97 protein-coding genes and 1 riboswitch (1 of these 98 running past the window's edge) are annotated in these 115,343 nt (G+C 52.1%); of the genes, 62 read left to right on the top strand and 35 right to left on the bottom strand.

All coding sequences use genetic code 11. From position 1 onward, the window contains the following. Both F3J40_RS14585 and F3J40_RS14590 read left to right on the top strand, forming a co-directional pair. A partial coding sequence (locus tag F3J40_RS14585) for an RHS repeat-associated core domain-containing protein (RefSeq protein ID WP_167015703.1) occupies positions 1 to 542 on the top strand: 542 nt, incomplete at its 5' end. Continuing rightward, positions 539 to 1,060, top strand: coding sequence for an Imm15 family immunity protein (locus tag F3J40_RS14590; RefSeq protein WP_167015705.1), 522 nt, complete (start codon positions 539 to 541; stop codon positions 1,058 to 1,060). The genes F3J40_RS14585 and F3J40_RS14590, both read left to right, overlap by 4 nt. 130 nt (positions 1,061 to 1,190) lie before the next feature. On the opposite strand, the gene F3J40_RS14595 is transcribed toward F3J40_RS14590, so the two are convergent. After that, complete coding sequence (locus tag F3J40_RS14595; RefSeq protein ID WP_167015707.1) at positions 1,191 to 2,153, bottom strand: aldo/keto reductase; 963 nt, start codon at positions 2,151 to 2,153, stop codon at positions 1,191 to 1,193. 245 nt (positions 2,154 to 2,398) lie between these two features. Here F3J40_RS14595 and F3J40_RS14600 point away from each other — a divergent pair, with 245 nt between their 5' ends. From F3J40_RS14600 to yegS, 7 genes are all read left to right on the top strand, one after another. After that, entirely contained in the window at positions 2,399 to 3,637 is a 1,239-nt protein-coding gene (locus F3J40_RS14600; RefSeq protein ID WP_167015709.1) for an MdtA/MuxA family multidrug efflux RND transporter periplasmic adaptor subunit, read from the top strand. After that, positions 3,637 to 6,756 (top strand): MdtB/MuxB family multidrug efflux RND transporter permease subunit, encoded by a 3,120-nt coding sequence (locus F3J40_RS14605; RefSeq protein WP_167015711.1) that lies wholly within the window; start codon positions 3,637 to 3,639, stop codon positions 6,754 to 6,756. Before F3J40_RS14600 ends, F3J40_RS14605 begins: the two co-directional genes overlap by 1 nt. Further along, the gene (gene mdtC, locus F3J40_RS14610; protein WP_167015713.1) at positions 6,753 to 9,845 is read left to right on the top strand and encodes a multidrug efflux RND transporter permease subunit MdtC; all 3,093 of its coding nucleotides are present in this window, start codon (positions 6,753 to 6,755) and stop codon (positions 9,843 to 9,845) included. Before F3J40_RS14605 ends, mdtC begins: the two co-directional genes overlap by 4 nt. Further along, on the top strand, positions 9,842 to 11,248 hold the full coding sequence (gene mdtD / locus F3J40_RS14615; protein ID WP_167015715.1) for a multidrug transporter subunit MdtD: 1,407 nt from the start codon (positions 9,842 to 9,844) through the stop codon (positions 11,246 to 11,248). The genes mdtC and mdtD overlap by 4 nt, the downstream gene beginning before the upstream one ends. Then, on the top strand, positions 11,245 to 12,630 hold the full coding sequence (gene baeS, locus F3J40_RS14620; protein ID WP_167015716.1) for an envelope stress sensor histidine kinase BaeS: 1,386 nt from the start codon (positions 11,245 to 11,247) through the stop codon (positions 12,628 to 12,630). Before mdtD ends, baeS begins: the two co-directional genes overlap by 4 nt. 9 nt (positions 12,631 to 12,639) lie before the next feature. Continuing rightward, positions 12,640 to 13,347, top strand: a complete 708-nt coding sequence (baeR, locus tag F3J40_RS14625) for an envelope stress response regulator BaeR (RefSeq protein ID WP_167015718.1) — start codon at positions 12,640 to 12,642, stop codon at positions 13,345 to 13,347. A 252-nt stretch (positions 13,348 to 13,599) separates the two neighbouring features. Then, positions 13,600 to 14,499, top strand: a complete 900-nt coding sequence (yegS, locus tag F3J40_RS14630; RefSeq protein ID WP_167015720.1) for a lipid kinase YegS — start codon at positions 13,600 to 13,602, stop codon at positions 14,497 to 14,499. Positions 14,500 to 14,530: 31 nt separating this feature from the next. Here the strand turns inward: yegS and thiD are convergent, their stop codons facing one another. Continuing rightward, positions 14,531 to 15,331, bottom strand: coding sequence for a bifunctional hydroxymethylpyrimidine kinase/phosphomethylpyrimidine kinase (gene thiD, locus F3J40_RS14635; protein WP_167015722.1), 801 nt, complete (start codon positions 15,329 to 15,331; stop codon positions 14,531 to 14,533). Next, positions 15,328 to 16,116, bottom strand: a complete 789-nt coding sequence (gene thiM / locus F3J40_RS14640) for a hydroxyethylthiazole kinase (RefSeq protein ID WP_167015724.1) — start codon at positions 16,114 to 16,116, stop codon at positions 15,328 to 15,330. Before thiM ends, thiD begins: the two co-directional genes overlap by 4 nt. 38 nt (positions 16,117 to 16,154) lie before the next feature. Further along, a riboswitch (TPP riboswitch) is annotated at positions 16,155 to 16,255 on the bottom strand. Positions 16,256 to 16,453: 198 nt separating this feature from the next. Between thiM and F3J40_RS14645 the strand changes: the two genes are divergently transcribed. Continuing rightward, on the top strand, positions 16,454 to 20,278 hold the full coding sequence (locus F3J40_RS14645; protein WP_167015726.1) for a hypothetical protein: 3,825 nt from the start codon (positions 16,454 to 16,456) through the stop codon (positions 20,276 to 20,278). 56 nt (positions 20,279 to 20,334) lie between these two features. Here the strand turns inward: F3J40_RS14645 and ahpF are convergent, their stop codons facing one another. Next, positions 20,335 to 21,903: an alkyl hydroperoxide reductase subunit F gene (gene ahpF / locus F3J40_RS14650; protein WP_167015728.1), complete on the bottom strand. Its 1,569-nt coding sequence runs from the start codon at positions 21,901 to 21,903 to the stop codon at positions 20,335 to 20,337. Between the two features lie 73 nt (positions 21,904 to 21,976). After that, positions 21,977 to 22,540 carry an alkyl hydroperoxide reductase subunit C gene (gene ahpC / locus F3J40_RS14655; RefSeq protein ID WP_017347032.1) on the bottom strand — a complete coding sequence of 188 codons (564 nt, stop codon included), beginning with the start codon at positions 22,538 to 22,540 and terminating at the stop codon, positions 21,977 to 21,979. 231 nt (positions 22,541 to 22,771) lie between these two features. Between ahpC and F3J40_RS14660 the strand changes: the two genes are divergently transcribed. Further along, positions 22,772 to 23,206 (top strand): GNAT family N-acetyltransferase, encoded by a 435-nt coding sequence (locus F3J40_RS14660; protein ID WP_167015730.1) that lies wholly within the window; start codon positions 22,772 to 22,774, stop codon positions 23,204 to 23,206. A gap of 6 nt (positions 23,207 to 23,212) precedes the next feature. Here the strand turns inward: F3J40_RS14660 and apbC are convergent, their stop codons facing one another. Beyond that, a complete protein-coding gene (apbC, locus tag F3J40_RS14665) occupies positions 23,213 to 24,325 on the bottom strand; it encodes an iron-sulfur cluster carrier protein ApbC (RefSeq protein ID WP_167015732.1) in 1,113 nt (370 codons plus the stop codon). A gap of 161 nt (positions 24,326 to 24,486) precedes the next feature. Here apbC and metG point away from each other — a divergent pair, with 161 nt between their 5' ends. The 6 genes from metG to sanA all read left to right on the top strand — a co-directional run bounded on the left by metG (position 24,487) and on the right by sanA (position 31,446). After that, the gene (metG, locus tag F3J40_RS14670; RefSeq protein WP_167015741.1) at positions 24,487 to 26,520 is read left to right on the top strand and encodes a methionine--tRNA ligase; all 2,034 of its coding nucleotides are present in this window, start codon (positions 24,487 to 24,489) and stop codon (positions 26,518 to 26,520) included. Positions 26,521 to 26,650: 130 nt separating this feature from the next. Next, the gene (locus tag F3J40_RS14675) at positions 26,651 to 27,043 is read left to right on the top strand and encodes a CidA/LrgA family protein (RefSeq protein WP_167015743.1); all 393 of its coding nucleotides are present in this window, start codon (positions 26,651 to 26,653) and stop codon (positions 27,041 to 27,043) included. Next, positions 27,036 to 27,728 (top strand): CidB/LrgB family autolysis modulator, encoded by a 693-nt coding sequence (locus F3J40_RS14680; protein WP_167016166.1) that lies wholly within the window; start codon positions 27,036 to 27,038, stop codon positions 27,726 to 27,728. The genes F3J40_RS14675 and F3J40_RS14680 overlap by 8 nt, the downstream gene beginning before the upstream one ends. A gap of 120 nt (positions 27,729 to 27,848) precedes the next feature. Then, positions 27,849 to 28,739 (top strand): cytidine deaminase, encoded by an 891-nt coding sequence (gene cdd / locus F3J40_RS14685; RefSeq protein WP_167015745.1) that lies wholly within the window; start codon positions 27,849 to 27,851, stop codon positions 28,737 to 28,739. A 141-nt stretch (positions 28,740 to 28,880) separates the two neighbouring features. Continuing rightward, complete coding sequence (locus tag F3J40_RS14690) at positions 28,881 to 30,578, top strand: NAD-dependent malic enzyme (RefSeq protein ID WP_017347025.1); 1,698 nt, start codon at positions 28,881 to 28,883, stop codon at positions 30,576 to 30,578. 124 nt (positions 30,579 to 30,702) lie between these two features. After that, positions 30,703 to 31,446, top strand: a complete 744-nt coding sequence (gene sanA, locus F3J40_RS14695) for an outer membrane permeability protein SanA (RefSeq protein ID WP_167015747.1) — start codon at positions 30,703 to 30,705, stop codon at positions 31,444 to 31,446. Positions 31,447 to 31,479: 33 nt separating this feature from the next. Here sanA and serS read toward each other — a convergent pair whose 3' ends face one another. From serS to lrp, 5 genes are all read right to left on the bottom strand, one after another. Next, a complete protein-coding gene (gene serS, locus F3J40_RS14700) occupies positions 31,480 to 32,772 on the bottom strand; it encodes a serine--tRNA ligase (RefSeq protein WP_167015749.1) in 1,293 nt (430 codons plus the stop codon). A gap of 95 nt (positions 32,773 to 32,867) precedes the next feature. After that, positions 32,868 to 34,211, bottom strand: a complete 1,344-nt coding sequence (locus F3J40_RS14705; RefSeq protein WP_017347022.1) for a replication-associated recombination protein A — start codon at positions 34,209 to 34,211, stop codon at positions 32,868 to 32,870. Positions 34,212 to 34,218: 7 nt separating this feature from the next. After that, entirely contained in the window at positions 34,219 to 34,830 is a 612-nt protein-coding gene (gene lolA / locus F3J40_RS14710; protein ID WP_167015751.1) for an outer membrane lipoprotein periplasmic chaperone LolA, read from the bottom strand. A gap of 230 nt (positions 34,831 to 35,060) precedes the next feature. Next, entirely contained in the window at positions 35,061 to 38,669 is a 3,609-nt protein-coding gene (locus tag F3J40_RS14715; protein WP_167015753.1) for a DNA translocase FtsK 4TM domain-containing protein, read from the bottom strand. Positions 38,670 to 38,788: 119 nt separating this feature from the next. Then, complete coding sequence (lrp, locus tag F3J40_RS14720) at positions 38,789 to 39,283, bottom strand: leucine-responsive transcriptional regulator Lrp (protein WP_017347019.1); 495 nt, start codon at positions 39,281 to 39,283, stop codon at positions 38,789 to 38,791. A gap of 522 nt (positions 39,284 to 39,805) precedes the next feature. Between lrp and trxB the strand changes: the two genes are divergently transcribed. The 5 genes from trxB to infA all read left to right on the top strand — a co-directional run bounded on the left by trxB (position 39,806) and on the right by infA (position 45,646). Beyond that, positions 39,806 to 40,771, top strand: coding sequence for a thioredoxin-disulfide reductase (trxB, locus tag F3J40_RS14725; RefSeq protein WP_167015755.1), 966 nt, complete (start codon positions 39,806 to 39,808; stop codon positions 40,769 to 40,771). Positions 40,772 to 40,909: 138 nt separating this feature from the next. Then, a complete protein-coding gene (cydD, locus tag F3J40_RS14730) occupies positions 40,910 to 42,655 on the top strand; it encodes a heme ABC transporter permease/ATP-binding protein CydD (protein WP_167015757.1) in 1,746 nt (581 codons plus the stop codon). Further along, on the top strand, positions 42,655 to 44,364 hold the full coding sequence (cydC, locus tag F3J40_RS14735; RefSeq protein ID WP_167015759.1) for a heme ABC transporter ATP-binding protein/permease CydC: 1,710 nt from the start codon (positions 42,655 to 42,657) through the stop codon (positions 44,362 to 44,364). The genes cydD and cydC overlap by 1 nt, the downstream gene beginning before the upstream one ends. Before the next feature lie 33 nt (positions 44,365 to 44,397). After that, positions 44,398 to 45,090 (top strand): leucyl/phenylalanyl-tRNA--protein transferase, encoded by a 693-nt coding sequence (gene aat / locus F3J40_RS14740; RefSeq protein WP_167015761.1) that lies wholly within the window; start codon positions 44,398 to 44,400, stop codon positions 45,088 to 45,090. 337 nt (positions 45,091 to 45,427) lie between these two features. Continuing rightward, positions 45,428 to 45,646, top strand: coding sequence for a translation initiation factor IF-1 (infA, locus tag F3J40_RS14745; RefSeq protein ID WP_002211347.1), 219 nt, complete (start codon positions 45,428 to 45,430; stop codon positions 45,644 to 45,646). Positions 45,647 to 45,802: 156 nt separating this feature from the next. Here infA and clpA read toward each other — a convergent pair whose 3' ends face one another. Both clpA and clpS read right to left on the bottom strand, forming a co-directional pair. Then, entirely contained in the window at positions 45,803 to 48,079 is a 2,277-nt protein-coding gene (clpA, locus tag F3J40_RS14750; RefSeq protein WP_017347014.1) for an ATP-dependent Clp protease ATP-binding subunit ClpA, read from the bottom strand. Between the two features lie 58 nt (positions 48,080 to 48,137). Next, positions 48,138 to 48,458, bottom strand: a complete 321-nt coding sequence (gene clpS, locus F3J40_RS14755; protein WP_017347013.1) for an ATP-dependent Clp protease adapter ClpS — start codon at positions 48,456 to 48,458, stop codon at positions 48,138 to 48,140. Between the two features lie 322 nt (positions 48,459 to 48,780). Between clpS and cspD the strand changes: the two genes are divergently transcribed. Then, positions 48,781 to 49,002 (top strand): cold shock-like protein CspD, encoded by a 222-nt coding sequence (gene cspD, locus F3J40_RS14760; RefSeq protein WP_017347012.1) that lies wholly within the window; start codon positions 48,781 to 48,783, stop codon positions 49,000 to 49,002. 82 nt (positions 49,003 to 49,084) lie between these two features. Here cspD and F3J40_RS14765 read toward each other — a convergent pair whose 3' ends face one another. Next, entirely contained in the window at positions 49,085 to 50,725 is a 1,641-nt protein-coding gene (locus tag F3J40_RS14765; protein WP_167015763.1) for an ATP-dependent nuclease, read from the bottom strand. Between the two features lie 125 nt (positions 50,726 to 50,850). Here F3J40_RS14765 and F3J40_RS14770 point away from each other — a divergent pair, with 125 nt between their 5' ends. The 3 genes from F3J40_RS14770 (at position 50,851) to ltaE (ending at position 54,611) form a co-directional block, all read left to right on the top strand. Further along, positions 50,851 to 51,750: a LysO family transporter gene (locus F3J40_RS14770; protein ID WP_167015766.1), complete on the top strand. Its 900-nt coding sequence runs from the start codon at positions 50,851 to 50,853 to the stop codon at positions 51,748 to 51,750. Between the two features lie 68 nt (positions 51,751 to 51,818). Further along, the gene (poxB, locus tag F3J40_RS14775; RefSeq protein ID WP_167015767.1) at positions 51,819 to 53,543 is read left to right on the top strand and encodes a ubiquinone-dependent pyruvate dehydrogenase; all 1,725 of its coding nucleotides are present in this window, start codon (positions 51,819 to 51,821) and stop codon (positions 53,541 to 53,543) included. A 66-nt stretch (positions 53,544 to 53,609) separates the two neighbouring features. Next, positions 53,610 to 54,611 (top strand): low-specificity L-threonine aldolase, encoded by a 1,002-nt coding sequence (gene ltaE, locus F3J40_RS14780; protein WP_167015769.1) that lies wholly within the window; start codon positions 53,610 to 53,612, stop codon positions 54,609 to 54,611. Here the strand turns inward: ltaE and F3J40_RS14785 are convergent. Then, positions 54,605 to 55,423, bottom strand: a complete 819-nt coding sequence (locus tag F3J40_RS14785) for an N-acetylmuramoyl-L-alanine amidase (RefSeq protein WP_167015771.1) — start codon at positions 55,421 to 55,423, stop codon at positions 54,605 to 54,607. The two genes, ltaE and F3J40_RS14785, sit on opposite strands and share 7 nt — an antisense overlap. Before the next feature lie 109 nt (positions 55,424 to 55,532). Here F3J40_RS14785 and F3J40_RS14790 point away from each other — a divergent pair, with 109 nt between their 5' ends. From F3J40_RS14790 to artJ (F3J40_RS14815), 6 genes are all read left to right on the top strand, one after another. Further along, on the top strand, positions 55,533 to 56,066 hold the full coding sequence (locus F3J40_RS14790; RefSeq protein ID WP_167015773.1) for a lipoprotein: 534 nt from the start codon (positions 55,533 to 55,535) through the stop codon (positions 56,064 to 56,066). Positions 56,067 to 56,246: 180 nt separating this feature from the next. After that, complete coding sequence (artP, locus tag F3J40_RS14795) at positions 56,247 to 56,975, top strand: arginine ABC transporter ATP-binding protein ArtP (protein ID WP_017347005.1); 729 nt, start codon at positions 56,247 to 56,249, stop codon at positions 56,973 to 56,975. Between the two features lie 15 nt (positions 56,976 to 56,990). Continuing rightward, positions 56,991 to 57,725 (top strand): arginine ABC transporter substrate-binding protein, encoded by a 735-nt coding sequence (gene artJ / locus F3J40_RS14800; protein WP_167015775.1) that lies wholly within the window; start codon positions 56,991 to 56,993, stop codon positions 57,723 to 57,725. A 6-nt stretch (positions 57,726 to 57,731) separates the two neighbouring features. Continuing rightward, positions 57,732 to 58,448, top strand: coding sequence for an arginine ABC transporter permease ArtQ (gene artQ, locus F3J40_RS14805; protein ID WP_167015777.1), 717 nt, complete (start codon positions 57,732 to 57,734; stop codon positions 58,446 to 58,448). After that, positions 58,448 to 59,116, top strand: coding sequence for an arginine ABC transporter permease ArtM (gene artM / locus F3J40_RS14810; protein ID WP_167015779.1), 669 nt, complete (start codon positions 58,448 to 58,450; stop codon positions 59,114 to 59,116). The genes artQ and artM overlap by 1 nt, the downstream gene beginning before the upstream one ends. Before the next feature lie 117 nt (positions 59,117 to 59,233). Beyond that, positions 59,234 to 59,965 (top strand): arginine ABC transporter substrate-binding protein, encoded by a 732-nt coding sequence (gene artJ, locus F3J40_RS14815; RefSeq protein ID WP_167015781.1) that lies wholly within the window; start codon positions 59,234 to 59,236, stop codon positions 59,963 to 59,965. Between the two features lie 51 nt (positions 59,966 to 60,016). Here artJ (F3J40_RS14815) and rlmC read toward each other — a convergent pair whose 3' ends face one another. The 10 genes from rlmC to F3J40_RS14865 all read right to left on the bottom strand — a co-directional run bounded on the left by rlmC (position 60,017) and on the right by F3J40_RS14865 (position 68,767). Next, complete coding sequence (gene rlmC, locus F3J40_RS14820) at positions 60,017 to 61,141, bottom strand: 23S rRNA (uracil(747)-C(5))-methyltransferase RlmC (protein ID WP_167015783.1); 1,125 nt, start codon at positions 61,139 to 61,141, stop codon at positions 60,017 to 60,019. A 51-nt stretch (positions 61,142 to 61,192) separates the two neighbouring features. Further along, positions 61,193 to 61,657, bottom strand: coding sequence for a YbjO family protein (locus F3J40_RS14825; protein WP_017346999.1), 465 nt, complete (start codon positions 61,655 to 61,657; stop codon positions 61,193 to 61,195). Positions 61,658 to 61,723: 66 nt separating this feature from the next. Further along, the gene (gene potI, locus F3J40_RS14830; RefSeq protein ID WP_017346998.1) at positions 61,724 to 62,569 is read right to left on the bottom strand and encodes a putrescine ABC transporter permease PotI; all 846 of its coding nucleotides are present in this window, start codon (positions 62,567 to 62,569) and stop codon (positions 61,724 to 61,726) included. Then, the gene (gene potH / locus F3J40_RS14835) at positions 62,566 to 63,528 is read right to left on the bottom strand and encodes a putrescine ABC transporter permease PotH (protein ID WP_167015785.1); all 963 of its coding nucleotides are present in this window, start codon (positions 63,526 to 63,528) and stop codon (positions 62,566 to 62,568) included. Before potH ends, potI begins: the two co-directional genes overlap by 4 nt. A gap of 9 nt (positions 63,529 to 63,537) precedes the next feature. Further along, a complete protein-coding gene (gene potG / locus F3J40_RS14840; protein ID WP_157060534.1) occupies positions 63,538 to 64,671 on the bottom strand; it encodes a putrescine ABC transporter ATP-binding subunit PotG in 1,134 nt (377 codons plus the stop codon). Positions 64,672 to 64,792: 121 nt separating this feature from the next. After that, positions 64,793 to 65,902 carry a spermidine/putrescine ABC transporter substrate-binding protein PotF gene (gene potF, locus F3J40_RS14845; protein ID WP_167015787.1) on the bottom strand — a complete coding sequence of 370 codons (1,110 nt, stop codon included), beginning with the start codon at positions 65,900 to 65,902 and terminating at the stop codon, positions 64,793 to 64,795. Positions 65,903 to 66,282: 380 nt separating this feature from the next. Further along, complete coding sequence (locus tag F3J40_RS14850) at positions 66,283 to 66,765, bottom strand: YbjN domain-containing protein (protein ID WP_167015789.1); 483 nt, start codon at positions 66,763 to 66,765, stop codon at positions 66,283 to 66,285. Positions 66,766 to 66,847: 82 nt separating this feature from the next. Then, complete coding sequence (rimK, locus tag F3J40_RS14855; protein WP_167015791.1) at positions 66,848 to 67,753, bottom strand: 30S ribosomal protein S6--L-glutamate ligase; 906 nt, start codon at positions 67,751 to 67,753, stop codon at positions 66,848 to 66,850. A gap of 24 nt (positions 67,754 to 67,777) precedes the next feature. After that, complete coding sequence (nfsA, locus tag F3J40_RS14860) at positions 67,778 to 68,500, bottom strand: oxygen-insensitive NADPH nitroreductase (protein ID WP_167015793.1); 723 nt, start codon at positions 68,498 to 68,500, stop codon at positions 67,778 to 67,780. Positions 68,501 to 68,515: 15 nt separating this feature from the next. Beyond that, on the bottom strand, positions 68,516 to 68,767 hold the full coding sequence (locus F3J40_RS14865; protein ID WP_017346991.1) for a DUF1418 family protein: 252 nt from the start codon (positions 68,765 to 68,767) through the stop codon (positions 68,516 to 68,518). A gap of 208 nt (positions 68,768 to 68,975) precedes the next feature. Between F3J40_RS14865 and F3J40_RS14870 the strand changes: the two genes are divergently transcribed. The 9 genes from F3J40_RS14870 (at position 68,976) to F3J40_RS14910 (ending at position 84,555) form a co-directional block, all read left to right on the top strand. Beyond that, entirely contained in the window at positions 68,976 to 70,199 is a 1,224-nt protein-coding gene (locus F3J40_RS14870) for a mechanosensitive ion channel family protein (protein ID WP_167015795.1), read from the top strand. Between the two features lie 535 nt (positions 70,200 to 70,734). After that, a complete protein-coding gene (locus F3J40_RS14875; protein ID WP_167015797.1) occupies positions 70,735 to 72,315 on the top strand; it encodes a Hint domain-containing protein in 1,581 nt (526 codons plus the stop codon). A 2-nt stretch (positions 72,316 to 72,317) separates the two neighbouring features. Beyond that, positions 72,318 to 74,072, top strand: coding sequence for a hypothetical protein (locus F3J40_RS14880; RefSeq protein WP_167015799.1), 1,755 nt, complete (start codon positions 72,318 to 72,320; stop codon positions 74,070 to 74,072). Continuing rightward, entirely contained in the window at positions 74,069 to 75,496 is a 1,428-nt protein-coding gene (locus tag F3J40_RS14885) for a hypothetical protein (protein ID WP_167015801.1), read from the top strand. Before F3J40_RS14880 ends, F3J40_RS14885 begins: the two co-directional genes overlap by 4 nt. A gap of 21 nt (positions 75,497 to 75,517) precedes the next feature. After that, positions 75,518 to 77,662, top strand: coding sequence for a hypothetical protein (locus F3J40_RS14890; protein ID WP_167015803.1), 2,145 nt, complete (start codon positions 75,518 to 75,520; stop codon positions 77,660 to 77,662). Positions 77,663 to 77,733: 71 nt separating this feature from the next. Beyond that, positions 77,734 to 79,575 carry a hypothetical protein gene (locus F3J40_RS14895; protein ID WP_167015805.1) on the top strand — a complete coding sequence of 614 codons (1,842 nt, stop codon included), beginning with the start codon at positions 77,734 to 77,736 and terminating at the stop codon, positions 79,573 to 79,575. A 9-nt stretch (positions 79,576 to 79,584) separates the two neighbouring features. After that, the gene (locus F3J40_RS14900; protein ID WP_167015807.1) at positions 79,585 to 81,279 is read left to right on the top strand and encodes a hypothetical protein; all 1,695 of its coding nucleotides are present in this window, start codon (positions 79,585 to 79,587) and stop codon (positions 81,277 to 81,279) included. Further along, complete coding sequence (locus F3J40_RS14905; RefSeq protein ID WP_167015809.1) at positions 81,276 to 83,156, top strand: hypothetical protein; 1,881 nt, start codon at positions 81,276 to 81,278, stop codon at positions 83,154 to 83,156. The genes F3J40_RS14900 and F3J40_RS14905 overlap by 4 nt, the downstream gene beginning before the upstream one ends. Then, complete coding sequence (locus tag F3J40_RS14910) at positions 83,137 to 84,555, top strand: hypothetical protein (RefSeq protein ID WP_167015811.1); 1,419 nt, start codon at positions 83,137 to 83,139, stop codon at positions 84,553 to 84,555. The genes F3J40_RS14905 and F3J40_RS14910 overlap by 20 nt, the downstream gene beginning before the upstream one ends. Before the next feature lie 37 nt (positions 84,556 to 84,592). Here F3J40_RS14910 and ybjM read toward each other — a convergent pair whose 3' ends face one another. Next, a complete protein-coding gene (gene ybjM / locus F3J40_RS14915) occupies positions 84,593 to 84,961 on the bottom strand; it encodes an inner membrane protein YbjM (protein WP_167015813.1) in 369 nt (122 codons plus the stop codon). Between the two features lie 247 nt (positions 84,962 to 85,208). On the opposite strand from ybjM, the gene F3J40_RS14920 reads away from it, so the two are divergent. Both F3J40_RS14920 and ybjG read left to right on the top strand, forming a co-directional pair. Beyond that, the gene (locus F3J40_RS14920) at positions 85,209 to 86,897 is read left to right on the top strand and encodes an aspartate:alanine antiporter (RefSeq protein WP_017346980.1); all 1,689 of its coding nucleotides are present in this window, start codon (positions 85,209 to 85,211) and stop codon (positions 86,895 to 86,897) included. 334 nt (positions 86,898 to 87,231) lie between these two features. Further along, a complete protein-coding gene (gene ybjG / locus F3J40_RS14925) occupies positions 87,232 to 87,837 on the top strand; it encodes an undecaprenyl-diphosphate phosphatase (protein WP_017346979.1) in 606 nt (201 codons plus the stop codon). Between the two features lie 97 nt (positions 87,838 to 87,934). Here ybjG and F3J40_RS14930 read toward each other — a convergent pair whose 3' ends face one another. Continuing rightward, positions 87,935 to 89,140 carry a serine hydrolase gene (locus F3J40_RS14930; RefSeq protein WP_167015815.1) on the bottom strand — a complete coding sequence of 402 codons (1,206 nt, stop codon included), beginning with the start codon at positions 89,138 to 89,140 and terminating at the stop codon, positions 87,935 to 87,937. A gap of 276 nt (positions 89,141 to 89,416) precedes the next feature. Between F3J40_RS14930 and F3J40_RS14935 the strand changes: the two genes are divergently transcribed. Beyond that, the gene (locus F3J40_RS14935) at positions 89,417 to 90,073 is read left to right on the top strand and encodes an HAD family hydrolase (protein ID WP_167015817.1); all 657 of its coding nucleotides are present in this window, start codon (positions 89,417 to 89,419) and stop codon (positions 90,071 to 90,073) included. Here F3J40_RS14935 and F3J40_RS14940 read toward each other — a convergent pair whose 3' ends face one another. Further along, entirely contained in the window at positions 90,074 to 91,207 is a 1,134-nt protein-coding gene (locus F3J40_RS14940; protein WP_167015819.1) for a PQQ-dependent sugar dehydrogenase, read from the bottom strand. It abuts the gene before it with no gap. 198 nt (positions 91,208 to 91,405) lie between these two features. On the opposite strand from F3J40_RS14940, the gene F3J40_RS14945 reads away from it, so the two are divergent. Then, positions 91,406 to 92,695: a carbohydrate porin gene (locus tag F3J40_RS14945; RefSeq protein ID WP_240155482.1), complete on the top strand. Its 1,290-nt coding sequence runs from the start codon at positions 91,406 to 91,408 to the stop codon at positions 92,693 to 92,695. A gap of 43 nt (positions 92,696 to 92,738) precedes the next feature. Here the strand turns inward: F3J40_RS14945 and F3J40_RS14950 are convergent, their stop codons facing one another. The 3 genes from F3J40_RS14950 to F3J40_RS14960 all read right to left on the bottom strand — a co-directional run bounded on the left by F3J40_RS14950 (position 92,739) and on the right by F3J40_RS14960 (position 95,168). Beyond that, positions 92,739 to 93,374: a carbonic anhydrase gene (locus F3J40_RS14950; protein WP_167015823.1), complete on the bottom strand. Its 636-nt coding sequence runs from the start codon at positions 93,372 to 93,374 to the stop codon at positions 92,739 to 92,741. Between the two features lie 214 nt (positions 93,375 to 93,588). After that, a complete protein-coding gene (locus F3J40_RS14955; protein ID WP_017346973.1) occupies positions 93,589 to 93,951 on the bottom strand; it encodes a diacylglycerol kinase in 363 nt (120 codons plus the stop codon). Between the two features lie 86 nt (positions 93,952 to 94,037). After that, the gene (locus tag F3J40_RS14960) at positions 94,038 to 95,168 is read right to left on the bottom strand and encodes an N-acetyltransferase (protein ID WP_167015825.1); all 1,131 of its coding nucleotides are present in this window, start codon (positions 95,166 to 95,168) and stop codon (positions 94,038 to 94,040) included. A gap of 736 nt (positions 95,169 to 95,904) precedes the next feature. On the opposite strand from F3J40_RS14960, the gene F3J40_RS14965 reads away from it, so the two are divergent. Genes F3J40_RS14965 through spt form a run of 4 tightly spaced genes read left to right on the top strand, consistent with a single transcriptional unit; the run spans position 95,905 to position 100,006 of the window. After that, positions 95,905 to 97,641: a fatty acyl-AMP ligase gene (locus F3J40_RS14965; protein ID WP_205297377.1), complete on the top strand. Its 1,737-nt coding sequence runs from the start codon at positions 95,905 to 95,907 to the stop codon at positions 97,639 to 97,641. Continuing rightward, entirely contained in the window at positions 97,638 to 98,552 is a 915-nt protein-coding gene (locus tag F3J40_RS14970) for an NAD-dependent epimerase/dehydratase family protein (RefSeq protein ID WP_167015829.1), read from the top strand. The genes F3J40_RS14965 and F3J40_RS14970 overlap by 4 nt, the downstream gene beginning before the upstream one ends. Before the next feature lie 31 nt (positions 98,553 to 98,583). Then, on the top strand, positions 98,584 to 98,844 hold the full coding sequence (locus tag F3J40_RS14975) for an acyl carrier protein (RefSeq protein WP_017346969.1): 261 nt from the start codon (positions 98,584 to 98,586) through the stop codon (positions 98,842 to 98,844). Further along, positions 98,831 to 100,006: a serine palmitoyltransferase gene (gene spt / locus F3J40_RS14980; protein ID WP_017346968.1), complete on the top strand. Its 1,176-nt coding sequence runs from the start codon at positions 98,831 to 98,833 to the stop codon at positions 100,004 to 100,006. The genes F3J40_RS14975 and spt overlap by 14 nt, the downstream gene beginning before the upstream one ends. Before the next feature lie 111 nt (positions 100,007 to 100,117). Here the strand turns inward: spt and F3J40_RS14985 are convergent, their stop codons facing one another. After that, positions 100,118 to 100,846, bottom strand: coding sequence for a nucleoside/nucleotide kinase family protein (locus F3J40_RS14985; RefSeq protein WP_167015831.1), 729 nt, complete (start codon positions 100,844 to 100,846; stop codon positions 100,118 to 100,120). Positions 100,847 to 101,150: 304 nt separating this feature from the next. On the opposite strand from F3J40_RS14985, the gene F3J40_RS14990 reads away from it, so the two are divergent. The 13 genes from F3J40_RS14990 to F3J40_RS15050 all read left to right on the top strand — a co-directional run bounded on the left by F3J40_RS14990 (position 101,151) and on the right by F3J40_RS15050 (position 112,098). Continuing rightward, positions 101,151 to 101,876, top strand: coding sequence for a nucleoside/nucleotide kinase family protein (locus F3J40_RS14990; protein WP_369410949.1), 726 nt, complete (start codon positions 101,151 to 101,153; stop codon positions 101,874 to 101,876). Between the two features lie 16 nt (positions 101,877 to 101,892). Then, on the top strand, positions 101,893 to 102,687 hold the full coding sequence (locus F3J40_RS14995; protein WP_167015833.1) for a nucleoside/nucleotide kinase family protein: 795 nt from the start codon (positions 101,893 to 101,895) through the stop codon (positions 102,685 to 102,687). Positions 102,688 to 102,747: 60 nt separating this feature from the next. Then, entirely contained in the window at positions 102,748 to 104,085 is a 1,338-nt protein-coding gene (locus F3J40_RS15000) for a lipopolysaccharide biosynthesis protein (RefSeq protein ID WP_167015835.1), read from the top strand. 13 nt (positions 104,086 to 104,098) lie between these two features. Continuing rightward, entirely contained in the window at positions 104,099 to 104,917 is an 819-nt protein-coding gene (locus tag F3J40_RS15005) for a hypothetical protein (RefSeq protein ID WP_167015836.1), read from the top strand. Positions 104,918 to 104,937: 20 nt separating this feature from the next. Further along, on the top strand, positions 104,938 to 105,501 hold the full coding sequence (locus F3J40_RS15010; RefSeq protein ID WP_167015838.1) for a YtfJ family protein: 564 nt from the start codon (positions 104,938 to 104,940) through the stop codon (positions 105,499 to 105,501). Positions 105,502 to 105,508: 7 nt separating this feature from the next. After that, a complete protein-coding gene (gene lptF, locus F3J40_RS15015) occupies positions 105,509 to 106,576 on the top strand; it encodes an LPS export ABC transporter permease LptF (protein WP_167015840.1) in 1,068 nt (355 codons plus the stop codon). Further along, positions 106,576 to 107,655 (top strand): LPS export ABC transporter permease LptG, encoded by a 1,080-nt coding sequence (gene lptG, locus F3J40_RS15020; protein WP_167016170.1) that lies wholly within the window; start codon positions 106,576 to 106,578, stop codon positions 107,653 to 107,655. The genes lptF and lptG overlap by 1 nt, the downstream gene beginning before the upstream one ends. A 366-nt stretch (positions 107,656 to 108,021) precedes the next feature. Beyond that, entirely contained in the window at positions 108,022 to 108,843 is an 822-nt protein-coding gene (locus F3J40_RS15025; protein ID WP_167015842.1) for a DUF3289 family protein, read from the top strand. A 5-nt stretch (positions 108,844 to 108,848) separates the two neighbouring features. Beyond that, on the top strand, positions 108,849 to 109,328 hold the full coding sequence (locus F3J40_RS15030) for a DUF943 family protein (protein ID WP_167015844.1): 480 nt from the start codon (positions 108,849 to 108,851) through the stop codon (positions 109,326 to 109,328). Between the two features lie 155 nt (positions 109,329 to 109,483). Beyond that, positions 109,484 to 109,942 carry a DUF943 family protein gene (locus tag F3J40_RS15035; RefSeq protein ID WP_167015846.1) on the top strand — a complete coding sequence of 153 codons (459 nt, stop codon included), beginning with the start codon at positions 109,484 to 109,486 and terminating at the stop codon, positions 109,940 to 109,942. 382 nt (positions 109,943 to 110,324) lie between these two features. Next, complete coding sequence (locus F3J40_RS15040) at positions 110,325 to 111,161, top strand: DUF3289 family protein (RefSeq protein WP_167015848.1); 837 nt, start codon at positions 110,325 to 110,327, stop codon at positions 111,159 to 111,161. After that, positions 111,158 to 111,613: a DUF943 family protein gene (locus tag F3J40_RS15045; RefSeq protein ID WP_167015850.1), complete on the top strand. Its 456-nt coding sequence runs from the start codon at positions 111,158 to 111,160 to the stop codon at positions 111,611 to 111,613. The genes F3J40_RS15040 and F3J40_RS15045 overlap by 4 nt, the downstream gene beginning before the upstream one ends. A gap of 47 nt (positions 111,614 to 111,660) precedes the next feature. Beyond that, the gene (locus F3J40_RS15050; protein ID WP_167015852.1) at positions 111,661 to 112,098 is read left to right on the top strand and encodes a DUF943 family protein; all 438 of its coding nucleotides are present in this window, start codon (positions 111,661 to 111,663) and stop codon (positions 112,096 to 112,098) included. A 153-nt stretch (positions 112,099 to 112,251) separates the two neighbouring features. Here the strand turns inward: F3J40_RS15050 and gsiD are convergent, their stop codons facing one another. The 3 genes in view from gsiD to gsiB are tightly spaced (at most 48 nt apart) and all read right to left on the bottom strand, a layout consistent with a single transcriptional unit that may run on beyond the window. After that, positions 112,252 to 113,154: a glutathione ABC transporter permease GsiD gene (gene gsiD / locus F3J40_RS15055; protein WP_167015854.1), complete on the bottom strand. Its 903-nt coding sequence runs from the start codon at positions 113,152 to 113,154 to the stop codon at positions 112,252 to 112,254. Positions 113,155 to 113,163: 9 nt separating this feature from the next. After that, complete coding sequence (gsiC, locus tag F3J40_RS15060; RefSeq protein ID WP_167015856.1) at positions 113,164 to 114,084, bottom strand: glutathione ABC transporter permease GsiC; 921 nt, start codon at positions 114,082 to 114,084, stop codon at positions 113,164 to 113,166. A 48-nt stretch (positions 114,085 to 114,132) separates the two neighbouring features. Beyond that, positions 114,133 to 115,343, bottom strand: the 3' portion of a protein-coding gene (gene gsiB / locus F3J40_RS15065) for a glutathione ABC transporter substrate-binding protein GsiB (RefSeq protein WP_237761000.1). The gene runs 313 nt beyond the window's last position; only the last 1,211 of its 1,524 coding nucleotides appear in the window; the start codon falls outside the window, past its right edge — the gene reads right to left on this strand; its stop codon occupies positions 114,133 to 114,135.

Genomic DNA, 115,343 nt, shown 5'->3' on the forward strand with positions numbered 1-115,343 from the left:
AGGGCCAGCTGCGCTGGTCCGGCGACTACGCCCCGTTCGGCGAGGTCACCAACCCGGTAATCAACAGCATGCCGATGCTGAAAAATCAGGTACATATCCCGCTGCGCTACGCCGGACAGTACGAAGACAGGGAAACCGGACTACACTACAACCTGTTCCGCTATTACGATCCGCAGGTCGGCCGCTTTACGACCCCGGATCCGATAGGGGTGCTCGGTGGGTTTAATCTTTACCAGTATGCGCCGAATCCGAATGGATGGGTGGATCCGCTTGGTTTAGCAAAAGTTGTATGCTCAGGAACACCAAAGGATGCACAAAAAAAGGTTACTAAAGGACAAGGCCCAAAAGATATCAAACGGATTGATGAACCAGAACAAAGCGTTCCTGGAAGCCAATGGCACGCACACCAGACAAAACCTGAGAAAGGTAAAAATCCGGCATTAAACCAAGATGGCTCGACCCATGATGGTCCACCATCGTTTACGAAAAAGACTTTGAAATGGTTACAAGAACATGGATGGAACGTAGAGGACTGGTTATGACAAAATTTGAAAAAGAAATGAAAAATCTTTTTAAAAAAGAGGGTCTTGATGACAATTCAATTTTTTTTGCAGAATATGATACTTTTGAAGAAATACCATTGTATTCCAGATGGAAGAACATTTCATTCTTAGATGGATTGTCATTTAATGACAAAAATAAAGTGTTGCTTAATAGTTGCCTCCATCTGGTAACCACTTGTAAAGAAAAAGCTAACTTTTATCTTGGTGAAGAAAATGCATCAAGCTATTTTGTTTGTGCAACCCTAACTGGCTGGGATGATCATGATGAGATTAACTGTCTGAATGTCAATGTTTTTGTCTCAAGAAGAAAAGAATGGCTATTAAATAATTTAAAGTTATCAACAAAAAACTCACCAGAGGAAAAAACAACCTCATCATACTTAAAATCATTATCTTATGAAGGCTTTGAAGTCCTCTGTGCAAATGAATTTAAGAGCAATAAGAGAGTTTTTGTCGTTAACAAAGAATTTGAGATATCGAAGTATTCTAATGGCTAACTTATTGGCTGAAGCATAGACGAATCAGTCATAAATCTGTCTCTTTATGGTTGTGTATTAGAGCTCAAACACCTTCAAAAAAACCAGCCAAAACCAGGCTGGTTACCGTATACCGCAATAACGCAGCGAATTAATATTCGCTGGCTTTTGCCAGTGCTTCAATATCCGCTGAGGTTAGCTGCAACTGCGTCGCTTTCACCAGGCTATTGATCTGTTCAATTGATGTCGCGCTCACAATCGGGGCGGTGATGCTGGGGCGTGCAATCTGCCAGGCCAGAGCCACTTCCGAAGGTGCGGCATTGTGCGCCTTGCTCACCTGATCCAGCGCTGCGAGAATCTTCAGGCCGCGCTCATTGACATACTTATCTACCACGCCCTGCCCGCGCTTGCTCTTGTGTGCATCTTCTTTCGAGCGGTATTTACCGCTGAGGAAGCCGCTTGCCAGCGAATAGTAGTTAATCACGCCCAGTCCGTGCTGCTGTGCCACTTTCTCCAGACTGGATTCATACTCTTTACGATCGTAGAGGTTATATTCCGGCTGCAAAGTCTGGTATTCAGCCAGCCCTTGTTCCTTGCTGACGTTAAGTGCTTCACTCAGACGATCTGCGCTGTAGTTGGAAGCACCGATAGCGCGAACTTTGCCCTCTTTCACCAGTTTATCGAACTCTGCTAATGAGGCTGCCAGCGGCGTATCGGCATCATCACGGTGCGCCTGGTAAAGATCGACATAATCGGTCTGCAGACGGCGCAGAGAATCTTCAATCGCCTGACGGATCCACTTCGGTGATAAGCCGGTTTTGCCGTTACCGAGATCCATACCGACTTTGGTGGCCAGAATAATGCTGTCGCGCTTACCGCCTTTCTTTAACCAGTTACCAATGATCGTTTCGGACTCGCCGCCTTCATTACCGTCAACCCAGCGTGAGTAGACATCCGCCGTATCAATAAAATTCAGTCCTTTTTCTACCAGCGCATCCAGTAGGCTAAAAGAGGTCTTTTCATCCGCTGTCCAGCCGAAGACGTTACCGCCAAAGGTCAGAACCGGTACTGTGATACCTGTTTTACCCAACTGCCGCGTTTTAATCTGACTCATCTGATGCTCCTTTATCGTTTAGGGTATGAAATTGAGCTATTTCTCAGCATAGCAAAGCAGACAGGGCTGGGTTATACCGAATTTGGCAGAAACTTGTCAGAATATGAATACTTACCGCAGCCAGACAGTTATCCTTCTTTTCCTCAATTTTCGTACACTTAAAGCACATATAATTACGCTGCGAACAGAAGAGACATTGGCTTCTGTTGAAACAGGATAATTGCCGCTGGAGAATTGCCCCCGTCATGAATACCCGTCTGTCCTGGAAAAAGAAAAGTCTGACTGCCGTTGCGGTGATTGCTGCTGTGGCGTGCATCGGTTACCTGTGGCTACATCCGGCTCAGCCGGAAAATGACACCGCTGCTACGGCACAACACCACCGTCAAGGCAGTGGCAAAAGCCATCGACCACTGGCCCCGGTGCAAGTTGCGACGGCTACACTGCAGGCCGTGCCGCAATTCCTGACTGGGCTCGGCACGGTCACCGCCGCGAATACCGTTACTGTCAGAGCGCGTGTCGATGGGCAATTGATGGCGCTGCACTTTAACGAAGGCCAGGAAGTCAAAGCCGGTGAGCTACTGGCAGAAATCGATCCTCGTCCATACCAGGTGGCATTGGCACAGGCTCAGGGGCAGTTGGCAAAAGATCAAGCGACCCTGGCGAACAACCGCCGCGATTTAGCCCGCTATGAGCAGCTCGCCAAAACCTCACTGGTATCGCGGCAGGAACTGGATACCCAACGCTCGCTGGTGAATGAAACGCTGGGCACCTTAAAAGCCGATGAAGCCAGCGTGGCCAGTGCACAACTGAACCTGACCTACAGCCGGGTTACCGCGCCTATCAGCGGGCGCGTGGGGCTGAAACAGGTCGATGTGGGCAACTATATCACCGCCAGCGATACCACGGGTCTGGTGGTGATCACCCAGACACACCCCATTGATGTGCTCTTTAGCCTGACTGAAAACAGCATTCCACAGATCCAGCAGGCGCAACAGCAAGGTGAACATCTGCTGGTGGAAGCCTGGGATCGCAGCAACAGCAAGCTGCTTAGCCAGGGAAGCTTGCTCAGTCTGGATAACCAAATTGATGCCACAACCGGCACGATAAAAATAAAGGCGCGGTTCGAAAATCAAGACAACCAGCTGTTCCCCAATCAGTTTGTTAATGCGCGCCTGAAGGTCACTACGCTGCAAGATGCGGTGGTGATCCCAACGGCTGCACTGCAAATGGGAAATGAAGGCCACTTTGTCTGGGCCGTAAATGCCGAAAATCGGGTGAGCAAAAAGCGCGTTGTCTCAGGTTTGCAGAACAGTGCCACGGTGGTGATCAGCGCAGGTCTGGCGGCTGGCGATCGGGTCGTGACCGATGGTCTGGATCGCCTCACGGAAGGAGCCAAAGTGGAGATTGTGACCGCGCAAAGCCCTGCGGATAACAGCCCGCATGCCCACCGAGCTAAGCACACCGCCACGGGAGAGGCACCGTAATGCAAGATGTCACGCCTTCTCACGGCGGTCCGTCACGCCAGTTTATTTTGCGCCCGGTAGCGACAACGTTACTGATGGTGGCGATCCTGCTCGCAGGGATCCTCGGTTACCGCGCCCTGCCCGTCTCCGCGCTGCCAGAGGTCGATTATCCAACGATTCAGATCGTCACCCTCTACCCCGGTGCCAGCCCGGATGTGGTCACCTCCTCCATTACCGCCCCACTGGAACGGCAATTTGGCCAGATGTCGGGGCTAAAGCAGATGGCATCACAAAGTTCCGGGGGCGCTTCGGTGATCACCCTACAGTTCCAGCTTGCGCTGGCGTTGGATGTGGCCGAACAGGAGGTGCAGGCAGCGATTAACTCCGCGACCAATCTGCTGCCGTCCGATCTGCCAAATCCCCCGGTCTACAGCAAGGTGAACCCTGCCGATCCCCCCATCATGACGCTGGCAGTGACCAGCAGCAGCATGCCGCTCACCCAGGTGCAGGATATGGTTGAGACGCGCATTGCTCAGAAAATCTCTCAGGTGTCTGGCGTTGGGCTGGTAACGCTGGCCGGTGGACAGCGTCCTGCGGTGCGGGTGCAACTCAATGCACAGGCGCTGGCGGCGCTGGGTTTGACCAGTGAAACGGTGCGCACTGCCATCAGCAATGCCAACGTGAACTCTGCCAAAGGGAGCCTGGATGGCCCAGAGCGGGCGATAACGCTGTCGGCAAACGATCAGATGAAATCAGCCGAAGATTATCGCCAGTTGATCATCAGCTACGTGAATAATGCCCCGGTGCGCCTGGGCGATGTTGCGACCATCGAACAAGCCGCAGAGAACCGCTGGTTAGGCGCGTGGGCTAATCAACAAGCCGCGATTATTATCAATGTTCAGCGCCAGCCGGGTGCGAATATCATCGCCACCGCCGATCATATTCGGGGATTACTGCCTGGTCTCACCGCCACGTTGCCTAAATCGGTTCACCTTGAACTGTTGGCCGATCGCACCACCAATATTCGCGCGTCCGTCACCGATACCCAACATGAGTTAATGCTGGCCATCGCGCTGGTGGTGATGATCATCTATCTGTTCTTACGTAACGTGCCTGCCACTCTTATTCCGGCCGTGGCGGTGCCGCTCTCCTTGGTGGGTACCTTTGCCGCCATGTATTTTCTCAACTTCTCGATCAATAACCTCACGCTGATGGCGTTGACCATCGCCACCGGCTTTGTGGTGGATGATGCCATCGTGGTGGTGGAGAATATCTCTCGCTACATCGAAAAAGGGGAGAAACCGCTGGCTGCGGCGCTGAAAGGCGCAGGGGAAATTGGCTTTACCATTATCTCCCTGACCGTTTCGCTGATAGCGGTACTGATCCCGCTGCTGTTTATGGGAGATGTGATTGGCCGCTTGTTCCGCGAGTTTGCCGTTACCCTGGCAATCGCGATAGTCATCTCGGCGGTGGTGTCATTAACCTTAACGCCGATGATGTGCGCTCGCATGTTGAGTGCAGAGTCGCTCCGGCAGCAGAACCGTTTTTCTCGCGCCAGCGAGGCGTTTTTTGCCCGAGTGATTGCCGTGTATGGTCAGTGGCTGACGCGCGTGCTGAGCCATCCATGGATAACGCTAGGCGTTGCCCTGAGTACATTAGCGCTGACGGTGTTGCTGTGGACCACGATCCCCAAAGGCTTCTTCCCGCTGCAGGATAACGGTCTGATTCAGGGCACGCTCCAGGCTCCACAGTCGGTCTCATACCAAAATATGGCACAGCGCACCCGCGAGGTTGTCACCCGGCTGCAGCAAGATCCGGCGGTCGCCAATGTTACCGCCTTTGTCGGGGTGGATGGCACCAATGCCGCACTGAACAACGCACGTATTCAGATCACGCTGAAAGCCTTCGATCAGCGCAGCGATCGCATTCAGCAGGTCCAGACCCGCCTGAAACAGTCCGTGGAACATATTCCCGGCATCACGCTGTGGCTACAGCCGGTGCAAGATCTCACCATTGAAACCCAGGCTAGCCGCACGCCTTATCAGTTCACGCTGCAATCGGGTTCGTTAGAGTCGCTGAGTACCTGGGTCCCCGCCTTGCTCAATCAACTGAAAAAATCACCCGCCCTGCGCGACGTCAGCAGTAACTGGCAAGATCAGGGGCTGGAAGCCTACGTGAAAGTGGATCGCGACAGCGCCAGCCGCCTTGGTATCAGTATGGCGGATGTCGATAACGCGCTGTATAACGCCTTTGGTCAACGTTTGATCTCCACTATTTATACCCAGGCCAACCAGTATCGCGTGGTGCTGGAACAGAATAACCGCCAGACACCTGGGTTAGCGGGGCTGGAGGGCATCCGGCTCAACAGCAGCGAAGGAGGAAGCGTGCCGCTTAATGCGATTGCCAGTATTGAGCAACGCCATGCGCCACTGGGAATCAATCATCTCGACCAGTTCCCCTCCGCCACCTTCTCGTTTGATGTGGCCCAAGGCTATTCACTGGGTGATGCGGTCAGCGCCGTTACTGCTGCAGAAGATCAGTTAGGTATGCCCGCCGAAGTGATGACGCAGTTCCAGGGCAGCACGCTGGCCTTTGAGGTGGCGTTAACCAGCACGGTGTGGTTGATTGTTGCGGCGGTAGTCGCCATGTACCTGGTGCTGGGGGTGCTTTATGAGAGCTTCATTCACCCGGTCACGATCCTCTCCACCTTGCCAACGGCGGGCGTAGGGGCGCTACTGGCGCTGATGCTGAGTGGTAATGAGCTGGATATCATCGCCATTATCGGCATTATCTTGCTCATTGGTATCGTCAAGAAAAACGCCATCATGATGATTGATTTTGCCCTCGCCGCCGAACGGGAACAGGGTAAAACGCCGTATGAAGCGATCTATCAGGCGTGTTTACTGCGTTTCCGTCCGATTTTAATGACCACACTCGCCGCGCTGCTTGGCGCACTCCCTCTGATGTTAAGTCAGGGCGTTGGCGCTGAACTACGTCGTCCTTTAGGGATTGCGATGGTCGGCGGTCTGGTGCTGAGCCAAGTATTGACGCTGTTTACCACCCCGGTCATCTACCTGTTATTTGATCGCCTGGCATCACGCCTGCGCCGCCGCGTGACTCAAGAGGAGCACAGGCCGTGAAGTTTTTTGCCCTGTTTATCCAGCGGCCCGTCGCCACTACGCTGATTACGCTCGCCATCGTCCTGGCGGGTGCCCTGAGTTTCCGCCTGTTGCCGGTGGCACCGTTGCCACAGCTCGATTACCCGGTGATTGTGATCAGCGCTTCATTGCCAGGTGCCGCTCCCGAAACCATGGCTTCTTCAGTCGCAACGCCGCTGGAACGCTCGCTGGGCCGGATTGCGGGGGTCAGCGAGATGACCTCCACCAGCTCTTTAGGCAATACACGCATTATTCTGGTGTTCGATTATGATCGCAATATCAACGGCGCTGCGCGTGATGTGCAGGCGGCGCTGAATGCTGCCCAGAGCCTGTTGCCAACCGGGATGCCCACACGGCCGACTTACCGAAAAGCCAACCCGTCCGATGCCCCCATCATGATCCTGACGCTGACTTCGGATATCTATAATCCGGGCCAGCTGTATGATTATGCGTCCACTCAGTTGGCGCAGAAAGTGGCACAGATCGAGGGCGTTGGCGATGTCACCGTTGGCGGCGGCTCACTGCCTGCTGTGCGCGTCAATCTCAATCCACAGGCGCTGTTTAATCAAGGCGTTTCGCTGGATGCCGTGCGCCAAAGCATTGCCAGTGCCAATCAGCGGCGTCCTCAGGGCGCACTGGAAGATAGCCAACAGCGCTGGCAATTACGTACCAACGATGAGCTAAAAACCGCCAGTGACTATCGTCCACTGGTGGTGCATTACAGCAATGGCGCGGCGGTCCGACTGGAGCAGGTCGCTGACGTTGAAGACTCGGTGCAGGATGTACGTAATGCCGGTATGGCCAACGGTAAACCGGCGGTGCTGTTAGTCGTGCGGAAAAGCCCCGATGCCAATGTGATTGATACCGTAGACCGCATCCGGGCGGAAATGCCAGCGCTGTATGAAACCATTCCTGCGGCTATCGATCTGCATATAGCGCAGGATCGCTCACCCACCATTCGCGCTTCACTGTATGAAGTTGAACAATCCCTGGTGTTGGCGGTGGCTTTGGTGATTTTGGTGGTGTTTTTGTTCCTGCGATCCGGGCGAGCCACGCTGATCCCGGCGATCGCAGTACCGGTTTCACTGATTGGCACCTTCTCGGCCATGTACCTGTGCGGCTTCAGCCTGAACAACCTGTCGCTGATGGCCTTGACCATCGCCACCGGTTTTGTGGTGGATGATGCCATCGTGGTGATGGAAAATATTGCACGTCATGTTGAAGCCGGGATGAAACCAATAAAGGCAGCGTTACAAGGGGTGCAAGAAGTGGGCTTTACCGTGCTGTCAATGAGCCTGTCACTGATTGCCGTGTTTCTGCCACTGATGATGACGGGAGATTTAATCGGTCGCTTCTTTGCGGAATTCTCTATCACACTCTCCGTGGCAATTCTGATCTCGCTGTTTATCTCCGTCACTCTCACGCCGATGATGTGCGCCTATTTGCTGAAATCGCATCCCCCGCGCAGCCAGCCTCGACGCCGCGGCAGTGGTCGCCTGATGCTGGCCGTGCAAGGTGCCTATGGCCGTTCACTGAGAGTCGTGCTGGACCACGCAGGTTGGATGCTGTTAGTGCTACCCGCCACCCTCGGCTTAACCGTCTGGTTGTTTATCATCCTGCCTAAAACCTTCCTGCCCGAACAGGATACCGGGCGTTTACAAGGCTATATTTCTGCCGACCAGAGCATCTCATTCCAGGCAATGCGGGGAAAATTGCAGGACTTTATGCATATTGTCGCGGCCGATCCGGCGGTTGAAAACGTCACGGGCTTTACCGGCGGTCAGCGCACCAATGGCGGCTCGATGTATATCTCCCTTAAACCGCTTAAACAGCGTAAAGAGAGTGCTCAGGCGGTGATTGCGCGTCTGCGCATCGCACTGGCAAAAGAGCCAGGCGCGAATCTCTATCTCAATGCCGTGCAGGATGTTCGCACCGGAGGGCGCGAATCGAATGCCAGCTATCAGTACACCCTGCTCTCTGACGACCTCGCCGCGCTGCGCGAGTGGGAACCGAAAATCCAGACCGCTTTCAGTGCCCTGCCTGAGTTAACCGACGTTAACTCTGACCAGCAGGACAAAGGGAGCGAGATGACATTGACCTACGATCGCGAGAGTATGGCCCGCCTCGGCATTGATGTTGCCGCGGCTAATGCGTTACTGAACGATGCCTTCGGCCAAAGACAGATCTCCACGATTTACCAACCGTTGAATCAGTACAAAGTGGTGATGCAGGTCGATCCCCGCTATACCCAGGACATCAGCGCACTGGATCAGATGTACTTACTCAACAGCGCAGGCAAAGCTATACCGCTGGCGTGGTTTGCTCACTGGCAACCGGCGAACGCGCCTTTGCAGGTCAACCATGAGGGGCTGTCTGCGGCATCCACCCTCTCCTTTAATCTGCCAGAAGGCGTTTCGCTGTCTCAGGCTGCCGATGCTATCGATCGCAGCATTGTCGCGTTAGGTGTACCAACCAGCGTGCGCGGCAGTTTTTCCGGGACTGCACAGGAGTTTCAGAAGTCGCAGTCCAGCCAACTCTGGCTGCTGCTGGCCGCGATCGCCGCGGTGTATATCGTGCTGGGGATGTTGTATGAGAGCTATGTGCATCCCCTGACCATTCTTTCTACGCTGCCTTCAGCCGGTGTGGGTGCGTTACTGGCGCTGATGTTGTTTAACACGCCGTTTAGCCTGTTTGCCATGATAGGTATTTTGCTGCTGGTCGGCCTTGTGAATAAGAATGCGATTATGCTGGTGGATTTCGCGCTGGTCGCGCAACGAAGAGGGGCAATCAGCGCTCGGGCCGCCATTGAGCAGGCCTGCCTGTTGCGCTTCAGGCCGATTTTAATGACCACACTCACCGCCCTGTTTGGTGCGATTCCCCTGGCGATCACCTACGGTGACGGTGCAGAGTTGCGCCAGCCGCTGGGCATTACCATTGTGGGTGGTCTGATCATGAGTCAGCTACTGACGCTGTATACTACTCCTGCAGTCTATCTGATGCTGGATAAGCTAAGCCGTCATCCACGCAGCACCTCGAACAACGAAACGCCTGAAAGGACACGCCAGTCATGACATCTCAACCCCCATCAGTACGTTGGCAACTGTGGATTGTGGCCTTTGGGTTCTTTATGCAGTCGCTGGATACCACCATCGTCAATACCGCGCTGCCTGCTATGGCCCGCGATCTGCTGGTGAGTCCGTTGCTGATGCACTCGGTGGTGGTTTCATATGTGCTGACGGTGGCGGTGACGTTGCCCCTGAGCGGCTGGCTGGCTGACCGCTTTGGCGTGCGCAATATCCTTTTCTGCGCCATTATCCTGTTTAGCCTTGGCTCATTGTTCTGCGCCCTCTCCGGGACACTCAATCAGCTCGTGATGGCACGCGTTCTCCAGGGGATCGGCGGGGCGATGATGGTGCCCGTCGGGCGACTGACGGTCATGAAGATTGTCCCGCGCGAGCAGTATATGTCGGCAATGACTTTTGTCACCTTACCCGGTCAGGTGGGGCCACTGCTGGGGCCCGCGCTGGGGGGAATTTTGGTGCAGTACGCCAGTTGGCACTGGATTTTCCTTATCAACATTCCGGTCGGTATTATTGGCGCGATTGCCACCTTGACGCTGATGCCCAATTACCTTCTGCCTCCGCGCCGTTTCGACTTTATTGGCTTCATTCTTCTGGCGCTGGCAATGGCGACCCTCACGCTGGCGCTGGATGGTGAACGCAGCAGTGGCGGTTCTCCACTGTTGCTCGGCATGATGATCCTCACCGGGATATTTGCCGTGCTGTTTTACCTGATGCATGCACGGAACAATGATCGGGCGCTGTTCAGCCTCAAGCTGTTTGCTAATCGCATTTACAGCATTGGCTTACTGGGCAGTTTTGTTGGACGTATCGGTAGCGGCATGCTGCCCTTCCTGACGCCGATTTTCCTGCAAGTGGGCCTCGGTTACACGCCATTCCACGCCGGCCTGATGATGATCCCAATGGTGCTCGGCAATATGGGCACAAAACGGATTGTGGTACGGATAGTCAATCTGTTTGGCTATCGGAATGTGTTGGTAGGAGCCACGCTGGCCTTAACGCTGGTGGTACTGCTGTTCCCACTGGTGGCTTTGATGGGCTGGGTATGGATGCTGCCGGTGGTGCTGTTCCTGCAGGGTACGATCAACGCTATTCGCTTCTCCTCCATGAATACCCTGACGCTGAAAGAGCTACCGGATGATCTGGCTTCCAGCGGTAACAGTTTACTCTCGATGGTTATGCAGCTCTCCATGAGTATGGGCGTGACGGTAGCAGGCCTGCTGCTGGGTGCCTTCAGTCAGGGAACCGCGCTGGGCAGTCATATTGATCAACAGGTGTTTATCAACACCTATCTCAGCATGGCTGTGGTCATCTTGCTCCCTGCGCTGGTGTTCTGGCGCGTTCCGGGAGATATCAGTAAAAATGTCGATTTACGCCGCAGGAGAAAAGCATGAAAGCCCGGCTTCGTTTCGGTATCGGTGCCAAGCTGTTTACCGCTATTTTTGCCACTTGCCTGCTGGTATTAATCACCATGCACTGGGGCGTACGCCTCAGCTTTGAACATGGTTTTGTGGATTATATTAAACGCGGCAATGAACAACGGCTGGCGCTGCTCAGCGACGCCCTCGCCGATCAATACGAGCAGCACGGCAACTGGGAGTTCCTGCGCAACAATGACCGCCTGGTGTTTGCGCTACTCCGCTCACTGGAGCAGAACCCGGATCGGAGTGCGCAGTTGCCGCCACACGGCTGGCGGACCCAGTTCTGGATCCTCGATCAGCAGTTCCATGTCGTGAGCGGGCCACGCAATGCAATGCCAAATAACGGTTTTCGTCACAACATCACCACCAGCACCGGTAAAATTGTCGGCTGGGTGGTCGGTGCACCGCCAGAGCGCCTGACGCGCAGCACCGATATCAACTTTGATCAACAGCAGCGACGCACCAGTTGGATCATTGTGGCACTCTCTGCATTGCTGGCCGCCTTTGTCACCTATTTAATGGCGCGCGGTTTGCTGGCCCCGGTTAAACGCCTGGTGGATGGCACTCACCAGTTGGCTGCGGGGAAATTTTCCACCCGTGTTGAGGTCGGCAGTGAAGATGAACTGGGCCAACTGGCACGCGACTTTAATTTGCTCGCCTCCTCGCTGGAAAAAAATGAGGCCATGCGTCGCGCGTTTATGGCCGATATCTCCCATGAACTGCGCACACCGCTCGCCATTTTGCGCGGTGAACTTGAGGCTATTCAGGATGGAGTGCGGAAAACCACACCCGACGCCATCGCCTCGCTGCAAAGTGAAGTCGTGATTCTGACAAAACTGGTGGATGACCTGCATCAGCTGTCGCTTTCAGATGCTGGCGCACTGGCCTATCGCAAACAGAATGTGGATCTGGTGCAGCTGTTAGAAGTGTGCGCCGGTAACTTTGCCGAGCGCTATCGCAGCCATGGCCTGCGTTTGTCGTTGCAGCTTCCCGAACACGCGCCCTTCTTCGGCGATCCGGACCGGCTCAGCCATTTGTTTATTAATCTGCTGGAAAACAGCCTGCGCTACACCCACAGCGGCGGAGAAGTCGAGATCCGCGCCTGGCGTGAGGGGGAGTTCTGGATGCTGACGTTCGCCGACAGCGCACCCGGGGTCGATGCGGCGGATCAGGCGCGTATTTTTGAACGTTTTTACCGTACTGAAGGTTCACGGAATCGCGCCAGCGGCGGCTCTGGCCTTGGCCTCGCTATCTGTCAAAACATCGCCGAGGCACACAACGGCACACTAACCGCTTCAGACGCCCGTTTAGGTGGCCTGAAAATCACGCTACAATTACCTCATGTTCCACACTGAAAACCGATCATGAGCCAGGAAAATACCGACCCGCTAGTGTTAATTGTGGAAGATGAGCCAAAACTGGCCCAACTGATGATGGATTACCTCCACTCTTCCAACTACCGCACCCACCACATTGCCCACGGAGGCGAAGTGCTGGCCTATGTGCAGCAGACGCCACCCGATTTAATCCTGCTGGATTTAATGCTACCCGGCATGGATGGGTTGTCGTTGTGTCGTGAAATCCGCCGTTTCTCTGAATTACCCATCATTATGGTGACCGCACGCACCGAAGAGATTGATCGTCTGTTGGGGCTGGAAATTGGTGCCGATGACTACATCTGCAAGCCATTTAGCCCGCGAGAAGTGGTCGCACGCGTGCGCACCATTATGCGTCGGGTAAAACGCAATCCAGAAGAACCGCACAAGTCTTCACTGCTGCGCGTAGATGAAGGTCGATTCTTTGCCAGCTGGCGCGATCAACCGCTGGATCTCACGCCTGCCGAGTTCCGGCTGCTGAAAACGTTGTCACTGGAACCGGGTAAGGTGTTCTCACGCGAGCAGTTACTCAACCATCTCTACGATGACTACCGGGTAGTGACCGATCGCACCATCGACAGCCACATTAAAAATCTGCGCCGCAAGCTGGAGCAGCTGGATACCGATCAGCCGTTTATTCGCGCGGTTTATGGCATGGGCTATCGCTGGGAAGCGGATATTTGTCAGCTTGTTTAGCGGAAATTGTGAATAGTTGCACATTTTCTGCTGTTTTATTGCTGAAGTCCGATCGCGATCACAGACCCCGCCGGGCGGGTTGATTAGACTCGCCCCTGCTGAAAACAAGCAATAACAAAACAGCTTCCGTACCAGGAACTACCTCATTCACCCGCTCGGCTCCCCCGGGCGGGTTTTTCTTTTGTCTCAATTCAATCCCCCTCCCGCTGTGCTATAACTGCCTCAGTCAATGCGCATTTAAGGGAAAGGACAATGGACAACACACCACAAGCTGTACTGATTCTGAATGGCAAGGGTGCCGGTAATGAAGCGCTGCGCAGTGCTGTAGGCCTGTTGCGTGATGAAGGTGCGCAACTGGCTGTGCGTGTCACCTGGGAACAGGGAGACGGAAAACGCTATGTCGAAGAAGCGGTATCACTCGGTGCTGCCACGGTCATTGCTGGCGGTGGAGACGGCACCATCAATGAAATTGCCACCGCGTTAGCCGCACTTCCCGCAGACAAGCGCCCGGCGTTGGGTATTCTTCCCCTTGGCACAGCGAACGATTTTGCCACCAGTGCCGGTATTCCCGCAGAAATGGAACCTGCCCTGCGTCTCGCTTTACAAGGTCGTGCAGTGGCGGTGGATCTGGCTCGGGTTAATCAGGATCGCTATTTTATTAATATGGCCACCGGTGGCTTCGGGACGCGTATCACCACCGAAACGCCAGAAAAACTCAAGGCAGCCCTGGGAGGCGTCTCCTACTTTATCCATGGCCTGATGCGCATGGATACGCTGAAACCCGACAGCTGTGAGATCGAGGGGGATGATTTTCACTGGCAAGGTGATGCCCTGGTGATTGGCATTGGCAATGGCCAACAGGCCGGAGGCGGTCAACGTCTTTGCCCGCAGGCGCGTATCAATGATGGTCTGCTTGAGCTGAGTATCGTCACGGCACAGGAAGTATTGCCTACCCTGCTGCATTCCCTGACCAGCAATGAAGAAAACCCCAATGTCGTTGCCGCCCGGCTACGTAAACTGACGATCCGCTCACCCCATGAAATGACGTTTAACCTCGATGGTGAGCCACTGAGCGGGCGCGAATTTACGCTTGAAGTGATGCCAGATGCAGTGAGTTGCCGCTTGCCACCTCACTGCCCTTTACTGGCGTAAGGTCGCAAGCCGCGCAAATCACCTCAGGGGGTTACCACCACTGATGGAAATGGTGAACGGGGCCAATGCCATGGCCGACTTCCAGTGAGTCGGCCTGCATTAACGCCTGCTGCAACCAGGCTTTAGCTTCAGCCACGGTCTGCGCCCAGTCGTTATGACGCGGACGCAACGCCGCCAGGGCCGCAGACAAGGTACAGCCCGTGCCGTGCGTGTTGCGAGTATTGACGCGCGGTGCAGTGAAACGCTGGGAGCCTGCCGCAGTAATCAACCAGTCAGGGCTTTCACCGTCGCTTAAATGGCCCCCTTTCATCAGCACTGCCTCACAACCCAGCGCGATTAATGCTTCTCCCTGTGCCAACATCTCCTGCTCATTACGCGCATGCTCAGTGCCCAGCAGCGTGGCGGCTTCAGGAAGATTAGGGGTAATCAGCGAGACCTGCGGTAATAACAGCTCGCGCACGGCGGCAACCGCATCGGGTGAGAGCAGTGGATCGCCACTTTTTGCCACCATGACGGTGTCCAGTACCACGAATGGCAGGCGGACTTTTTTCAGCCGTTCGGCAACCACCTCAACAATCGCGGTTTCTGACAACATGCCAATTTTAGCGCTATCAATACGCACATCATCCAGCACCGAATCCAGCTGTGCTGCCACAAAGTCAGGTTCAATGCGGTAGACCGACTGCACTCCACGGGTATTCTGCGCCACCAGCGCCGTGATGACGCTGGTGCCATAGGCACCCAGTGCAGAAAAAGCTTTTAGATCGGCCTGAATGCCAGCCCCACCGCTGGGATCGGTGCCGGCAATCGTCAAGGCATTAATACGCTTCATTGTGCTTCCTCTACATTCAGTGACCACAAGCCATCCAGCAACGCCACGGCAAAACTGCCCGGCCCCTGACTACGAGAGGCAGCCACTTCCGCCGCACGGGCGACCATGGCACAGGCGCTGGCAACATGCTGTAAGCGATCGCCAGGTAGTGCGCAGCATGCGGCCACCACGGCCGACAGGGCACAGCCAGTGCCCACCACGCGCGTCAGAATCGCATCACCCCCCGGTACCGCCAGCGTACGGGTGCCATCGGTGATGTAATCAACCTCCCCTGTGACGGCGACAACAGTGCTAAAGCGTGTTGCCAACTCCTGCGCGGCCTCAATAGCCAGGTCAGAAGTGTGCAGGCTGTCAACGCCACGTCCACCGCTTTGTTGCTGGGCCAACGCCAGAATCTCAGAAGCATTGCCGCGAATAGCCGCAGGCTTAGCTGCCAAAATCTGCTGGCAAAACGCAGTACGTAAGCTCAATGCCCCCACCGCTACCGGGTCAAGTACCCAGGGTGTACCCGCTTGATCGGCTGAGACTATCGCTCGCTGCATCGCATCACGGCGATCCACCGTCAGCGTCCCGACATTGATCAGAAGTGCACTGGCAACAGCACTGAATTGTGCGGCTTCCTCAGCGTCAATCACCATGGCAGGCGCAGCCCCGAGAGCAAGCAGCACGTTAGCAGTAAACGTCTGGACCACATCATTGGTCATACAGTGCACTAAAGGTGCCTGCTGGCGTAACAACACGAGCGTTTGCGCGAGTTGCGCAGAGGAAAGCGGGGTATGCGACACGGTAATCAGGCTCCTGACCAGAGGCAGGAAGAGAGATGCGGACAGGCATCTGACTTCCCTCCGCTGGCATTATCCAGTTCAGGTTCAACGGGTGTTTCTCAGCAGCTTCCCAAAAGAGGCTGCACCCCGAGTCAAATTCACAGCCAGCAGCATAAGGTAAGGACAAGGCGTCGCGCAAGTCATCAGCCTGATTCGCATCAACCCTTACCGCTATATGCGGTAAAAAATCAGTAAACACTGCTGCGCAAAAAATGAACCTCTGATCTTTTTTTATAACAAAATAACTGAAATAAAATTGATGAATGCAGATTAAGTCATATAACTCAGGAGAACAATTGTGAAAATTTCTGATGTGAGCAGCGCACCATTTTTTGAAAATGAAATAAAATTCACAAAAAAGCACCCTGAAAATTACCCGGACAATGAATTTAACCACCCCTCTGATTTTAACAACCTGCGGAAGAAAAGATCCCCCGCACCCGGCTTATCACATATCATTAAATTTACATTTAATGATGGAGATTCAGTCAACATAAACTCAACACATCCTCGGAGTAATTCAACTGAAGATGTAAATTTCATCTTCAGATTTTTTAGAACAATATCAGAAAATAAATGGAAAGAGCTGCATGCCCCAGTGGTTATGTTAAAAAACATACGTCGATCCGGTAATCTATTGCAGGATATAAAAAAATCCATTGGTGGTGAATTACATTTCAATACTTCCGTGACGTTTAAATTAAGCAGAAGGGAAATATTTCATGGCTGTGTTAAATTTCTTGACGAGCAAGAAAAAACATTCATAAAAAAGAGAAATATTACCGATGCATTTTATAAAAAGTATTCCTATATCAAAAGAGATGAAACTAATGTTATTAAAAACATATATTACGGCGATTACTTAAAAAAAACCTCCATGTTAAACGTGAGATCTTTCACTCAACTACCAGACCCAATTAAAAAGAGCTTTGACTCCATTAGCGATAATATATTGTTACATGGTAAATTTAGCACCGCTACCCCAGGAAACACGACAACGATTTTACACCATGAAAAAAAATCCATGCTGTCTGTAATGCTAAATCATATAGCATACCAAATAAAATTAAGCCGAGATAAAATCCATAGCACTAGATCCTTAATCGAAGTGCAACAGGAGCAAGTAAAAATTGACCATCTTATAGGATATCAACTCGAGGTTATGACTGAGTTATATGTATCACACATAGAGGAAAGGAAAAAAATTAATAAACCTGATGCTTTATACCTCATGGATAAACTTGCTGTAACGCACTATATTGGGCTGATTGGGCAAATTGAAAAATTTCGCAATGAAATTATAAAAGGAATTATTGACGTTATATTTTCCGATAAAACAAATTACCTTTCATCATTAAGTAAAATTCAAAAATTCAATCAACGTGAATCCTGGCAGAAAACATTTCTTGGCGACGGCTTTATTCATGCATTAAGTTATATATTAGAAGTAGATGCATTACATGGCTACTCCAATCAGGTCAATATTAAAATGATAAACAAATCAACCCTGAAGAAAATACGTAACATTAATGATGAAAACTACAATCGAACAAGCCACTATGATGGTGAAATTTATAAAAAAATAAAAAAATGGTCACAAGAAAACAAAATAACCAAAGAAATGAACAACATCCAACAGCATTTGACCTTCGTGGATATAAAGAATTCATCTCCGGAGATTTTTAACTGGAAAATTAAATTCTCTAATTACTTAAATGAAATGATCTCCTTGGCTGAAAAAGAAAAAAACAAATCTTACTTCGATGACACCAATAAAAAACTGAATAGCGAATCTCTTATTTACATTATTATTAACAAGAGAATGACGCGATCTGAAATGTTTATTAAACGTCTATTCCCCTTCAGCGATTATGCGGAGATAAAATGGGAGAATGCAAATAACTTTTCCGATGCAAAAAAATCCATACGAATAACATTTGCGGAAGCGGTTGCTTTTTATCGGAAATGGAACCCTACAGATAGCGACATGAATGCATTGATATTGGATAAAGACATTCGTGAGCTCATTGAAGAAATATCAATCAAAACCAGTAACTGGGAGCAGAATCTCATCGCTCAGGTTGACAACTTAAAATATGATGCCAGTTATCTTATTGGTTCATATGGCAGATTAAACAAGCGGATCGATGAACTAAAAAACATCAGTAATATCGACCATTACACTAAAACCTACAATATCCATATCAGTCAGTCAGAAAAACAGAAATTATCTGACTTTTTCAATGGAAGATCCCAGGGGTATCTGGTAGGGATCAATGATAATCCTGTAGGTGAACATGTTCCGCATAGTATAATCTGTATTCCTTTGAGAAAAGGAAACGGTAGTCACGATGGATTTGAAAGTTTGCTCGTCAGCCTGGAGCAGCAAGAAATAGTACGCCTGCCCGCGCTTCTGGGTCCAGAACGTAAATATATCTCAACAAAAAGCCATATCAGTATTGATGATAATGTCAGAAAAGATTATCTGGATAGCTTAGAAAGTCGTAAAGCTATGCATGAAAAAGGCTATAGAGATATCTCCAGAGAGGTTGAAAATCTGAGGAATTTCCTGCAAGAAGAATTATCCCCCCGCTATATACCAGACAAGAACAGTGACTATCTTACGCATGTAAAAATGACATTTATTGATGTTGACGGTCCAGCCGGCCCTGCTACCAAAATCTATCGGCTCTATGAGAGTGACGCATTAAAATTCACTAACTTCTCTTTATCTACACATCCAGACAAACACAAGCTAAAGATAATCAATAACATTATTGAAAATAAAAATACACGCCTAAAGGATGAAATTGATGACTTTATTTTTACGGCAGATGATAAATGGTTCTCCTGGGATGAGAGAGAGATTAGAAACACCAAAGAGTGGATGGATGTATTCATCATACTATTTTCTATTGGATCAGTATTATTTCCCACACCTAATTTATCGATGGGGAGTAAATTCTTCCTTAAATACCTTCCATTTACGCTAGTAGACCTGCTCGCTAACGTTAACAGCGCACTGCTGGGAAAAAGCCTGGCAAGTAATTATGATGAACTTAAAAATTCTAATGACGATTTATATAAAAGTATTTTCTACTGGGGAGCAGCTACATTTTCCAGTGCTGCAATAAGCATTGCAACGCCGCTCCCTAAGCACACTTATACGTCAAACAGAAAAGCATTTATTCGTTCTCTTCATCAGGATATTATTGCCGATGCAAGATTTGCCGTCAGTCAGGACATGGACTATCTGGTCGCTCGTTTATATGGCGACATATCCTATGCGCGATCTTTAAAATCACTATCAAAAAATGCACCAGCCGATATAAAATCGCTACTTAACGACATGGTAGAATATTCATTTTTACAAACTCACGAGTTAATAGATGATGATATACGCATTACTCAGACTTTAAAAAATAATATTTTTTCATCTGAAATCGCAATCAATCAAAAATTATCGCTCATTGAAAATAAAATCAACAACTTATTGACACCACTACAAAGCATTGCAACGGACATCAACCTTCTTAATGACGAGCTTGTCAGAATGTATGAATACGCAAATGAGGCTAAAAAGCGCTTTACGGCAACAGAAGATAGATTTCTCCAACTCTCCGATCTCATTTCACTCATGCCGGGGGTAAGAAAAAGGGTAGTAGAAACAAGAGATGTGCTTTCAAGCACCATTCAACAGTTTCATGCCATCTCTGCAAACCCCAGCATTGATAATATAAAAAGAATGCTACATTGCAGTGACAGTGCGGCAAAATCCATTGCTGAATACATGCCAACCATTAATAATGGCCATCGAACCATTAACGTTGGTGATTTATATGCAGTAAGTAATATTATCGGTGGAGGTTCAGCTCAAGGAGACAGTTTATTGCATATTTTGAGGGAGATTACATCAATTTCAATAAAATCGATGATAGATAAGACGCCTGAAATGTTAATTATCGATGCGGTTACAGGTTATATAGACCTCTATCAAATGCTGTTTAAAAAAAGCAATCTCACCTCTACGCACGCTACACCGAGCCTTAACGCGACAATGATTGCAGGCAATACCTCCCAACAGGAAAGCCTGTTTAGTGCCCTGGGATTCTGGCATCCGTAACAGCATGAAGATAAAAATCATAACTGGCACCCTTCAGATGCCAGTTATCACATCAGTTACTCGGCAGGTTTGGTGCGAATCAGATAATCAAACGCACTCAGTGAAGCCTTAGCACCTTCGCCGCTGGCAATAATAATTTGCTTATAAGGCACGGTGGTGCAATCCCCGGCAGCAAATACGCCTTTCAGGCTGGTTTCTGTTTTCGCATCAATGATGATTTCACCGATGCGATTGCGTTCCACCGCGCCTTCCAGCCAGTTGGTGTTTGGCAACAGGCCGATCTGCACAAAAATACCGGACAGCGCGACGTCATGCGTTGTTTGATTAACGCGGTCAACGTATTGCAGGCTGGTGACTTTGGTGCCATCGCCTTTCACTTCGGTGGTTTGTGCGTTCAAAATCACATCGACATTTTTCAGGCTACGCAGCTTATTCTGCAACACCTGATCGGCACGCATTTCGGCAGCAAATTCGAGCAGGGTGACATGCTCAACGATACCGGCCAGATCAATAGCGGCTTCAACACCCGAGTTACCGCCGCCAATCACCGCGACACGTTTGCCTTTAAACAGCGGGCCATCGCAGTGCGGACAGTAGGTGACGCCTTTGGTACGGTATGTTTCTTCGCCCGGCACACCCATGTTACGCCAGCGCGCGCCAGTGGCAATGATGATGCTGTGGGATTTCAGTACAGCGCCAGAAGCCGTTTCAATGGCGTGCAAACCCCCCTCTTTCGCGGCAGGGATCAGTTTGATTGCGCTCTGCGTATCAATCACATCCACGTCATAATCATTCACGTGAGCTCGCAGGGCACCCGCCAGCTTAGCGCCTTCGGTTTTCTGCACTGAAATGTAGTTTTCGATATCTACCGTATCCAGTACCTGTCCACCAAAACGCTCGCCCATCAGGCCGGTACGGATCCCTTTACGTGCAGAGTAAACCGCTGCAGCAGCACCCGCCGGACCGCTACCCACGATCAAAACATCATAGGCCGCACGTTGATTCAACGCTTCAGCCGCACGCTTTTCGGCGTTGGTATCCACTTTAGCCACGATCTCTGCGAGGCTCATGCGCCCCTGACCAAACTCCTGGCCATTCAGGTAGACGGCCGGCACGCCCATCACATTGCGTTCCTGAATCTCGTTCTGGAAGATGCCACCATCAATAGCGGTATGCTTGATGCGTGGGTTCAGCACCGCCATCAGGTTCAGCGCCTGCACCACGTCCGGGCAGTTGTGGCACGTCAGCGAGTAGTAGGTTTCAAAGGTAAAATCCCCTTCCAGCAGTTTGATCTGCTCCAGCAGATCCTGTGACTCTTTCGAAGGGTGCCCACCGGTTTGCAGCAGAGCCAGCACCAGTGAGGTAAATTCGTGACCCATAGGCGAACCGGCAAAACTCGGGCCGTGTTCAGCACCTGGGTTGGTGATCAAAAATGAAGGCTTACGCGCCGGACGATCGTTCTCTTCACGGTAGGTGACTTTTTCCGACAGCGTTGCAATATCCTGCAGCAGATCGCGGATTTCCGCAGATTTTGCACCGTCATCCAGAGTAGCGATCAACTCAACTGGTTTCGTTAATTTCTCAAGGTAGGCTTTGAGTTGGTTTTTTAAGTTAGCGTCGAGCATAGTGTCGTTTCCTGGTCAGAAGAAATCGGGTGCCGTAGCACCCGATGAGAGAAAGGTCGGTACGGCAGAAAAATTAGATTTTGCCAACCAGGTCCAGAGATGGAGCCAGAGTTGCTTCGCCTTCTTTCCATTTAGCCGGGCAAACTTCGCCTGGGTGAGAAGCAACATACTGAGCCGCTTTGATTTTGCGGATCAGGTCAGATGCGTCACGGCCAATGCCTTCAGCGGTGATTTCAACAGCCTGGATGATGCCCTGTGGGTCAACGATGAAAGTACCACGGTCAGCCAGGCCTTCATCTTCACGCATCACTTCGAAGTTGCGGGTCAGTGCGCCAGTTGGGTCGCCGATCATCGCATATTTGATTTTTGCGATGGTTTCAGAAGAACCGTGCCAGGCTTTGTGGGTAAAGTGAGTGTCGGTAGAAACGGAGTAGATATCTACGCCCAGTTTCTGCAACTCGTCGTGGTGGTCAGCAACGTCACCCAGCTCAGTTGGGCAAACAAAGGTGAAGTCTGCTGGGTAGAAGAAGAACACACTCCATTTACCTTCAACGTCTTTCTCGGTGACTTTGATGAACTGACCGTTTTTGAACGCGTCGTTAGCGAATGGCTTGATTTTGGTGTTAATGATAGACATTAGGTGACCTCCGTTAAAATATGTGAGCTACGTTACAGAATTTTCAGACCAGGTGCTAATAAGCAGGTGTTATCAATTGAATAACTGAAAACTATCAAATCCCCATGATGTTACGCATGGCCCGATGAAAACCGGCGCATTGTACACAGAAACAAGGGGATTTAAGGGGGTTTTCTTTTCCAGAGAATGACAGCGATGACGAGTATGCGATCAGATAACCAGGAGATGCATGTGCAGATACGACCTTTTCACGAAGCCGATCGCCCTTTTCTCCGTACCCTTTTCCTCGCCGCACGGCGGGAGAACTGGCACTGGCTGGACGGCAGTGCCTGGCAACTGGAAGATCTGGATGGTGTAATTATCGGCGAAACGGTGTGGGTGGCAGAGCAGCAAGGAAAGCGGGTTGGCTTTGCAGCCGTGCTGGAGAATGACAACTTCCTGCACAGCCTGTACGTTGATCCGGATTGCCAACGCAGCGGTGTCGGCAGCGCACTGCTGCAATTTGTGCAGTCCCGCTTCACTTCAACCGGTGCACTGAAATGCCTGCTGCACAACCGGGCTGCACAGCAGTTTTATCGGCATCACGGCTGGCAAAGCGTTGCGCAGGGAGAAAGCGAGCAAGGCAGCTATCTGCTCATGCACTACCTGCTCCCAGGGCGCAGATAAGTCGGATTACACCGCGCGGAACGCGATATCGCCCGGAATGACCTGACCTTGCCAGTAGAGCTGTGCCGCAACTTCAGCCGCGAGCTGGCGATAAATCGTGGTTAACTCGCTGTCTGGACGGCGGATCACCGTGGGTTCACCATCATCAAGATCTTCGCGCAGATGAATGTGTAAAGGCAGCTGAGCCAGCAGGCGCGTGTGGTAATCCACAACCAGCCGCTGTGCACCACCCGTACCAAAGATGGGCTCATGGTGGCCGCATTCGCTACAGATATGAATGCTCATATTTTCCACCACACCCAGCACCGGCACCTGTACTTTTTCAAACATCACCAGACCTTTACGGGCATCCATTAGCGCGATGTCCTGCGGAGTCGTCACTACGATTGCGCCAGTCACCGGGACGTTTTGCGCCAGCGTCAGCTGAATATCCCCCGTGCCTGGTGGCATGTCGAGGATCAGGTAGTCCAGTTCGGGCCACAGCGTTTCGTTGAGCAACTGCATCAGCGCTTTACTCGCCATGGGGCCACGCCAGACCATGGCGTTGTCATCCGTCACCAGATAGCCAATGGAGTTGGTTGCCAGCCCGTGCGACATAATCGGTGCCATGTGGGTGCCATCCGGCGAGGTTGGTCTCTCATTTTCCACCCCCAGCATGGTGGGGATGGATGGGCCGTAGATATCGGCATCCAGCAGGCCCACTCGCGCCCCTTCGGCGGCCAGCGCCAGCGCCAGGTTAACCGCAGTGCTGGATTTCCCCACTCCCCCTTTGCCAGAGCTCACGGCGAGGATATTTTTTACCCCGTTGACGCCGGGCTGATTTTTTACCCGCTTGAGGGTGGCGATGTCATAGCTCAGACGCCAGTCAATGGCCTGGCTCGCGGTCAAACGCAACAGATCTGCGCTGGTCTGGGATTGCAACTGTTCAAACGCGCTCTGCCACGCGAACGGCATTTCAATATCGATATGCAGCTTGCCATCCAGTAAAGCAACGTGGCGCAGGGCTTTGAGCTGCCCCAGACGCTGCTGTAACGTTGGGTGTTCAAAGCCGTTCAGGACATTTGCCACAATTGCACGCAGTGCTTCCGGCGAATGTGATGCCTGGGATTGTGTACTCATCCCCACTCCTTTTGCTTGTCTCAAGGCCATATACATCAGTGATTAAACAATAATATCAGATAGCCCAGACGAATGAGTGACTGCGCCTCGTGTTTACGCCAGAGGGTGCATCGGTTAACATCTAAGCCCAATTTGTCAATCAACAGTAAGCTACGCAAACTATGACTCAAGTCGCTAAAAAGATAATGGTAACGTGCGCTCTGCCGTACGCGAACGGTTCAATCCATCTCGGTCACATGCTTGAACACATTCAGGCAGACATTTGGGTGCGTTACCAGCGAATGCGTGGCAATCAGGTTTACTTCATCTGTGCAGACGATGCTCACGGAACCCCAATTATGCTGAAAGCTCAGCAACTGGGTATCGCGCCGGAGCAGATGATCGAAGAGATGAAAACCGAACATCAGACTGACTTTGCCGGATTTGATATCAGCTATGACAACTATCACTCCACCCACGGTGAAGAGAACCGTGAGCTGTCAGCGCTGATTTACACCCGTCTGAAAGAGAACGGTTTTATTAAAAACCGCACCATCTCACAGCTGTACGATCCGGAAAAAGGCATGTTCCTGCCCGATCGTTTTGTGAAAGGCACCTGCCCGAAATGTAAGTCACCGGATCAGTACGGTGACAACTGTGAAGTGTGCAGCGCCACCTACAGCCCAACGGAGCTGATTGATCCAAAATCAGTGGTTTCAGGCGCGACCCCGGTATTGCGTGATTCTGAACACTTCTTCTTTGACCTGCCGTCATTCAGCGCCATGTTGCAGACCTGGACGCGTTCAGGCGCGCTGCAAGAGCAAGTGGCGAACAAAATGCAGGAGTGGTTCGAATCAGGCTTGCAGCAGTGGGATATCTCCCGCGATGCACCTTATTTCGGCTTCGAAATTCCCGATGCGCCGGGCAAATATTTCTACGTCTGGCTGGATGCACCGATTGGCTACATGGGTTCATTCAAAAACCTGTGTGACAAACGCGGCGACATTGATTTCGACGAGTTCTGGAAGAAAGATTCCACCACCGAGCTGTATCACTTTATCGGTAAAGACATCGTCTATTTCCACAGCCTGTTCTGGCCAGCCATGCTGGAAGGCAGTAACTTCCGTAAGCCGAACAACCTGTTTGTGCACGGTTATGTGACGGTAAATGGCGCGAAAATGTCTAAATCGCGCGGAACCTTCATCAAAGCCAGCACCTGGTTGCAGCATCTGGATGCCGACAGCCTGCGTTACTACTATGCAGCGAAACTCTCTTCACGCATTGATGATATCGACCTGAATTTGGAAGATTTCGTGCAGCGCGTTAACGCCGATATCGTTAACAAAGTGGTCAATCTGGCTTCGCGTAATGCGGGCTTTATCAGCAAACGCTTTGACGGCAAACTGGCCGCAGAACTGGCGGACCCAGCGCTGTATCAGACCTTCATCGATGCTTCAGAGCGCATTGGTGAAGCCTGGGCCAGCCGTGAATATAACCGCGCCATCCGCGAAATCATGGCGCTGGCGGATATCGCCAACCGCTATGTGGATGAGCAGGCACCGTGGGTGGTGGCGAAGCAGGAAGGCCGTGATGCTGATTTGCAAGCTATCTGCTCAATGGGCATCAACCTGTTCCGCGTTCTGATGACCTGGCTGAAGCCCGTGATGCCATCACTGACAGCACGTGCCGAAGCCTTCCTCAACACGGAACTGAGCTGGGATGCGATTGCACAGCCACTGCTTGATCATCAGGTTGCACCGTTTAAAGCCCTGTATGGCCGTATCGAAATGACCAAAGTGACCGCGCTGATTGATGCTTCTAAAGAAGAAGCTGCCGCAGCGAACGCCCCGGCAGCAACCGGCCCACTGGCAGATGCACCGATTGGCGAAGCGATCACCATTGATGATTTTGCCAAGGTTGATATGCGCGTTGCGCTGATCGAAAAGGCTGAGCTGGTTGAAGGTTCTGACAAACTGCTACGCCTTGAGCTGGATCTGGGCGGAGAGAAGCGTCAAATCTTCTCTGGTATCCGTGCGGCATATCCAGATCCCTCAGTGCTGGTGGGCAAAATGACCATTATTGTTGCCAACCTGGCACCGCGTAAGATGCGCTTTGGCATCTCGGAAGGCATGGTGCTTTCAGCCGGCCCTGGCGGTAAGGATCTGTTCGTCCTCTCGGTAGACAGCGGCGCACAGCCGGGTATGCCAGTGAAGTAATTTATCAGGCTCCCTCCGCACGAGGGAGCCTCATTCTCCCCCTCGCTTTCCCGTCTTAATACTGACACCTCCGCCTGCTTCAGATAACCTGTTCAAATAGCGACGTTTCATACGATCCTCTGGAGCCAACATGCTGAACCTACTCGCCACCTCTGGGCGTTTGCTGCGTGCTTTTATCATTCTTTATCTGTGTCTGTGGGCGGGTAATGGCATTGCTACCCTCCTGCCGTTTGCGCTGCCTGGCAGTATTATCGGCATGCTGATCCTGTTCGCTTTGCTGACCAGCCAACTGGTGAACATTGAGTGGGTCAAACCTGGCGGGCACCTGCTGATGCGCAATATGCTGCTGCTGTTTATTCCGATTAGCGTCGGCATCATGGTGTGGTGGCAGGTGCTGCTGGCGCAGTTTGGCCCGCTGATGGTGTCCTGTTTTGTCAGTACGTTTCTGGTGCTGCTTACCGTGGGCTACTGTAGCGAAAAAATAAACCGGGTGAAGACACCAACGGAGCAGGATGATGCATGATTTTTGGTGGTCACTGCCGCTCAGCGTGGCGGTCTATTGGCTGGCACGCACGCTGGCGTCGCGCTTTAAAAGCCCGCTGGTCAACCCGTTACTGATTGCCATGGCGATCATCATTCCACTGCTACTGCTCTTACGGCTCCCCTACAACCGCTATTTTGCCGGGAGTGAAATCCTTAATCAGCTGCTGCAACCAGCGGTGGTGGCGCTGGCCATTCCGCTGTATGAGCAGATCCATCAAATTCGCGCTCGCTGGAAATTGATAATCACAGTCTGTGCCATCGGCAGTGTGACTGCGATGGTCTCCGGCACCGCCATCGCACTGTGGCTGGGCGCTTCGCAGGAAATTGCCGCCACGGTGATGCCTAAATCGGTGACCACGCCGATTGCTATGGCCGTGTCGGCAACCCTGGGCGGCATCCCCGCTATCAGTGCGATTTGCGTCTTAATCGCCGGTACGCTAGGCGCGGTGTTTGCGCATATGTTGTTTAATTTGCTGGGCATTCGGAGCAAAGCCGCACGCGGGCTAGCCATGGGCAATGCGTCCCACGCGCTGGGTACGGCACGCGCTGTGGAAATGGATTATCAGGAAGGTGCTTTTAGCTCCCTGGCACTGGTGATTTGCGGCATTATCACTTCGCTACTGGCCCCCTTGCTCTTCCCGTTGCTGATGCGCTGGATCGGCTGAAAGTTTGCGAGACATCTCGCAAAGATGAAACAAGCGCAACTTGTTGCATTGTCAGTCTGATATAGATCACATATAACAGCGAGGCGGCCACTTGCCGCAGTGATTGATAACGAGGTTGATATGCACCCACGATTTTCCGAAGCCTTGGCTTCTCTGCCCGCCACACTCCAGGCCGCCGTGCAACCGGTGATTGCCGCCCCTGATTTCGCGGGGTTCTTAACCCCAGAACAGGTGGCACAGTTACAGCAGCAAAGTGGGCTGGATGAGCATCATTTGGCACTGGCGCTGTTACCGCTTGCGGCTGCATGCGCACTGGAAGCAGTTTCGCACTTTTCCGTTGGGGCGATTGCACACGGCAAAAGCGGGCACTGGTATTTCGGTGCCAATATGGAATTTCGCGGCGTGGCCTTGCAACAAACCGTGCATGCTGAGCAAAGCGCCATTACCCATGCCTGGGTGCGAGGTGAGCAGGGATTGCAGAGTATCACCGTCAATTACACGCCGTGCGGCCACTGTCGCCAGTTTATGAATGAGTTGAACAGTGGCCTTGAGTTATCCATTCGCCTGCCAGAGCGGGCGCAGAGTAAGCTGGCGGACTATCTGCCGAATGCCTTTGGCCCACGCGATCTGGCCGTCACCACTTTCTTGCTGGATGCGTGCAACCATGGTTATCTCCTGAACGGAGAAGCGCTGGATCAGGCAGCGATTGCCGCGGCTAACCGTAGCCATGCGCCTTACAGCCACGCTCACAGCGGGGTTGCGCTACTGACAAAAGGTGGCCGACAGTTTAGCGGCTCCTACGCAGAAAATGCCGCTTTCAACCCCTCACTGCCGCCATTACAGGCCGCGCTGATCGCCCTGAACCTTAGTGGTGAGAGCATCGATGACCTGCAACAGGCGGTATTAGCGGAATCATCAGACGCGATAATCAGCCAGTGGGCCGATTTTTCTGCCACGCTGCACGCGCTGGGCTGTGACAACATTGCCCGCGTCGCGCTGCAAAAGCCCTGACGCTGAAGCCGGTTGCGCCGGGATTTATGACCTTTTATTAACAAGTGCTGTACTTCTGGCGCAAATTTACTAGGATCTGACGCCAGCATTCTGAAACAGCACAACAATAAAAATTCAACACCGCAACCGGAGCATCACTTAATGGAACTCGAGTACGAAAGTAAGCGACCTTTATACATTCCCTACGCCGGACCGATTTTGCTGGAATTTCCCCTGCTGAACAAAGGCAGTGCGTTCTCAGTGGAAGAACGTAACGAGTTTAATCTGAATGGCCTGCTACCCGAAGCAGTAGAAACCATTGAAGAACAGGCACAGCGCGCATGGCGTCAGTTCCAGGACTTCAAGACCAATATCGATAAGCACATCTATCTGCGCAATATCCAGGATACCAACGAAACCCTGTTCTATCGCCTGCTCGATAACCATCTCGCTGAAATGATGCCCATCATCTATACCCCGACCGTGGGTGCAGCTTGTGAACAGTTCTCCGAAATTTATCGTCGTGCGCGCGGCGTTTTCATCTCTTATCCTAACCGTGCGCACATCGAAGATATGCTGCAAAACGCCACCAAGCAGAACGTAAAAGTCATTGTCGTGACTGACGGTGAGCGCATTCTTGGTCTGGGCGACCTCGGCATTGGCGGCATGGGCATTCCAATTGGTAAGCTCTCCCTGTATACCGCCTGTGGCGGCATCAGCCCGGCCTATACCTTACCTGTGGTACTGGATGTGGGTACTAACAACCAGCAACTGCTGAACGACCCGCTGTATATGGGCTGGCGTAGCCCGCGTATTACAGGCGAAGAGTATGATGCCTTCGTCAACGATTTCATTCAGGCAGTAAAACGTCGCTGGCCAAAAGCGCTGTTGCAGTTTGAAGACTTTGCGCAGAAAAACGCGATGCCGCTCCTGGAACGCTATCGTGACGAAGTTTGCTGCTTCAACGATGATATTCAAGGCACCGCAGCGGTGGCTGTAGGGACGCTGATTGCGGCAAGCCGTGCGGCAGGCAGCCGTCTGCGTGACCAGAAAGTGGCCTTCCTTGGCGCAGGCTCTGCGGGCTGTGGTATTGCCGAGCAGATTATCGCCGAGATGAAATCCGAAGGTCTGAGCGATGCCGAAGCGCGCGCACGCGTGTTTATGGTTGACCGCTTCGGCCTGCTGACGGACAAGCTGCCAAACCTGCTCGACTTCCAGAGCCGTCTGGTGCAAAAAAGCGAAGACCTGGCAAGCTGGGATCTCACTAACGAAGCCATTTCTCTGTTGGATGTCGTGCGCAATGCGCGCCCGGATATTCTGATTGGTGTATCGGGTCAGCCGGGCCTGTTCACCGAAGAAATTATTCGCGAGATGCACAAACACTGCCCACGCCCTATCGTGATGCCGCTTTCTAATCCAACGTCACGCGTGGAAGCACAGCCTTCGGATATCATCGCATGGACTGACGGTGCAGCACTGGTTGCCACCGGCAGCCCATTTGCTCCGGTCAGTTGGAAAGGCAAAACCTATCCGATTGCCCAGTGTAATAACTCCTATATCTTCCCGGGTATTGGCTTGGGTGTTATCGCTTCAGGTGCTTCACGCGTTACCGACTCGATGCTGATGACCGCCAGCCGCGCGCTGGCAGACTGCTCGCCGCTGGTGAACGAAGGTGAAGGTCCGGTATTGCCAGAAATTCAGGATATTCAGGGCGTGTCAAAAATCATCGCGATGGAAGTCGGTAAAGCGGCTCAGTTGGCCGGTGTGGCTGTTGTCACCTCCGAAGATGTGCTGTCGAAAGCAGTTGCGGATAACTTCTGGTTACCGCAGTACCGTCACTACCGTCGTACCTCGATTTAATCTCCCAAGTCGGGCCGAAAGGCTCGACTTCGGGTAAAAAAACGTCAGCCGTGCAGCGTTAACTTGCTCTACGGCTGTCGCTCAAGTAGCCTTGCAACATGACTGTCACTGGATTGCTGTACCCATGTTGAAACGCCTGTCTGTCGGATTGCTGATTATCATTCTTCTGATGGTAGCAACCGCGCTCGGCCTCGACCGCTGGATCAGTTGGAAAACCGCCCCCTTCATCTACGAAAACGTCACCGAACTCCCCCACCGTCAGGTTGGTGTGGTCTTAGGCACTGCGAAATATTATCGCACTGGCGTGATCAATCAGTATTACCTTTACCGTATTCAGGGCGCACTCAACGCCTATAACAGTGGCAAGGTCAATTACCTGTTGCTGAGCGGGGATAATGCGCAACAGAGCTACAATGAGCCGGTCACAATGCGGCGCGATCTGATTAAAGCTGGCGTTGATCCGGCTGATATCGTGCTGGACTATGCCGGTTTCCGTACGCTGGATTCCATTGTCCGCACGCGGAAAGTCTTTGATACCAATGATTTCATTATCATCACACAGCGCTTCCACTGTGAGCGTGCGCTGTTCATTGCGCAGCATCTGGGCATTCAGGCACAGTGCTATGCCGTTCCCTCTCCCAAAGATATGCTGAATATTCGCATGCGCGAAGTGGCTGCTCGCCTGGGCGCACTGGCAGATCTCTACATTATGAAACGCGAGCCGCGTTTTCTTGGCCCCTTAATTCCGATTCCGGCGGTCCATGAGATCCCGGAAGATGCCCCCAGCTACCCGGCGGTAACGCCTGAGCAGTTGCTGCGGTTAGAAGAGAAACTGCAAAAAAGTCCCGACGAAAAAAAACCGCAATGATGAAATTGCGGTTTTTTATGCACTACTGAGGGATTAGCCGATGAACTCAGCACCCTTCATGTAAGGACGCAGTACTTCCGGCACCGCAATGCGGCCATCTTCCTGCTGATAGTTTTCCAGAATCGCAACCAGCGTACGGCCAACAGCCAGACCTGAACCGTTCAGCGTATGCACCAGACGCGGTTTTTTCTCGGTCTTGCTACGGCAACGGGCTTGCATACGACGTGCCTGGAAATCACCCATGTTGGAACAAGAAGAGATTTCACGGTAGGTATTTTGCGCTGGCAGCCAGACTTCCAGGTCATAGGTTTTGGTTGAACCAAAGCCCATATCGCCGGTGCAGAGCAGCATTTTGCGGTATGGCAGGTTCAGCAGTTGCAGAACCTTTTCAGCATGACCGGTCAGCTCTTCCAGTGCCTGCATAGAGGCTTCTGGCGCAACCACCTGCACCATCTCAACCTTGTCGAACTGGTGCATACGAATCAGGCCACGGGTATCACGACCATAAGAGCCCGCTTCAGAACGGAAGCATGGCGTATGTGCGGTGAGCTTCAGTGGCAGATTCTCTTCTTCCAGAATCTCATCACGCACCAGGTTGGTCAACGGGACTTCTGCCGTTGGGATCAGCGCATAGTTGCTGCTGTCAGCTTCTTCTTCCAGCGGACGGGTGTGGAACAGATCGCCACCGAACTTCGGCAACTGACCGGTGCCGTATAAGGTTTCATGGTTAACCAGGTAAGGGACGTAGGTTTCCAGATAACCGTGCTCTTCACTGTGCAGATCAATCATGAACTGGCTCAGTGCACGGTGCAGGCGCGCAACCTGCCCCTGCATCACCACGAAACGTGAACCGGTCAGTTTAACTGCCGCGGCAAAATCCAGCCCTTTGGCTTGTTCGCCCAGTTCTACGTGATCTTTTACTGCGAAATCGAACTGGCGCGGCTCGCCCCAGCGGCTGACTTCCAGGTTTTCACTGTCATCACGGCCCAGTGGCACTTCATCCGCTGGCAGGTTTGGCATGGCTAGCGCGAAATCACGGATCTCGTTTTGCAGCACATCCAGCTCAACTTTTGCCGCATCCAGACGTTCGCCCAGGGTGTTGACTTCCTGACGCAGTGGCTCGATATCTTCCCCGCGCGCTTTGGCCTGACCGATGGATTTGGATCGTGCGTTACGCTCAGCCTGCAGATTTTCCGTTTCAACCTGCAATACTTTACGGCGCTCTTCAAGGGAGCGCAGCGTCTCAACATCCAGTTTGAATCCTCGGCGTGCCAGTTTTTCAGCGACTGCGTCTGGCTCATTACGCAGCAGATTGGGATCGAGCATGCTTATCCTGCTTTATGAAGTTAATTGATAGAACGGAGGGACGCATTCACACGGAATGCGTTGAAATTATTGCTCACCTTACCGCAACACCTGTTTTAGCGGTAGCGTTTTATCGGGCTATTTTGATCCTGTTCAGCCAGCCAGGCTAGCTTTTCACCAATTTTACCTTCCAGCCCACGTGTGGGTGGATGATAGTAGCGCGTTTGTGCCATTTCAGGCGGGAAATAGACCTCTCCTGCGGCATAGGCATTCACCTCATCGTGCGCATAGCGGTACTCTTTCCCTAGCCCCATCTCCTGCATCAGTTTGGTCGGTGCGTTGCGCAGATGCTCTGGCACATCGTAATCTGGATTTTCCCGCGCATCACGCATCGCGGCTTTGAAAGCGGTGTACACAGCGTTGCTTTTCGGTGCGCAAGCCAGATAAACGATCGCCTGAGCAATTGCTCGTTCACCTTCCGCTGGTCCGACACGCGTGAAGCAGTCCCACGCGGCTATCGCGACCTGCATGCCGCGGGGATCGGCATTACCCACATCTTCAGACGCTATCGCCAGCAAACGCCGGGCTACATACAGTGGATCGCCACCTGCGGTGATAATGCGGGCATACCAATAGAGTGCGGCATCCGGGGCGGAACCCCGTACTGACTTGTGCAGCGCGGAGATCAGGTCATAAAACCGGTCACCCTTGTTATCAAAGCGGGCGGCACGCTCGCCAGACACTTCATTCAACAGCTGAGGCGTTAATTCCCGCTGGCCCTGTGCATTAAGCTCGGCCATGTCCGCCATCATTTCCAGCGTATTGAGTGCACGACGCGCATCCCCGGTGACCAGTTCAGCAATCATGCGCCGGGTATTGTCAGGCAGCACGATATCACTGTCGCCAAGACCACGGGTTTTATCCTGCATCGCCTGATCGAGCACCTGCTCAATATCCGCTGTGGTAAGGGATTTTAGCAGGTAGACGCGAGCGCGTGATAACAGTGCCGAGTTGAGTTCAAAGGACGGGTTTTCTGTGGTGGCACCGATAAACGTGATGGTGCCATCTTCAATGTGCGGTAAGAATGCATCCTGCTGGCTTTTATTAAAGCGATGCACTTCATCAACGAACAGGATGGTACGCCGTCCGACCTGGCGGTTTTGCCGCGCGCGTTCTATCGCTTCACGGATCTCTTTAATGCCCGACGTCACAGCGGAAATTCGCTCCACGTCCGCATTGCCGTAACGTGCAATCAGTTCCGCCAGCGTTGTTTTACCGGTGCCAGGCGGCCCCCACAGGATCATGGAGTGGAGATGGCCCGCTTCAATCGCCCTTGGCAGCGGTTTACCCGCCGCCAACAGGTGTTGCTGGCCTATGTACTGTTGCAGCGTCTCTGGCCGCATACGGGCAGCCAGAGGCCTGAAGGCTTCAGGCGAAAAATCCAGCGACAGATTACTCACGCAAACCTCACTGACGTTGATCGTCTACCGTCACCCCTTGAGGTGGCGTGAAGGTGAATTTATCCGGGCTGATAGCGCCGTTAACCTGACTTTTCAGCTGGTAATTACTGCGTTGCCCATCTTGTTCAATGGCGCTGAACTGATTGATCGTCCCGGCTGCGGTCACTGTGATGGTGAACTGCTTAAGGTTGCCATCTGCACTCTTCGGCGTCAGATCGAAGTTATCGCCCTGCTGTTTGACATTATATTTTTGCCAGTCAGAAGGCTGGTTGCGGGCAATCAGCATGAACGGCGTGTTGCTGGTGGCATTTTGCAGCAGGCTTACGCTGGCCTGCTCAACAAACGGATTGTAGAACCACAGATTTTTGCCATCAGAGATGATGACGCTCTCATCCGGTGCGGTCATATGCCAGTTAAACAGGCTTGGACGTTTTACCCACAGCTCACCCTGACCATCCTGCACGTTTGCCCCAGTGCTGTCGGTCACTTTTTGGCTGAAGCTGGCATGGAAGCTATTCACTTTATTCAAACGCTGTTGCAGCGTGCTGGATGCATCAGCCAGCACCGTGGCAGACATAAAGGTGGCCAGTAGGCCACAGGCGATTACGCGTAATTTCATCTGCTTCAATTCCTTATTGGTCTGTTTTCCGCTGTTACAGCACTTACTTTGGTCGCTGCGAGCGCAAGTTGCCAGGAGAATAACCCTAAACTTGCGAATTATATGGGGTGGTTTGTCAGATACACAACGGGCCAGCATACGCTGGCCCGGTAAAACCCTGTAAAGACAACCGTAACAATTGTTACTGACTAAGCCGCCCAACAAGAAGGCGGCTTAGTCCGCACGTCGCATTACATTTCATGTGACGGCGGTGAGAGCACCTCACGGTTACCGTTATGTCCAGGTTCAGAGACTATGCCTTGCGCTTCCATCTGCTCAATGATGCGGGCAGCGCGGTTGTAACCGATACGGAACTGACGCTGAACACCGGAAATGGAAGCACGACGTTTATCCACCACAAATGCCACGGCCTGATCGAACAGTGGGTCCAGATCGTCGCCACCTTCAACCGATGCACCGCCGCTTTCGCCTTCTTCACCTGCGGTAATGCTATCGATGTACTGCGGTCGACCACGCGCTTTCCAGTCCTGTACCACTGCATGCACTTCCTCGTCGCGTACGAACGCGCCGTGAACACGCACCGGCATTGAAGAGTTAGGTGGCATATAGAGCATATCACCCATGCCCAACAGCGATTCCGCGCCCCCCTGGTCGAGAATGGTACGGGAGTCGATTTTGCTGGAGACCGTAAAGGCAATACGGGTCGGAATATTTGCTTTGATCAAACCGGTAATGACATCCACCGACGGGCGCTGGGTTGCCAGCACCAGGTGGATACCCGCCGCACGCGCTTTCTGTGCCAGACGCGCGATCAGCTCTTCCACCTTCTTACCGACGGCCATCATCAGATCAGCAAACTCATCCACCATCACCACGATGTACGGCAATTTCTCCAGCACTGGTGGTGAGGTGTCCATGCTATCACCCGGTTTCCAGAATGGATCAGGGATCGGTCGGCCCATAGCTTCAGCCTGCTGCACTTTTTCGTTGTAACCTGCAAGGTTACGAACGCCCAGTGCAGACATCAGCTTATAGCGCCGTTCCATTTCACCCACACTCCAGCGCAGCGCATTTGCCGCATCTTTCATGTCAGTGACCACTTCTGTTAACAGATGCGGAATCCCTTCATAGACCGACAGCTCCAGCATTTTTGGATCGATCATGATAAAGCGCACCTCTTCCGGGGTGGCTTTATACAGCATGCTGAGGATCATGGCGTTGACCCCCACCGACTTACCGGAACCGGTCGTACCTGCCACTAACAGATGCGGCATTTTCGCCAGATCGGCGACGACAGGCTGCCCAGCAATATCTTTCCCCAGGACGATGGCCAGCGGTGAGGTGTTTTCACGGAACTGCGGGCAGTCCAGCACTTCACGCAGGTAAACGGTCTGGCGATGGCGGTTAGGCAGTTCAAGACCAACATAGGGTTTGCCGGGAATCACTTCCACGACACGTACCGCAACGGCAGAGAGCGAACGCGCCAAATCCCGTGAGAGGTTAGAGATGCGCGACGCTTTTACGCCCGGTGCAAGATCCAACTCAAAACGGGTAATTACCGGGCCTGGTGAGATCCCCACCACTTCCGCTTTCACTCGATAGTCGCCAAGCCTTGCTTCAACCAAACGGGCCGTCTGCTCAAGGGCGAACATATCAACCGGTTCCTCTTCCAGCGGTGGCGAAGTGAGGAGATCCAGGGTTGGCAACGGTGTTGAAGGCTTCTCTAACGGCTGCTCATGCCGCACCAGGAAGGGATGGAACAAACTCTCCTGGAACGCGGTTTGTGCGGTTTCTTCTTGTGCCGGAGCAACAGGTTCAGGTGCGAAATAGGATGATGTCTGTGGCTGATACTCAGGTTCGACAGACGGCTCAGGTTGCACTTCAGCTGCCGCAGCTTGTGCAGCCGCAGCCTGACGCTGACGCGCCATTTCAAATGGCGAGTGTTGATGGTGATAAGAAGAAGGCGGCGCAACGGTGACTGCTGGTGCAGCAGGGGCCGTAGGCTCTGGCGTGGCCGAAAGCGTAAACAGTGGCTCACCCGGACCGTCATCCACTAAATCTTTCATCGGTGAGAGATCAAAGATGCTCTCTTTCCCAAGATCCAACACGGGCTTCTGCACCGGCGGCTCTGGGGCATAGCGAGTCTGTTGCTGCACAGCAAACTGACGCGCCAGCTCGGCCTGTTGCTGAGCGTCATCATCCTCTTCCTGCGCGGACGACGTTTGCCAGTCTGCACCATAGCGGTCCTGCTGCTGAGCAGCAAACGCATGGCGCAGTTCGGCCTGCTGCAGGGTATCTTGCTCTTCGCTGCTCCAGTTCTGCTCTGCGGCATGTGGTGCAGCCAGATCAACCTGTGGGGTAACCTGTTCCGAATTCGCAAGCTTTTGCTCAGCTTCCGCTTTTGCTTTCTCTTCTGCCATGCGTTGTGAAGGCAGTTTTATGCCCCATGAGGCTCGCTCACGTCGCGTTGGCAGTTTGACCGGGTTGGGTCGCGGTAATGAAGGACCAATGCCCTGCTTCACCTGAGGGTTGCTCTCTGATTCTGGCGCAATATCAAACAACGGTGCGGCAGCGGCAGCAGAACTCGCGGCAACGGCTGCTGCCCCGGTTTCAGTCGCTGAACGCCAGTTGCCCATCTGCGGGCCATCGTCTTCTTCATACACGCTAAATGCGCTACCTTGTGACTCGGGCACCTCAAAGCGGTAGAGCGGCGGTGCCTGCTCTGTTGGGGCTGGCTGCGAAGTCTCCCCGGTGAACGCAGGCTGCGCCTGGTTTCCCGCTGAAACGGCAGTATGGACGCTTTCTGGTTGTGCCACACCCGACGACACCGGCTGACTAAAGGCAGCGGGTGCCACGGAAGATAACGGCTGTGGTGTTGCTGCAACCGCGGGCTGTTCGTTCAACGGCTGCGCGGCTGTTGTAGGCTGAACAGCAGAATTCTGCGCCGCAGCCACTGGAATTGCAGCAGTTGGCACCGCTACAGCAGCCTGATGTACCGCAGCCACGGTAGCCGCAGCCGCTGTGGCTAACAGAGGGTCAGATGGCAGGGCTACCGTCGCGGCGTTTTCCGCAGGTGCCTGAGGGGCTTCATCAGGACGACGCGGTGCGGCCAGCAGGACGTCATCCTCTTCATCGGATTCCTGGCGTGCAGCCGCAGTCAGAGGCGCCGCAGTATGCTGCTCATCGGTATACTCTTCCTCTTCCTGCCAGGGTTCATCATGACGTGAGCGGTTGCTGGCGAAGGTTAATACACCCATCACGACGCCACCAATGCGCTCGGCAATCGTTAGCCATGACCAGCCGGTATAGAGGGTGATTCCCGCAGCCCAAACCACCAGCAGCGCCAGCGTGCTGACGACGGGATTGAGGTAAGGTGCGATGGCACTGCTGATCAGACTGCCAATCACGCCACCCGATGCAAAGTACCAGATATCATCGGCGTTTAGCGCAGCCAGGCCACAGGTGGTCACCACCAATGCCAGCACGCCAATCAGGCGCAGGCCAATCGCAAAGTAGTCGATGTAATCCTGGTTATCGCGCTGGCGAAATGCTTTCCAGCACAGGCCCACGATCACGGGCGGAATGGCATAGCCCATCACGCCAAAGACAAATAACAGGGTATCCGCCATCCATGCGCCTGGTGCACCACCAAGGTTATGAATAGGTTCATGCCAGGCGGTCTGTGACCAACTGGGATCGGAAGGGTTAAAGGTGACAAGGGAAACCATCAAATAGATGGCGAAAAGTGCAACGAGAATGAGTAAAGCTTCCAGCAAACGACGCCCGCTGCTGAGCGGTTGTAATACGACGTCTTTATCTTCTGTATATTCCTGGCTCAAGAGAACTCTCCAGGTGCCTGTAAATTAAGAAGACAACAGCGTCGGAGAAGCCCGACGCTGGTCCTGTATGTATTCACAGGAGTGTACCTAAATCCCACGGGATTTGCACCTGCCCTGCATTAACGGGTTTTGATCACCAGACGGTTGCTCTGTTTGACCTCTTCCATCACTACATAGGTACGCGTATCGTTAACGCCCGGCAGGCGTAGCAAGGTTTCGCCCAACAGTTTGCGATAAGCAGACATGTCCGGAACGCGCGTTTTCAGCAGATAGTCGAAATCACCAGAAACAAGGTGACACTCTTGAGTTTCCTCAAGTTTTTGTACAGCGGCGTTAAATTGTTCAAACACATCTGGCGCACCACGATTCAGAGTAATCTCAACAAATACCAGCAGTGATGCATCCAGATAGTGTGGGTTCAGAAGTGCAGTATAGCCGAGGATGAACCCCTGGCGTTCCAGACGACGAACACGTTCAAGACACGGCGTTGGTGATAAACCGACGCGTTTGGAAAGCTCGACGTTAGAAATTCGGCCATCTTTCTGCAGCTCATTCAGAATGTTACGGTCGATACGATCGAGGTCTTTCCCGGGGCGCTTCTTGTTGTCTACCATTATTATTGTCTCTCTTAATTCCTTCCCTTAACCTGCCACGCTCAAAAAAAACCACTTTTGTCTCGGGCATTAATGAAGTGAAGCCAAAGCCGGTGCGAATTTCGCGCCCATCTGTATGACGCATGTTGTCTGTCCACATCATGCGTCATTACCAATGCCAGGCTGTTTTTTTTAACGAACGTTCATTTCTGGGCGCTTTGCCTATCATGATTCGCTAAAAGTTCTTCCCTTCTCCCAATGTTTTCGCAAAAGCGCAGGCGATTGTCAAAGTAAAATCTCCAAATTCAGGACAAGATGCCAGACAGCCCTCTGGGTAACTGATTTTAAATGAGTATTTTTTAGCTGCTGATGATTAATTTTCCGAGTTATGCCCCATTTTAGCGCATCCGTGATGCAAAAATGTCCATCATCGTCTACGCCACTCGCAGCTATCGTTAACAAAATTGTTTAAGGCTTTTTTTGCGTCTGTAATTTCCCTACAATCCTTGACCATGCTTTCAGCCAAATGAAACAGAGGAACACATGAGTACGGTTAAACACAGTAAACTACTCATTCTGGGCTCAGGCCCGGCCGGTTATACCGCTGCTGTCTATGCAGCACGCGCCAACTTAAATCCCGTCCTGATTACCGGACTGGAAAAAGGCGGCCAACTGACCACCACCACAGAAGTGGAAAACTGGCCAGGCGACCCGCATGATCTGACCGGTCCAGCATTGATGGAGCGTATGCAGGAGCATGCTGAGAAATTCAATACTGAAATCATTTTCGACCATATTCATACGGTTGACCTGCAGACGCGTCCGTTCCGTCTGATTGGCGACAGCGGTGAATACACCTCTGATGCGCTGATTATCGCGACCGGTGCTTCTGCACGTTATCTCGGTCTGCCTTCAGAAGAGGCGTTTAAAGGCCGTGGTGTTTCCGCCTGCGCCACCTGTGACGGTTTCTTCTATCGCAACCAGAAAGTTGCGGTGATCGGCGGTGGTAACACCGCAGTAGAAGAAGCCCTCTACCTGGCTAACATTGCGGCAGAAGTACACCTGATTCACCGCCGTGACAGCTTCCGTGCAGAGAAAATCTTGATCGACCGGTTGATGGACAAAGTGCGTAACGGCAACATCGTGCTGCATACCGATCGCACTCTGGAAGAAGTCACCGGTGATGACATGGGCGTGGCAGGATTGACGTTGCGTTCCACCCTAACCGACGAAGTGGAAAACCTTGAGGTCGCGGGTCTGTTTGTCGCCATTGGTCACAGCCCAAACACCGCCATCTTCAATGGTCAGCTTGAGCTGGAGAACGGCTACATTAAAGTGCAGTCCGGTTTGCAGGGCAATGCCACTCAGACCAGCATCCCAGGCGTATTCGCTGCGGGTGATGTGATGGACCATATCTATCGTCAGGCCATCACCTCAGCAGGCACTGGCTGTATGGCAGCCCTGGATGCAGAACGCTTCCTGGATGGATTGGTTAAAACCGATAAGTAAGTTGTTAACCATCTGATCTGACTTCATAAAGGCGACGGTTTTTCCGTCGCCTTTTTTATTGCTCCCGTGCTAGATTAACCCGCTAATTTCCAGGGGAAATTATCTCCTGGCTCTTTTTTCTGGCTCGGGCAACGTTTAATGAACAAAACTCGACAGCAGGAACTTCTGCGCTGGCTGCGGCTACAGCGCCGCCACGGTGGGCACTGGCTGCACCTGACCACCTGTTTGGGGATGGTAAGCGCTCTCTTGATCGTCTGGCAGGCCTGGTTGATAGCCAGCTTGCTGCAATACCTGATTATCGACAAGGTGCCGCGTACGGCTCTGGCTCCGGCGTTTCTCTGGCTGCTGGCCTGCTTTGTACTGCGCGCATTGATTCAATACCTGCGCGATTTAGCCGGCTTCCGTGCCGGACTGGCCATTCGGCGCAAACTGCGTCAACAGGTACTCGATCGCCTTGCCTCTCTGGGCCCGGCATGGGTCAAAGGAAAACCGGCGGGCAGTTGGGCAACGTTGCTACTGGAACAGATTGAAGAGATGCAGGATTACTACGCACGTTACCTGCCACAACTCTCACTCGCCGCCCTTATCCCCTGTATCATTCTGATTACCCTGTTTCCCCTCAACTGGGCCGCTGGATTAATTTTGCTGGTTAGCGCTCCCCTGATTCCCTTCTTTATGGCCCTGGTGGGCATGGGAGCCGCAGAAGCAAACCGGCGTAACTTTCAGGCGCTGGCCCGTCTCAGTGGGGATTTTCTCGACCGTCTGCGAGGACGCGATACCCTCCAGTTGTTTCATCGCGCCACCGCTGAACAACAGGCGATTGCCAACGCCAGTGAAGACTTCCGTACACGCACCATGGAGGTGTTACGCCTCGCCTTTCTCTCCTCTGCGGTACTGGAGTTCTTTGCCTCACTGGCGATTGCCGTTGTTGCCGTCTATTTTGGTTTTTCCTATCTGGGCGAACTGAATTTTGGCCATTACGGCACCGGGGTGACGTTATTTTCCGGTTTTCTGGCTTTGATCCTGGCACCTGAGTTTTTCCAGCCCCTGCGCGATCTCGGCACCTTTTATCATGCCAAGGCACAAGCCGTTGGCGGCGCGGATGCCCTCCAGACGTTTATGGCGGAAGCGCCTGAGCCTGCAACCCTCACCCACGCTCCAGCCGTTCTGCCCGAGGCCCCTTTTCAGCTCGAAGCGAAAGACCTGGTTGTCACCACCATTCACGGTAAAGCCCTGACTTCCGCGCTCAGTTTTAGCCTTTCTCCTGGCGAAAGGGTGCTGCTGATTGGCACTAGCGGCGCGGGAAAAAGTGCACTGATGAACGTCCTGTTGGGCTTTTTGCCCTATAGCGGCTCACTTAAAGTCAATGGCATAGAGTTGCGCGATATTGCACGCGAACAGTGGCAGCAGCACCTCGCATGGGTCGGGCAAAATCCGCAGTTGCCCGCGCCAACGCTACGGCAAAATATCGTGCTGTCAGGCCCCGAGCAGCCGGAACGCCTGCAACAGATGCTGGATCAAGCCGGGGTGAGTGAATTCCTCGCGCGCCTGCCCGACGGTCTCGACACGGCAACGGGCGATGCGGGCATAGGGCTTTCCGTGGGGCAAGCACAACGCGTTGCGGTGGCCCGAGCCTTGTATAAGCCAGCGGCCCTGCTGCTGCTGGATGAGCCTACCGCCAGCCTCGATCAACACAGCGAACGGCTGGTGATGCACGCTCTCACACACGCCGCTCAGCAGCAAACCACCTTGATGATAAGCCACGACCAGCGTGAGCTGCATCGCTGGGATCGCGTCTGGGTTATGCAGCAAGGAACATTTATTTTTCAAGGGTCTGCGGAATCGATGCCAGAGGCGCTGATGAATCATAAGGAGCTCGCGTAATGTGGTCACTGTTGTGCCTGTGGCGTCGTCATCCTGTGCGTCTGTCTCTCGGGATTGTTCTCGCGATACTCGCCCTGCTCGCCAGTATCGGCTTATTAACGCTGTCCGGCTGGTTTCTTGCCGCCAGTGCCGTTGCTGGCACGGCTGGGCTTTACAGTTTTAATTACATGCTGCCCGCTGCGGGTGTTCGCGGTGCAGCCATCATTCGCACCGCTGCTCGCTACGCTGAGCGGCTGGTCAGCCATGATGCTACGTTTCGCGTGTTGCAGCACCTGCGCGTGTTCACGTTCTCCCGCTTAATGGCACTGGCCCCTTTTCAGCTTGCCCGTTTTCGTCATGGCGATCTGTTGAGCCGTTTTGTGGCTGATGTGGATACCCTGGATCACCTCTATCTGCGCGTGATTGCACCACTGGCAGGTGCTCTGGTGGTGATTGTCAGCGTGAGTATCGGCCTGAGCCTGATTGATGTGCCGCTGGCTTTGACGCTGGGCGGCATTATGCTTCTCACCCTGTTGTTATTGCCCGCACTGTTCTGGCGGCAAGCCAGACCGTTGGGATACACCATTGGCAGCGCACGCAATCTCTGGCATCAACAACTGCTCCAGTGGCTGGAGGGCCAGGCTGAGCTCATGATTTACGGTGCCAGTGCTGCATGGCGTAAAGAGATCGATCAACAAGAACAGCACTGGCAGCAGGCACAGCTCCAGCAGCAGCGATTGCAGGCAAAATCCCAGGCATTGCTGCTGGTGGTAAGCGGCTGTACCGCCACTTTGCTGCTGTGGCTGGCCGCGGCTCAGGCGGACAAGGGGCCGATAATGGCCCTGATGCTGTTTTGTGCCCTCGCCGCGTTCGAAGCGTTGGGCCCAGTGACGGCAGCATTTCTCCCGCTGGCGCAGGTCATTAGCGCAGCGGAGCGCGTTAGCCAAATTACCCAACAATCTGCGGCGATGGTTTATCCCTCCACGCCACTGCCACAGCATGCAGGGATGGCCGTTGAACTCAATCATCTGCATTTCACCTGGCCCCAGCGTCTTGAACCGGTGCTTAACAACTTGTGTTTGACGATCAACGCAGGAGAGCATGTGGCACTGCTCGGCCCAACCGGCTGTGGCAAGTCAACCATCTTAGCGTTACTCACCCGCCAGGCCGAGGCGGTATGCGGTGATGTCCTGCTGAACCAGCAACCGATAACCCGCTGGGACGAAACTTCATTACGTCAACGCATCAGCGTAATGCCTCAGCGCATCTATCTTTTCTCGCGTACACTGCGTGAAAACTTGTTGATCGCGCGGCCAGATGCGAGTGACGAAAGGCTGTTGCAAGTGCTGGAACAGGTCGGTCTGCGCTATCTGGCAGAGGAAGATGAGCAGTTAGATATGTGGATGGGTGATGGCGGCAGGCCATTGTCTGGCGGAGAGTTGCGACGTATAGGCATTGCACGTGCCCTGTTACATGATGGCGATCTCTGGCTGCTGGATGAACCCACTGAAGGCCTGGATAGCCATACCGAACGCCAGATCCTTGACCTGATCTTCAGCGTCACCCAGGATAAAACGTTGTTAATGGTCACGCATCGCCTCACTCAGCTCCATCAGTTGGATCGTATTTGTGTCATGGAGGCCGGCCAGTTAAGTGAACAGGGAACACACGACCAATTAATCGCCGGTCAGGGGGATTACTGGCGTCTCCACAGGCGCTTTGCGCTATAGTCTATACGGAGATTAGACGGGTATGACAACACAATGAGACTGATACAGCTTTCACGAGAATCGCTCCATTTTCCGCCGCCGGAAATGGCATTACGCGAGCCAAATGGCCTGCTTGCTATGGGAGGCGACCTCTCCCCTGCCCGCCTGTTGAGCGCGTACAATAGCGGTATCTTCCCGTGGTTTTCCCCAGGCGATCCGATTTTATGGTGGTCACCCGACCCACGCGCCGTGCTTTTACCTGAAAACTTTCATCTCAGCCGCAGCATGAAGCGTTTTCACCAGCGCTCACCCTATCGCGTGACCATGAATCATGCCTTTGCGGGCGTTATTGAGGGCTGTGCCAGCCAACGTGATGAAGGCACCTGGATCACTTTTGAGGTCAAACGTGCCTGGTTACGTCTGTTTGAACTGGGCCATGCACACTCGATTGAAGTCTGGCATCAGGATGACCTGGTTGGCGGGATGTATGGCCTGTCTTTGGGAAAAATGTTTTGTGGTGAGTCGATGTTTAGCCGCAAAGAAAATGCCTCAAAAACCGCTTTGCTGGTGTTTTGTCAGCACTTTTTACGCCATCAGGGCGTGTTAGTGGATTGTCAGGTGATTAACCCACACACGGCTTCACTCGGTGCGCAAGAAATTGGCCGCGTAGACTATTTACGCTATGTTCAGGAGCTGGCTTCTCAGTCTGTAGGCGTTGAATGTTGGCAAAAACAGACACTTTTTTAATCTGAGCAGATGTTTTGCACACATAAGCTCATATCGGTGATATAATATCGTCGTTTGGTATGTCGTTCGCACTTCGCCATAGCGAGCCGGAATTGCCAGGCTGGGAGATGAATACTCCCGGGGCCGTGTCACGTTATCCTGAAGAGGTGCTGCACAGCTTCTCAGCCCGCTAACTCCCCGCAGACGTCAACAACACCCGAATTTAACCCGAGATGCTCGCGCATAGGCGCGTCGCACGGCGAAGCGTTGGCTAACCGCCAACGTTTCTTTACATAACTGATGGAATTCGGCATTATCTTGCCGGTTCAACTGACAGGTAGTCCACCCAGAGGATTCGATGGCCAAAGAAGACAATATTGAAATGCAGGGTACCGTACTTGATACGTTACCAAACACCATGTTTCGCGTAGAGCTTGAGAACGGACACGTGGTTACCGCTCATATCTCCGGTAAGATGCGCAAAAACTATATCCGCATCCTGACAGGCGACAAAGTGACTGTCGAACTGACCCCGTACGACCTGAGCAAAGGCCGCATTGTCTTCCGTAGTCGCTAAGATTTGCCCTGCTCACTGTGCTTCATCTGCCCTTTTCTCATCTGCTGAAAGGGTGCAGCGTCAGAGGCAAATAACTTCCCACTGATTGCCGCAGATAAAGCACAGAAAAAAGGCCGGAGAGTCATCTCCGGCCTTTTTGTTTGCCTGTATCACCGATTAATGCACGGTGCCTTCCGTTTTACGCTTCTCAGCGCTGAGGAAGTGGTAGGTCAGTTGGTTGTTCTCTTTATCGAGCGCAACGGACACCGAGCCGCCATCCACCAGTGAACCAAACAGCAGTTCATTCGCCAGCGGTTTCTTCAGGCTTTCCTGCACGGTACGCGCCATTGGACGTGCGCCCATTGCGCGATCGTAGCCTTTCTCTGCCAGCCAGTCGCGAGCTTCATCACTGACTTCCAGCGACACGCCTTTGGCATCCAGCTGCACCTGCAGTTCGACAATAAACTTATCGACCACCAGATGAATCACCTCGGTAGAGAGGTGTTTGAACCAGATAATGTTGTCGAGACGGTTACGGAACTCTGGCGTAAAGATCTTTTTAATCTCTTCCATCGCATCCGTACTGTTGTCCTGATGAATCAGGCCAATGGATTTACGTTCGGTTTCACGCACGCCGGCGTTGGTGGTCATCACCAATACCACGTTGCGGAAGTCCGCTTTGCGACCGTTGTTATCGGTCAACATTCCGTTATCCATCACTTGCAGCAGCAGGTTGAACACGTCTGGGTGCGCTTTTTCGATCTCGTCCAGCAGCACTACCGCGTGAGGATGCTTAATCACCGCATCCGTCAGCAGGCCACCCTGGTCAAAACCAACATAGCCCGGAGGAGCACCAATCAAACGGCTAACCGTATGGCGCTCCATGTACTCGGACATGTCAAAACGCAGCAGCTCAATACCCAGCGCTTTTGCCAGCTGCACCGTGACTTCGGTTTTACCTACGCCGGTTGGGCCAGCAAACAGGAAGGAACCGACCGGCTTGCGATCCTGGCTCAGACCCGCGCGGCTCATTTTGATGGCTTCGGTCAATGCTTCAATCGCATTGTCCTGACCAAAGACCAGCATTTTCAGGCGGTCGCCGAGGTTCTTCAGCGTATCGCGATCGCTGGCTGACACGCTCTGCTCTGGAATACGAGCAATACGCGCCACCACTGATTCAATATCCGCCACGTTAACGGTTTTTTTGCGTTTGCTGACCGGCAGCAGACGCGCACGCGCACCCGCTTCATCAATCACGTCAATCGCCTTGTCTGGCAGATGACGATCGTTGATGTATTTCACTGCCAGCTCAACCGCAGCACGAATCGCTTTCGCCGTGTAACGCACATCGTGGTGCGCTTCATATTTCGGTTTCAGACCGTTCAGGATCTGCACCGTTTCTTCAGCAGAAGGTTCGGTGATGTCGATTTTCTGGAAACGACGGGCCAGCGCACGATCTTTTTCGAAGATGTTGCTGAACTCCTGATAGGTGGTTGAACCCATCACGCGGATTTTACCGCTGGAGAGCAGCGGCTTGATCAGATTCGCCGCATCAACCTGGCCACCAGAAGCCGCACCCGCACCGATGATGGTGTGGATCTCATCGATGAACAGAATACTGTTGGTATCCTGCTCAAGCTGTTTCAGCAGCGCTTTAAAGCGTTTTTCGAAATCACCCCGGTATTTGGTTCCCGCCAGCAGTGAACCGATATCCAGCGAGTAAATGGTGCAATCCTGCATCACTTCGGGCACGTCACCCTGCACGATACGCCAGGCGAGACCTTCGGCAATTGCAGTTTTACCCACGCCAGATTCACCCACTAACAGCGGGTTATTTTTACGGCGGCGGCACAGCACCTGAATGGTACGTTCCAGTTCCTTGTCACGACCAATCAGCGGGTCGATCCCGCCAACGCGTGCAAGCTGATTGAGATTGGTGGTGAAGTTTTCCATACGTTCCTCCCCGCCTGCTTGCTCTTCGTTAACTGGATTTTCCGCATTCGGGGCCTGAGAAGGCTCATCTTTGCGTGTGCCGTGAGAGATGAAGTTCACTACGTCGAGACGACTGACTTCATGTTTGCGCAGCAGATAGGCAGCTTGTGACTCCTGCTCGCTGAAAATGGCGACCAGCACATTCGCGCCGGAGACTTCGCTACGGCCGGATGACTGAACGTGGAAGACCGCACGCTGGAGCACGCGCTGGAAGCTGAGCGTAGGCTGTGTATCACGCTCTTCTTCGCTGGCAGGCAGCACAGGTGTGGTTTGTTCGATGAAGGTTTCAAGTTCCTGCCGCAGCGCCACAATATCCACTGAGCAAGCTTCTAAAGCTTCCCGGGCAGATGGGTTACTGAGCAAAGCCAGTAACAGGTGCTCGACGGTCATAAACTCATGACGGTGCTCACGCGCTCTGGCGAAAGCCATATTTAAACTGAGTTCCAGTTCTTGATTGAGCATAAGGCACCTCCCCCAATTATCGCTCTGACGACCTCACCCTAACACTATGGGGACGGTCTCAGGCTTTTTCCAGCGTACACAGCAACGGATGTTGGTTTTCCCGTGCGTATCTGTTCACCATCGCCACTTTGGTTTCAGCTACCTCTGCAGTAAATACACCACAAATTGCTTTCCCCTGGTAGTGAACATTCAGCATCAGTTGCGTTGCACGTTCAACATCATAAGAAAAGAACTTTTGCAGAACGTCAACAACAAATTCCATTGGCGTATAGTCATCATTGTTCAATATGACTTTATACATGGAAGGCGGCTTTAATCCTTCACGTGTTTTTTCTTCGGCCAGGTGTTCGAAGTTAAGCCAGTCGTTCGTGTTTGCCATAATGTTCCGTTCAAATTCTGTACGTTGCGTCCGGGTGGTATCCACCCCTGATTACAGTTTAACACGTCCGTCAGGCCCATTTTCAATCTGACAAAAAACAGCACCAAATGGCTCGACGCGACCTGTATCACAAAATTCGCAATAGCGTTAACTGCTTCAAATTTTGAGCAATTTCTCTGATTCCAGCGCCGTGGATTGCTTGACGCCCTCTGCGGTTTATCTACATTCTACTGACATATGCTGATTGAGATTTAAACAGTCTCGACTCACAGCGGCAATGACTTCACCTGTTTAACAACTGTACTGCGAGGGAAGTAAAAGCATGGAGACGGGAACAGTTAAATGGTTCAATAACGCCAAAGGTTTTGGCTTTATCTGCCCGCTTGGTGGCGGTGATGATATCTTCGCGCACTATTCCACCATTCAGATGGAGGGATACCGCACCTTGAAAGCCGGACAGCGCGTGCAGTTTGCTGTCCATCAGGGACCAAAAGGCAATCATGCCAGCCTGATTGTGCCAGAAGAAACGCAGGCAGTTGCCTGAAAAACGCCCCCTGTATTCTGACCATCCCGAAGCTAAAATGCCAGCCAAAGCCGCTGGCATTTTTCTGTTTTTTGCGGTTTTTTTAATCAGCCTTGCCGCGTGCCAACCACATCACCCGGGCAAACAAGGTGTTGAGCAGCGGCGGAATGGCAGCAGGTCCACGTTCAGCGGCTGACATCGCAACCGCTATCGCCAGCTCCGGTTTAGAAGCATGTTGAATGGCTTTGGTAATAATACGCCGGGCGTTCATTGGCACGTTTGACGGCAGGTGCGCCACCTCCCGGTAAACCTCGCTGAACCCCTGACGATACAGAAAATTCTCCATATCCAACGCGGGCAGCTGCGTCAGATGATCGTCCTCGGTTTCGCCATGTTGCAGTTGGCCACGTGCGCTGGCCGCATATTTTTTCCCGGCGTCATCGCCATCGGTCAGCACATGCCAGGCAATCCCCATACGTCGGGCAAATTTGAGCAGTGGACGCAGGCCGGACTGCGCAAATTCAATCACCTTCACGCCTTCGGCGGCAAAGTGATAGCCGCACTGCCGCGCCAGTTCATTGATAATCCATACTTCCGTTTCTCCCTCCACCAGTAACCAGCAGCGGGCAAACAACGCCGAAGGCCGATTGACGCGAATGTGGAAACCGATGCGGCGGCTCTCTTCCGCACTCAATCCTTCCGGGCCAATACGCCATGCCGTAACGCGTTCAGCTTCACGCACCAGACGACAGACATGTTCCACCGGCACCTGCGAAAGCAGTTCTGAAGAGTTGGTGGTCGCAATCTTTTGCAGCGGCAGCATCTCCAGCAGATTCCAGGTCACCGAGAGCATAATGGGATGCAGGCGCGTTTCTGGATCTTCAATCAGCAAAAGCGGCTGAGACCCCGGTGCAAGTGCATCACTGCCCCGCGCCTGCAGCAGCAACGAAAACATGCGCAGTAAAATCAGCTGATGGCTGCGTGAATCCGTTTCACCGATCAATTGATTCAGCTGGTCAAGGGAGCGCCAACCCGCTTCCCCTTTGCGTCGCTGCGGAGCAACGCGTGCCACCGGGGTACTGGCATCCGCAGGTTGCACCAGAAAATAGTGTTCCAGTAACTGTTGCAGCGTCTGCAATCCCTGACGCAGCATGTCATCCGTCAGGTGCTGCGGACGCGTCATTAACTCGCGCATCAACGCCTCTGCTTCTGTGGCCAGGCTATTCACTTCTGGTTCTAGTGCAACATCGCTGGCGCGGGAGCGGCGGCTAAAGCGGGCATCACGCAGGCGCAGCACGGGAGAGCGGCGAATCAGTTGCTGAATCGCTGGTGTTGTACCGGCCTCGGGTAGCACATCGCCACGCGCGTCCAGAAAGCGGCGTGAGGTGAAGACACCTTCATCCCGCCGCCGACCCTGAACGCTGTAGTAGAGCAGACGCCCCCCGTCCTCAGCCTGTTGCCAGAACGACGCTAACGCCGTTTCGTGATCGTCTGGCCCGGCGCGGAAACAAAATACAATGCGCAAGCGGCGCATCTGAGCCTCCAGCTCGCCCGGCGGAAAGTGAAAATCATGGGCGGTAAACTGATAGGGCGCAGATTGCGGTGAGAGTAACAGGGTTAACGCATCCAGCAGGCTGGATTTACCCCAGGCATTCTCACCGATAAGCAGATTGGTTGAGGTCAGGGGCAGCGAAAGATGGCTGATACCGCGAAAGCCGGTAATTTCGATATGTTCCAGAATCATGGCGACGTCCTGTGTTTTTTTTCAGCATGAACGGTGCCTGCAAGGTGGTCAAGTTACTGGTGTGAAAGCCTTTACTCCATCACTGTTTTTCGCTAGCGTGTGCGCCTCTCAACAAGGATGATGCTATGTATACCGGGCTGTTAATTATTTTGCTGCCGCTGATTATCGGCTGGCTGCTGCCGTTCCGTCACCCTCGCCTGCTGCACGTTGTGAATCGCGCGCTGAGTTATATGGTGTATGTGATTCTGTTCTTTATGGGCATCAGCCTCGCATTTCTCGATAACCTCAGCAGCAACCTGGTGCGCGTGTTCCACACTGCGCTGATCTGCGCGGTCTGCATTCTCTTGTGCAACCTGCTCGCGCTGTGGCTATGGGAGAAGCGCCAGCCGTGGCAGCATAACCATCGTCAGGAGCAGTTGCCGTCACGCCTGAAAATGGCGCTGGACTCGCTGCAACTTTGTGCCGTGGTGGTGCTTGGCTTCCTGCTCGGGCTGACGCAGTGGCCCTTCCTGCACCATGCCACCGCAGCAGGGGAATATGCCTTAATGTGTCTGCTGTTGCTGGTGGGGATACAACTGCGCGGCAGCGGCATGACCTTGCGCCAGATTGTCATCAACCGCCGGGGCATGACGATCGCGGCGGTAGTGACACTCAGCGCACTGGTCGGTGGCATGATCGCGGCACTGGTTCTGGGCTTACCACTGAAAACCGGGCTGGCGCTGGGCAGCGGCATGGGCTGGTACTCCATTTCCGGTATTCTGATGACCGAAGGCTTTGGTCCGGTGCTCGGCAGCGCCGCCTTTTTCAACGATCTGATCCGCGAATTAGTCGCCATTATCCTGATCCCACCATTAATTCAGCGCCATCGCACGCTGGCGTTAGGGATCAGCGGCGCTACCTCAATGGACTTTACCCTGCCGGTGCTGCAACGGGCTGGAGGCAGTGAAATTGTGCCCGCCGCCATTGTCCACGGCTTTATTACCAGCCTGCTGGCCCCCATTCTGATCGCGCTGTTTTCTGGCTAGTCCCCCCAGCTGAACTAAGCTTCTTGTCTGCGGCCCTGCAACGGGCCGCTAAAATAAGGAGCCTAGAGATGAAACAACAGACCGTTGCTGCACTGCTTGCCAAAACCCTTGAGAGCGCTGGCGTTGAGCGTATCTGGGGGGTCACCGGGGACTCACTCAACGGGCTGAGTGATAGCCTGAATCGCATGGGCACCATTCAGTGGATGCCCACCCGCCATGAAGAAGTGGCGGCCTTCGCCGCAGGCGCTGAAGCACAAATCAGCGGCAAACTGGCGGTCTGCGCCGGTTCTTGCGGGCCGGGTAATCTCCATTTGATTAACGGCCTGTTCGACTGCCACCGCAACCGCGTGCCGGTGCTCGCCATTGCCGCACATATTCCCTCCAGCGAAATTGGCAGCGGCTATTTCCAGGAGACCCATCCGCAGGAACTGTTCCGCGAATGCAGCCATTACTGTGAGCTCGTCTCAAACCCGGAACAGCTCCCGCAGGTACTGGGGATTGCCATGCGCAAGGCAATCCTTGAACGCGGTGTCTCTGTGATTGTGTTACCGGGGGATATCGCCCTGAAACCCGCGCCAGAACATGCCAGCGCCAACTGGTATCCGCCCGCGCTGCCGCAGGTGGTTCCCGCCGCTCACCAACTTGAACAACTGGTTGAGGCGCTGAATCAGGCACACAACATTACGCTGATGTGCGGCAGCGGCTGTGCCGAGGCCCATCAGCAGGTGGTGCAACTTGCCGCCCGCCTCCATGCCCCGGTGGTGCACGCGCTGCGCGGTAAAGAACACATTGAATACGACAATCCGTATGATGTGGGCATGACCGGACTGATTGGCTTCTCATCCGGTTTCCACGCCATGATGAATGCCGACACCGTCGTGCTGCTCGGCACCCAGTTCCCTTACCGGGCTTTCTATCCCACCGATGCCAAAATCATTCAGATTGATATCAACCCAGGCAGCCTGGGTGCGCATAGCCATGTTGATTTAGCTCTGGTGGGGGATATCAAAGCCACCCTGCAACAGATTCTGCCCCAACTGCGTGAACAGCAGGATCGTTCCCACCTCGACAGCGCACTGGCGCACTACCGCGATGCGCGCAAAGGACTGGATGACCTCGCCACGGCCAATGATAAACAGGCCATTCATCCTCAGTATCTGGCACAGCAGATCAGCCGTTATGCCGCTGAAGATGCGATTTTCACCTGTGATGTCGGCACCCCAACCGTATGGGCAGCACGCTATTTGAAGATGAACGGCAAGCGCCGTCTGATAGGTTCGTTTAACCACGGTTCGATGGCAAACGCCATGCCGCAGGCGCTGGGCGCGCAGTCGCTGGATAAGCAACGCCAGGTGGTCGCACTGTGCGGCGATGGCGGGTTCAGTATGCTGATGGGGGATTTCCTCTCGCTGGCACAGTTACAGCTCCCGGTAAAGCTGGTGATTTTTAATAACAGCGTGCTGGGTTTTGTCGCTATGGAGATGAAAGCGGGCGGCTATCTGACCGATGGCACTGAGTTGCATAACCCCAACTTTGCCGCCATGGCAGAAGCCTGCGGCGTGAAAGGCATTCGGGTGGAAAAAGCCTCACAGGTGGATGAAGCCTTGCAGCAGGCTTTTGCCCATCCGGGTCCGGTGTTAGTGGATGTTGTTACTGCCAGTGAAGAGCTGGCGATCCCACCGCAGATCAAACTGGAGCAGGCCAAAGGCTTCAGTCTGTATATGCTGCGCGCGATCATGAACGGACGCGGTGACGAGGTGGTTGAGCTGGCAAAAACGAACTGGTTAAGGTAAGAAAGAAGGACGTATCTGATAAGCAATAGCGGGCCAACAGAGCCCGCTTTTTACAGGGAGAGCCATGTGATCGATCTACGCAGTGATACCGTAACCCGCCCCAGTGCCGCGATGCTGGAAGCCATGCACCATGCCGCCACCGGTGATGATGTCTATCGAGATGATCCTACCGTCAATGCACTGGAAGTGGAGGCTGCCCGGTTAAGCGGCAAAGCCGCTGCACTGTTTTTCCCCACTGGCACCCAGGCCAACCTGGTTGCGCTGTTAAGTCACTGTCAGCGCGGGGATGAGTATATCGTTGGTCAGCAGGCCCATAACTATAAGTATGAAGCAGGGGGTGCGGCAGTCCTTGGCAGCATTCAACCGCAACCGGTACTGGCGGCTGCCGATGGTACTCTTCCCCTTGATGTGGTGGCGGCCGCGATCAAACCCGATGATATCCATTTTGCCCGTACCCGCCTGTTAAGCCTGGAGAATACCCATCACGGCAAAGTGCTGCCGCTGGAGTATCTGCAACAGGCATGGCAATTGACGCGTGAAAAACAGCTGGCGCTGCACATTGATGGGGCGCGTATTTTTAACGCCGTGGTGGCGCAGGGTGTGACGTTAGAAGAGATTGCCCGTTACTGCGATACCCTGACCATCTGCCTGTCGAAGGGGCTGGGCACGCCTGTGGGGTCGCTGTTGTGTGGCGACCGAGAGTATATTGAACGCGCACGCCGCTGGCGCAAAATGGTTGGTGGTGGCATGCGCCAGGCCGGTATTCTGGCCGCTGCCGGGCTGTATGCGCTGGAACACAACGTTGCCCGCCTGCAGGAAGATCACGACAACGCGGCGTGGCTGGCTGAGCAGTTGCAGGATCTCGGGCTGGAAGTCACCGAACAGCACACCAACATGGTGTTTGTCCGCGTGCCAGTGCAGCAGATCACTGCGCTCAGCGACTGGATGTCACAGCGCGATGTACTGTTCAGCGTCAGCGCCGTGACTCGCCTGGTCACTCATCTGGATGTTGACCGTGCAGCACTGCAAACCTTAGTGAATCACTGGCGCGACTTTCTGCATCAATAAGGCCCGTACTTCTCCAGTAGCGCCTGCGCGATTGCCAGCGTCTCGGCATCGGCATTGCCGCGATAATCTGCCGGGCGGAAGTGCATCTGAAACGCCGCAATCAGCTGCTGTTGCTGATGCGGCGTGACGGCCGCAGCGGTGTTATAGCCGTAGTGTCCCAGCACCTTTAACAGTTCAGCCGCGTCCACTGGCGTGTTTGCCCTCTGGCCGTGTAGTAACACCGCGACCCGACTGGCATCAGGCCAGGCACCAATCCCCTGCTGCGCCAACTGCTGCCACGGAAATAGCGGGCCTGGGTCCTGTTTTCTTCCCGGTGCAATGTCGCTGTGCCCCACGATATTTTCCGGAGAAATCGCGTAACGTCGGGTAATATCCTGCACCAGCGCGGCCAGTGCACGGATCTGATCCGGCGTGAAGGCCTGCCAGCGCAGCCCGGTGAGCGTGCGTTGATAGCCACTGTTGACCAGTTCAATCCCAATTGAGGTGTCGTTGATGCGGCTGGCTCCACGCCAGAAGCTGCTGCCCGCGTGCCATGCCAGCTGTTCCTCCGGCACCAGTTGCCATATCACCCCTTGCCCGTCTCGCTGCGGCGGCTGACGTGGGATCAGGTAATGCACGCTGACTTCACGATCGGTAAGTGTGGCGAGCGAGCTGGCAAAATCTTCGGCGGTGTAGTGAATCACCACCACTTTAATGCGCGGGCGTGCGCCCTGTGCCGGGTGAGTGACATCCACCCAATAGCCGTTACGGCTCTCAATCCCCGCGTGGCAACCGACCAGTAATAAACTCAGTAATAACAACAGCCGCTTCAATCCTGCTCCTTGGGGAAAAATGGGCGATGACCCATCGCATGTAAAAACCGGTGACTATACTTTAGGCAAAAAGTTGTGCACTGCACCCCGAGCCTGATAAGGATTTTTCATGAAAAACCGTTTGTATGGACTTTTACTCCCTGCCACTCTGCTGCTCTCCGCCTGTACTACCGTTGAGCCTGTCATCAAAGACAATGGGCCGCGCACCGCCGCCTGCGTAGATGGCGGCCCGGACAGCGTGGCCCAGCAGTTTTACGATTTACGCCTGCAAACCTTAAATCAGGGCATCCCCAATAGCCAGACGTTGGCCCGCTACCGGCCTTACCTGAGTGACAAACTTTACCAGCAGCTAAGCCAGGTGGCAGCACAAAATCCGGCCTTGCGCGGCGATCTGTTCTCCAGTTCAGCACAGGGCCCCACGGAAGCCAGCGTAGCAGATGCTTCAACCATCCCTAACCGCGATGCCCGTAACATCCCGCTGCGCGTCGATCTCTCCCGGCAAAACCAGCACTGGCAGGATGAGGTCGCGATGATCCATGAAGGCAACTGCTGGGTGGTTAATGATGTGCGCTATTTAGGTGCCGGACCGCATGTGGGTGGCAGTTTGTCACAACTGCTGGAAAATCAGACAAAAAAACAGTAAGCGCATGAATATCTACATTTAATTGATTATGCACTTTTGGTCGCTTTGCAAAATAAGCGATATATTGTGCTACAAATATGCTGTTTAAATTACATTTCATAAATTTTAACCCACCACAATTGCATAACTATTCTGGTGACGTTAAAATTTGCGACATCAATTGCTATTCAATTTCGGCGCATGAGTATTCAACTAAACGCGATTAACTGCTATTACGGTGCCCACCAGGCACTGTTCGACATCAACCTGGAATGTCCGCAAGGGGAAACCCTGGTCCTGCTCGGCCCAAGCGGCGCGGGGAAAAGTTCGCTGTTACGCGTTCTGAATCTGCTGGAACAGCCACGCTCCGGTACCTTACAGATCGCAGGGAATACCTTCGATTTCAGTAAGAAACCGGGCGATGCGGCGATCCGTGAGCTGCGCCAAAACGTCGGGATGGTCTTCCAGCAATACAATCTGTGGCCACACCTGAGCGTGTTGCAGAACCTGATTGAAGCGCCTTGCCGGGTACTTGGCTTGAGCAAACAGGCTGCTGAGGCGCGTGCGGCGAAGCTGCTCGATCGCCTGCGCCTCACGCCATTTGCCGACCGTTTCCCGTTACACCTCTCCGGGGGTCAGCAACAGCGTGTTGCCATTGCGCGCGCACTGATGATGGAACCCCAGGTGCTGCTGTTTGATGAACCTACCGCCGCGCTGGACCCTGAAATCACCGCGCAAATTGTTAATATCATTCGCGAGCTGTCTGAAACCAACATCACGCAAGTCATCGTGACCCACGAAGTGGAAGTGGCGAGAAAAACCGCCAGCCGCGTGGTGTACATGGAAAATGGTCACATCGTTGAACAAGGCGATGCCAGCCGGTTTACACAGCCGCAGACTGAAGCCTTTGCCCACTATCTTTCGCATTAATTAAGGATGCTGTTGATGAAAAAAATCTTCCTGGCCGCACTGCTGACAGCAGTAAGCCTGAGTGCCTCTGCGGCGCAGACCATCCGTTTTGCTACGGAAGCGTCTTACCCTCCGTTTGAGTATGTGGATGCAGACAACAAGATCCAGGGCTTTGATGTCGATCTGGCGATGGCGCTGTGTAAACAGATTGATGCCACCTGTACGTTTACCAATCAGGCCTTTGACAGCCTGATCCCGAGCCTGAAGTTCCGCCGTTTTGATGCGGTCATGGCAGGGATGGATATCACCCCGGATCGTGAAAAGCAGGTGCTGTTCACCAAGCCTTACTACGACAACTCCGCGCTGTTTATTGCGCAGAAGGGCAAAGTGGCCGATGTTGCCGCACTCAAAGGTAAACGTGTGGGTGTGCAAAACGGCACAACGCATCAGAAGTACCTGAGCGATAAACACAGCGACATCACCATCGTGCCTTACGACAGCTACCAGAATGCGGTGCTGGATCTGAAAAATGGCCGTATTGATGCCGTATTCGGTGATACAGCCGTGGTCAATGAGTGGCTGAAACAGAACGCCACGACGCTGGCCAGTGTGGGCGATAAAGTCACCGATAAAGCCTACTTTGGCACCGGCCTCGGCATTGCGGTACGTCAGGGCAACAGCGATCTCCAGGGCAAGTTCAATACCGCACTGGATAAGATCAAAGCAGATGGCACCTACAAAACCATCTACAGCAAATGGTTCCCGCAGTAATCCGCTATGAATGAATTGATTTCTCTCGCAAGCGCCGCCGGGATGACCGTCGGCCTTGCTGTTTGCGCACTTATCGCCGGCCTTGTGCTGGCGATGATTTTTGCTGGCTGGGAGTCCGCACGCTGGCAGCCTCTGGCGTGGGTAGGGACCGGGCTGGTAACGCTGATTCGCGGGTTACCGGAAATTCTGGTGGTGCTGTTTATCTACTTCGGTGCCTCGCAGCTGCTGCTAACCCTGTCGGATGGTTTCACCATTAACCTTGCCGTGGTGAAAATCCCGGTGCAGGTGCAGATTGAAAACTTCGATGTCAGTCCCTTCTTGTGCGGTGTGATCGCGTTGGCCATGCTCTACTCAGCCTATGCTTCACAAACCCTGCGTGGTGCCCTCAAAGCGGTACCACAAGGTCAGTGGGAGTCGGGTCAGGCATTGGGCATGAAAAAGTCCGCTATCTTCCTGCGCCTGATCATGCCGCAAATGTGGCGTCATGCTCTGCCAGGCCTGGGTAATCAGTGGCTGGTACTGTTGAAAGATACCGCCTTAGTGTCCCTGATCAGCGTCAACGATCTGATGCTGCAAACCAAAAGTATCGCCACCCGTACTCAGCAGCCGTTTACCTGGTATCTGATTGCCGCCGCGATTTACCTGGTGATCACCTTGCTGAGTCAACAGGTGTTGAAACGTATTGAACAGCGCGCCACGCGCTTTGAACAAGGCCACGGCTGATGCTGGACTATATTCCCGAACTTCTGAAAGGGTTGCAGACCAGCCTGACGCTGACCGTGGTTTCCCTGCTGGCGGCATTGGTGCTGTCACTGCTGATCACCATCGTGCTGTCTCTCAAAGTGCCGGTGTTGCAACAGATTGCGCGCGGCTACATCACGCTGTTCACTGGCACACCCCTGCTGGTGCAAATCTTCCTGATCTACTACGGCCCGGGCCAGTTCACCTCACTGCAACAGGTGCCGTGGCTCTGGCATCTGCTGTCTCAGCCGTGGTTGTGTGCCATGCTGGCACTGTCACTCAACAGTGCTGCCTACACCACTCAGCTGTTTTATGGCGCCGTTAAAGCCATTCCGGCTGGGCAGTGGCAATCCTGCGCAGCGCTGGGCATGAGCCGTAAAGATACCCTGCATATTCTGCTGCCTTACGCCTTTAAGCGTGCCCTCTCCTCTTACTCCAACGAAGTGGTGTTGGTGTTTAAAGGGACGTCTCTGGCGTACACCATCACGCTGATGGAAGTGATGGGCCACGGGCAGTTGCTGTATGGCCGCACCTATGATGTCACGGTGTATGTCGCCGCAGGCCTGGTGTATCTGTGCGTGAATGGCTTGCTGACCTTGATGATGCGTTTGATTGAGCGTCGCGCGTTGGCATTTGAGCGACGGAACTAAAGCTATGGCGGGGCGACCCGCCATATAAATACTCATAAATATTGCATAAAGATTCATTTACTGGCATGGTGTAAGCCGTTTTGCGCAGCAATAATAACGTCTTACAGGAGTCCGACCATGAATAAATGGATCATTGCCGCCGTGTTGGCGACAGTGGCGATTAGCGCCCAGGCTGCGGAAACCATCCGCTTTGCCTCCTCTGCAACCTATCCTCCGTTTGAATCCCTTAACAGTGAAAACCAGATCGCCGGTTACGATATCGATCTGGCAAAAGCGCTGTGTAAGCAGATGCAGACCGAATGTACTTTTACCAATAACGCCTTTGACAGCCTGATCCCGTCACTGAAATTCCGCCGCTATGACGCCGTGATTTCCGGGATGGATATCACCGCCGAGCGCAGCAAACAGGTCGACTTCACCACCCCGTACTATGCCAACTCCGCCATTGTGATTGCGCACAAGGGCCAGTTCAGCTCGCTGGATCAGCTGAAAGGCAAACGTATTGGTGTGGAAAATGGCACAACGCATCAGAAGTATCTGCAAGAAAAGTTCCCGGGCGTGGTCAGCGTACCGTACGACAGCTATCAGAATGCGATTCTTGATCTGAAAAATGGTCGTCTGGATGGCGTGCTCGGCGATACTGCCGTGGTGAACCTGTGGCTGAAAGCGAACCCGGATCTGTCGGGCGTGGGCCAGCACATTACCGACACCAGCTACTTTGGTACCGGTTTGGGTATTGCAGTGCGTAAAGGCAATGAAGCCCTGCGTGATAAGCTGAATGCCGCGCTGGTGGCGATTAAAGCAGACGGTACCCTGGCGAAAATTAACCAGCAGTGGTTCCCAGAATAAAGAATCGTTCTCCGCTACCCTGCACGGACGCAGGGTAGTGTCCCTCTGGCCTTAAGCCCGCACCAGCAGCGTGAGCACTTCAAAATGCGCGGTATGCGGGAACATATCAAACAGTTGCACCTTACTGACCTGGTAGTCCGGTAAACGGGCGATATCCTGCGCCATGGTATCCGGATTGCAGCTGGAGTAGAGGATATAGTCCGGTGCCATCTGGCTAAGGTAGTTACACAGTTCCACGCCGATGCCACGACGTGGCGGATTCACCAGTACCAGCTCCGGCACCGCATCACGCGCAGTGGCGAAAGCGGTAGAATCCAGCGCAGCGAAATCGACCTTTTTCAAGCCGAGCATATCAGCGGAGCGCCGTGCACAGGCAATGGCTTCAGCGCTGATTTCAATCCCGGTCAACTGCATCTCCGGCGTTGCACAGTGCAAGCCAAATCCACCTACGCCGCAAAACAGATCCCACATGCTGGTCACTGCCAGCTCACGGACCCAGTTTCTGGCGGTGGCATACAAGGTTGCCGCGACATGCGGGTTGGTCTGGAAAAAGCTTTGTGGCCGGATCCACAGCGGTACGCCGTTAAAGTTCTCTGCCAGGGATTGCGATTCCGTCAACGGCACCTCTTCCTCACCTTCCAGAATCGCCATCGGCACCGGCTGAATATTGGCGGAGATCACCGTCAACTGCGGTAACTGTTGCTGCAACCACGGCAGCGCGGCGCGCAGCTGCGCCAGCTTGTCATGAGAACGCAGAACAAAACGCAGCATCATGCCGCCCTGGCTGCTTTCGGTCAGTAGCAGGTACTTCAGTTCACCCCGGCGGCGCTGTATGTTGTAAGGCGTCAACCCTGCGCGAGCAATAAAAGGCTTGAGTACGGAAAAAACCTCCGCGAAATGGGCCGGATAAAGCGGACATGCGGTGAGATCGACCGGCTCACCGTCACGTGGCACCGCACCAAATACAGGACGCTCCACGCTGCCGCTGACCACCATTTTCGCCTTATTGCGGAACGCCTCAGGGGCCGAGGTGACAGCGGGCAACCAGGCCGCGACAGGATGCGCGGCCAGCAGTTGCTCCAGCAAAGATTGCTTCTCACTGAGTTGCTGTGAATAGGGTTTTTCCAGCCACTGGCAGGAGCGGCAACGGTGATCGTCAAAAAGGGCGCAGTGCATGGTAAAGCCTGTTATCTGGGGCAAGAGAGCGATAAGCGGGACGCGATTGTATCACCGCTTTCGGAAAAATGCGCGGCTGCTGGCAGGCACAAACAACAGCATGATCACCAGCGCATCCGGCAGTTTCTGCACCAGCGTATGGTGAATCGCCTCGGCATCACTCTGGCCGGCAAAGCTAAATAACTCCGGATAGACGAAGCCCAGTGATGCCAGCAGCATATAGACCAACACCACGCCCTGCGCCGCAATAAAGCCCCAGCGCGCGCTGTTGCGGCCGCGTAGCAGTAGAAAGGCACAACGCAGTTCATAGAGGAAAATCAGCTGGCTGGCGATGAAGATCAAGGTGGAGTCCCACGCCTGCGCACTGCGGTGGACGAAATTCATCAGCTCGGTAACCCCAAGGGCATCGATCAACATCAGCACGCTGAGACAGCGAGTGGTAATAATCGCCACCGCCGCCGTGGTGACGGCCACCGGTGCTAGTGCAACAAAGGGGGTTTTAAAGGTTTCTGACATCTGCGCCACTCCAGAATCAAGGGCTGGCGATGCCAGCCCTTAACATAGTGGCAAAAGTTACGCGTTTCAGCCACGTTTTGCTTTCTGAATATCGCGAATACGCTGCTTTTCTTCGTGTGCCATATAGCGCCAGGCGATAAAACCGACCAGACCGACAATAAACAGAATCAGAGAGGCCAGAGCGTTGATCTCCGGGTTCACGCCACGACGTACCGTGGCAAAAATCGCCATAGGTAAGGTCGTCGCCCCCGGTCCGGTCACAAAGCTAGAGATGACCAGGTCATCCAGTGACAGCGTAAAGGCCAGCAGCCAGCCCGTGACCAACGCAGGGGCAATCATCGGCACCGTAATCACGAAAAACACCTTCAACGGCGTGGCACCCAGATCCATCGCAGCCTCTTCAATGGAGCGATCCAGCTCGCGCAGACGCGAGTTAATCACCACCGAGACATAGGCGGTACAGAAGGTCACGTGGGCTAACCAGATGGTCAACATGCCGCGATCCCCCGGCCAGCCAAAAGCATTACCCATGGCGACAAACAGCAGCAGCAGCGAAAGCCCGGTGATCACATCGGGCATCACCAACGGGGCGGTCAGCATAAACGCAAAACCGGTATGCCCACGGAAACGGCCAAAACGCACGATAATCACGGCGGCAATCGTCCCCAGCACCACCGCCATTGAGGCAGAAAGCGCAGCGATGGTCAGGCTGAGCCCCACCGCATCCAGCATCGCGCTGTCCTGGAACAACACGTGGTACCAGTGAAACGAGACGTTTTCCCACACCGTCACCAACGGTGAACTGTTGAAGGAGTAAACCACCAGCAGCAGCATAGGGGCATACAGAAACACAAAACCGAGCAGCAAAATCACAATGCGCCACGGTGAACGCACCGCAGGTAAGGTGGTCATGATTTTTCTCCCGCTTCACGATTTTGATGCTTATGGAACCAGATAATCGGCAGGATCAGGATCAGTAAGATGATCACCGCCAGCGCGGAGGCCACTGGCCAGTCACGGTTATTAAAGAACTCCTGCCACAGAATACGGCCAATCATGATGCTGTCCGGACCACCCAGCAGTTCCGGGATGACGTACTCCCCCACGGCCGGAATGAACACCAGCATCGAACCGGCAATAATGCCGCCTTTGGTCAACGGCACAATCACGCTAAAAAAGGTTCTTAGCGGACGCGCACCGAGATCCAGCGAAGCTTCCACCAGCGAATAGTCAATGCGGGTCAGCGCGGTGTAGATCGGCAGCACCATAAACGGCAGATAGCAGTACACAATGCCGATATACACGGCGGTGTTGGTATAGAGGATCACTAAAGGATGATCGATAACCCCGGTCCACAGCAGGAAGCGGTTAAGGATCCCGTTATCATTCAGCAGTCCCATCCAGGCATAGACGCGCACCAGGAATGACGTCCATGAAGGCAGAATCACCAACAGCAGCAGAATATTGCGCACTTCCGGTCGGCTATGGGCCACGGCCCAGGCCAGTGGATAGCCAATCAGCAGACAGATAATGGTGGAAATCCCTGCGACCAGTAGCGAATGCAGATACGCGTCGACATACAGCGGATCGTCAGTCAGTTGCAGATAGTTACCGAAATTCAACACCACATTGAGTTGATCGTCCGCCCAGGTCAGCAAACTGGTGTAAGGCGGGATCGCCCGGGCGATATCGGCAAAGCTTATTTTCAGCACAATCAAAAAAGGCAGCAGGAAAAACAGCGCCAGCCAGACATAGGGCAGCGCAATCACCAGTTTGCGGCCATGCTGCATTTTGATACGCGTGGCCCAGCGGCCTAACGGTGTACCAACCAGCACCGGAGGTTCGGCGCGGCGTGGGGTAAACAGGCTCATCGCAGCTCCTTAAACCGTCAAAACCACACAGCTGTCGGTATCCCAGCACAGCCGGACTTCATCACCCCAGGTCGGCGCACCTTTGCGGTAGCGATGGGCGTTCTGTAGCTGCGCACTGATCATCTGCCCACTGCGCAGACGCACGTGATAGATAGAAAGGTCGCCAAGGTAGGCAATATGCACCACTTCACCCACGGCAAAGTTGCAGCCATCTGCCGGAACCTCTTCGCACAGCATCACTTTTTCCGGGCGTAGTGCCACGAACACCGGCACGTTATCCACCACGGAAACGTCAGAATCGACCTTCAGCGGGTGGACCAGACCCGGACTTTCAATCACCAGGCCATCTGCCTGACGCTCACGCAGTAAACCTTCAAACACGTTGACCGAACCGATAAATTCGGCGCTATAGCGGCTGGTGGGGTTTTCATAAATCTCTTCCGGCTCGCCAATTTGCACAAACTTACCGCGATTCATGATCGCGATACGTCCGGCCATGGTCATCGCCTCTTCCTGGTCGTGGGTGACCATGACACAGGTCGCCCCCACGCGCTCAAGGATATCCACCACTTCCAACTGCATGCGGTCACGCAGTTTTTTATCCAGTGCGCCCATTGGCTCATCCAGCAACAACAGCTTGGGCCGTTTTGCCAGGCTGCGTGCCAGCGCCACGCGCTGACGCTGTCCGCCGGAGAGCTGATGCGGTTTACGCTTTGCAAACTCCTGCATGTGGACCAGGCTCAGCATCTCTTCTACCCGGCTGGCAATTTCAGCCTTTGGCAACTTGTCTTGTTTCAGGCCAAACGCGATGTTTTGCTCCACCGTCATGTGTGGGAACAGCGCATAGGACTGGAACATCATATTGATCGGGCGCTGATAAGGCGGTACGTGCGACAGATCCTGACCGTCGAGAACAATCTGTCCACTGGTGGGCGCTTCGAAGCCTGCCAGCATGCGGAGCAAGGTCGATTTACCACAACCGGAAGCCCCTAGCAGGGCAAAAATTTCGCCTTTATAGATGGTCAGGCTGACATCATCCACGGCGTGCTGACCATCAAACGATTTGGTCAGATTGCGAATTTCCAGCAGCGGCGTTAACGCCTTAGCGGTTTTTTGTTGCGGGCGTTGAGTTACATCGTTCACTAACATCTCTCTCCGGCGCTGAGCGGGACAGCACGAAAAAGCCAGCCGCTAAAATGGCAAACAGAGGCCATAAACGCGCCTCTGTTTTCGTCACATTGTAAATCTATCCGTCGACGACGAATTACTTACCACTTTTTACTTTAGTCCATGCACGGGTACGCGCACGATCCAGCTTCGGATCCTGGACTTTCAGCACAAACAGCTTCTTCATAGCATCCGGTGTTGGGTAGATGCCCGGATTGTTACGAATGTCTGCGTTGATCAGTGGCAATGACGCGGCGTTACCGTTGGCGTAGTTCATCTTATTGGACACATCAGCAATCACTTTCGGGTCCATGATGTAGTTCAGCCACTGGTAGGCCTCATCGAGATTTTTAGCGTCTTTCGGGATCGCCATCATGTCGAAGAACGCCAGCGCACCCTCTTTTGGCACGCTGTAGCCCACATGCACGCCGTTTTTCGCGGCATCTGCACGGTTCTTCGCCTGGAGGATATCGCCAGACCAGCCGATCGCCACACAGATGTTGCCGTTAGCCAGATCGTTGATGTATTGCGAAGAGTGGAAATAACGGATGCTCGGACGCAGTTTCAGCAACAGATCGGTGGCAGCACCGCTGTAGTCTTTGGCATCGCTGCTGTTCGGATCTTTGCCGAGATAGTTCAGCACGGTGGCGAAAATCTCTTCTGGCGCATCGAGGAATGCCACGCCACAGCCTTTCAGTTTGGCCAGATTTTCCGGTTTCAGTACCAGATCCCAGCTGTCTAATGGGGCATCTTTACCTAACGCGGCACGTACTTTATCGACGTTATAGCCAATACCCGTGGTGCCCCACAGATACGGAATGGCGTATTTATTGCCCGGATCGTGTTGGGTCAATTTCGCCATGATATCGGGATCAAGGTTTTTGTAATTCGGTAATTTGCTCTTATCCAGTTCCTGGAAAACACCAGACTGAAGCTGACGCGCCAGGAAGCTGGAAGAAGGCACTACCACATCGTAGCCCGTGCTACCTGCCATCAGTTTGCCTTCCAACACCTCGTTGGAATCAAACACGTCATAGGTGACTTTGATGCCTGTCTGTTTTTCAAAGTTCGGCACCACGTCTGGAGCGATATAATCTGACCAGTTATAAACGTGCAGTTCTTTATCTGCCGCCATGCTGCCTGCGGAAACCGCCATCAGCACCCCTGCCACCACAGCCGACAACCATTTTTTACGTTGGTTGATCATGTTTTTTCCATCCTCCTGAGCGGGTCATCATAACGCTGCAAACCTGTGACGAGGCACGCGGGCCCGGCATCACAGCCGACACAATGAATCATTATTCAACTGAAGTTTAATAGCAAAATCCTATATCTGCGTTGAGGTTGCTCGCGTTTCCGCAGCCCCGCCAGCATAGCCCCGCCGATCCTGCGACGCCAGACCTCAGGGTAAAAAACGGTATTCATGCGATGTAATGCATTTTTCTGCTATGAGAATGGGTATTCACGCCATCAGGCGCGATTAAAATCTGGCAAAGCGCGGCTAAAGGCAGAATAAAAAGTGGCGGGGTTAAAATGAAAACTGCCGCATAAAGCGGCAGTTGCATCAGAAAGCGAGGAGACGAAATATTAATGCAACAATGAGCGCTCTGAGGAGACTTGCGGGCGATCTTCTTCATCTTCGCCCATCATCAGTAAATTATTGGCAAAGGCCTCCATAATCACCATGGAAACCTGCTCCTCACTCTGCTTCATAAAGTGCGAGAACTGGCCGAAGGTCACACCGGCGCTGATACTGATGGACTGGCAAACAATCAGCTTCGGCAGGTTATCATCCTGGATATCCACAAACGCTTTTACCGTCAGGGAACTGGCGTTGATCTGCGACAGGTCACCGACCAGTGGGATCAACGCTGTGGGCTTAACTTCTGCCAACGCAGAGAACAGGATTATGTTGTCCACCAGATCGATTTTTGCGTCAAAAATCCCGTCGAAGTTCTGCATATGCGGCAGGTGCAGTGCCTGACAGGCATCACATTCAAACCAGGTGATGTTTTGTTGATCGAGCCAGTGACGCAGCAGGTCGAGATCCGGTACGACAAGAGAATCCATTGTAAGGTCCCACAGGGTAATATTCTGGCGCAATAGCCTACGGCAAATCTTGCCTTAGCGCCATGAAAACAACCCCGGAGTATCAGGGCTGCTCGCTTTTCAGAACATCTTGAGGAGTGGCATGTTGCTCAATCCACTCGATCATCATGTCCGCAATCCGAATGCCGGTGGCCGTTTCCACTCCTTCCAGACCGGGTGAGGCATTCACCTCCATGATCAGTGGGCCGCGCAGTGAACGAAGAATATCCACCCCCGCCACGTCCAACCCGTGAACCCTGGCGGCTTTCACTGCCAGCGCACGCTCCTCAGCGGTGATCTCGACGGCTGTTGCCGTGCCACCGCGATGAAGATTGGAGCGGAACTCTCCCGCTTTGGCTTTTCGTTCAATCGCGGCAACCACTTCATCACCGATCACCAGGCAGCGAATATCCCGTCCCTCAGCCTCTTTAATAAACTCCTGGACCAAAATATGCGCATGCAGGCCGCGAAAAGCATCAATGACGCTCTCGGCCGCCTGGCGCGTCTCCGCCAGCACCACGCCCACGCCCTGAGTTCCTTCCACCAGCTTCACCACCAACGGTGCCCCGCCCACCATTGCGATCAGATCATCGGTGTCATCTGGCGACGAGGCAAATCCCGTTACCGGCATATTGATCCCGGCGCGCGCCATAATCTGTAATGAACGCAGCTTGTCGCGCGCCTGCATTACTGCAACAGACGTATTGAGAAGGTAAGTGCCACTCATCTCGAACTGGCGCAGTACTGCCGTGCCGTAAAAGGTAATTCTGGTGCCAATCCGGGGGATCACCGCATCAAAATGGCCCAACGGCTCGCCGCGATAGTGCACGCACGGCGAAGCGACATTGATATTCATATAGCAGGCAAGAGGATTGATCACTTGCACCGAATGGCCACGTTGTTCTGCCGCTTCGCGCAGACGTTTACAGGAGTAGAGACTGCCGTCGTGGGACAGTATGGCCAGTTTCATGGTGCTTCCTTTATCTCTCGGGAGTTAGCGGGTTGCCCACCCCTGCTGATGCAGATAGTCGAGCATAAACGGACGCGTCTCTTTAATAATCAGGCGCTGAATCAACTCGCTCCAGGTTTCGCTGCGCTGGTTGCTGTCACGCTGCTGATAGTAGATCGCAGTGCGGCTATCGTAGTCGGCCAGTACTGTTTGATCCAGAGGTTGGTAACGATTTTCATGCACCAACATGGCCTGTGGAATACGCGGTTTACTGTCCGGCGTGGCAGCCGGATGGCCGATGCAGAAGCCAAACAGTGGCAGGACAAACTTTGGCAGCCCAAGCAGCTCAGTCACCTCGGCAATGCTATTACGAATACCGCCAATAAATACGCCACCCAGACCGAGAGACTCTGCCGCAACCATCGCATTTTGTGCCATCAGCGCGGTATCAACACAGCCTAAAAGCAGTTGCTCCGCCCTGCCCAACTGCGCATCAGGACAAATTTGCAAATGGCGATTAAAATCAGCGCAGAAGACCCAAAATTCAGCCGCCTGTGCCACCCAGGGTTGCCCGCCACTCAAGGTCACTAACTGTTCACGCACCGCCGGATCGGTAATACGGATAATGGACGAGCACTGCAGGAAGCTGGAGGTTGAGGCCGCTTGCGCCGCAGCAATGATCGCCGTGCGTTGTGCTTCAGTAATGGCTTCTGGTGTAAAACTGCGAACAGAACGGTGACTACAAAGTAAATCAATGGTTGGGGTCATACTCTCTCCAAAAAACTATTTTTTATCGCGCGGCTGATCAAACAGCTGCGGTGCCATTGCTTGTGCCGTTCGCCATGCAATCAGCCAACAAGAAGGCAACATCAGGGCAATGCCCACCACGCTGAGGATAATTGCCAGGGTTTTGCGTTCAAACATGGCGGGTGTGGGCAGCCACTGGTTCACCACCAGCAGGGCAATAATCAGCAACAGGCCACCGACCGCTTCCAGCAGCAGCACCTTTTTCGGTAACCGCATAATATTTCGCATCTGTCTCTCTCCTGCTTGCGCATGAGGCCACGAGCCCCATCCCATGCTTCAACTATCGCACAACTGGCGGAGAGAGGTTAGCAGGCTATGCCTCTGCCCGTTGAACAGCTTGAGGGGTGAACCGTGATTAATTTAGGATGTGGATTCGCAAATCGTCGTTATGCGGTTTATGCTGCTTTCGGACCTGAACATCATTTAAGCGACAAATATGACTTTTCTGCACGATACACTGCACTTTATTCAACAAAATCCGCTGCTGGCGATCAGTTTCAATATCGTTTTATTGGTGGCAGCGGGCTTGATTGCACATCTATTGTGCAAATTTTTTATTGTCAAAGTGGTACGCAAACTGTTTTTTAGCAGCCATAAGAACAGTGTACCGCTGGATAAAGATGTCCGTATTTCAGAAAAGCTGTCGAATTTTCTTCCGGTGATCATTGTTTACTATTTGTTGCAGTTTATGACCGACCTGCCGCAGCATATCGTGATCGCCATCACCACCGTGTGTGGCATCCTGTTTTTTATCTATCTCTCATTATTTCTCAACGAGTTGCTGGAGATCATCAACAACTCCTACGCTAAAAAGACGCGGCGTAAAAACCACTCAATTAAAGGCTACATTCAGATTGGCAAAATCGGGGTCCATATTGTCTCCGCCATTATGATTGTGGCTATTATGTCCAACAAGTCACCCGTTATTATTATCTCGAGTCTTGGCGCGGTGGCCGCAGTATTAATGTTGGTGTTTCAACATACATTATTATCCCTGGTGGCTAACATTCAGGTCTCGTCTAACGATGTATTACAGTTAGGGGACTGGATCGAGATGCCTGATAATGGGATTAGCGGCGAAGTGATTGATATCGCCTTGCACACCATTACGGTGCGCAACTGGGATAATACGCTGTCACGTATTCCCACCAAAAATTTCCTCACTGAAACCTATACCAACTGGCAGTCCATGTTTTCCTCGGGCGCACGCCGGATTATGCGCAGTTTTTACCTCGACCAACAGTCAATCTGCTTTGCCACGCAGGAGATGCTGCAATCCCTGTCAGAGTTGAAACTCGCCAGTGAGCCCCTCTCCGCGCTGCTGGATGGCCGTGATATCAGTGTGGTTAGCGACCGCTGGCTGGCCGATGAAGGCATCACCAACCTGACGATCATGCGTAAATATCTCACTCACTACCTGCGCCAGCGTGCTGATATTCATCAGGATATGTATGTCGTGGTGCGCGCGTTAAAGCCCGCGCCTGATGGCCTGCCGATTGAAGTTTACTGCTTCTCCACCTCGACCGCCTGGATTGACTATGAAAATACCCAGGGGGAAATTTTCGAATACATCTACGCAATACTGGGCCACTTCTCCCTGCGCATTTACCAACACCCTGCGGGTTGGGATATGGCGCAAATCGGCACTGCCCGCCGTTAACCCCCCTTTGAACTGGCTCATTGTTTGAGCCAGTTATCGCTGTTATCGATATGAAAAATTGATACTTACCTTACCAGGACTTTACCTAAATCATCAAAAAACATTAAATATATTACTGATATAAAAAGCTAATAGTATCCAGTAAAAATCAAAACAAAAAATATAATTCATAAAAAACAATGAATTAAAAATAATGCAATAATCATCCGCATGATTAGTCAAAACAAAATCGTCAAACAGTTAAATTTTACTGATCTGACTATTGTGTAAACGTATTGCCACTGCTATGTTCTCTCATAACAAAATCTAAACATAAACGTTGCGCGATATTTGCAACGCCTTGAACACTCTTTTTGCCACTCCAGGCCGACGTTGTGCGTCAGGTTCTCTGTCGCTGTGCGGAAATCATCAGATATTGACCAAGGCTAGAGCTTGTCTCTAAAGCCAATGCTGCTGCGTGGAAAAAACGCGCCCATTCTCTGCGCCTGTTTTCCAACCCGTATTTTACTGTTGCGTGATAACGCGGGATAACATCATGCCTGATGCAAATATGAGTCCCCTGGAAAACCAGGTGATTAAATCCGTGATTAATCAGTATGCTAATCAGGGTATTTTTAATCTCGATTTAGATGATCCGCTACTGGCTGAATTTTATGCCTTACAACTCCGGCTAGCCGAGGTAAATAGCCAACGCTATCCGGCATTTATGCAGCAATATCAGCATTCCCAACGCGCTACTCTGCGCGGCAGTCTGTCTCAGGCAGAAAGTGATAATGCCAAACCCGTGTACAGCCTGTTTGCCCTGGGCAGAGATACCGGCGGCACAGCTACCGCCAGCGCACTGGCCTCGTTACCGGTTTCTGCCACTAACGTCACGCAAACGCTGGGTTTCTTTGATTATCAAGGACAAAGCAAAGGCAAGGTGGCGCTAAACAAATCCTATATCAATACCAGCAACTGCGTGATTCAGGCGGAAGGTGCGGCGGATGCGCAACTGGATAATAACTGCGTTATTTATACGTTTTCTCAAACCATCGATGGTGCAACCTGCTACGGCGCAGAGATCGTTTATAACCAGAGCTATCCGCAGCTGATTACTAACGATTCACCTAAGGCATTGACCAATCAGCAACTGATTAAAGTTTGCCTGTCACGTAATGAGATTGATTGCACCTATTTTGATCATGGTGGGCCCTGGGGTGGCGTGGTCAGAGTGCCGATTAAAGGCAGTATCACCTATTTTGACAATATCGATATGCAAGGGGGCAAGCCCGTCAATGCCTATAACGATATTTATCTGGTACGTGAGCGAGCCGGTGGATCACCCATCACTTCTGTCATCAGCAACCCGATATTTAATACCGCAGGCACCACATGTGCGGGCAATAAAATTAGCTGGGATCTCGACTGGCTGCCGTTCAAACAGGTCGACTTCAGTTCCGGGGAACGTGTTTATTACATTTTCAAAGTGAGCCTCTCTGTAGCGGGGAGAGATATTGTTACCTTTATCACTAACGCCCCCGCCAGCGTGGTACCAGAGCAGCCATTTCTCAATACCCAAAAAATTCCACCGATGCAGATTGTCTACGGCTGCCTGGGTGGCGACAGCCTGATTCAACTGGAAGACGGAAGCGAAAAACCGCTCCGTGAGATGCGCATTGGCGAATGGGTGCGATCACACGACCAACGTAGTCTGCGCGTGGAAGATGTTCCGGTGGGCAAGGAACCCCAGGCGCTACAGATCACCCTGCAAAAACAACAGATTATCGCCACATCTGGCCATCCATTCTGTACTCCGCAGGGGATTTTACTGGCGCGCGAACTGGAACCAGGACAGAAACTGCTCACAGCCCAGGGTGAGGGCGAAGTGGTGGCTATCACCCCACTCGACCATGAAATCGACGTCTTCAACCTGCATCTTTCATGCGATGACCCCATCGGTGCAGGGCTGGAGGGAAATAGCACCTTCTATGCCAACGGCATTCTGGTGGGAGACAGCCAGATGCAGCGTGATTTTGAAGATGCCTGGCATCAGCGCCCGGTTAACGTGCTGGCTGAACTTCCCCCTGAATGGCATCAGGATTACCACAACTACCTTGCCGCGAGTCGGGGATAACCATGTATCAGGGCTATCCCGACTTTCAGCATATTATCATCACGGATAACCAGCGTCTGATCGCCAGCTATCAGCAGGCGGGTAACTGGTACATCTATCCGCAAACTCTCGCCATACTTGACGAGCAGCCTCTGGCATTTGCGCTGGATATTGTTCGCAGCTATAGCCAGGCGATCATTTATGGCCGCCTGAGCTTTACCCCGGTGTTGCAGTATGCCAGTCGTGAAACGCTGACTGATTTTTCCCGAGACTATCCCGCAGATAGCGTGCAGATCCTGAGTATTCAGCCGGGCTATCTGCTCTTCAGCCCGCCTCAACAAATCTCCGCGCCTTTCACCGCCGGACACTATGAAGCTGCATGGTATTCTGCGCAGGATATCCAGTTCATGTTGCTGCTGGACAACGACGATACCCAGTTACTGGAACGGACTCTGCTGGATGGCATTGTCGGCTTTGCCGCCCGAATGGATGGATTTGTCACGGGGGTCGCACCACGTCTTGACTACAATGTCAGCTGTGATCCCGCCGCGCTGATCGCTTCTCTCGCCGCAGGTATTAAAGAGAGCCACGCGCTGCCAGATGGCAGGATCGCCTTTGACTACGCGCAGCTCAGCGAATATCTGTTTGAGCATTTAACGCTGCTGCCGTTACAGTTTGAACCCCGAATCAAAGACCCGGATATCGCCTTATTCCGCCTGCTCAGCGCCGCACTCCTGGATCGATTATTCAATCGCTTTGGTGCACCGCTGGCCGGTAGTGCCGAGAATAATCAGTGCTGGATAAGCCTGGAGCAGCCCGCCGCCGGACGTGAAATTTTCGAGCTACAGCGGGAAGTCCTGACGCAACGGCCACTCTGCTTCCAGTTCGATCCTTTTGGTGCCGCCCAACAGATCGCTCAGGTTGAACCCGACGACATTATCCATCGCGTTACTACCCCCGCCCTGCCGCAGGATCAGCTGGCAATCACGGTGATCTACGCCTGGCCAGAAGGGCTGGTGGCCGAAACAGCGCTGGATGTGCAGATAAGTATTCCGGCGGGCAATCTGTATCCACAGCCACAGAGCGACACCCAGTCACTGCGCCCCGGCAAATCTGAGTTGCAGTTTGTCTTTCGCAATAACAGTTACCCGGCCAGTGGCAGTTATCACTATCAGCTACTGCTTAACGTACCTGCGACAGAGGGTTACCTGAAGTTTGTCGGTGAAAAACGATCTTTTAGCCAGCCGGTAGACGTGCTGGATTATCGCTCCCTGCCGGTGAGCTTTTTCCGCCTGACGGCAGAAAGCAATTTGCTGCACAGCAGCGAGTTAACCGGCAAGTATCGTTCCGGCGACCTCTGTCAGACATTCATCCTGAGCGTAGACACCCCCAATTTTAGCGCCCCGTGCCTGAGCGAAAACAGCGAGGCCCGACTGGCCGCACATCAAACTGGCGGTAGCGGAGTGGTTGATTTACCGGAGCCTGTGACTCAGTCAGGCCGGATTGGGTTGTCCAGTTTCCCCCAGTATGGCCCGCATCAGGCAACGATCCGCGTCCAGTTAGCAGAATCCCTCACCTCGGTAATGCTCTGTTTTATCAGTGAAGAAGGGTATGACGAAGACCTGCATGTTTTTACCCATCAGCAGGATGAATTTATCTATCACTGGCGAGTGACCTCGCTATTCCATCCACGCTTTCGCTATCGCATTGGCGAGGAAGGCCCATGGTCTGATTGGGTTACCGATGACCAAAACCTCTTTATTGGAGCTGAAGAATGAGCAGTGAATTTCTTGATCCGGCAACCAGCCTGGAAAATTTCTTTATCCTTTCGCCGGCACTGGCTTTCCACGATCAGCGGGAAGATAGCGTGCATTATAGCTACGCCAGGGCCAGCGTTGATCTGGTCACGACCACTGGCAGCAGTAAAACCAGTTCACTCAAGCTGACCACCAGCACCGCCGGAGGGCTGGCCACCTTTGTAGTACCCAACCTGTCGCTGGATCAAGCGCCGCTGAAAAATTATATCCGCCAGCATTTTCTGTCGGGTTCTGAACAACCCGTGCTGGCCCTGCAGGGCGTTACGCATGCCGTTGGCCTGAGGTTCCTTCGGGCTGAAGGAAGCCACTGCGTCCCGTTTGAAGAGAATCGGATGCCACTGACCCATGCAGAGAGTGAGCAACTGGCCGGGGCGATTCAGGGTCAGGAGAATAAAGTTCTACTCCAGACCACCAGTGAATTTATCGTGCAGTGTAAGTCCTCAGCAGAGCTCACCGCCGACTGGATTGCGGTACTGCATCAGGCATTTAATGAAGATAAAAAACAGCGTGAGCAACTTGAACTGTTGCTAGAGCAGTTAATCACGACAGATGACGTGAAGGTTATTGAGGAGTACGCCAATAGCCCGGCGGCGGAAACGCGCGATAAAGCAAAGAAAGGCGTCATCACTCTGGCTGCCTTGTCTCTCGCCAGCACGCTACGCAACATCAGCGATGCCAGCCAGATTCCTGACGAAGTTGATTACGAGTTTACCCAAAGCAACAGTTACCCTCAGCGTTACTTGCTCAGGGACGAAATTGATATCGCTCCGATCCTGGGCTATCTGCCATATAACTCCATTGTCAGCGTCAGCAAGACCCCGTTGCCCGAACCTGACCGCACAGAACAGCCAGGGGAAGAGAAACAGTGTCAGTTCATCCTGAATGTGGACCCGGTCGCGCTGGGGATTGCTGCTGTCACGTTACGTTGGGGTGAAGATAGCCTGTCATTGTCATGGCCCTTGTTCCCACCCGCTACGATTACGGCCAGCGCCGCAACGCAAAAAATAACGCTGGAAATTACCTACGGGGATTACAACAAATTCACGACCGAACTCGACTGGGATGAGCATATTTTCCTGGAGGAAGCCGATATTGGCTGGCATAGCATCATCTTCGATGCCAGACAACTGAGTGGAGCGTTTAAATCGATTACTGGCGAAGCCACTTATATTCCCGCCTCTGCGGGGGTAAAGAAAAACAAATACTCCATCTCCTTTAGCAACCAGATATGGAGCTCAGAATGGCTGTTAAACACCTACTCGCGTGAAGGCGATGGCTATATAGAATATAGCTGGAAAGGAAAGCCCAATGGATTATTCCCAATAGACTATGACTCAGGCCTGTTAAAAGCCACATCATCCCCTATCACCCTGCAATATAAATAATTTAATCAAGAGGAATTAAGTATGTTAAACAGCTTACAACGTATTTCCGTTAAGATTAAAACTGACGAATACCTCGGTGTCACAGAGTACGCCTATACTTGCTTTGGTGACAGCGAGGATAAAAACACCTGGTATGTGGTGCCAGAAATACCGGTGTTTGAATCACAGGATGGCAAACCCAAGTTTATGTTCTATAAATATCGTGGTGAAGATCAGGAAGGCGGTTACGCGATGTTTAGCGTTATTTTGCCTCAGCCGAACAGCGAGCTACAAGGACAAATTAAAACAGAATTGATAGGCAGCGATCTTCGTTTACAGCTGACCGCAAAATCCAAATTGATCGTCAAATATGCGCAAGCTACTGAGGCATACGTCGCTAATCCCAACGATCCAGAAAAAAAGAAGGACAAAGATCTGGCGTTGAAGAACACTGGGCTCTCTGAATCTCAGGCCAGCGAATTTCTGAACAAATATGATAAAACCAAAGGTGACGACCAGTTTTTATCTGACCTGATGCCCGCCAGTGCTCAGGCTATAAAACTGGTACTGCCTAGCTATACCTCCGCGAAAGCCACACTGATTCTTGATGATAACGAGGCTTTCTACCGTGAAATCCCAACGGAGCAGCTACCTTCCGGCCTCGGTGATAACAATACCGTCTTCAGTGTTTCATTGACTAAAGCCGGCGCAGAGCTGTTTGAAAAAGTGCTGAAAGGCAGTGAGGAAGGCCCCAGTGTCGGCGTCCGTTTTGACTTCAATCTCAATGCTCTGCTGCCTGCAGCGAAAGTCACCGTCAAGTTCGACAGTGAAATTACTAAAAGTCTGGTGCTGGAAACCAGTCACCACACCTGGTCCGCGAATGAAAAAGAGATTACGCAGAAATTCAGTGAGAAAGAAGCTTTCAAGGTGCTAACGGATATTACGCTTACCCAAACTGACCTTGGAATGACGAGTGAACAGTATAATAAATGGGTAGAGAATCTGAATAATTGGGGGCAAAGCCAGATCGAACAAATTCTCAGTAGCCAGACCGGATTAGATATCGGCCTGAACCTCCTGAATGATGCCGGTGAGTACCGCCAGTTTACCGAGACCCTCAACCAGCTAAAAAGTTTCGAGCGGGTTTATGAACAAAACTCCGCCGTGTCGTTTTCCATTTACCCTCAAACACCACTACCTTCAATCCTTTCGATTGTCGGTGAAGAAAAAGTGGATGAATACTTTAAAGCTTATACGCTGGACGATCCCTTCTTTACTGATTTCCAGCCAACTTTCATTGTACCGAAAGATCTGGAAAAATATCGCATCTCAAATGTCATCGTCAATGTTAAATATAACGGTGATGTTGATACGTTGATTTTTAATAAAGACAAACCAAGTGAACAACAAACTAAAAAATGGTATTTAGAGGAAAAAATCGGGCGTACTTTCTCCTACAATTACGAAGTGACCTTTACCGGCGGCGGTGCTGAGTATTACCAGTCAGACGAGATAGAGGTAGCTGATAAGTTAGTTATTGCTCTTGATATCGAAGATCATAGTGGCCTGGTGTATGCAGAGATCGTTCCGGTTATTCAGGCACAAGAGTGGAACCTGTTCCGCCAGATCAAAGTACTGGCTCAGTTCTCCGATAGCGCCAACAACATCCCGGTGTTTAAAGAAGAGCGTATCATTAATAAAGACAACAGTCCGAACCCTATTATGTTTGCCGTGGGCAAGGACTACAGTACGCCGCTTTATTACAAACTTGAATACAGCCTGACCAATGGCGATGTATTGAACGGCACCCCGGATACCGGGGAAACGAATCCTCAGCTACCAGGGTATAATGGCATTCGCTCTCAAAGCATTCAGGTTGAAAATGCTTTACCTTATGTGCAGGACTATACCTATATTATTACGCCGACCTCAGGCAAGGAGGTTTCTCAGTTGGTGCTAAAAGTGACCGTTGAGGATACGACTAATAACCTGACTCAGGCTAAACAGTTCATCCTGAAAGATTTCGACGGTGATGCCAAATCCGATACTATTACGTTCCATTTGGCAGGATCGCCATCAAAAATAAACATTAAAGCCAGCTATCATGCGACAATTGTTTATAGGGGTGCCTCACCTGAAACGATTAAAAACGATATCGAAAATGAATTAATTATTTTTGAAGTTTAATCTCTGAAACACCAATGGCTACTCTACTCTGAATAGCCATTGGTGGTTTCAACATTAACGGTAATATTATTATGTCGCAGACATATCGCATCGATTACAGCCAGGCCAGCGAGGATGTGCTGTTCATTGCCGCTAATGAACAGCGCACGCTGTTTTATTACTGTGCAGAAAAACCAAAAATAAAAACTAATGCAGCAAATCAACCTGAGATCGCCCTTAACATTTATCGTAACAGCCAGCAGCAGGAAACCGTATTTTATGCCATGCTCAGCCTGCAATGCCAGCTGGAGTGTACGCTTCAGCAAGCGCAGGCCGCCGCCGCTCTTTTGGATATCCCTGCCGATGCCATTCTGTTGCCACTACAGGCAACAGATTGTCATGCCACGCTTGATATTTCAGGCTTTCTCGAACCCAAGATTTTTCAGGCTGTACAAAACAGTGCGCAGTATTGCTATATGGCAGTGAAATTTCCCCAGGCCAGTGACATAGAAATTTTCAGCGCGTTGTTAGCCGACCCAGCAACCACGCCGCTGGCAGTAAGCTATAAAATTGATTATCTACAACAATTACCGCCCTCCATATTTGAATTACAGGCCGAGTGGCAACAGGTTTATGAATATCTGGAGCAACATGTCGGATTTAATTTATTATTTTTTAAAACCGATATCGAAAACATCTCCAGTCGATTAATTACCGAACAGAAGGTGGTAATTAAAACCCGCATTGTCGATCCCGACACGGTTATCGAACAGGCGGGAAAAGAGTTAACGCAAATTCTACTGGCCGAGTTTTTTAGCCCGGTATTTAGTGAACCCACAGCACAATCTCCGGATCGCATCGGTTTTTACCTGCAAAAAACCGTTCAGCACGATTACAGCCACCGCCAACTGAGTGCCCGGCTGGAAGAGTACAGCGCCGTAAAAAGATCGATTTACCCTCAGGCACTGCTGGCGGAGATGGTGGCCGGTAGCGATTACCAGCCAAATAAGGTGATTCGCAAACAGGAGATTCACGACGATTTTTTTACGCAGCGCAAGGTGACTTTTCATCTGCTGGATAGCGAACTCGACAGTAATATCCTGCTGTTGCTGGTAAACATCACCTACGGCGAGATCCACCAAAACGTATACTTCACCGCCGAGGACAGCCTGAGTAAAACCTTTAGCGCCCCCGCGATTATTGATGAAGAGACTGGCCGCACCTACTGGCCAGTGCAGTATAGTTTTACGCTCTATTTCCAGTCCGCGATTGCCGGGATCAGCCAGATTCACTCAGATGTGTATACAACCACACTGGAAGAAGCCTGGATCGATGCCGCATCGCTGTACAGTCGCTATAACTTTACCTTGCTGGCGGAACCCGATTTTAACTGGCAGTGGTATGAAAAAATCACGCTGGAACTGACCTGCGTTGCGTCTAACGAGGAGCAAAAGTCGACAGGCAACAGCCTGATTTTAACCTCCCAGCAACCCGAAGCTGGCTGGTCAGTCCTGCTACCGGGCATCGACAACTTTCAGTTCAACCTCGCTGCCCGCTACCAGCGCGCAGCGGGATTACCACACCTCCCTGCGACTGTCAGCTACCCGATTGGGCAGCAGGCGATATTGTCATCGCGCCTTTATCCACAGCGCTGTCTGCTGGTTTCAGCCAGTGCCGACTGGCAAAAAATAAGCCAGATCCTGGCGGTGGTGCAATTCCCTTACGCGGGTGACTCATCTCCTGTACTTAAGCAGACGATGCAATTTACCCGGCTGCAACCTGATGCCCAACTATTCAGCGCCGACCAACCCGATCCACAACATGTAAAGATCACGCTGATGGTGATTATCAGCTATCTGGACGCCGAGCAACCCACTGAAACTTACCCTCTCTGCACCGTTGCAGACACCATTGATATCACTCAACGTGATTAAGGAACCCTTATGCTGCTACTGCGTGAAAAAACCGCCACCGTTGATGGCATTACCTTTTTTGCCGATGACAGTGACGATAGCCAGTTCTGGTATCAACCTGAAACCCTCCAACTGGCAAAACGCGACGGTAAGCCGGTATTTGCCCTGATTAAATACACCGGTAATGACAGTAGCCAACGCGGCGGTTACCTCAATTTTGAGGTGAACACCGCGCTGGATGAAAGTGATTTACAGCGCGCTTTTGAAAAGTATCTGAAAACGTTGAACGTTGAAGTTAAAACGCCGCGTAAATCGCCGGTGGCATACGATAAAGGCAGCGTCAGTTTCTTTGTTCTGGATGTCGGGAATGCTAATGGCGAGTTGATCAGCGCTCAAAGTCCCAGCCTGATCGGCAGTAACAGCGCTATTTTCAGTGCGAAGCTCACGCCTGAGCAGGCGGTGATACTGGAGGCAGCATTCAGCCAGAGCGAAGCGCCAGCCGCGGTGGCCTACAACCTCACTTATACCGGCATCACTCCTGCACTTAAGGTGGAAGTTACCGCGAAGTTCGAGAACATCTATACCGAGTTCGATACTCAATTCGGCGCCAATATCCCGATTCCGGTAGAGACCCCCGCCAGCTTCTGGCTTGGCTTTGACAGCGTGATACAAAAGCTCCAGCAGAACCAAAGCCTGGTGATCAAAGTCACCGAAGGGTTGCCGGGTGATGAGGCAGAAAAACAGCGCGAATGGGCTTTGCAGTTCGTTAAAGAGGAGATTTTAAAGAGTTTCTTTACCGCTACCTTACAGCCTAATGGCGAAAGCAATGCCCAGTCGCAGTCCGCCAGTGATGCGATTTTGGAATCCCTGATCGCCAGTGCAAAAGCCAAAGAGAGCAAAACAGAAGACAAAGATAAGAAAGAGGAACAAGCAGGCGGATTACTGCCCTGTGCTTCGCTGGAGATCAAGCTGGTGAGAAAAGAGGAGACCAAAACGCTGAACTTCAACTACCGCTACTCCAAAGCGCTGAGCCAGTCCGCCGTACCGCAGAACTTCATTGGCAGTGATCTGTTACAGGTCAGTAAAGAAGCCCCTTATTACCTCGAAGTCAACGTTAACGATCCCTTCTTCCAGCAGATTGACTACACCGTGCTAGGGCCGGATGGCTTCAGCGAGTATGGCCTGAAAGCCGCCAGCGTCCAGCTCACCTATGACGGTACGCCTTACACGGCTCCGGCTTTTACTACCGATGACGATAAATGGATCAAGAACCTGGCACGCAGCCAGCAGGAGAATGCGCTGTTCAGTCTGCAAACCGAATTCGTGTTTAAGTCGGCCATTGCCAGCGGCTGGGAAGGCAGTACCAGCTACAGTAATCCGGTCGAGACCGCCTCCACGCTGTTTAACCTCGATCCCGCCGATTTCTTAACCCTCGCCAGTATAGATATTCTGCCGGACCGCAGTTTTGACTGGGAGAAATATAACCAGGTGCAGGTCAAACTTGAGTGGCGAGATGATACTGAGCGTGAAAAGTCCAAAACCTTCACCTTCAGCCCGTCGAAAAGTGAGAGTCAGGAATTTAAATACCGCTATCTCACGACAAAACCCTGGACGTTAAACTATTCCATTACCTGGTATCCGGTTGGCGGCCAACCCGTGACTAAACCCGGCGCGCCAAATCCGGCAGGGATCGTGATTCCAGCGGTTCCGCAGGATCTTGCATGATGGCGGTATGGACGGTGGTCCCTGCGACATGGCAGGCGCTGGTGAACAGTATTGGTCAGCGTATGCCGTGGATTCAGGAAGCACTACAGGCGGATCTTCAGCGCTTCATGGCATCACGCATCGACTCCGGGCTGCTGATCTCGGCATGGCAACACAGCCTGCTCGGCTACAACGGTTCTCCGCTGGAGTTCTCTCTCTCCAGCGCAAAGCCTGAGGCACTGGCCGCCACTTTTGATCCGCTGTTGCCGGAGCCACAGGCCGCGAGATCCATTAGCGCCTTTGCCCGGCACTATACAGACTGGGCGGGTACATCTCCCGAGAGCCAGCACTGCTTTCATCAGGTGGCACAGTGGCAGCACAGTGCGCTGCCTCTCCGTTTTGGCTCATGGCTGGGACGCAAGTACAGCGCGCAGGCCCAACAGACCAAAGTTTACTCCGAGCTACCCGACGGATGGGGTTTTCCCGCGGAGACGTCATTATGTGGCTACAGCGGATTAAGCGCGCTGATGGCGGGTTACTATCCTGACCAACCTGACAGCCCACAGGAGTATTATCTGCTGTGGCATCAGGCGGAGATCGATCTGCCCACCATCATGGACGTGATGCAGCACTTTGGCGCGAACTTGCCCATGCGCGAGGGCATGGCGACGCTGCTACAGCAGGCGCTGGAGATGAATCAGCCGGACTTCCCGGCCACTACCTATGGCTTTAGCCTGGCGGTTCACCGGCGGCAGCTGGTCAGTATCACGCTGTTTACCACGGCACCTGGTTTTTGCGGATCTAATGCCAATGTGTCCGCATGGCTTCAGGCGTTCCAGCAGCGCTGCGAGCTGCGCCTGCCGTTACTGGATACGCTGATACAGGCAGAGATACCGTTGCAGTTTAATGTGCTGGGCTTTTCTGTTGATCAACAGGGTAACCCTGCCCTTAACTGTACTTTTAGCCCACAAAGTGGGCGCTTTATTACCCGACAAGTCAGTAGCAAAAAGACCGCCGTAGAACGCGGAGAAGTCACGGCCTTACTCAGACAAAGCCAGGCCTCCAGCGGCGCATTTCTTTCCGAAGTCCTGACGCCAGACGGCCAGTGGCATCAGGACGAGAACGGTTTTGTTACGGCTCAGGTGCTGCGCACGCTGGAATATACCCCTGAGACGGCTTCCTCGATTGAACGCGCTCTCGACTTCCTGGAACGGTGTGAAACCACCCCCTATCGGTTTAGCTTCTGGCCACGGGATGCACATCCGCCATGGATGCGCACCGAGCGGATTACGCCAGACGTGGACGATACCGCCTTGATCACCGAGGTGTTATATCGCTTTGGTCGCCGCACCCCGCTGCACCTGCAACAGACCATTTTGGCAATCAATAACTATCAGGTGACCAAAGTCGACCCGCGTTTAAAACCCTTGCAGCATAAATGGGCGCAGGTCCGCACCCTGCTCACCTGGATGCGCGACGATCAGCCCATCGACCAGCTCGACTGCTGTGTGAACACCAACGCGCTGATTTTAATGCACTGTTTTATGCAGACCGGTGGCAATCAGTTTCCTGCTTACGCGCAGATACTCAAAATGCTGGCGCGCGCCATCGCCTGGGCGGGAGAGGATTACGACCGTCTCAATCAGCTGACGCCCTACTATGCACATCCACATGAATGGCTTGTCACGCTGCAATATGCACAGCAGTACGGCATCACAGAAGTGAGGCCTCTGGTTGATGCGCTTGCCCACTGGCAACCTTCCGCGACTCGTCTGGCACTGCCGCTGTATCGCCGCCATGACGGGCAATATCTCTGGACTTCCCGGCATCTGGCAGGCTTCCGCCAGCTTTCTGAACATCATCACTGCAAGGAACACTATGAACGTCTTTCTTACTGATTTAGTCAGCCTGAATAAGGTGATTTTGAGCAATGCGCGTGAGCAGTTTAACCTGCACCCGCAGGAGGCCAGTCGGGCGGTATGTGCTTTACCTACTGACCTGGTCGCTGCAGTAGGGACCGAAATGGTGTCAGGCGAAAAGCGCTACCAAATCAGCACCCACAATAACAGCACCAGTTGGACGATGGAGGTTGAATTTGGCCTGAACAAACCGGTTGAAAGTACGCCTTATGTGGTGCTGAGTTATGACACTTTCGGCAAACCGCAAGAAATGGTGTTCAACAGCGTGCAGCAAGCGGGGCAGCCGAATCACTACCGTGGTCAACTGGATATCACCGAATTAGCGGAACGCGATGCCCTGCTGCGGGCGCTCTCGGTATATGAATCGCAAACTACGCTGGTAGTGGTGGTGAAGTCTGATGAGGGGCTGTTGAATACCATCACCGATCCGGAAGTGTTTTACTTCGCACCAGACTACTACCCGTACATCTATCAGGGGATCGCCCCGCCGGAGAGCGGGCTGGAGTTAAAACTTTATCCGATCCCGTTTGGCGGCAAAACGGTGAACTACTACCAGGATAACTACCGTAAAAACTATCTTTACTATCTGGCCGATGAATTTGTACTGGCGACGGATGCAGAAAATAGTAACAAACCGCTGCTGTCGATTACGTTTAATGCGCCACAAGGCGCGACCTCACTGGACGAAGTCAGCGTACAGCTAGACTATTTTGTGCTACCTAAAGTCCAGCAGGCACGCATCAATGAGGCCACCACCGAGTTCAGAAGCGATCACCCTGATGGACGTCTGTTACCGTTTGCCACCGCAGATAAGCTGGAACTGTGGTTAACCCTTCCAGCCGGCCGCGAGCATCAAACCGGGGCGCTGGTCGATCTACAGAGTGGCATTGCCGATAGCTTTTCGCTGCCGTCGCATCAGTTTGCCCAGATCTGGGATGCGTTCTTTGATACGGCCCCGCAAAGTACCTTGCTCAAAGGGTATCTTGAAACCACGTTTACCGGCTTCCCTGCGGAACATATTCCGGTCAGACTGGCGCTGGACAGCAGCTATAAAAATAAGGTGGAGGATTTTATCCGCCAGCCAACGCCTGCGGTGATCAACACGCCGCTGCTGTTTAAAACCAGTGCGGCATTATGGGACCCACACGGGCCGAAACCGGTAGCCAGCGTGCTGGTCAGCGTTCAGGGGCGTACAAAAGAACTCACGGCGACAGAGCAGGAGGCGACCTTAAACCACCAGACCCCGGTGTTGGATCTGATCCTGCATCCGGAAAAAGCCACGGTGTATCGCTACGATGTGCAGATACGTTACGTTGACGGTAGCGTGAAAAACGCGCCAAATAGTGAAAGTACGTTCGAAGTGATTTATGTGCCCTGATGCCATGCTGATGCCCGGCCAACGGGCATCACTGTTTTCAGTGCGTCAGGTAGAAGGCAATACGCACCAGACGCAGCAGCAACGCACCACAGCCAGCCCAGAACACCGCACTCAGCGCCCATGCGCTGATCAGCCCCAGCGAAGCGTGGTTAAACAACGTGGTGTTGAGCAGCACCATTGCCAGTAACGTCCCGCTCAGTGCTGAGACAGAGGTCATCTGTAATGCGCGCTCCGGCTGTAACAGCGCGATGAGCATGCCAGGCAGCAAGAACAGCAGCAATTCAGGTTGGCCGCCCAAAGCATTAGCGCCACTCAGCCAAAAGTGATGAGCACAAATAAACACCAGAGTGTAGAAAATCGCACCGAGAGTAAAAACCCGTGTGTTTTGATTACGCTGCTGTGCCATGTCACACCTTTTTATCAAAATTTAAACAAAACACTCGATTTTCACCCACGCGGACCGCAGGTGGAAATAAAATATAACAGTCCTTTGCCCTGACGAATGAATTCAGCGAATAGCTGAGAAAGATAATAGGGATTAGAATAGCCGCCGCGTCAGATAACGCTCTCCGCTTCGGAGATAAACGGTCTGGTTAAGATAGCGAAAAACCGGACGTTCCTCAACAGGTTACAGGTAAACAAGAAGTTAAACAGTGAACATTAACGTCGCGGATTTGTTAAACGGGAATGACATCCTGTTATTATTTGTCGTTCTCGCGCTTGGGTTGTGTCTGGGAAAAGTCCGTTTAGGCTCAGTGCAACTGGGCAATTCCATTGGTGTATTAGTTGTTTCATTAATTCTTGGCCAGCAACATTTTGCGATTAATACTTCAGCACTGAGTTTAGGATTCATGCTGTTTATTTTTTGTGTGGGTGTCGAAGCGGGGCCAAACTTTTTTTCCATTTTCTTCCGTGACGGTAAAAACTACTTCATGCTGGCGCTGGTCATGATCGTCAGTGCATTAGGGGTTGCTATCGGTTTAGGTAAGCTGTTTGGCTGGGACATCGGCTTAACCGCCGGTCTGCTGGCAGGTTCAATGACCTCAACGCCGGTACTGGTTGGCGCCGGTGATACGCTACGGCAAAGCATCAGTGAGAGCCATCAACTCGGCCTGATGCAAGACCAGCTCAGCCTCGGCTACGCCGTGACCTATTTGATTGGCCTGGTGTCGCTTATCTTTGGCGCACGCTATCTGCCCCGCCTACAACATCAGGATCTCCCGACCTGCGCCCAGCAAATTGCCCGCGAGCGCGGCCTGGATGCCGACAGCCAGCGTAAAGTCTTTCTGCCGGTGATCCGCGCCTACCGCGTCGGCCCGGAGCTGGTGGCGTGGAGCGGCGGTAAAAACCTGCGCGAGCTGGGGATCCACCGCCAGACCGGTTGCTACATCGAACGTATTCGCCGTAACGGGATTCTTGCCAGCCCCGATGGTGATGCCGTACTCCAGCTGGGGGATGACATCTCTCTGGTCGGTTATCCCGATGCCCATGCGCGTCTGGACCCGAGCTTCCGCAACGGCAAAGAGGTGTTCGATCGCGATCTGCTGGATATGCGCATTGTGACCGAAGAGATTGTGGTCAAGAACCATAACGCGGTGAATAAACGCCTGAGCCACCTGCAACTGACCGATCACGGCTGCTTCCTCAACCGGGTGATTCGCAGCCAGATTGAGATGCCCATCGATGACAGCATTATGCTGAATAAAGGCGATGTGCTTCAGGTGAGTGGAGAAGCTCGTCGTGTGAAAAGCGTCGCTGACCGCATTGGCTTTATCGCGATCCACAGCCAGATGACGGATCTGCTGGCCTTCTGTGCCTTCTTTATCATCGGTCTGATGATTGGCCTGATCACCTTCCAGTTCAGCAACTTCAGTTTCGGAATGGGAAATGCGGCGGGTCTGCTGTTTGCCGGTATCCTGCTGGGCTTTCTGCGCGCCAACCACCCCACCTTTGGCTACATTCCCCAGGGCGCACTGACCATGGTGAAAGAGTTCGGCCTGATGGTCTTTATGGCTGGCGTGGGCCTGAGCGCCGGTAGCGGTATCAATCACGGGCTCGGCAGTGAAGGCATATTAATGCTGGTTAGCGGCCTGCTGGTCAGTATGGTGCCGGTGGTGATCTGCTATCTGTTTGGCGCTTACGTGCTGCGCATGAACCGTGCCCTGCTGTTTGGGGCCATCATGGGGGCACGTACCTGCGCGCCAGCCATGGAGATTATCTGTGATACCGCCCGCAGTAACATTCCGGCGCTGGGGTATGCCGGAACCTATGCCATTGCCAACGTGTTACTCACCCTGGCAGGGACATTAATCGTGATTATCTGGCCGATACTGCCCTTATAAAATTTTTTCTGCCGAGTCCAGAACTTTTTTCCAGGGCCAGAGTCTGAATTAGTGCCACTGCTTTTCTTTGAAATCCCCAAATTGTGGAGCCCGTTAATCCCCAGGATTAGCGGGTTTTTTTCTGCCAGAAAATTCTTAACCCATTCTAAAAAAAGCCTTTTTTTATTTCCCCAACGGTAAAAAAACCTAAACAAAACTGAAACCTGATTGTAAATTAAGAACCAGGCTATATCCCTGCGGGCTGAGCTTGATTAGGCTGAGCCTGTTTCGACGTTAGCATTTTGTGCGCTTTTTACCCCTTGATGTTTTTTCTGATGAGGATTTGGTCCGACTTATGGATGCACTTAACCGCATGTTATTTCTGTGGATCAATGCCACACCTGACTCCCCCCACTGGCTAATACGCGTTGCGACCTTTATCGCACAGGATTTAATCCTGGTGGTGCCACTGTTGATTGTCGCGTTGTGGCTGTGGGGAAGGCACTCTCATCTGCCGTCCCAGCGCGTGCTGGTGCTTAAAACCGGTATGGCGCTGATTTACGCGCTGGCAATTTCTGGCTGTGTAGGCGTACTGGTGCCGCACCCGCGTCCGTTTGCGATCAACTTTGGCTACCAGTTCCTTAACCATGCCGCCAATGAGTCTTACCCCAGCAATCACGGCACCATTGTGTTTACCTTTGCGTTGGCATTTATCTGCTGGCATCGCGTGTGGTCCGGCTTGATTTTAATGGCTGTCGGCTGTGCGATCGCCTGGTCACGGGTGTATTTGGGCGTACACTGGCCAATGGATATGCTGGGCGGGTTCTTAGTTGGCATGCTGGGCTGCCTGGCTTCCAACCTTGCGTGGCACCTGTATGGGGAGAAGCTGCTACAGCTTACTCACCAGGCCTACCGGGTGCTGTTTGCCGGGCCAATTCGTAAGGGCTGGGTCCGACATTAAGCGCACACCGCGAAAAAAGGCTGCCATTGCTTCAACAGTGGCAGCCTGATTCCAACAGGAAATTCGCGGTGCAGAGGGAAGGTGAATCCTTCTGGCCTTAGCTAAACCACTTACCAAACAGGCCGTTGAGCTTCATCATCACGAAATCGATGATACGGCTGAAGAAATTCCCCTCAGGCACATCCTGCAACACCACCAACGGGCGCTGCTCAATGGTTTTGCCATCTAACTGGAAGTCGATAGTTCCGACCACCTGATCTTTCTTCAACGGAGCTTCCAACTGTGGCGAGCTCAGGGTAAAGCTGGCCTTGAGATTTTTCATCTGCCCTTTGGGGACGGTAATGGCCGCATCTTTGGCAACGCCAAGATTTACCTGCTTCTCATCGCCAAACCATACGCGCTGTTGGGCAAAGGGGGCATTGGCTTTAATCGGTGTCACCGTCTCATAGAAGCGGAAACCCCAGGTCAGCAGCTTCTCGCTTTCACGGAAGCGTGTGCCATCGGTTGCCGCGCCCAGCACCACCGAAATTAAACGCATGTCATTTTCTGTCGCGGAAGCCACCAGGTTATTCCCGGCACCGGAGGTATGGCCGGTTTTGATGCCGTCGACCTTGAGGTTACTGCTCCACAGCAGACGATTGCGGTTCATCTGGCGGATATTATTGAACGTGAACTCCTTCTCCTGGTTGATGGCATACTCTTCCGGCACATCGCGGATCAGCGCCTGACCAATCAGTGCCATATCCCGCGCGGTGCTGAACTGACCTTCAGCATCCAACCCATGTACGGTCATAAAATGGGTGTTTTGCAGCCCAAGGGATTTCGCATAGTTGTTCATTAAGCCAATAAAGGAGTCCTGGCTACCCGCTACATAATCGGCCAGCGCGATGCTCGCATCGTTCCCCGACTGGATCACGACACCTTTATTGAGCAGATCGACCGGAATGCGGTCGCCCGGTTTAAGAAACATCAGGGAAGAGCCGCGCAGTTTAGGGTTGCCGGTCGCCCAGGCATCCTGCCCGATCGTCACCAGATCATCCCGATGGATCTTCCCGGCTTTCAACGCCTGGCCGACCACGTAGCTGGTCATCATTTTGGTCAGGCTGGCGGGATCGAGCCGCTGATCGGCGTTGGATTCAGCCAACACTTTACCGCTGGCGTAATCCATGAGTATCCATGCTTTGGCATCAATTTGCGGCGCAGCCGGAGCCTCTTCTGCCGTTGCGCTCAGAGGAGCAATAAAGAGTAACAATGAGGTCGCGGCATAGGGCCGCAGGCGTTGAGCAAGGGATAGTTTCTTCATGAGCGTGACCAGGTTGTCCTTATTTAAACCGTGTTTTCAGGCGGGTAGAGGCGATACTGCCAACGCTAACCGCTGAGCCTTCTGAAAAAAATGCTTTGACCGTAAAGTTATTTATATTTTGTTAAAATAACCCTGGCACCCGCCGCGCGTTGCTGCCAGCTTTTTTTGCTCACCCTGTAAACAATAATTTGCGTTTAAATCCGATTTTGCGGGGAATGGTTAAGTCCGTCACAAAGATCGGCTACTCTGGGAGCCATCAGCCTGAGGAGGATGACCATGGACTTAGCCCTTTTCGATCTCGATGAAACCTTAATTTGCGAAGACAGCACCGGCCTGTGGCTGCGCTGGCTGGTATCACAAGGATTTGCCCGCCCCGAAATTCTGGCCGAAGAGCGTGCCCTGATGGATGAATACTATGCGGGCACGTTATCCATTGAAGCTTATATGACGAAAACCCTCTCGCCGCTGGAAGGCCTTTCAGCCTCTACCGTGGCGGGCTGGATCAGACGCTTTATTCATCGTGATATCGTGCCACGCGTTTACCCTGCTGCACGGGAGCGCATGGCGTGGCATCAGCAGCGGGGTGACACCATTATTGTCATCTCCGCCAGCGGCGAACATCTGGTGGCCCCCATCGCTCAGCGTCTGGGTGCCCATGCCGCATTAGCCATTGGTGTAGAGATTGTTGATGAGCGTTACAGCGGCCAGACCTATGGCATCATGACCTATCAGCAAGGCAAAGTAGACCGCGTGAGTGACTGGAAAGCGCTACAGCATGAGTGCAAATTCGATCGCACCTGGGCCTACAGTGACTCAATGAACGATCTGCCACTGCTGGCCCATGCGGACCACGCCCATGTGATCAACCCCGATGCGCTGCTACAGCAAGAAGCCGAGCAGCGCGGTTGGCAAGTCCATCGCTGGCAGCGCTAACTACCCTTGGGACGCTGCGGCGTCCCCGCTTAGCCCGACTTTCAACAGTTTGCCGTCCGCTTCATCGGTCAGAACATACAGATAACCGTCAGGTCCCTGGCGCACATCGCGAATACGCTCACCGCGATCTTTCAGCAATCGCTCTTTCTCTTGCACTTTGTCACCCTGCACGCTCAGATGAATCAGACTTTTATCTTTAAGGGCCGCGACAAACAGACTCTTATCCCACTGTGGGAAACGTGCGCTGTTGTAAAATGCCATCCCGCTGACGGCAGGAGAGACTTTCCAGTAGAACAGTGGCTGTACCGTCCCTGGGACCTCTCCCCCTTTGGATTCCGGCACTTTTGCGCCGCTATAATCAATTCCCCAGGTTGCTAATGGCCAGCCGTAGTTTTTGCCTTTCTCGGGCAGATTGACCTCATCCCCGCCGCGCGGACCATGCTCGGTTTCCCACATCGCCCCACTCCACGGATTCAGTGCTAATCCCTGTGGATTGCGAATGCCATAAGCCCAGATTTCCGGTCGTGCATCAGCGCGTCCGACAAAGGGATTATCTTTTGGCACTGAGCCGTCCTGATTCAAACGGATGATTTTGCCGCTGAGTTGTTCAAGGTTCTGCGCGCTGCTGCTGTGGAAATTATCCCCAAAGCTGATCCACAGGTAGCCGTCACGATCGAACGCCAGGCGGGTACCGATATTGGCGCCGCTGGAGAGCGCCGGGGTTTGCCGCAACACTTCTTTGAAATTCTGCAACTGACGATTATCCGCACTGAGCTGGCCATAACCCACCACGCCACCCGCATTGCCGTTGGCATCGGCGAGGGTATAGCTCAGCCAGACCCGACGGCTCTGAGCAAAATCAGGCGCTAGCGCCACGTCGAGTAACCCGCCCTGACGCTGCGCCCAGACCTCAGGGACGCCCTGGATGGGATCTGACAGCCCTTTCCCCGGCTGCCAACTGCGCAGTTGCCCGGAGCGTTCAGTAATCAGCAGGGTTTGGCTCTCAGGCAGGAAAGCCACCGACCAGGGATGATCGAGCTTGTCCTGTAACTGTTCGACCGTCACTTCTGCGGCCAGCAGAGGCAGGCTGGTTAACAGCCCGCTCAGCAACAAAGTGGGAATAAGACGTTTCATCAGCGCTCCATAAAAGCAGGGGTGAACTAATAAAAGTAGCTGCTGATAGCGCACGCGAATGAAGCTTTAACTAAACTTACGATACGCACTGAAATATTAAGAAACACTTGTACCGTAAAGAAATGTCAGATGTTGGACGATTTAACATGTACCAAACGGTACAATAACAGGGCATATTCACTTTTTACAATGTATACAATGAAAACAAGTTCTTTTAAAATCAAACACCTGACTGTAGCACTGCTGTGTGCACTTGCAGTTCCCGCTGCACAAGCAACAGATTTCTTCACGCAGGATAGCCTGACAGGTGACTGGGGCGGCGCTCGTAGCGACCTCGTGAAAAGCGGTGTAACCCTGACCGGCGACTACGTTTCTGAAACCGCGGGCATCCTTAACGGCGGCCAGTCCTACGGTACGCGTTATGCGCAGCAGATCCGTTTGGGTGCGACTTTTGATCTGAACCGTCTGCTGGATGCCGAGAATGCCGGTACCATCCAACTGACCATCAATGACCGTCGCGGCCGTAGCACCTCTGGCGATCTGGTGGGCAACCGCCTGCCAATCCAGGAAGTGTATGGTGGTGAATATACCCGTCTGAGCGAATTCAGCTACACCAATACGCTGTTCACGCCACAGCTTCAGTACAAACTGGGCCTGCTGGCGATGGGTAATGATTTCGGCGGTTTGTCGATCCTGACCAACTTCATGAACGCCGGTTTCTGTGCGCACCCTCTCTCAATGTCAGGTGGCAGCGGCTGGGGTAACTACCCGAACGCGCATCTCGGCGGTGAGTTGAAGTACACCTTTAACGACAGCTGGGCGCTGCAAACTGCGGTGTTCAACGTTAACCCGCAGCAAAACAGCGAATCTTCTCGTGCCTGGAAGCCGTTTGCACCAGGGACAACTGGCTATATCGTGCCGGTTGAGCTGATCTATAACTTCCACAGCGATCTGCCAGGTCAGTACAAGCTGGGCTACTACTTTGATAGCTCGAACGTTGCGCGTATCGATCAACCCAATCGTCGCTCCAACAACCGCTGGGGTGCTTATCTGTTAGCAGACCAGACGATCTGGCAGTCGGACGCATTGCGCAGTCAGAACCTGCATATCTTCGGCCAGGCGACGACCACCGACAAAGCGACATCGACCTTCAGTCACTGGTACTCAGCAGGCTTCGTCCTGAACGGGCCGTTTGCTGCGCGTCCAAACGATGCGATTGCTATTGGCTATGGCCGTGCGGTGTATAACTCGCACAGTCGTGAAAATGCCGTTGAAAGTCTGCGTGCGAAAGGCGAGCTGGCGGATGCGGATCTGGTGGGTGGACTGGATATTGGTGAACAACTGGTTGAAATGACCTATACCCTCCAGGCGACACCGTGGTTGTCTGTACGCCCAAGCGTGCAGTACATCAAAGAACCAGGCGCGTTCTACAACAAAGATATCAAAGACACCTGGGTTGCGGGTGTGCAGGTCAAAGTTAAGTTCTAAAACAGAGCGGCTGCCGTGCAGACACGGCAGCCGCTTTCATCTCTTACTCGTAACAGGTGTCAGGATTTTCTGACAGCGAAACGAAATCTTGCCCGCCTGGGGTCAGCGCTTTGATCTCGCCGCTTTCAATATCATAAACCCACCCGTGCAGACGCAGCTTGCCTTTACGCAGTGCGACGGAAACTGATGGATGTGTTTTGATATTGTTGAGCTGAGCGATAACGTTCTCTTTCACCATTTCTGTCAGCTTAACCTCTGCTGAATCATAGTTACGCTCTTCCACCACCGCTTTCGCTGCGTTGGCATAGTGCAACCAGTGATCAACCGCTGGCATATGTTCAAGGCAGGCACAGGACGCGATGGCGTTCATGGCACCACAGTTTGAGTGACCACAGATAATGATCTCAGACACACCCAAAGCAACCACCGCATACTCGATAGTGGCTGAAACACCCCCCGGCTCTGGACCAAATGGTGGGACGATATTGCCGGCATTACGAATGACGAACAGTTGTCCCGGCTCCTGTTGGGTCACCAGTTCTGGCACCAGACGGCTATCAGAACAGGAGATGAACAGGGCTTTTGGAGTCTGGTTAGACGCCAGGCTTTTAAAAAGATCCTTTCTTTCAGGAAAAACATTCTGTTGGAAACTCAGAAACCCGTTGACGATCTCTTTCATGTTTTCAGCTCTCACATTATTCACTTAGTGTTACGCGCTGACACTCTTACCGGCGCGCTTAGTGCTTTCTAATTGTAGTCGAATCAATCAAATATCAACGGACGATTAGAGCAAAGCGGCGAGGCAAAAACAACCTCGGTAACAGCAGGTGTATGCGGATCGCAGGAAAAGCGGGCTGGCCGTCAATACCGGCTGCCCATTCGCGTGGGCGGCCTTAAATCAGCACCATAAACCAGATAATAATCACCATGACGATGGCGACTAACTGTGCGGCACCGCCGATATCTTTTGCACGCTTAGACAGCGGATGGATCTCCAGCGAGATACGATCGACCACGCTCTCAATGGCGGTATTTAACAGTTCCACCACCAGTAAGAAAAAGCAGCTGGCGACCAGAATGATCCGCTCAATTTTTGTGACATCCACCGCCAGCGCAACCACCAACAGCGCAGACATCGCCAGCAGCAGTTGCTGGAATGCATCTTCGGTCTGTACGGCATCCACCAGACCCGCCCAGGAATTACGGATACTGTGGGTAAAACGGTTGAATCCTTTCTCTTTGTTTTGCGCGTTCATTGTGGCTCTTTCTACCCTGCTCATAATAAAAAAGGGCTGAGCTGATGCCGCAACCCTTCTCGGTCTATTAGTGGTTTATCGCTGCCTTATTCATCGAGATTTTTTTCATACAAACGGTAGCGCTTATAAGGCTCAGCACCGATTTTTTCCAGAATAGTGCGCATACCGGTGTTGGATTCCAGGATCCATGACATCTCTAAGGCATCAATATTGCGTTTCGCAAACGGTTCACGCAGTGCTTCAATCAATAACAACGCAATAATCGGCCCGATGCGGCTGAACTGATACTCTTTCACCACGCCCATCAGCGGCACCCTGGCGGTACGCACGCCGCTGACCTTCAAACGCCACAGCAGCTTCGCCCAACCAAACGGCAGCAAACGCCCATCTAAACCTTCAATCGCTTCATTAATGTTTGGCAAACCGACGATAAAAGCGCAGGGCACAGAATCCACTTCGGCGATATAGATCATATCGTCCGGCACCAGGAACTTAAGCTGATCGCCCATGGTGGCAAATTCGTGTTCCGTGAAGGGGACGAACCCCCAGTTATCCTGCCAGCCAGAGTTGAAGATTTCGCGTAGTACCTGCATCTCTTCACTGAACTTTTTCCGGTCAATACAGCGAATGGTGACTTTCTGGCGCACCTTATCCATCAGCTTCGTCAGCGCGCTGGAAAAATGCAGATCGGTACGTTTCATCCAGTAGGCAATCAGATCAATGCCTTTGGTATATCCCTGGTTTTCAACCTGCGCACCATAATAAGGTTTGCCATGGGTCATCAGCGCAGAGGGCGGTGTATCAAATCCATCAATCAGCAGGCCACTTTCCTGATTAATATTCAGGCTAAAAGGCCCGGTAATCCTGGTGGCGCCCTGCTCTTTTAACCACGTTTGTGCCGCAGTAAATAAGGCGTTGAACACCTCAGGATCGTCAATAGCATCAATCATGCCGAAGTGACCGGTATCATTGCCGTAGAGTTCGCGGTGCAGGGAATCTATTTGTGCAGTAATTCGACCTACGACAGTATTCCCTTTTTTTGCTACCCATGCCTGCCAGACAATATGTTCAGTACCCGGATTTTTTTTAGATAGATGTTCTTCTCGCTCCAGGTACAGTGGCTCGATCCAGTTAGGGTCATTTGGGTATAGTGTCGAAGGGAAATTGATGAACTCTTTAAGCTCACTTTTATCCTGAACTTTCTCAATGCGGATCATAAAAAACCTTGAATTGTAAAAAAGCATAAACAGGCGGTTCGGAAAAGCCTTGCTTTTCGAGGCAGCCGAAACTTATACCTTATATGGCATTAGGAGATAAAAATGGCAGTAATGCATGCACAGCAGGCTACTTCGCGACTTCTGATTAAAACGGAACACCTGACTCTTTTCACTTAACCGATATTATTGGCAGAAGTCAGCCTGTTTTCGTTTATCAAAACATGCTTTTATGAATTTGTGCTTTTTTTGTGAGGAAATTATAAGCCCCGTCACATTCACAAACAGGCGCACACTGTAATATTTTTATCATATGATGCTCAAAATCAGCCATAGCCTTAATGAACCGTTTACTTATGGGAATCTGAGGGTATTCTGTTTAGGATGTGTTGAGGTAGGAAAAACCCCAAAAAGAATAAAACAATAAAGCAGCAGGCAATGTCACAATACGTATTTTCGGCAAGTACTAACTTACCGAATCGCTATCCTGTGCTGAAAAGAAATAGCTTACTGAACCTAAAGTCATTCTATCCATAAATGGGTTTACGCTCAGAGTTGTAATCGATTCTGTTAATCAGCCAGGCCCGGATGCCTTATCTCCTGCGCACGAAGAGATTAAATTCCAGGCAACGTTGATGTGACTGAAAAAAATTTTTCTAAAACTGACTCACATTGAAATAGTCAGCTTTCGTGAAAGTTGACAGGATTTCTGTGACTTGAATCTATGGCTAATTTGTCTATGTCTGAAACAATGTCCACTCATTCTCTTCCTATGCGCTATGCAGACTTCCCCTCACTGGTGGAAGCGCTGGACTATGCTGCTCAGGGAAGCACCGGGATGAATTTTTACGATCGTCGTAACCAACTGATTGCGTCACTGGATTACCGCACGCTGCAACAGCGGGCAATTGCAGGTGCGCAACGGCTGTTAACGCTGAACTTAAACCGGGGCGATCGCGTTGCACTGATCGCTGAAACCAGTGTCGGATTTGTCGAGGCCTTCTTTGCCTGCCAATATGCGGGCTTAGTCGCTGTGCCTTTAGCTATTCCAATGGGCGTGGGGCAGCGTGCATCTTACATCACTAAGTTGCAGGGGCTTATTAGCAGCTGTAGCCCGGCGGTTATTATCAGCGGTGACGAATGGGTGCCGTTGATCAAATCAGCCGTTGTTGATGCGCCACCGCCGCAGATTCTCAGTAACGAAGAGTTTAATGCCCTGCCGCAGAAAGATATCGCCTTGACGCTACCCGCGCCGGATGACATTGCCTATCTGCAATACACTTCGGGCAGTACACGTTTTCCCCGTGGCGTTATTATTACCCAGCGTTCAGTGATGTCTAACCTGCAGGTTATCAGCCACGATGGTATTAAACTGCGTGCCGGCGATCGTTGTGTCTCCTGGCTGCCGTTTTATCATGATATGGGGCTGGTTGGATTCCTGTTAACACCGGTAGCCACACAGTTATCGGTGGATTACTTACGCACACAAGATTTCGCCATGCGCCCAATGCAATGGCTGAAATTAATCAGCAAGAATGGCGGAACGGTCTCTGTGGCCCCGCCATTTGGTTATGAACTCTGCCTGCGACGCAGCAATGAAAAAGAGCTGGCGGAATTGGATCTTTCCGGTTGGCGCGTCGCCGGATTGGGTGCAGAGCCTATTCCTCCGGCGTTGCTACAGCAATTTGGCGAGCATTTCTCCGCCGTCAATTTCAATAGCCAGGCCTTTATGCCTTGCTATGGGTTGGCGGAAAATACGTTGGCTGTCAGCTTTTTTGATGGTGAATCGGCAACGTCTGTCAATATGGTTGACCGTGATGAGCTGGAATACCATGGCCGGGCGGTTGAGCCAGGTAAAAATACCCGCTTTACCTCTGCTTTCGTGAATTGTGGTAAAGCCTTGCCGGGCCATGGCATCGAAATTCGTAATGAAGCGGGCGCAGCGGTTGCCGAACGCCGGGTGGGACATATCTTTATTTCTGGCCCGAGCCTGATGAGCGGTTATTTCCGCGACAGCGCATCGCAGAATCAGATTGCTGCAACCGGTTGGATGGACACCGGGGATCTCGGCTATCTGCTGGACGGTAATCTGTACGTCACCGGACGCAAAAAAGATTTGATCATCATTCGTGGCCGTAATATCTGGCCGCAAGACATTGAATATGTCGCAGAGTCTGAACCTGAAATTCGTTCAGGTGATGCGATCGCCTTTGTGACTGATGAGCAGGATGAAGGCGCACATATCATTTTGCAGATTCAGTGTCGTGTCACTTCTGAAGAGCGACGTGCACAAATCATTCACTCCTTAAGCGCACGCATCCAGAGTGAATTCGGCGTCTCAACGCACATCAACCTGCTGCCACCGCACAGTATTCCGCGTACCTCATCCGGTAAACCCGCGCGTGCGGAAGCGAAGAAGCGCTATCTGGCCGCCTTGCCGACCTTAAGCCTGGAAATGGCAGGTGCCGTGCAATGACAAAAACCGTGGCGATCACTGGTGCAACAGGTTTTATTGGCAAACACATTGTCCAGAATCTCCTTGCTCACGGTTTCCATGTCCGGGCCTTGACCCGGACAGTCAGTAAATCGGCTGACAGCAAAGTGGCATGGATCAGCGGATCGCTGGAAAATCAGCAAAGCCTCCAGCGCCTGGTCAGTGGGGCGGATTATGTTGTCCACTGCGCCGGACAGGTGCGCGGGCGTACAGAAGCCACCTTTGTCGACTGCAATGTGCAAGGCAGCAAAAACCTGATGCAAGCCGCGCTGGAAAGCGGGCAGTGTCAGCGTTTTCTGTTCATGTCTTCGCTGGCTGCTCGCCATCCAGAACTTTCGTGGTACGCGAAGTCGAAGCACACTGCTGAACAGCAGTTAACGGCGATGCGCGGGAACATGACGCTGGGCATTTTTCGCCCCACGGCTGTTTATGGGCCGGGTGATAAAGAGCTGAAACCGTTGTTTAGCTGGTTGCTGCGAGGTGTGCTGCCAAAACTGGGGGCAGCAGAAGCCCAGCTCACTTTTGTGCATGTGACGGATGTTGCCGAAGCCGTCAGCCAGTGGCTGCTGGCACCCACCCCACACAGTGAAACGTATGAACTTTGCGATGCCGCTCCCGCTGGGTATAGCTGGCAACGCGTGCAGCAAATTGGCTGTTCGGTACGCAACGGCCCGGTGCGGTTAATTACCGTCCCGCTGCCTGCCCTGAAGGTGTTAGCCGATATCTCGGTGGGCCTGAGTCGCCTCGCCCGCAAAGAACCGATGCTGACGCACAGCAAGATCCGCGAGTTGACACATCCCGACTGGTCGGCAAGTTACCGAAGCTTATCCGAACACATTAACTGGACCCCAAAAATTGATCTGGAACGCGCCCTGCGTGAAGGTCAGTTTTAAATATTGAGAATAAAGGTAGGCCACCGTTCCTATGTTAAAACATGACGATGTAATGAGTTATATCCTTGAGTGCCTGCAAAGTAAGGTACAACCGGGGATCGTGGTGAAACCTGATAGCGATCTGGTTAACGATCTTGGTCTTGAGTCCATTCTGGTGCTCGATCTGCTGATGATGCTGGAAGATCAGTACGATATCTCAATCCCGATCAATATCCTGCTGGATGTCAGAACACCAGAACAACTGCTGGTTGCCTTGTTGCCACATCTGGAGAGCGCTCATGGGTCTGTATGATAAATTTGCCCGCCTGGTGGGCGAGCGTGAGCAGTTCCAGACCTCTGGTCTGAATCCTTTCGGCACCTGCATTGATGAAATCTACTCTGCAACCGAAGGCCGAATTGGCGATCAAAAAATCATTCTGGCAGGCACGAATAACTATTTAGGTCTGACTTTTGATGCCACCGCGATTGCAGCAGGCCAGGCGGCACTGGCAGAACAGGGAACCGGCACCACCGGTTCACGCATGGCGAACGGCAGTTATGGTTCTCACCTGGCATTGGAACAGGAAATTGCCGAGCTGTTTGATCGCCCTACCGCCATCGTGTTCTCCACCGGCTATACCGCCAACCTTGGTGTGATCAGCACGCTGGCAACGCCGGGGACGGTGGTACTGATTGATGCCGACAGCCATGCCAGCATCTATGATGCCTGCGCCCTGGGCGGTGCTGAGATCATTCGCTTCCGTCACAATGATGCCAAAGACCTTGAACGCCGTATGGTGCGCTTAGGTGAACGCGCCAAAGATGCGCTGATTATCGTTGAAGGTATCTACAGCATGCTGGGCGATGTCGCGCCACTGGCAGAAATCGTGGATATTAAACGCCGTCTTGGTGGCTATTTACTGGTTGATGAAGCCCACTCTTTTGGCGTTATGGGGAAAAATGGTCGCGGTTTGGCGGAAGAACTGGGCGTAGAACAGGATGTGGATATTATTCTGGGTACGTTCAGTAAAAGCCTCGCCTCCATTGGTGGCTTTGCCGTGGGGAACAAGGAGATGGAGGTGTTACGCTACAGCAGCCGCCCCTACATTTTCACCGCGTCACCCTCCCCTGCAATCATTGCCTCAGTCCGTTCGGCACTCAAAAGTGTCGCTAAAAAACCTGAACTGCGCGAAAAACTGTGGAAAAACGCGGAGCGCCTGTATCACGGACTGGCAAAACTGGGTTATGAATTAGGCCCACGTATCAGCCCGGTGGTGCCGGTAATGATTGGCTCAAAAGAAGATGGCTTGCGTTACTGGCGCGATCTTATTGCTAACGGCGTTTACGTCAACCTGGTGTTACCGCCTGCTGCACCAGCGGGTATTACTTTGCTGCGTTGCAGTGTGAATGCGGCCCACAGCGATCAAGATATTGACGCCATTATTGATGCCTTTGCCACATTAAAGAATAAGTAATAAAAAAGCGGCTCATCACTGGATGAGCCGCTTTTGGGTTATGGCGATATTTTTATCATCATCGCCGTTAACGCTGGCGAGAAAGGAGTAAACTGTCTCGCCAGCGAAATATTATTCCGCCGGAATCACCTGAGGGTGATTAGCATAACCATAATCTTGCATAAATTGTCCGACAGCCTTCTCAACGGATAACAAAACGTCGTCTAACGGCTGATTAGCATTAATATCGACAATATGGGCTCCCATGAAATTCAGTTTTGACGTGGTCTCCACTTTTCTTGCCAGTGCTTCCGGACTGTGATCCGGTTTACGGGCACAAGCCACGGCCAAATCGACATTTAATTTGATCACCAGATCGGGTTTATGCTCAGACATCCACTGAAAGGCTTTTTTCTCCCGTCCCGCGAGCCAGGTAATAAGCGGATTGCCGCGTTTATTTTCAGGAAACGCCGGCCCATCATAAGCACCCGGTATTTGTGACTGAGGAAAACGGTCGGTTAACACAATTAGCCCCTGCCGACGAAAAGCCAACATGCGGCGAAAGCGCAATAAGCGACGCACGACAAAAATGGAGATAACAAGTGAAGGTAACATCTTCATTTTACTGCTTTTTGAGCGAACTTTTTTCGTGTCAGTCTCAATTTTCCGGCCGATCATATGACCAATCAGAGGAAGCTGTGCCGCAGCGCGCCCCACATTTCCGGCCTGTTTACCGAGGTGTACTCGCACGGCAGGGCCATAATTTTCAAGGTACGTAAGAAGATGATCGCAAACGGTGGACTTACCCGAGCCATCACTACCAATAACCGCAATCAGCGGTGAAGAATTATCTGCACGCATTTTTAAGCTCTCATGTTAGAGCGGATAACTTATCACTTTTACGACAAAAAATCGCCTGGTAATAACACATAAAATCAAATGTAAATACGTGACAAAAAGCACAAAAAAACAAATCCAGATAATATTACGAAGGATAGCGACATCGCACGATCGGACAATCAACTTGCCACAATTAGCACGAAATATTAAAACGCCAAAAAATAAGATGGCATTGCAGAAACGAGAATGAAATTAGGCACAATAAGGATTGTGACGCCCCTGAGAAATAGAATACAATAGTTTTTTTAGTGCTGGATATTTTACTGTGCGTGATCAAACTCCCCCATTTACTCATCTCCCGTTGGTGAACGTTATTGCGATCACCGGGTGTGATGGTTCAGGAAAATCGACGTTAGCCGTGAGTCTTGCGGAACACTTTGCTGCACAGCACACCACTGAATTACTCTATCTTGGGCAGTCTTCCGGCCATATTGGCAAATGGATCAGCAACCTGCCGGTTATTGGCGGGATATTTGGCCGCTATTTGTTAAAAAAATCGGCGGGTGTCCATGCAAAACCCACGACACCACCGGGTAATGCCACCGCTTTGGTCATCTTTCTGCTCTCCTACTGGCGAGTGTTTAAATTCAGACGCATGCTGAAAAAATCCCGTCAGGGCACATTGCTGATAACCGATCGCTATCCGCAAGCAGAAGTCGCTGGCTTTCGCTTCGATGGCCCGCAATTAGCCAAAACAGTGGGCGGTAATCGCTGGGTACAGTTATTAAGAAAACGTGAACAAAAACTGTATCAGTGGATGTCTTCTTTTAAGCCCTCTTTATTAATTCGCATCGATATTGATGAGAAAACAGCTTATTCCCGCAAGCCAGATCATGATATTCAGGCATTACGGGAAAAAATCTCCGTTATTCCTAAACTCAATTTCAATCATGCAAATATACTTGATTTAGATGGCAGAGATCCCGCAGAACACGTACTGAATGCCTCCATTCAGGCTATTCAGCCGCTGCTAACTACTCGCCAGCGATAATTCCGGATTTAATATTATGTTAACGAATAAATCAGAAATAGCGAATGAAGTGCCTGTCACCACAATTACTGGGCTGATTTCTGTTGTCGGCAGCGATGGTACAGGCAAATCTACGCTGACTAACGATCTGGTCAAGGACTTGCAACAGCACTGGGCCACTGAACGTCGCTACATGGGCCTTATCTCCGGCGAAGATGGGGATAAAATCAAGAAGTTACCGATTGTCGGCGTTTGGCTTGAGCGCCGATTGGCGGCTAAATCGGATAAAACACAGCGTATGAGTAATAAATCGCCTGCGCTGTGGGCTGCGCTGATTATGTATGGTTTCTCGCTCTGGCGTGCACGCAATTTGCGTAAAGTCCAGCGGCTCGCGGAGAGCGGCGTGCTGGTTATTAGCGACCGTTTTCCTCAGGCCGAGATCTCTGGTTTTTATTATGATGGCCCAGGCATCGGTATTGAGCGCGCACAGGGTAAATTAACCCAACTCCTCGCGGAAAAAGAACGCGTCTTGTATTTAAAAATGGCTCAGTACCGCCCTGAACTTATTATTCGTCTCGATATTGATGTCGATACCGCTTTTGCACGCAAACCGGATCACAGCTACGAAGAGTTGCAGGATAAAATTGCTTCAATGGTGAAGCTTAAATATAACGGTGCCGCTATTCTCGAAATAGATGCACGTATGCCTTATCAGGATGTACTGGAAACCGCCAAACAGGCGATTTCGGCTATTGCACGTTCCTCCGGGCGCAGAAGCGCCGACGCCCCTGAAATGTCTTCCGCTGAAGTGGGTAGCCAAACTGATGTTTAACACCGCAGAAATGCCGCATGAGACGCAGGTAAAAAGCGTGACTGACACTGGATATTTACCATGAAACACTGGTTTAGGGATGGTGCTTTTCGCGCCATCTTGCGTAACGCCGCCTATTTAGGTTCGGGGAGTGTCGCCAGCGCCCTGCTCGGCCTGGTCGCACTCTCCTGTGCGGGCAAAGGCATGAGTGCCGAACTCTTTGGTGTACTGGTCGTGATTCAGGCTTATGCCAAAGCAGTGAGCGACTTTATTAAATTCCAGACCTGGCAGTTTGTGGTCCAGTTTGGCACACCCGCGCTGGAACGTAATAATATCCAGCGATTTAAAGATGTTACCTCGTTTTCGTTTGGTCTCGATATTGCCAGCGGTGCGGTCGCCATTCTTGGCGGTATTGCCCTGCTGCCTTTCCTTTCCCATGCATTGGGACTGGATGATAAAGATTTCTGGCTGGCAGTGCTGTACTGCACACTGATTCCCTCAATGACCTCATCCACACCCACCGGTATTTTGCGCGCCTTTGACCGCTTCGACCTGATTGCGGTCCAGCAAGCCATTAAGCCGTTTTTGCAAGCGGTGGGTAGTCTGTTGTCTTACGCTTTCGACTGGGGGTTCCCAGGCTTTGTGATCAGCTGGTATGCGGCTAATTTATTGGGTGGCACGCTGTTTTGGTGGTTTGCCACTGCGGAACTCAAGCGACGTAATATCCATCACGCGTTAAAACCCTCGCTGTTTACCGCCGCACGCCGTATTGAAGGCGCCTGGGATTTTGTCTGGACAACCAACTTCGCCCACACCATTTGGGCAGCCAGGAACTCATGCAGTACCGTGCTGGTTGGCGTGGTGTTAGGGCCCGCAGCGGCCGGGCTGTTTAAAATCGCCATGACCTTCTTTGACGCAACGGGCACGCCTGCCAAGCTCATGGAGAAAAGTTTCTATCCTGAAATCATGCGGCTAGATCCCCGCAGCCGAAAACCCTGGCTGTTGGGCCTGCGCGCTGCGCTGTTAGCCGGTGGCATTGGCATTGGCGTTGCCGTGGTCATGCTGCTGGTGGGCAAACCGCTGATTTCGGTGGTCTTTGGCCATAAATACCTCGAAGCCTATGACCTGATTCAAATTATGTTGGGTGCGATCATCGTCTCGATGGTGGGCTTCCCGCAGGAATCGCTGCTGTTTATGGCGGGCAAACAGCGGGCATTTTTGATTGCCCAGACGCTGGCCTCCGCCTCTTACATCTTTATTTTGGTGGCCTTTTCGCACGCGTTTGGCGTTCAGGGCGCGGCATTTGCCTACTTTGGTGGACAGTGCTTAGACGTTTTATCTTCCCTGATCCCAACGCTGAATGCCTATCGTAAGCGCGACTCACTGGTCTTTAATGTCCCCGGTGAGAGCAACTCATAATGATGATATTGAAATGAATACTTTCTCCACCGAGACCCTTGATCGCCTGTTTACGGCAGTAGAAGAAGACGACATCGTTGATGCCGAAACCACACTGCCAACAGAGATCAGTTTGCGCTGTTCGCAAGATAAAATAGACGACAACTATGCGCTGTGCCTGCAATTCTGGGAACAGGGCTTTACTCGCGAAGAGTTGGTTGGGCTGGTTGATGCGTTCCTTGCGAACCCGGATTTACCGACGCCGGTACGTATGCGCTATAAGTACATTCGTGCTCGTTATAAACACCTGCGCTTTGCCCTACGTTTATACAGCAAAGCCCATGAGTCTGGGCGGTTGTTCCATTTTACCACCGTGCTAATGGGGCATTTCCAGGATGCTTTTCGCAATGGTAATCAATCGAATCTGAAATATTACGGCGCTATCTTGCGCCTGTTCCTCAGTAAACCCGTGTGGTCGCTGGTGCGTTATACCCTGCGTCATACCCGGCTGGAGTCTGAATCTGGCTTTATTGCCTACCGCCAGGATCAGATGCGTAAACTGCGTGTCTTAGTGGCTAACCCTAAATTAACCGGCAAGCAGTTCCACGACGTGCGCAAAATTGTCAGCCAGCAAGTGTCGTTTTACGACACCCTGCGTTCTATCGATCCCCACAACAGTGAAGCCCTGACGCTTTCACGTTCGCTGGCAGCCATTAATGGCCTGATGGGGGATAAACATGACGAGATGGTGGCGGATAAACTCGCTGGCCGACGATCTTACGATGAACCTGCCGAGCTAAATGCTGATATTCGTCAGCGTCTGGAGCTGCTGGTTGCTCATTACCCAATGTAGTTCACCACAAGGGGCACAAAATGAGAGGGTTAAATACACTGCTGATCATGGTGTTGATGTGCCCCCTGCTGGCTCACGCCCATAATTTCATTATCGGTGCGCCAGTCCCGGCGGTAGCGATTGCCGATCGCGGTGAGTTACTACTTCACCAGGATACGTTTAGCTATCGCCCATGGGACAGCAGCCAGTTAGCCGGAAAAGTGCGGGTTATTCAGTATATCGCCGGGCGGACTTCGGCGAAGAAAAAGAATTCGCTGCTGATCACCGCGGTAAAAGAAGCGGATTTTCCCACCGACCGTTTTCAGCCGACCACCATTGTAAACACCGATGATGTGATTCCTGGCACCGGTTTTTTTGTGCGTGGCAAAATTGAGAAGAACAAAAAACACTATCCCTGGGCGCAGTTTATTATCGATAGCCAAGGCGCGGGACGTATTGCCTGGTCACTCCCTGAAGAGAGCTCCACCATCATTGTGCTGGACAGGAAAGGTGCCGTGCAGTGGGCAAAAGATGGTGCTTTAAGCCCGGAAGAGGTGACCGGCGTGATGACTTTATTACACACATTGATTACCAAAGAGAATTAGCCCCTCTATGAGCCTGATTGAACGCTACCTTACTGCTGAAGTGGGCCGCCTGATGACGATGATCGTTGGCTTTCTGGTCTTCTTGTTTGCCTGTTACTCATCCCAACGGTATTTGACCGAAGCCGCTAACGGGACGCTCGCCCTTTCCGTTGTACTGGATGTAGTATTTTATAAGGTGATTATCGCACTGGAGATGCTGCTGCCCATCGGTTTATATGTCTCAATTGCCGTCGCCTTAGGTCAGTTATATAACGATTCGGAGATCACAGCCCTGCTCGCCGCCGGCGCTAGCCCGGTTAAAATCTATAAAGCGATCCTGGTTTTGGCCATTCCTTTAGGGATTGCGGTAACGCTGCTGTCGCTCTACGGCCGCCCATGGGCCTATGCGAAGATTTATCAACTGGAACAGCAGTCGCAATCCAGTCTCGACGTCAGCCACTTTCAGGCCGGAAAATTTAATACCAGCGATGATGGCCGCATGGTGCTGGCTTCCCGCATCGATAAAAGTGAAAGCCATCTCTACGACAGCCTGATTTACACCCGTTCCGATGACCACACCAATGTTTATCGCGCGCAGTCGGTGGACGTTGTCAATGCAGCCCCTACCAGCCCTTCCGTGCTGTTACGCACCGGGACAACCTACACGCTGGACCGTACCGGTAGTGACGATCAGATGCAGCGTTTTCAAAACCTGCATATTGACCTCAAACCCCTGGTGCAAACCGTGACATTCCGGCGCAAAGCCGCCTCGGTGGTGCAACTGTCCCACTCTTCCGATTCGGCGGACAAAGCAGAGTTACAGTGGCGACAAAGCCGAGGCGTCACCGCGATTTTAATGGCGTTACTGGCCGTATTTCTGAGTAAGGTGAAACCCCGCCAGGGGCGCTTTGCGCCGCTGCTGCCGTTAACCCTGATGTTTACCCTGATCTATTACGGCGGCAATCTTGGCCGCACGCTGGTAGCTAATGGCTCCCTGCCAACCATCCCAGGATTGTGGCTGGTGCCCGCGATAATGCTGCTGGGTGTCATGCTGTTTGTTGCCCGTGCACATGCCTGGTTGAAGAGAAAGCTGTGATGAATATTTTTAGTCGCTATCTGATGCGCAATATTTTTATCGGTTTCGCGGCCGCAGCAGGATTGCTGCTTCCGCTATTTAGTACCTTCAATCTGATCAATGAGTTGGAAGATGTCAGCCGCGGCGGCTATCGCTGGAGCCAGGCCCTGGCCGTTGTCATCATGACTTTGCCACGGACCTTGATCGATCTGGGGCCCTTTATTGCCCTGCTGGGCGGTATTGTCGGCCTGGGACAGCTCGCGAAAAACCTCGAGTTAACCGCGATTCGAAGTGCTGGCGTGTCCATATTGCGCATTGCGATGGTCGCATTATCTGCCGGCGTTATCTTAACCCTGGCCCTGGCAGTACTGGATGAATGGGTCGCCTCTCCGCTGCAACAGCGGGCGCTACAGTTGAAAAATACCGCAATGGCGCAGGCGGGCCAAAGTGATAGCGCCATTAATACCCTCTGGGCGAGAAAAGATAATCAGTACGTGACGGTGAAAGCGTTGGATAATCATCAACAGCCGGTCGGCATTGAGATTTTCAAATACGCGCCAGATCTTTCGTTGACGTCTTACATTTATGCCGCCAGTGCGCAAATGGGTGCTGACGGCATCTGGCAGCTGCATAATGTGCAGCTGAAAAACTGGCAGCAAGAGGAAGAAACCACGCAGAGCCTAAAAGAGATGCCGTGGCATTCACTGTTTACCGGCATGAGCCTGACAGAGCTCACCCTGCCCGCGCAGAGTTTTTCCCTGACACAGTTGCACCGCTATATTGGCTATTTGAACCAGACTGGACAGCCCAGCCGCGAATATAATAGTGCGCAGTGGCAGAAGCTGGGAAAACCGGTGCTGATTCTGGCCATGATCTTGCTGGCGATCCCCTTTACCTTTAGCAATCCACGCTCAACCGGCGTGGCAAGCCGCCTGGCGATCGCGGTTATTGTCGGCTTAATCACCTATGTGAGTTATCAAATCACACTTAATCTTGGCCTGTTACTCTCCATCAACGTATTGCTGAGTACCTTAGCGCTACCGGTTATCTGGTTACTGGTTGCACTGTGGCTGGTTTATCGTTTTGATCAACAGCATTAATTGATTACCGGTCAGTATCTGCGCGCGGCGACGGATACTGGCCTTTTGCTTAATCCTGCCTGTGTATTTAAAGTTTTGTCATTTGGTTTAAATTTTAACTGACAAAAGAAAAAACAGAAAAGTTCATACTCATTCCACTAATCAATAGACTCTCGATCATTGCCATTGATTTAACAACCATTTTTACTTATCGCCTTGAATATCATTTCAGATAACCGCCTGTTGCTGTGAAAAACCTTTCTCATATTGCCTTTTTTATTACGACAACCGCTAATCGGGCTGGGTTTCCATTTCTACTGCACCTTATTACTATAGCCGCGCTTTATCTTCCCTCTGGATAATAATAATGCTAAGGATGCCGTAACGATGTCGATAGCCGTGTTCCCACAAACCGTCTTTACCTCGCACCGCCCGTTTAATCACTACGGCGCGGATGATATGCAATATGGCGATCTCAGCGAGAGTGCGCTGAAAAATGAGTTTCGTCTCACCCATATCTCCGATGTGGTCGACCCTTTCACCCTGACCCGTGTTCTGCCCTTCAGCACACCACAAAACCGCTTTGCCGGGGTATATGGTGCCCATCACGGCCAGCCCCTGACGCGAGAAAAAGCCGCTCAGTTGCTGTTTGAAGAGATGCAGGTAAAATGCTGGCCATACTCCATGGTCGGCCCGTACCGCCATTTAATCAACCGGATGCTGGAGCACATGATGAAAGGAACCGGAAGCCCGTTTAGCCATGTGCTGCTGGATCAGGCTTATCGTGAGAAGATCAAGAGTGGTGATACTGTTGAGAAAATTAGAGATTCAATTTACAAGCACATAATCAATAATGACACTATAAAACAAAGCATTATCACTGAGACTCGCAAAGCGATCTCTTCAACTATACTACCAAAATTCAACTCATTATTTCTAGATAAAATAAATGGGATGGGTATAACAGTTCATGATGTTAACTCTACAAAAATAGCAATACTTGATCTTGATACAAACCAAAAAGGCTGGAGAGCAACTATCAGGTTCACAGGACAGGATCATTTTGGTCTGGACAAAGAAGATATTACTAAAACAAGATTCAAACAGTTTCAATTTTTCAGAATATGGTTTATTTTGCAAAGGTATGAGAAATTAGGATTTAAACCATTTATGAACAATATGAGTGCAACCATTGAGATAAAAGGATAGTAACAATGAGGAAGATTATATTTATTGTAATAGCCTTACTGTTATTTTCATGCGCAATTTTTATTTACCTCAATAACAGACCGTCTACCGTTATTGCCGTTCATCAACTTGGTAATACGGCGGTAATTCTTGTAGATCATTTGCCTGTTACTAACAGTGCCAAAATTCAATGGTGGTACTCTCATATCGACAGCATCACAGAAAGGTATCATCTTGTTGCTGATCGCCCAGAAGGAATGTTTTTTTATGCCGTCTATGCATTCGATAAAGGATATCAAAAAGAGGGCAAAGAAGACCGCCTCTGTTTTGATGAGATGACGCCACCTGAAAATTGCGTTGATAAGAACATCCTACTTCAGATGATGCCATGGGGAAATGGCGAAGATAAGTTTTATTTCGGTTCCGCTACCTACATGGCCAACAAAAATGGAGATATTCGCAGAATATATGATCCAGTAAAAATAGTTGAACCTTATGAAAAGTAACTAAGGGTATTATGTGTGTGGATAACCTCATCACGGTTGTTCACACTCTAATTAACGCCACCCCACTGACTAAATTTTTCACTCTATCTCCATATAGAAACTAGTGATTTTTATAAATATTTTACTTGGGCTCTTTAGGTGGCAGGAACGTACCAATGAAGAAAGCTACATTTATAGTAATTACCTTGCTTTTATTTGCATGTGCATTTTTTATTTACCTGGAAAAGAGGCACACTACCGTTATCACGACCCATCAAATAGGTGATGTAGCCGTAATATTTGTTGATCATTTGCCTATAACTTATCATTCCAGAATAAAATGGTGGTATTCACATATAGATAACATCACAGAGAATTATCATATCGTTTCCAAAAGTCCAGAAGGAATGTTTTCTTATTCCGTCTATGCATTTGGTAAAGGGTATAAAAAGGAAGGTAAAGAAGACCGCCTTTGTTTTGATGATATGCCTTCTCCGGATAATTGCGTCGATAAAAATGTCCTACTTAATGTAATGCCGATGAATAGCGGAGACGATAAGTTTTTCTTTGACAACGCCATTTATATATCCAACAAAAATGGGAATATTCATAGAGTGTATGACCGATTGAAATAGCTTAAGCCGATTAAAAGCATCAGAACTATCATTCGCGTCCTAAATAGTGGCAGCCATGAATTGCTAAAAAACATCAGAATTGAGTAAATATTTGTCATTTTATTCAAATTTTAGCTGAAAAATGGAAGAATTGAAAAGTTCATACTCATTCCACTAATCAATAGACTCGCGATCATTGCCATTGATTTAACAACCATTTTTACTTATCACCTTGAATATCATTTCAGATAACCGCCTGTTGTTGTGAAAAACCTTTCTCATATTGCCTTTTTTATTACGACAACCGCTAATCAGCCTGGGTTTTCATTTTTATTGCACCTTATTACTATAGCCGCGCTTTATCTTCCCTCTGGATAATAATAATGCTAAGGATGCCGTGACGATGTCGATAGCCGTGTTCCCACAAACCGTCTTTACCTCGCACCGCCCGTTTAATCACTACGGCGCGGATGATATGCAGTATGGCGATCTCAGCGAAAGTGCACTGAAAAATGAGTTTCGTCTCACCCATATCTCCGATGTGGTCGACCCTTTCACCCTGACCCGCGTTCTGCCCTTCAGCACACCACAAAACCGCTTTGCCGGGGTATATGGTGCCCATCACGGCCAGCCCCTGACGCGGGAAAAAGCCGCTCAGTTGCTGTTTGAAGAGATGCAGGTAAAATGCTGGCCATACTCCATGGTCGGCCCGTACCGCCATTTAATCAACCGGATGCTGGAGCACATGATGAAAGGAACCGGAAGCCCGTTTAGCCATGTGCTGCTGGATCAGGCTTATCGGGAGAAGATCTTAAAGTCCAATGAAGCGCTTATAAACATTAAAAAAGCGTTGAACGATAACATTGATTTTCAAAACAAGTTTTATCCTGCTAATAAAATCCCAGAAATCACTTCTTATATAAAAAAAGGCATCTTGCCAAAATTCAACTCCTTGTTCCTAGATAAAATAAATGGGCTAGGTATAACTATCCATGATGTTAACTCAACAAAAATAGAAATTATTCAACTTGATATTCGAGATAAAAACTGGAGTGCAAAAATAAAATTTACAGGGCAAGATCATTTTGGCCTTGATCTTGAGGACATTAAAAAAGAAAGATTCCGTCAGTTTCAATTCTTTAAAATATGGTTTATTTTACAAAGATATGATAGGTTTGGATTTCGTCCATTTATGACTAACATGAGTGCCTCAGTAGATATACAGGGTTCTGGTTCATGAAGAAAACGCTTAAACTATTTATTCTTATAGTTCTATCAGTCTCTGCTACTGTGGCTTACCTACGCTATGAGCATAAAAAAGTTGAAATTATTATAACGGAACATGACCGGTACTCTGGACTGATCATTGTTGATCGCCTTCCGTGGCTAACATCTGATAGAGTCAACTGGTGGATAAAGAATGAGGATATTATTCTTAATGACATCAACTCTAATAAAAAAGGTGATTTTGTGACAGCCTATTTTATTTATCCTTTTGGTGATGGTTATAAAAAAGAGGGTAAGTATGACAGAATATGTCTGGAGAGCATTCCTTCGCCTAATAACTGCCTGGATAAAGATTTACTCATGGAAGTTCTTTACCGAAAAAGCGGAAATACTGACTTCATATTCCCTGGGAAAATAATTACACGACTCCAAAATGGGGAGATAATCGTCGGCAATGAAAACTAACGATAACAACGCGTTGAAAGAAGAATTATCCTTGAAGGCAGTTAAAAATGAAAAGAGCATGCATCCCAGTCTTAGTATTAATGATAGCTGCTATTTTGACCTTCGGCTATCTTGAGATAAGAAGCACTGAAATAGTCAACGTTGACCAGAATGGGCACACAGCGCAGATCATTGTTGATCATTTACCCTGGACAGATAGCCGCAGGATCGCATGGTGGGAAGCCAACAGCGCTAAAATCATATCTAAATACGATATTCATCCTGAAAATTCAGCTTATTTTATCTTCGCTTTTGGTGATGGCTATAAAAAAGAAGAGAAAGCCGACCGTCTGTGCCTGAGCAATGTTCCTGCACCCGTGAATTGTATTGAAAAAGAAACATTGCTGATCGTTATGCCTGCACATAACCAATCGACTCTGTTTATCATTGCCAACAGAGTCTACAGGCAAGACAAAAACGGAAAAATAGTCAGAGAGGAGCAATGATGTTATTCATTTTTTCCCTGTAAGGCTGTAACTCACTAAACCAAAAATATTGGCCGCCGCCTGGTTGTTCACATCCGCAGCGGCGGCCTTTTCCTGGTCTACGTCAGGATAAAAGCACGCTCACTTTACTCCCACGCTACCCTCAAGGCGTAATCAGTTCTTCAGCTTTGGATCGAGCGCATCTCGCAGGCCATCCCCCAGCAGATTAAAGGCTAATACGGTAACGAAGATGGCGAGGCTGGGGAAAATCGCCACGTGTGGCGCAATCACCATATCCGCGCGCGCTTCATTCAGCATTGCGCCCCACTCCGGGGTGGGCGGTTGTGCACCTAAACCCAGAAAGGACAGGCTGGCCGCACTGATAATCGAGGTACCGATACGCATGGTGAAATAGACCACAATCGAAGAGAGGGTGCCGGGCAAAATATGCCGCAACATAATCGTCAGATCCGGTGCACCAATGCTACGCGCTGACTCAATATAGGTCTGATGCTTCAGCACTAGCGTATTCCCTCGCACCAGACGGGCAAACGCGGGAATACTGAAAATCGCCACTGCCACGATCACGTTACTGATCCCGCTTCCCAGCACTGCCACTACCGCAATCGCCAGCAGAATACCCGGGAAGGCAAACAGCACATCGCAGATACGCATAATGATCCGGTCCCACCAGCCTTCGTAATATCCCGCTAACAGGCCGAAAAAGGTGCCAATAGCCGCACCAATCGCGACCGATAAAAATCCGGAAATTAATGAAATGCGTGTACCGACCAGAACCCGACTAAAAATATCCCGCCCGAGAGAATCCACGCCAAACCAGTGCATCCAGGATGGTCCCTGATTTAACCGGTCGTAATCGAAGTAGTTCTCCGCATCAAATGGCGCAATGGCAGGAGCGATAAATGCCAGTACAATTAACAGCAGAACAAAGACACCGGCAATCAACGCCAGGGGCTGCTGGCGGAAGCGTCGCCAAAACTCATGCCACGGGGTACGAACGGGGGTTGAGAGAACAGGCATCGCTTTGAGTGCCGCCGCACGTCGCCAGTTTTTCATTGCGGCTCCTTAATTGTAGCGAATGGCCGGGTTGATGGCGGCATACAGCAGGTCCACCACCAGATTGATCAAAATAAACTCCAGTGAAAACAGCAGAACTTCTGCCTGAATCACCGGATAGTCACGCATCTCTACCGAGTCCACCAGCAAACGCCCTAAACCCGGCCAGTTGAACACCACTTCCACCACTATCGAACCACCCAGCAGGAAGCCAAACTGCAACCCCATCATGGTCACGACCGGGATCATCGCATTGCGTAAACCGTGTTTCAGTACCACACGTGATTCCCGCACCCCTTTGGCGCGCGCGGTCCGCATGTAATCTTCCTGCAAGACTTCAACAAAAGAGGCGCGAGTGAAACGGGCCATTACGGCCGCAACGGCAGCCCCCAGGGTGATTGAAGGCAGAATGTAATGACGCCAGCTGTCAGCGCCAATGGTCGGCAGCCAGCCAAGATCGACCGAGAACACCTGCATCAGTAGCATCCCCATCGCAAAGGCGGGGAAAGAGATACCGGACACCGCCAGCGTCATGCCGAGACGGTCCGGCCAGCGGTTACGCCATACCGCAGAAACAATGCCAATCCCCATGCCGAAAATCACTGCCCAGGCCATGCTGCTGAGCGTCAGCCAGAGTGTTGGCAGAAAACGGGCCGCAATCTCCACGGAAACCGGGCGTTTAGAGGCCATCGACTGGCCAAAATCCCCCTGCAATGCATGCCAGATGAAGTGGATAAATTGCTGGGGTAACGGCTGATCCAGCCCAAGTTGCTGGCGTACCAGCGCCACGACTTCCGCATCGGCATCCTGGCCTGCCAGCAGGCGTGCGGGATCGCCCGGCAGTAAATGCACGAACAGGAACACCAGTACTGCCACAATCAGCAGCGTCGGGATCAGGCCCAGCAGGCGTTTAAGAAAATAATTCAACATGGAGTAGTCCGAATGCAGTGGCCAGCCACAGGGGCTGGCCAGAAACCGTTACTTCAGATCGGCATTATCGAAATCAAAACCGGTATCCGGTTGCACATAGAACCCGCTGAGCGTTTTACTCTGTGCTGAAACCAGTTTTTCTACCACCAGAGGGATCCACGGATGTTCATTCCAGATGTGATCCTGCGCATCTTTGTACAGCTGCGCTTTTTGCGCATCATCGGTGGTTTTCAGCGCATCACTCAGATCTTTATCCACCTGAGGATTGCTGTAAAACGCGGTGTTAAAGATGGCTGGTGGCCAGGAAGTGGTGGCAAACAGCGGCGTCAGCGCCCAGTCAGCTTCACCAGTTGAAGCAGACCAGCCGGTATAGAACATCCGTACGCCAGCTTCCTTTTGCCCTTTGGCTTCCACTTCCGCCGCACGCTGACCGGCATCCATGGCAGTCAGGGTGACTTTCACCCCAACCTGCGCGAGCTGCTGCTGGGTAAACTGCAACACTTTCTGCGCGGTACTGTGGTTATGTGAAGACCACAACGTGGTGGTGAAACCGTTGGGATAGCCCGCCTCTTTCAGCAATTCACGCGCTTTTGCCGGGTCATAAGGATAGGCAGGATAGCTTTGTGAATATTTGATTTTGGGTGGCAATACGCCGGTAGCCACATCGGCATAACCGGAAAACGCCACTTTAACCAGCGCATCACGATTGATCGCGTACTCCAGTGCTTCACGCACTTTTGGATTATCAAACGGCTTCTGCGTCACGTTAAGGCTGATGTAACGCTGCATATTAGAGGGCCAGGTTTCCACACTCAGCTTGCTGTTGTTTTTCAGCAGTTGCACCTGTTCAAACGGCACCGGATAGGCAAAGTTCGCCTCACCGGTTTGCAGCATGGCGGCGCGCGTATTGTTATCCACCACCGGACGCCAGGTGATGCTATCCAGTTTCGGATAGCCCTTTTTCCAGTAGCCATCCCACTTTTTCACTTTGACGAAATCGGTCTGATTCCAGGTGACAAATTCATACGGGCCGGTGCCCACCGGGTGGAAGCCGATATCCTTGCCATATTTCTTCAGTGCCGCCGGTGAAATGATGACCGCCGCAGGATGGGCAAGAATATTGATGAACGCCGAGAAAGGCTGTTTCAACGTCACCTTCACCGTGGTGGGATCCACCGCTTCGGTGCTGGCGATGTACTTAAACAGGCTGTAGCGTTTGAGATGATTATCCGGGTTGCTGGCGCGATCGAAGTTGACCT

It is taken from the genome of Candidatus Pantoea multigeneris (genome assembly GCF_011752615.1).
In the GTDB taxonomy this organism is placed as follows: domain Bacteria; phylum Pseudomonadota; class Gammaproteobacteria; order Enterobacterales; family Enterobacteriaceae; genus Pantoea; species Pantoea multigeneris.

Coding starts and splice junctions, on each gene's coding strand:
- F3J40_RS14590 (WP_167015705.1), top strand. CDS start 539: ATGACAAAATTTGAAAAAGAAATGAAAAATCTTTTTAAAAAAGAGGGT.
- F3J40_RS14595 (WP_167015707.1), bottom strand. CDS start 2,153: ATGAGTCAGATTAAAACGCGGCAGTTGGGTAAAACAGGTATCACAGTA.
- F3J40_RS14600 (WP_167015709.1), top strand. CDS start 2,399: ATGAATACCCGTCTGTCCTGGAAAAAGAAAAGTCTGACTGCCGTTGCG.
- F3J40_RS14605 (WP_167015711.1), top strand. CDS start 3,637: ATGCAAGATGTCACGCCTTCTCACGGCGGTCCGTCACGCCAGTTTATT.
- mdtD (WP_167015715.1), top strand. CDS start 9,842: ATGACATCTCAACCCCCATCAGTACGTTGGCAACTGTGGATTGTGGCC.
- baeS (WP_167015716.1), top strand. CDS start 11,245: ATGAAAGCCCGGCTTCGTTTCGGTATCGGTGCCAAGCTGTTTACCGCT.
- baeR (WP_167015718.1), top strand. CDS start 12,640: ATGAGCCAGGAAAATACCGACCCGCTAGTGTTAATTGTGGAAGATGAG.
- yegS (WP_167015720.1), top strand. CDS start 13,600: ATGGACAACACACCACAAGCTGTACTGATTCTGAATGGCAAGGGTGCC.
- thiD (WP_167015722.1), bottom strand. CDS start 15,331: ATGAAGCGTATTAATGCCTTGACGATTGCCGGCACCGATCCCAGCGGT.
- ahpF (WP_167015728.1), bottom strand. CDS start 21,903: ATGCTCGACGCTAACTTAAAAAACCAACTCAAAGCCTACCTTGAGAAA.
- ahpC (WP_017347032.1), bottom strand. CDS start 22,540: ATGTCTATCATTAACACCAAAATCAAGCCATTCGCTAACGACGCGTTC.
- apbC (WP_167015732.1), bottom strand. CDS start 24,325: ATGAGTACACAATCCCAGGCATCACATTCGCCGGAAGCACTGCGTGCA.
- metG (WP_167015741.1), top strand. CDS start 24,487: ATGACTCAAGTCGCTAAAAAGATAATGGTAACGTGCGCTCTGCCGTAC.
- F3J40_RS14675 (WP_167015743.1), top strand. CDS start 26,651: ATGCTGAACCTACTCGCCACCTCTGGGCGTTTGCTGCGTGCTTTTATC.
- F3J40_RS14680 (WP_167016166.1), top strand. CDS start 27,036: ATGCATGATTTTTGGTGGTCACTGCCGCTCAGCGTGGCGGTCTATTGG.
- cdd (WP_167015745.1), top strand. CDS start 27,849: ATGCACCCACGATTTTCCGAAGCCTTGGCTTCTCTGCCCGCCACACTC.
- F3J40_RS14690 (WP_017347025.1), top strand. CDS start 28,881: ATGGAACTCGAGTACGAAAGTAAGCGACCTTTATACATTCCCTACGCC.
- sanA (WP_167015747.1), top strand. CDS start 30,703: ATGTTGAAACGCCTGTCTGTCGGATTGCTGATTATCATTCTTCTGATG.
- serS (WP_167015749.1), bottom strand. CDS start 32,772: ATGCTCGATCCCAATCTGCTGCGTAATGAGCCAGACGCAGTCGCTGAA.
- lolA (WP_167015751.1), bottom strand. CDS start 34,830: ATGAAATTACGCGTAATCGCCTGTGGCCTACTGGCCACCTTTATGTCT.
- lrp (WP_017347019.1), bottom strand. CDS start 39,283: ATGGTAGACAACAAGAAGCGCCCCGGGAAAGACCTCGATCGTATCGAC.
- trxB (WP_167015755.1), top strand. CDS start 39,806: ATGAGTACGGTTAAACACAGTAAACTACTCATTCTGGGCTCAGGCCCG.
- cydD (WP_167015757.1), top strand. CDS start 40,910: ATGAACAAAACTCGACAGCAGGAACTTCTGCGCTGGCTGCGGCTACAG.
- cydC (WP_167015759.1), top strand. CDS start 42,655: ATGTGGTCACTGTTGTGCCTGTGGCGTCGTCATCCTGTGCGTCTGTCT.
- aat (WP_167015761.1), top strand. CDS start 44,398: ATGAGACTGATACAGCTTTCACGAGAATCGCTCCATTTTCCGCCGCCG.
- infA (WP_002211347.1), top strand. CDS start 45,428: ATGGCCAAAGAAGACAATATTGAAATGCAGGGTACCGTACTTGATACG.
- clpA (WP_017347014.1), bottom strand. CDS start 48,079: ATGCTCAATCAAGAACTGGAACTCAGTTTAAATATGGCTTTCGCCAGA.
- clpS (WP_017347013.1), bottom strand. CDS start 48,458: ATGGCAAACACGAACGACTGGCTTAACTTCGAACACCTGGCCGAAGAA.
- cspD (WP_017347012.1), top strand. CDS start 48,781: ATGGAGACGGGAACAGTTAAATGGTTCAATAACGCCAAAGGTTTTGGC.
- F3J40_RS14765 (WP_167015763.1), bottom strand. CDS start 50,725: ATGATTCTGGAACATATCGAAATTACCGGCTTTCGCGGTATCAGCCAT.
- F3J40_RS14770 (WP_167015766.1), top strand. CDS start 50,851: ATGTATACCGGGCTGTTAATTATTTTGCTGCCGCTGATTATCGGCTGG.
- poxB (WP_167015767.1), top strand. CDS start 51,819: ATGAAACAACAGACCGTTGCTGCACTGCTTGCCAAAACCCTTGAGAGC.
- F3J40_RS14790 (WP_167015773.1), top strand. CDS start 55,533: ATGAAAAACCGTTTGTATGGACTTTTACTCCCTGCCACTCTGCTGCTC.
- artP (WP_017347005.1), top strand. CDS start 56,247: ATGAGTATTCAACTAAACGCGATTAACTGCTATTACGGTGCCCACCAG.
- artJ (WP_167015775.1), top strand. CDS start 56,991: ATGAAAAAAATCTTCCTGGCCGCACTGCTGACAGCAGTAAGCCTGAGT.
- artQ (WP_167015777.1), top strand. CDS start 57,732: ATGAATGAATTGATTTCTCTCGCAAGCGCCGCCGGGATGACCGTCGGC.
- artM (WP_167015779.1), top strand. CDS start 58,448: ATGCTGGACTATATTCCCGAACTTCTGAAAGGGTTGCAGACCAGCCTG.
- artJ (WP_167015781.1), top strand. CDS start 59,234: ATGAATAAATGGATCATTGCCGCCGTGTTGGCGACAGTGGCGATTAGC.
- rlmC (WP_167015783.1), bottom strand. CDS start 61,141: ATGCACTGCGCCCTTTTTGACGATCACCGTTGCCGCTCCTGCCAGTGG.
- F3J40_RS14825 (WP_017346999.1), bottom strand. CDS start 61,657: ATGTCAGAAACCTTTAAAACCCCCTTTGTTGCACTAGCACCGGTGGCC.
- potI (WP_017346998.1), bottom strand. CDS start 62,569: ATGACCACCTTACCTGCGGTGCGTTCACCGTGGCGCATTGTGATTTTG.
- potH (WP_167015785.1), bottom strand. CDS start 63,528: ATGAGCCTGTTTACCCCACGCCGCGCCGAACCTCCGGTGCTGGTTGGT.
- potF (WP_167015787.1), bottom strand. CDS start 65,902: ATGATCAACCAACGTAAAAAATGGTTGTCGGCTGTGGTGGCAGGGGTG.
- F3J40_RS14850 (WP_167015789.1), bottom strand. CDS start 66,765: ATGGATTCTCTTGTCGTACCGGATCTCGACCTGCTGCGTCACTGGCTC.
- rimK (WP_167015791.1), bottom strand. CDS start 67,753: ATGAAACTGGCCATACTGTCCCACGACGGCAGTCTCTACTCCTGTAAA.
- nfsA (WP_167015793.1), bottom strand. CDS start 68,500: ATGACCCCAACCATTGATTTACTTTGTAGTCACCGTTCTGTTCGCAGT.
- F3J40_RS14865 (WP_017346991.1), bottom strand. CDS start 68,767: ATGCGAAATATTATGCGGTTACCGAAAAAGGTGCTGCTGCTGGAAGCG.
- F3J40_RS14870 (WP_167015795.1), top strand. CDS start 68,976: ATGACTTTTCTGCACGATACACTGCACTTTATTCAACAAAATCCGCTG.
- F3J40_RS14875 (WP_167015797.1), top strand. CDS start 70,735: ATGCCTGATGCAAATATGAGTCCCCTGGAAAACCAGGTGATTAAATCC.
- F3J40_RS14880 (WP_167015799.1), top strand. CDS start 72,318: ATGTATCAGGGCTATCCCGACTTTCAGCATATTATCATCACGGATAAC.
- F3J40_RS14885 (WP_167015801.1), top strand. CDS start 74,069: ATGAGCAGTGAATTTCTTGATCCGGCAACCAGCCTGGAAAATTTCTTT.
- F3J40_RS14890 (WP_167015803.1), top strand. CDS start 75,518: ATGTTAAACAGCTTACAACGTATTTCCGTTAAGATTAAAACTGACGAA.
- F3J40_RS14895 (WP_167015805.1), top strand. CDS start 77,734: ATGTCGCAGACATATCGCATCGATTACAGCCAGGCCAGCGAGGATGTG.
- F3J40_RS14900 (WP_167015807.1), top strand. CDS start 79,585: ATGCTGCTACTGCGTGAAAAAACCGCCACCGTTGATGGCATTACCTTT.
- F3J40_RS14905 (WP_167015809.1), top strand. CDS start 81,276: ATGATGGCGGTATGGACGGTGGTCCCTGCGACATGGCAGGCGCTGGTG.
- F3J40_RS14910 (WP_167015811.1), top strand. CDS start 83,137: ATGAACGTCTTTCTTACTGATTTAGTCAGCCTGAATAAGGTGATTTTG.
- ybjM (WP_167015813.1), bottom strand. CDS start 84,961: ATGGCACAGCAGCGTAATCAAAACACACGGGTTTTTACTCTCGGTGCG.
- ybjG (WP_017346979.1), top strand. CDS start 87,232: ATGGATGCACTTAACCGCATGTTATTTCTGTGGATCAATGCCACACCT.
- F3J40_RS14930 (WP_167015815.1), bottom strand. CDS start 89,140: ATGAAGAAACTATCCCTTGCTCAACGCCTGCGGCCCTATGCCGCGACC.
- F3J40_RS14935 (WP_167015817.1), top strand. CDS start 89,417: ATGGACTTAGCCCTTTTCGATCTCGATGAAACCTTAATTTGCGAAGAC.
- F3J40_RS14940 (WP_167015819.1), bottom strand. CDS start 91,207: ATGAAACGTCTTATTCCCACTTTGTTGCTGAGCGGGCTGTTAACCAGC.
- F3J40_RS14945 (WP_240155482.1), top strand. CDS start 91,406: ATGAAAACAAGTTCTTTTAAAATCAAACACCTGACTGTAGCACTGCTG.
- F3J40_RS14950 (WP_167015823.1), bottom strand. CDS start 93,374: ATGAAAGAGATCGTCAACGGGTTTCTGAGTTTCCAACAGAATGTTTTT.
- F3J40_RS14955 (WP_017346973.1), bottom strand. CDS start 93,951: ATGAACGCGCAAAACAAAGAGAAAGGATTCAACCGTTTTACCCACAGT.
- F3J40_RS14960 (WP_167015825.1), bottom strand. CDS start 95,168: ATGATCCGCATTGAGAAAGTTCAGGATAAAAGTGAGCTTAAAGAGTTC.
- F3J40_RS14965 (WP_205297377.1), top strand. CDS start 95,905: ATGTCTGAAACAATGTCCACTCATTCTCTTCCTATGCGCTATGCAGAC.
- F3J40_RS14970 (WP_167015829.1), top strand. CDS start 97,638: ATGACAAAAACCGTGGCGATCACTGGTGCAACAGGTTTTATTGGCAAA.
- F3J40_RS14975 (WP_017346969.1), top strand. CDS start 98,584: ATGTTAAAACATGACGATGTAATGAGTTATATCCTTGAGTGCCTGCAA.
- spt (WP_017346968.1), top strand. CDS start 98,831: ATGGGTCTGTATGATAAATTTGCCCGCCTGGTGGGCGAGCGTGAGCAG.
- F3J40_RS14985 (WP_167015831.1), bottom strand. CDS start 100,846: ATGCGTGCAGATAATTCTTCACCGCTGATTGCGGTTATTGGTAGTGAT.
- F3J40_RS14995 (WP_167015833.1), top strand. CDS start 101,893: ATGTTAACGAATAAATCAGAAATAGCGAATGAAGTGCCTGTCACCACA.
- F3J40_RS15000 (WP_167015835.1), top strand. CDS start 102,748: ATGAAACACTGGTTTAGGGATGGTGCTTTTCGCGCCATCTTGCGTAAC.
- F3J40_RS15005 (WP_167015836.1), top strand. CDS start 104,099: ATGAATACTTTCTCCACCGAGACCCTTGATCGCCTGTTTACGGCAGTA.
- F3J40_RS15010 (WP_167015838.1), top strand. CDS start 104,938: ATGAGAGGGTTAAATACACTGCTGATCATGGTGTTGATGTGCCCCCTG.
- lptF (WP_167015840.1), top strand. CDS start 105,509: ATGAGCCTGATTGAACGCTACCTTACTGCTGAAGTGGGCCGCCTGATG.
- lptG (WP_167016170.1), top strand. CDS start 106,576: ATGAATATTTTTAGTCGCTATCTGATGCGCAATATTTTTATCGGTTTC.
- F3J40_RS15025 (WP_167015842.1), top strand. CDS start 108,022: ATGTCGATAGCCGTGTTCCCACAAACCGTCTTTACCTCGCACCGCCCG.
- F3J40_RS15030 (WP_167015844.1), top strand. CDS start 108,849: ATGAGGAAGATTATATTTATTGTAATAGCCTTACTGTTATTTTCATGC.
- F3J40_RS15035 (WP_167015846.1), top strand. CDS start 109,484: ATGAAGAAAGCTACATTTATAGTAATTACCTTGCTTTTATTTGCATGT.
- F3J40_RS15040 (WP_167015848.1), top strand. CDS start 110,325: ATGTCGATAGCCGTGTTCCCACAAACCGTCTTTACCTCGCACCGCCCG.
- F3J40_RS15045 (WP_167015850.1), top strand. CDS start 111,158: ATGAAGAAAACGCTTAAACTATTTATTCTTATAGTTCTATCAGTCTCT.
- F3J40_RS15050 (WP_167015852.1), top strand. CDS start 111,661: ATGAAAAGAGCATGCATCCCAGTCTTAGTATTAATGATAGCTGCTATT.
- gsiD (WP_167015854.1), bottom strand. CDS start 113,154: ATGAAAAACTGGCGACGTGCGGCGGCACTCAAAGCGATGCCTGTTCTC.
- gsiC (WP_167015856.1), bottom strand. CDS start 114,084: ATGTTGAATTATTTTCTTAAACGCCTGCTGGGCCTGATCCCGACGCTG.